Source organism: Gilliamella sp. wkB72, from assembly GCF_001693745.1.
GTDB lineage: Bacteria > Pseudomonadota > Gammaproteobacteria > Enterobacterales > Orbaceae > Gilliamella > Gilliamella apicola_E.
Map to the genome: position 1 here is coordinate 173,014 of NZ_LZEI01000009.1, position 115,343 is coordinate 288,356.

Sequence of the window (115,343 nt, forward strand, 5' to 3'; positions counted from 1 at the left end):
TCAAGTAAGTATTGATGACGGCCTTCAGGTTGATTGTAGCCAGGTAATTCAAGTAACCAATCAGGATGTGCTCGATAAAGATCAGAGTTTTTACTGATCATTTCTGGCTCAACCCAGATACCAAATTCCATTCCTTGTTTTTTTACATGTTTGATAACTGGTTCAAGTCCTTTTGGATATTTGCGTTTATCTAAATACCAATCGCCTAAGGCTTGATAATCATCATCACGTTTGCCAAACCAACCATCATCAATGATAAAACGTTCAACACCCAGTTGTGCTGCTTTTGTCGCCATTTTCATGATGTAATCTGGGTTGTGATCGAAGAAGATTCCTTCCCAAGTATTAAGATGGACAGGACGAGGTTTATCGCTTGCGAAATGAATAATATTTTGGCGTAAAAATTGATGGAAATGCTGGCTCATCTTATTTAAGCCTTCATTACTATAGGTTGCATAAAGCCAAGGAGTACTTAAAGTTTCACCTTTAGCTAATGATATTTCTCCAGCAAGATAAAGCGCTTCGGCTTGGATGAAGCGCTTACCATTACTTTTCACTGCAACTTGGATACGATGATTACCACTCCAACCTAAATGGATACCCCAAACTTCACCAGTTTGTTCTTTAAATCCATCGGTACCAACTACCATACCCGGAAAGTATTCGTGTGAAGTACGACCACGGCGGTTTTCTTGCAGGTATCCACAATGTTCGATTTTTGTTCTGTGAGGGAAGAACTCTTTAATCCAACGACCACTAAATGCCATTAATTCTTGTGCACGTTCAGGAATTGGTAATGTTACAGATAAACGGTTGACTTGATATGGTTCTTTACCTAGATTAGTCAGACTATTTTGACATTGTAATACACCGGTTTCGTCTAAAATCAGCTTACTAGTCAAACGAAGTTTTGCAATACTATCTTCACTAATTATAGTTATATCATTTTTTTTCTTGGTTACTTTTTTGGTAACAAAAACTGGTGACCAATCTTTACCATTTCGATGACCTTCTAGTCCTGGCGTGCTAAAGTTTCCTACTCCTTCCTCAGGACAAAGGGTGAACGGGACATCGATATCAATACGTGAATTGGGTACGGCAGGTATAAGCATATCGATATCATCAAGATTTACGTTTTGTAATCGTTTACCAAAATAGCAGAGTTCAGCATAAGGTTGGGTGCGTAAGATAATATCTATATCGCGGGTTCTAAGATGGCAATTCATATTCTCTCCAAAGGTTAATCACTTTTCCGATATAGAATAATAATAATTTTCATTAATTAATATGATTAATTTTTAATTTTGTGATTAAGATCTCAATTAATGTAATCGTTTCCATTTTATTTTTCTAAAATGGTTAATTAAGCAATTTTTATTGCAAATGGTTGTGCGAAAAGGCAGTATTTTGTGTTATTATGATTTTTAATCATGGGTGAAATTTTAAAATATTATGAAAAATATTATTACTTTATTTTCTTTAATTGCGCTGGTTTTTAGTGTTGAAGCAGCAGATAGATATGTGACTGAAAATGTTGATATTTATCTTCGCCGCGGTCCAGGTTCTCAATATGCCTATACGAATGCTGTTAAAGCAGGGGAAAAAGTTACAGAACTAGAGAAAAGCGCTGACGGTAAATACACCCGGATACAACTTCCTAACGGTAGCTCGGCTTGGATTGAATCAAATAAACTAAAAGATCAACCTAGCCTTAGAGTACTTGTCCCAACGTTAGAGTCAAAACTTGCGGAATATAAAGATAAGGTTGATAACGCAGAGCAGTATAGACAAAATGCTATCAATGATTATTCCGAAAAATTAAAACAAGCCGAACAAACAATTGAAAGCCTACAAGCTAGAAATAAAGAATTAGAACAAATCAATAAATCACAAGACACTAAACTTGAATCAATGCTAAATCAAGTTGATGACAAGCGACGAGACCTTATTGTTACTTGGTTTACTTATGGTGGCTTAGTCGCTGGTGGTGGATTCCTATTAGGTTTAATTTTGCCAGCTATTATGCCGGGTCGCCGCAAAAAAGATCGCTGGATGCGCTAAATGAGCAAATTCTATCTTGTTGGCGGTTCTGTTCGAGATAGATTATTACATCTTCCTCTTGTTGATCGAGATTGGGTTGTAGTTGGTTCTACACCCGATGAGCTTTTAGCTCTAGGTTATCAACAAGTTGGTAAAGACTTCCCAGTCTTTTTACATCCCATAACAAAAGAAGAATATGCCTTAGCTCGAACCGAGCGAAAATCGGGTAAAGGCTATACTGGATTTATTTGTGACTTTAGTAAGGATATTACCTTAGAGCAAGATCTTATCCGCCGAGACCTGACTATTAATGCTATCGCCATGGATGAAGATGGTAATCTTGTCGATCCTTATCATGGTATTGATGATATCAAACTTAAATTATTGCGTCATGTTTCCCCTGCGTTTAGAGAAGATCCTTTACGAGTGTTACGAGTTGCTCGATTTGCTGCTCGTTATTATCATTTAGGTTTTAGAATCGCATCTGAAACACAAAAGTTAATGGAAGAGATGGTTTTAGCTGGAGAAATAAATACTCTTACTCCAGAGCGTGTTTGGAAAGAGACCGAGAAGGCATTAGCAAGTGCCGATCCACAAGTTTATTTTCAAGTGTTAAAACAATGTGGTGCTTTGGCGATATTATTTCCATCATTAATTCTTTCTAATACTGTTGCAGATGCATTAAAGAAATCTACTTTATTAACCGATGATTTAACGGTTCGTTTTGCAGTATTATTTGGTGAATTAGCAACTGAAGCAGAGAAACTTTGTTCACAAATTAAAGCACCAAATCAATATACAAAATTAGCGATAATGGTGCAGCAATACCGTCTTAAAGTTGAAAACGTGACACAATTAACAGCTGAACAAATTATTGATTTATTCAATCGAATAGATGTTTGGCGTAATCCTCATCATCTGAATCAATTAATTATTGCTAGCCAATCTTATGCTAAAACAGAATCATTTCCACAAGCAAAGTACCTAGAAAGGGCATATAAATTAGCTCATGGCGTCAATGTTCAAAATATTATTGCTGAAGGTTATAAAGGAAAGTTGATTCAAGATGAGTTACAAAAAAGGCGAATTGAAGCGTTATTAAACGGTATTTGATTGCATCTTAATCAATTGTCACTTTTTTTCAAAATATCTAAAAAAAAGGGTTGACGATTTGCCGTAACACAAGCATAATGCGCCTCGCAGTGTTGGTTATGACGTTGCGAATGAAATGGCTACGTAGCTCAGTTGGTTAGAGCACATCACTCATAATGATGGGGTCACAGGTTCGAATCCCGTCGTAGCCACCATTAAGATTAAGTTATACTTTAACCGAAAGTATATTATGCGGGTGTGGCGAAATTGGTAGACGCACCAGATTTAGGTTCTGGCGCCGCGAGGCGTGGGGGTTCAAGTCCCTTCACCCGCACCATTTAATCTTAATATCTATCCTTTATTGGGGTATAGCCAAGCGGTAAGGCAGCGGGTTTTGATCCCGCCACGCCCAGGTTCGAATCCTGGTACCCCAGCCATTCCAATCTGCAAATTTTGATATCTATTAGCTAATCTGTTTTGCTTTTTACATTCTTAGTTATTCCTTTTCACGGGTATGGCGGAATTGGTAGACGCGCTAGATTCAGATTCTAGTTCCGAAAGGTGTGCGAGTTCAAATCTCACTACCCGTACCAGATATCTTTTCTCCTTTATAATTGGGGTATAGCCAAGCGGTAAGGCAGCGGGTTTTGATCCCGCCATGCCCAGGTTCGAATCCTGGTACCCCAGCCATTAAGACCTAATTTAAAAGTTTAGTTTGCTGTCGAGAAATGAATTAATGTGCAGTCAAACTTAAAAGTAATAATCATCGCACTTTAATCTACAAGCGCAATGATTAGAACAATTATTATTTAAGTACACAGACGAAATATAATTCATTATTTTTTGGTTGCCACTCAATCGCTCCTATAGTCGTACCAACAGTATATTGGTTGGTAGCATCTCGTTCATCAGATGTCCAATATAGATGACCTTTAGGAAAATGGTTACCCGGGTAGGTGTGGTGATAAAGTTTTCCTTCGTTTGTTATATTACCCCATTCTCCTAGAAGGCTATTACCAATCCTACGATAATAGTGATTAGTTGTAATAGCTAAACAGTTATCAGAATTATTATCTGACTTACATGGGCCATTGGTTATAAGGTTTTGGTCGCTATTGGTCAAATCCTCAATAGTAGGAACAACATATTTACCATTGCAAACACTTGCGCTTTGGTTGTAATGGTAAACATCTTGGCTTGGCGATGTGAACCATTTCTTAATCGTAAACGTGTATATATCTTCGCCATCAGATTTTATGGTAAAGGTAGGATTTACATCCGTTGCTTCACCTGTCAATTTTACTTGAAGCCCTGTATTAATTAGATGACTATCTATATCGCCAACAGTAATTTGGTTTATTTCTATATTCACGCCTTTTGAACTATTTGATGATGTTATCGTCGATAAATCAAATGGTGCTCCAGCTATAAACATAAGGAATCGGGCTTGATCAAATCCCGTTGTTGGAAACCCACCAGAACTTACTTTATTGACGAAACCAGAATCAATAACGTGTTGATTAGCATCCCCCCAAGTTAAATAGACCCAATCACCAGTATAATCCCGATTTTCGAAGAGGAATGAATGCACAATTGATGGACGATTGGCACAAACAGTTGGTTTGATTGCATTGTAAATCAAAAAATCTTTTTTAGCTCCTGGATAAACTTTATAATTTGGAACACCATATTGCGTTACTAAAGCAATAGAGCCTGAAATTCTAATATAAGGACTCCAACCTAATCTTGCCAACTCACAAAAAGTTCTGTTTCTATCTGATTCAAGTAATAAATAGGATTTATTATCATAGCGATAGAACCAATCTATTTTAAATCCCCCATCGGGTGGGGTTATTTGAGTTATACTATCTCCATCATCATCAGCAACTAATTGACTGTCAACTGGATTAGACATGGAAAAAGGTATCATTGTACCGTCAAGACCATAATTAGATTTTAACGATGTCATTAATTGATTAGGTGTGGTGGCATTGGGATCAACTTGAGGGAAATTGATATTTTTTAGTTGACGATTTAGGTCATTGATTCCCGTAAAAACCTGAGATTGGAATTTTATCCCAAAATATTGGAAGTTTTGTTGATCATACTCTCGGGAACCATTAACACCAACCGCATCAGGATCGATAAAATATGGGCGATTGCCATTAATAGATTGTGCTGTGACTGCTACCAGTGCAAAAGCTAAATTACTCATTAAAAATATCGAAAATAAAACAATAAACCTTATTGAAAATTGAGAAAACTTTTTAAATTTAAATCCTTTCAATAACATCATGTTACCTTACCTTTTAATTCTTAAATTTAATAGAAAGATACAATCATTACGTTTCAATTAAGTTGATACTTATTTCAATGTTAAAAATGTGGGAAAATTAATTTATTGATAAAGATATTTTTTATTACTGACATGCAAAAATTGAATAAAAACTATCCATGCGGAAAAAAGAGTTTTTACGCATGGACAGCCTTGAAAAAATGATTATCTATATAAATTTACATAAACAGTTTGCGCTGTTTCAGCACGGTTATTTGATATTTCTTTTACATAGTAGAAGTGTGCATCGTTAGCGATAGCATATTTTTGTGCTGCTGCGCTAACTTCGCTGGTATTGTTAAATGTTCCATGGAAAACGATTGTTTTATATGGCTTCATGATTTTGAAGGCTTCGCTCGTAATTTCATAAGCATCTTGGCCTGCGATTGCTTTAGAAATGATAAAGTCACGAACTGGCGCCTCTTTTTTGTATAATGCAACATCAACATCTTGTTCACGATTTTTTACATCATCAGCAATAATTGAGTAAACATAAAACGCATAGGCATCTTTTTCAGAAGCGATTTTACTCGCTGCATCTAAAATTTCAGAAGTGTTATTATAATCGCCTTTAAATTTTACGACTGCAAATGGTAAATAATAAAGGGCTTTTGAACGAGGATAAAGCACAACACCGTTATGAGTCACTTCTTCTTTGCTTACCGCAATAGGTGCATTTGATTTATAAACATCGGCATAAACAATTGCACGATCAGTTGATGTGCCTGTAGAAGGTTGTTCAATACCAGTTATATGATAATATTTAGCACCAACTTCGTCTGCAGCTTTTGATATATCATCTGCTGCATTTTGTGCTTGTAAGTAGCTACCGGTTACAGAGATTTCTTTGAAGGGAATTAAGTTATTACTTTCTTCTGCTGTTAATGGTAAAGCCGCATAAATATTGGCAATAGGTAGAGATAATAGTAAAGCTAATGCAATAGATGATTTATTATAACGTTTCATAATAATGTCCTTTGTATTTATGTTATAAAAATAAAAAAACAATCTGTAACGCTTATTCTATGAGGGTATTGCATGAGAGTATGAAAACGAAAAACGCTCTCGGGATCTATCTTTTACTAATTCTTTCAAACAGCTAGATAAAACAATGTGGAAATTGTGGAAAAGAAAAATAACCGTTAAATAGTATATATCAATTAGAATATTTGTGTAGGTATCACTTTAAATTTTTGTAAAGAATATATTTTTAAGCATTTTATGCTAAAGAAATATTTCGATATTAAAAAATATTATTTTTTAATAAATCATCATATTACAGCTAAGGATTTATATTTATGGTGCTTATAAAACAATTAATTATCTGTGCAGTTAATCCCCAAATGACATAATCACCATACTGATAAAAGTGTACATCATGTTGCGATTTCTTTTGCCAATTTGCTGTGCGATTTGGAACTAATTCAAAAGGGAAATTATCATCAGGTTTAAAGCCAACAAACATAGTTGCTTTTTTGGGGGAATGCTCAATAAACCATTCTAATGGAACCGTAAAAACCGACTCAACTTCATCATGATTAATTTGTAAATTATCCAATTTATCTACATGCTCAATTTTTGCAACAAAAGGATAAATTACCATGCCTAATGAGGCATAAAATTTAGGTAATTGTCCTAATAGGGTAATTTGATCAAGCGTAATACCCAACTCCTCGAAAGTTTCACGTTTGGCGGTATATTCAGGGCTGATATCCGATAACTCAACTCGTCCTCCAGGAAAACAAATATCCCCTGGTTGCCATTTAAGTTTTTTTGAACGTACCTGAAAAAGCAGGTGCAATTGGTTTTCAATAGTGATAATAGGGATTAACACGGCAGCTTTATTCATAAATTGAAATTGGTTTTTGGTATTTTTCAAAGATTGTGATATTTTTTCTAGGGTGATCATAATATTTATTTCATTTATTTGTAAATTTACATTCTTTTTACGCTATAATAGAAAATTATTGGAGAAATTGTTCGTCAATAGTACATCTGTTTCACCTGAATAATGCTATGCAATACGATATAAATAATATAAAAAAAGAACTTGATGATCTTGCAATACTAAAACACGAACGTGCTCAAAGTGGTATGTCTCTGGAATTTCAGCGTGTCTTTTCATTATTGCCAGTTCTTTTTCATTTTAACCATCCCAATCTGCCAGGTTATGCGGGCGAAGAGACTCCATTAGGTATTGCGTATTATCAACCATCCAATGAAATTGTTGAACAGTTAAAAAATGAGTTCAATTTCAGTGAGGTAAATAAAAAAAATCACGCCAATATTTCTGCATTATATTCAATGGGTAGCACATGTTCCATCGGGCAATCTACCTCATCAGATCTTGATATATGGATCTGTATCGAAAATAGTTTATCTGATGTTAAAAAGCAAGCATTAATACAGAAGTGCAGATTAATAGAAACTTGGGCTAAAGATCTCGGCATTAAACTTACTTTATTTGTTGTTGACGTCGATCGGTTTATTAACCAACATCATGAATGTCTAATGGGTGAAAACTGTGGATCTGCACAGCACATATTACTACTCGAAGAATTTTACCGTTCAGCCAACCTTTTAGCAGGTAAACGTCTGTTATGGTTTGCGATTCCTTCTGATTTTACAGTCAATGACGTCACTTATCCAACCTATGAAAAATGTGTTCAGGCATTAGTTGTATCGAATATCATCAAACGCGAAGAATGGATTGATTTTGGACCTTTGACGGGTTTATCTGCTGAAGAGTACTTTGGTGCAAGTTTATGGCAACTGTATAAAAGTATCGATTCACCATTCAAAGCAGTATTAAAAACATTATTACTTGAAGCTTATTCTTCGATCTATCCAAAAAATAGGCCTATCGCGTTTGATATGCGGGAATTAATTCAAAAAGGAGAAATCCATTCCCATCACTATCTTGATTCATACTCGATGTTATTGGATAGGATCTCAAACTATCTAACAAATATTAGAGATTTTCAACGACTGGAATTAGTTAGACATTGCTTTTATTTAAAAGTGAATGAAAAATTGTCACAAAAAGCAAATTCATCGTCATGGCGACGTGACATATTAAATGAATTTGTACAAAATTGGGGGTGGCAACAATCATTATTGGAAAAATTAGATGCTAGTAAAACTTGGAAAATAGAACAAGTTCGTGAAATACACGAAATATTACTACATACTATGATGACGGGTTATCGAAATTTGCTCAATTTTGGCCGTCGTAACAATTTAGATTCATTGATTAGCCCACAAGATCTAGCAATACTGACTCGCAAATTATATGCCTCTTTTGAAGTTCTTCCTGGTAAAATCTCTACATTGAAATTAAATATTTCTGATAATTTACAGGAAGATGTTTTAACTTTTATCCATGTTAAAGAAGACCGGATTAACCGAGCTGGTTGGTATGTTTATAACCAAAAACCTAAACTCAATTCGATTGTTGGACATCAATATCTAGAATATAGTAAATACTTAGTCAAATTAGTTGGTTGGTGTTACTTTAATGGTTTGATTTCAGATTCAACTCAATTTTACTATTATGATGGTGATGACCGTGATAACAAAAAAATCACCAAACTGATTGAAGATCTGAAAAATTACTTTCCAATTGATGTTCCAACAGCAACAGAAGAACAATTATATGGTCCGTGTGAAATACGCCATTTAGCAATCATATTGAATTTAGAAAACGATCCAACGGTTAATTTAAAGTTAGAAGATGAAATCAGCACTAATGTTCTAAACTATGGTAAGCAAGAATTAAGTTTGGTTAGCTCAATTGATTTGCTTTATCGTAATTCATGGAATGAAATTCGGGTCTTGCATTTTAGTGGTACTTTGTGCGTGCTAGAAGCTATAAAAGCTTTACTCAATCGTATGCACAAAGATGCTGATTTACCTAATTCGGTCGAAATTTTCTGTTATAGTAACCAGCTAAGTAATGAAATTAAAAATCAAATGAAAAGGCTGATGTACAATTGTGTTGATTTGAGATTATCGACAACTAAAAATAATTCAACACAAGTTAAGCCATTGAGAATTGATGGGGCGTCTTGGTATCTATTCTTCGAACGGTTTGGCGTTTCATTCCATCAATTTGAAAGTGCTATTGATTTTTATGGTGCAGTATCAAACAACAAAGTTCAAGGTAGACCGCTAAATATTTTAGATGAAAGTAATGAATTACCTAAAGAGATAGATAGCGTCGCTTATGAAGGTATTATTCAATTCTTTTTTGAAGATACCGCAAATGGATTTGATTTATACATTTTAAACGAGCATAATCAGATCGAAATTTACCGTAATTGTAACGGTACCAAAGAGAACATGGTCAAGGATATTAATGATTTTTATGTATTATCTGATGACCGCTTTACGTTTACCACCAGTAGCTCTGTTAATTTTAATTTACCGCAATTTTACCAAATTACATACAACGATGCTGGTGAACGCGAAATCTTCTTACTTAATTAGTTTTGTTCAAAAAGTATATTAAAAAAGTTGAGGAACGTACTTTTTTAGTATGCAACATGATAAAAAATAAAAGAATTAGCAATGAAAATGAAATTTCTATTAAAATAATGGGAACTTTTTTTAAATTTATGAATCTAACTGTTAGAGTGCACAATTTTGGGCCACACTAATAGTGATAATATAATGAGGGATGGCCTTTAATGGGGGAGCAAATAACAGACCAAGTTTTAGTAGATCGCGTTTTAAACGGAGATAAAAATGCGTTTAATTTACTTGTGGTACGTTATCAAAATAAGCTAGCTCATTTGGTATCACGTTATGTTTTACCTTCTGAAATACCTGATGTTGTGCAAGAAACTTTTATTAAAGCTTATCGTTCATTAAGCTCTTTTAAAGGTGAAAGTATTTTTTATACTTGGTTGTATCGAATCGCGGTTAATACTGCAAAGAATTACTTAACTTCGCAAGGCAGACGACCACCATCTTCGGATATTGATGCAAGTGAAGCGGAAAGTTACGAAGGTGCAGACTCATTAAGAGATGTCGATAACCCTGAAAGTTTAGTTCTTTCTAAAGAAGTTGAAAGAGTAGTATTTGAAGCAATTGAAGCATTACCTAATGATTTAAGAACCGCCATCACACTACGTGAAATTGATGGATTAAGTTATGAGGAAATAGCTGAAATTATGGGTACACCAGTCGGAACTGTGAGATCACGTATTTTTAGAGCACGTGATGCTATTGATGAAAAAATAAAACCATTAATTAGTTAGTGGTTTGAACAAATTAAAATAGGTAGCAAGAAATTAAGGTATCTACTATGCAAATAGAACAGAAGCAGCAACTTTCATTATTGATGGATGGTGAGTTTACAGACGATAACTTTGTTGATGTCGTTAGCCATGATGAAAGTTTGCAATCCTGCTGGCATCGCTATCATATCGCAAGAGAAGCAATGCGAGGAGAATTGCACGGTAGTTCATTAACATTAGATATTAGCAATCAAGTTGCTATGGCGATTGCGGATGATGATTTATACCCACAATTAACAGAGCAACCTTCTCAAGATGAGATTTCAATTCCTAAAGCTGAAAATCTATTTTGGGTGCGAATTAAAGATGTTGTGGCTAAAGTTAGCCAAGTTGGACTTGCTGCTTGTGTTACATTAGCAATTATTGCTGGTGTTCAATATCATCAAGGTCAATCGGACGATGCCAGTGGTGCTCCAACGCTTAATACTGTTCCTATGGGTGTTAATGTAGCTCCTGTTGGTGGAATACAACATAATGACAAGCAATTACTTGAAAAAAGACAATACGATAAAATTAGATTGCTCGTTCAAGATTATGAATTACAAAAAAGGTTAAATGCCCGTTAAATAAAAATGAATTTTCTATTTTCTTTAATAAAAATAAAGCTAAAACAGAGTAATAATTTTATTATTACTCTGTTTTTTATATTGTTTTCTGCCTCAACCATGGCAACAGAAACAAATGAAGCGTTAAATTTATTAAATAAAATGAGTAAAGCGGTGCAAATCAATGATTATCAAATTCATTTTGTATCACAAGATAGAGAACAATTTGGCTCAACTTTTGAATATAATCACTTAGGCGCAGCTAAAAAAGAAAATATTAATGCGCAATTGCTTTATCTTGAAGGTCCAGCAAAAGAGATTATCTTGCATAACAACACCACCAGTTATTTTCAACCTGATAGCCCTTCATTTTCGATTGCTAGTTCTCGCATAACAGAGGCATTTCCTGATGTAATTTATAATGACTTTAATTCATTAGCGAATATTTATGATTTTATTTTATTAGGTAAAACTAGAACGGCAAATCGTGGTGCTCAATTAGTTAAAATAATTGCAAAAGACAAAGATCGCTATAGCTATGTTATATGGATCGATGATGAGACTTTCTTACCATTACGAATAGACTTAATTGATGATGATAATGACATTGTTAATCAATTAAAAGTTGTTGATATCGATGTTGATTTCGATGTTAAAAAATTCAAAAATTATATTGATAATCGAACTTACCCAATTTTATTATCAATTGAAAAACAGAATAATTTACTTGATGCTTGGCGCTTAGCATGGTTGCCAAAAGGATTTAAAGAAATAGCGGCGTATAATGTCAATTTTTATAGTTCTGATATTGCAACTAAATTGTTTTCTGATGGCGTATTTTCTTTTACAGTGAATGTCTCTTTAGAGCAAGCAAGTCAACCTAATCAACTTATTCAGCAGGGCGGAAGAACAATATTCTCAACTAATCTGGGTAACAAAAATATTATTATTATTGGTAATTTACCTGAAGGGACAATTGAAAGAATTGCCCAAAATATTGTTGAGAAATCGCCGTAAACCTCTCGATAACACTATGCTTACTGACCATTAATGTGTAGAATGTTTGCTTCTATTTTCGTGATTATTTGACTTGTTATTTATAGCCAATAACACTAACGATAATTAACAGTACATAACTAAAATATAACTTATTGATATGAATAAAAATATCCGCAATTTTTCAATTATTGCTCATATTGACCATGGTAAATCAACGCTTTCTGATCGTATTATCCAAATCTGTGGAGGACTTTCTGATCGTGAAATGGAAGCTCAAGTTTTAGACTCAATGGATCTGGAACGTGAACGTGGTATTACAATTAAAGCACAAAGTGTTACTTTAGATTATCATGCTAAAGATGGCCAAACATATCAGCTAAACTTCATCGATACACCAGGACATGTGGATTTTTCATATGAAGTTTCTCGTTCACTTGCTGCATGTGAAGGTGCATTACTTGTTGTTGATGCAGGGCAAGGTGTTGAAGCGCAAACTCTTGCAAACTGTTATACAGCACTTGATATGGACCTTGAGGTTGTACCAGTACTTAATAAAATCGACTTACCGGCAGCCGAACCTGAAAGAGTGGCGGAAGAGATTGAAGACATTGTTGGTATTGATGCTAGCAATGCAGTAAGATGCTCGGCTAAAACCGGAGTAGGTGTGGTTGATGTGCTTGAACAACTCGTTCATGATATCCCTGCGCCAGAAGGTGATTCGAATGCACCACTACAAGCACTAATTATTGATTCATGGTTTGATAACTATTTAGGTGTTGTATCATTAATTCGTATCAAGAATGGTGAGTTAAATAAAGGTGATAAAATCAAAGTTATGAGTACAGGAATGACTTATAATGTTGATCGCCTAGGGATCTTTACTCCAAAACAAATAGATAAAGACTGCTTGCATTGTGGTGAAGTAGGTTGGGTTGTTTGTGCAATCAAAGATATATTAGGAGCACCTGTAGGGGACACGTTAACTTTAGCAAAATCTCCAGCAGACAAGCCACTACCAGGATTTAAAAAAGTTAAACCTCAAGTATATGCAGGATTATTTCCAACCAGTTCTGATGATTACGAAGCATTTCGTGATGCATTAGGAAAACTAAGCCTTAACGATGCCTCGCTTTTTTATGAACCTGAAAATTCTGGTGCGTTAGGATTTGGTTTCCGTTGTGGTTTCCTTGGCTTATTGCATATGGAAATCATTCAAGAACGATTAGAAAGAGAGTATAATCTTGATTTAATCACTACTGCACCAACAGTAGTTTATGAGGTTTTGACTACTCAAAATGAAATTATCTATGTTGATAGCCCTGCAAAATTACCTGCAGTGAATAACATTCAAGAACTTCGTGAACCTATAGCTGAATGTAACATATTAGTTCCACAAACGTATTTAGGTAATGTAATTACTCTATGTGTTGAAAAGCGCGGTGTACAAACCAATATGGTTTATCATGGTAATCAAGTTGCATTAACTTACGAAATTCCAATGACTGAAGTTGTTTTAGATTTCTTCGACAAACTGAAATCAACTTCACGTGGTTATGCCTCTTTAGATTACAGCTTCAAACGTTTCCAAGTCGCTGACATGGTTAGGCTTGATGTATTAATTAATGGTGAGCGTGTTGATGCATTAGCACTCATTACCCATAAAGACAATGCACCATACCGTGGGCGTGAACTAGTCGAAAAGATGAAAGATCTTATTCCGCGTCAGCAATTTGATATCGCGATTCAAGCTGCAATTGGCAACCACGTCATAGCTCGTTCAACAGTTAAACAACTTCGTAAAAATGTTTTAGCTAAATGCTATGGTGGTGATGTAAGTCGTAAGAAAAAACTTTTACAAAAACAAAAAGAAGGTAAAAAGCGCATGAAACAAGTAGGTAATGTAGAATTACCGCAAGAAGCGTTTTTGGCTATTCTACATGTTGGTAAAGATTAATCAGTTAAAGAGGATAAAAAATGGCTAACTTATTCGCCATCATATTAACAATAGCAACATTCATTACTGCGATCTTTTGGTTTTTAGAGAAGTACCGATGGAAACCAGCTAGACAACGTAAAGTTGAAGAGATTCGTAAGCAAGCTAATGGTGAAATTGATGGTAAAATTTTGGCAGAAGTTGGAAAACCTAAAGGCTGGATTGAAAATTTAGCATCGTTTTTCCCTGTTCTTTTTGTGGTTTTTGTTATTCGATCATTTATATATGAACCATTTCAAATTCCTTCAGGGTCAATGATGCAAACACTATTAGTTGGTGATTTTATTGCTGTTCAAAAGTTTTCATATGGATTACGTGATCCGATCACCAATACTGTCTTAATTTCAACTGGCCACCCAAAACGCGGTGAAATTGCGGTTTTCAAACACCCCGATGGATCAAATAGAGATATTATTAAACGCGTTGTAGGTTTACCTGGCGATAAAATTGTCTATTTGTCTAATGAAAAGAAAATTCTCATTTATCCAGCTTGTCAATCAACCGATAATAATTGTGTTGGTCAGCGTTCTGAACCATTAGATTTACATTATACTCAACCCCAAGCAAGTGATTGGAAAGAAGTGAACGAAATGGGGAAAAACCCAGACTTCTATACAATAGAACAATATAAAGATAAGGGTATTGTTGATTCTAACTCTAGAATTACATTAGATATGAAAATTCAACAAGAAACCTTAGGTGAAATTACTCACGATGTTCTAACAACGCCTGGAAAAATGGAAGATACAAGTTATTTTTATCATCAAAATGGTCAACCGATCGGAACATGGGTTGTTCCACAAGATAACTATTTTATGATGGGTGATAACCGTGATAACAGCGGTGACAGTCGATATTTTGGCTTTGTTCCGGAAAAAAACTTTGTTGGTCGAGCTACAACTATTTGGATCAGTTTTGAAAAACAACCTGATCAATGGCCAACAGGAATTCGTTTTAGCCGTATAGGTGGAATCCACTAACTGTGATGAAAAATTTGAATCAACTACAACAAGCTATTGGATATCAGTTTAAAAACACATCTTTACTTCAGTTAGCACTAACTCATCGTAGTGCTAATAAAATGCATAATGAACGCCTTGAATTTTTAGGTGATTCGATATTAAGTTTTGTCATTGCTGATGAACTTTATCATCGATTTCTCAAGCAAGATGAGGGTGATCTTAGTCAAATGCGAGCAAGTTTAGTATGTGGACAGACACTTGCTGAAATGGGAAAAGAATTCAAATTAGGTGATTACCTAATTTTAGGTCAAGGTGAATTAAAAAGTGGTGGTTTTCGCCGTGAATCCATTATCTCTGATGCAGTAGAAGCTATCATTGGCGCTATTTATCTAGATAGTGAAATTGAAAACATTCGCCGCACAATTTTATCTTGGTATCAAAAACGCTTAGATGAAATTCAACCTGGTATTAAGCAAAAAGATGCTAAGACACGTTTACAAGAATATTTGCAAGGTATACGACATGAAAGACCATGTTATTTAATTCTTGAAGTTACTGGCGACAATCATGAGCAAGAGTTCTTAATTCAATGTAAAATTGAAAACGATGATCACCAATACTTAGGGCGAGGTTTAAGCCGTCGCAAGGCTGAACAAGCCGCAGCTCAAGAAGCATTAAACCAATTAGGAATAAAATGACAGAATCAAAACAACATTGTGGATTTGTTGCCATAGTTGGAAGACCAAATGTCGGCAAATCAACACTATTAAACCAACTACTTGGTCAAAAAGTATCAATCACCTCACGTAAAGCGCAAACAACGCGTCACCGTATTGTCGGAATTGATACCCAAGGCGATGATCAAATTATCTATATTGATACACCCGGTTTACATATTGAAGAAAAAAGAGCGATTAATCGCTTAATGAATCGTGCCGCTAGCAGTTCAATTGGTGATGTTGAATTAGTTATTTTTGTCGTGGAAGGAACCCACTGGACTGAAGATGACGAAATGGTTGCAGGCAAACTCAAAGATTGCAAGGCACCTATACTGTTAGTTATCAACAAAATTGATAATGTAACAGATAAAACCCAACTGTTACCACATATCCAAGAAATTAGTCAAAAAATTAACTTTTTAGATGTTGTGCCAATTAGTGCAGAAAAAGGTGAAGGGATTGACATCATCAAAGATATTGTCAAAAAACATTTACCCGTTGGTGAACACCACTTTCCTGAAGATTATATCACTGACCGATCACAACGATTTATGGCTTCAGAAATCATCCGAGAAAAACTAATGCGTTTTTTAGGTGATGAATTACCTTACTCGGTTACGGTTGAAATTGAACAATTTAAAGTTGATGAACGTACTGGCATGTACCGCATTAATGGCTTAATCCTAGTTGAACGCGATGGACAAAAGAAAATGGTCATTGGCAACAAAGGTGAAAAAATCAAAAAAATCGGTATTGAAGCCCGTAAAGATATGCAACTTTTCTTTGATAACAAAGTTCATTTAGAATTATGGGTTAAAGTCAAAGCTGGTTGGGCTGATGATGAGCGAGCATTACGTAGTTTAGGTTATAGTGACGATTAATCTAACTCTTTAAAAAATCAGGCAAAAGTTTGCCTGATTTTTTTATCTACTTGCAGTAGATTGATATTATCCAAAAATATCTAACCCTGCCCATAATAAGCATTTTGTCCATGCTTACGGAAATAGTGTTTATCCAATAATTCTTGTTGGATTTTTATGCCGACATTTAGATTGCGTGTAGCTAATGCCATAGCAGCGACTTCTTCTAAGACAACTGCATTATGAACAGCATCATCTGCATTTTTTCCCCAACTAAAAGGACCATGTCCGGATACCAATACACTAGGTATTGCCAATACATCAATGGATCGTTTAGTAAACTCTTCAATAATCACTTTACCTGTATTGAGTTCATAATTGTTAATTATTTCAGTTGGTGTTAACTGGCGAGTGCAAGGAATATCTCCATAAAAATAATCTGCATGAGTTGTACCTAAAGCTGGAATATCTAACCCTGCTTGAGACCAAATTGTTGCGTTTCTTGAATGAGTATGAATAACTCCACCAATTTGTTCAAAAGCCTTATAAAGCTCAATATGCGTTTGTGTGTCGCTTGAAGGATTAAGTTTACCTTCGACTTTTTTACCATCAAGATCGACAATAACAATATCATTCACTTGCAACTTATCATAAGCGACTCCTGACGGTTTGATAGCAATAACACCGTTACTTCTGTCAATTGCAGATACATTCCCCCAAGTAAATGTCACAAGCTGATAATAAGGTAATAATAAATTTGCTGCTAAAACATGTTCTTTTAATTCAGTAAACATATTAACATCCTGTTTGATAATAAATAAAACATCAGGAATAAACATAAAACAATATCAATTGTTCTAATATAAACCTCAATGATCATCTCCAATATGACGAAGTTTTTTACCTAACATCAGATTTTTTTCGATACGTTCCAATGAAATATTTTTGGTTTCAGGTACAAAGAAAATTACAATGAAGATAAATAAAACATTCATGCCGGTATATAACCAAAATGTTTGAGCAACACCTATATGATTTAATAATGTAAGGAATGTTGCACCAATTATCATATTTGAAATCCAATTGGTCGCAGTTGAACAAGTCACACCAAAATCACGGCTTTTTAAAGGTTGAATTTCAGAACATAAAATCCACACCACTGGTGCTGCACTCATTGCATAACCACCAATACACATAATTGCCATTCCAACTGCTGCATAGGATGTAAATGATGATGGATTACCATTTTCGATAAGTTGCAAACAAATACCTAGTACTAATGTACCTAAAGCCATAATACCAAAACCAACTTTTAGAATTGGTTTTCGTCCTAATTTATCAACAGTAAAAATTGCAATAAATGTAGCTAACACAAAAGTAAGACCAACAATAATTGTAGCAATCATTTGTTGCTGGGTACTTTCAAATCCTGCAAGGCTAAAGATTTTTGGTGCATAGTACATAATAATATTCATACCAGTAAATTGTTGCATCGCTTGTAATGCCATACCAAGATAAACTGTTCTGCGTACATTTTTGTTTGCTTTAAACAGTGTCCAGCCTTCCTGTTTTTCTTGTAAACTATCCTTGATATCATTAAATTCTTGTTGAATTTTTACAGGATCGCTACGAATTGATTTTAAAACTTTCTCAGTTTCATTTAATCGTCCTTTTGATGCCAACCACCTAGGACTATTAGGCAGGAAAATCACTACTATAAACAATATAATTGCAGGTATAGAAATGATACCAAGCATCATTCGCCAATCACCTGTGTAGCTAAAATAGGTATCTGATAAAAATGCAACTAAAATACCAATTGTGACTAAAAGTTGGTAAGCAGCAATCATCTTACCGCGAATGTTTTCTGGCGCCATTTCAGAAAGATAAAGTGGCGCCGTATAGGATGCAATACCAACAGCAAACCCCAAAATAACTCGCCAGACTAAAAGAACTTCTACATTAGGTGCTAAAGCTGATCCAAAGCAACTTATAATAAAAAATAAGGCGCCCGCTAATAAGCTATATTTTCTACCTAAATAAAAAGATAACCAACCATTGGATAGAGCCCCCAAAGCAGCTCCTAACATCATTGAACTCACTACCCACTCTTGTAGCTGAGTAGTTAGTTCAAACTGAATAGTAATAAATGGTAAAGCTCCCGCAATTACACCTATGTCTAGACCGAATAGTAGACCGGCCATTGCAGCTGAAAAGCCGATTAGAAAGGTCATTTTTTTTGCAGAATTTATTTCCATTTTATTCGTTGTTAAAGACGTATTCATATCCACCTCTTTATTCCCTTTATTCTGTAATTTTGATAATAATTGGAAAAAATATTTCCAATCATTGAACTAAAATAAATTTATCAAGCATAAGGATTACAATACGCAATCTCATTCCAACGTAACTCATTCCTGAAATCATCGATTCGAGTACTTTCGTCAATAACCAACAGTTCAATTTTATGCAGTTGCGCATAAAGTTTAAAATAATCCATAGAAAGTGCTTGGGTATAAACAGAATGATGTGCTGCTCCAGCAAGAATCCAGGCTTCAGCTGATACTTTTAACGATGGTTTTGGTTTCCAAACAGCACATGCTACAGGTAATTTTGGTAGTGCATAAGGTTGCTTGATTGTCTCAAGTTCATTAGCGACTAATCTAAATCGGTTACCAATATCAATTAAACTGGCATTGATTGCTAAACCAGGTTTTGCAGGGAAAATAAGTCGAGCAGGATCGGCTTTACCACCAATGCCCAAATGTTGAATATCAAGTAAAGGTTTGACATCATCATCTATGATAGATGGGCAAACTTCTAACATATGTGAGCCGACAACTAACTCATTACCTTCAGTAAAATCATAGGTATAATCTTCCATGAATGCGGTGCCGCCAGGAAGTCCTTTGGCCATTAATTTCATTGTGCTTAGTAATGCTGCGGTTTTCCAATCACCTTCACCTGCAAAGCCATAACCTTTAGCCATTAATCGTTGGACAGCAAGTCCTGGTAATTGTGCCATACCGTATAGATCTTCAAACGTTGTGGTAAATCCGCCATAATTACCTTGTTTAAGGAATTGCTCAATACCTAATTCGATTCTCGCTGCGTCAATTAAGTTTTGTCTTTTCTCTCCACCAATTTGCGCGACGGGAGCAAGTTTATAAAGTGTTTCATATTCATCAATTAGCTGATTGACATCACCATCAGCAATTGAGCTAATTACTGAAACCAAATCACCAACTGCATGAGTGTTGACTGAGTAACCAAATTTAATTTGTGCAGAAACTTTATTTCCTTCTGTTACAGCAACTTCGCGCATATTGTCACCAAATCTAACGATTTTCATGGTTTTTTCTGCATTAATTGCCACACAAACTCGCATCCATTTCCCAATTTGCTCATGAACATCTTTATCTTTCCAGTAACCTGTTACCAGAGAATGAGGTTGGCGCATACGAGAACCGATAAAACCAAATTCACGTCCTCCATGTGCAGTTTGGTTAAGATTCATAAAATCCATATCCATTGAATCCCACGGAACGACTTTATTAAATTGAGTATGAAGTTGTAGAAGAGGTTTTTGCAGATGAGTTAATCCATTAATCCACATCTTAGCTGGCGAAAATGTATGTAACCATGTGATTAATCCAACACATTTTGAAGAATAATTTACTTCCTGACAAAGGTTATATATATCCTCAGGTTTTGTTGCGAGTGGTTTGAGAACAATTTTAACGGGTAGATTTGCTTCATGATTAAAATAATCTGTTACCTCTTGAATATTTCTTTTAATTTGTTCAAGTGATTCTGGCCCATAAAGGTGTTGACTACCTGCAACAAACCAAATTTCAGCTTCTGAATAAACAAACATAATGGACTCCTTTATAATTTATTCATATTTTTTAAGTTAAGCGTTATAGTTGGGTTCACTAGATGCTGACCAAACTAAATACTTTCTATATAATTCTTCATATTTAGGGACCCTGTTTTCATCAGGGGTAAAGGTGGTTTCTAGCTTACTAGACATGCTACTTTGAGCGGTGGAAATATCGGCGTAAACATTGGCCGCTACAGCCGCAAAGATTGCTGCACCTAATGCACAACATTGTTCTGAACTCACAACGGTCAGCGGTTTATTCATTACATCTGCACAAGCTTGCATAATAACCGGGGATTTTTTAGCTATTCCTCCTAAAGCGACAATTTCATTAACAGGCACATCTTGATTAATAAAGCATTCCATAATTGCTCTAGCGCCAAAGGCTGTTGATAAAACCAAGCTTCCAAATAATGTTGCAGCATCAGTTGAAATCGTTAAATTGGTTATAACACCTTTGATTCGTTGATTGGCATAAGGGGTTCGTCTACCATTAAACCAATCAAGCGTTATAGGAATTGTGTCTAGATTTGGATTTTCTGCCCAAGCTTGAGCAATATCATTTAATAATTTATGCTTTAACTCCTTTACTATTGGTTGAGATTCTGGTGAGATTGAAACTAACTTTTCAAGAGGCCAACACAAGAGTTTTTTATACCATGCATAGATGTCTCCAAAAGCTGATTGCCCGGCTTCAAGACCTATAAAGTTTGGTATTACACTACCATCTACTTGACCACAAATGCCTTTAATTGAACGATTATTTATAACGTTTTGTTCTGCCAATAAAATATCGCAGGTAGAGGTGCCAATTACTTTAACTAATGTATAAGGTTTTGCACCCGCACCAACGGCACCCATGTGACAATCAAATGCACCACCAGAAATTACGGTCGATGTTGGTAATCCTAATTTTTCTGCCCACTCTTGGGTAATAGTGCCCACTTTATGATTTGCGGTATAAGTCTTTTCAAATAAAGGATAAGGTAAGTTATTAACTAAACTTGGGTCGAGTTTTTCAAAAAACTCATAAGGGGGTAAACCATTCCATTCTTCGCTCCAAAAACATTTGTGACCGGCAGCGCATCGACCACGCTTTATTGCATTTGGCGCTGTCGTTCCAGAAAGTAAAGCGGGTACCCAATCACAGAGTTCAATCCAAGATGCAGAAGCATTTTTTACAGCACTGTCTTGACGAAAAATATGCATAATCTTCGCCCAAAACCATTCTGAAGAATAAACTCCACCACAATATTCCAAATATTTAGAGTATGGTTCAGTTTTGCACACTCTATTAATTTCTTCAGCTTCGTGTACCGAGGTATGATCTTTCCATAAAATAAACATTGCATTAGGATTGTTCATAAATTCTGGTTTTAAAGCTAACACATCGCCATTTTCATCAATAGGTGCTGGGGTAGAACCTGTTGAGTCCACACCAATAGCAACTATATTTTGTGCATCAGATTTAAGTTGATTGACAACAGATTGTATTGATTGAGTCATTGACTCAATGTAATCAAGGGGATGATGCCTGAACTGATTTTTTTGCGGATCACAAAACTGGCCCTTAGACCAGCGTGGGTAATAAACTACTGCTGTAGCTAACTCTTTCCCATTTTGACAGTCGACCGCTAAAGCTCTGACAGAATCACTACCAAAATCCAATCCAATGGTTATTTTTTTATTCATCCGCTAACACCTCAAAGACTAATTAAATGGAGTTTTTTGGAAGAATAAATAATTATCGATAAAACAAGTAGGTATGTTGTTGCTATAAATATAGACGATTCTGCACACCTAATTTGTTTTGTGATGTAGATCTCACAATTATCACTATTCAAAAAAAATTTTTATGTAAAAATAAAATAGTTTCAAAAAATTGGTGATGACAAATGAGCAATAAACAACAAAATAACCCTTTGTTACCTGGTTATTCATTTAATGTCCATCTTGTATCTGGTTTAACACCGATCGAAAAAGAAGGAAAATTTGATTTTTTCATTGATCGTCCTAATGGATTAAATGGTTACATTATTAACCTCACTTATGCAGGCCAAGGTACTATTTATCGTGATGATGAATCATTTAATTGTTATCCCGGTGACTTTGTTCTTTTTCCTCCCAAAGAACCCCATTTATACGGACGTAAAGAAGATGAGAATAATTGGTTTCATTTTTGGGTATATTTCAGACCAAAATCAACATGGAAATATTTATTAAGTTGGGAAAACCGATTAAAAGAAACGGGATTTTATCGCCCTAATACCCAAGTAAAAGATGAACTAGAACAGCTATTTATAAAAATTGTTGAGGTAGGGCAATCAAACACGATATATTCTGAAAATTTAGCTATGAGCATGTTAGAGCAATTCTTGATACGTTGCGCACAAGAGACTTCTTGCACTAATCCTCCTAAAATAGATACCCGAGTACTACAAGTTTGCAACTATTTAATTGATACTCTGGATGAAAATAATTTTACGCTTGATATCGTATCGCAGAAAGTGTGTTTGTCGACATCGCGAATTGCTCATATATTTAAAGACCAGATTGGTATGTCTATTGGAGAATGGCGACAAGAGCAACGGGTAAATCGTGCAAAACTGTTATTGCAAACCACTAATATGAGTATCGCAGAAATTAGCCGTTCAATCGGATTTGATGATCAACTTTATTTTTCGCGAATCTTCAAAAAAAGAATTGGTCTATGTCCTCAAAAATATCGCAATAGCACTCGAGAACAAAATGAAAGAAAAATCCAAAGTGTAAACTCGCTTTACTTTTATGATAAGCAAAATGACCATATCATTGAATAAATACAAATTATTAGGTAATTATTTTTTCAGAAAGTTAATACTAAACATCGCTCCTCGTTTTATATATAATAGCCGCTCACAGACTTGGATTTAGAATATCAATTTCGGAGCTTTTTCATGCAGCAGTTTCGTCCTATCCGTCGTGCTTTACTCAGTGTTTCTGATAAAACAGGAATCATTGAATTTGCTAAAGCTTTATCTGAACGTAATATTGAACTCCTTTCTACTGGTGGCACCGCCAAACTTTTAATCGACAACCACATTCCTGTTACCGAAGTATCGAATTATACGGGATTCCCTGAAATGATGGATGGTCGAGTCAAAACGTTACATCCTAAAATACACGGTGGCATTTTAGGGCGTCGAGGGATTGATGACGAAGTGATGCAACAACATCAGATCGCACCGATTGATATGGTGGTTGTCAACTTATATCCTTTCGCGAAAACGGTAGCTGACCCAAATTGTAGTTTAGAAGATGCGATAGAAAACATTGATATTGGCGGACCAACTATGGTGCGATCTGCAGCTAAAAATAATAAAGATGTCGCCATTGTTGTTGATTGTCAGGACTATAGCACAATCATTGATATGTTAGATAAACAGAAAAATTGCCTCTCTTTCAAGTATCGATTTAGCTTAGCAATAAAAGCATTTGAACATACAGCTCAATATGACGGTATGATCGCTAACTATTTTGGTAAACTTGTACCTCCATATTATGGCGATACTGAAAAGCCTGCTGGTGAATTCCCTCGCACTTTAAATCTACAATTTGTTAAAAAGCAAGATATGCGATATGGCGAAAACTCACATCAACATGCAGCTTTTTATGTGGAAGAACATCTTGAGCCAGGTTCTATTGCTACTGCCAAACAAATACAAGGTAAAGAGCTATCTTATAACAATATTGCCGATACCGATGCTGCATTAGAATGTGTAAAATCATTTGATGAACCAGCTTGTGTAATAGTTAAACACGCTAACCCATGTGGTGTTGCGGTGAGTGATAACATCTTAAATGCCTATCTTAATGCTTTTAAAACCGACCCAACTTCTGCCTTTGGGGGCATTATTGCTTTTAATCGTCCATTAGATGCTAAAACAGCCCAAACTATTGTTGATAAACAATTTGTTGAAGTAATTATTGCACCATCGGTTGATCAAAACGCTTTGGCCATTACACAAACGAAAAAAAATGTTCGAGTATTAGAATGTGGCGAATGGCCAGCGAGCACAAAAGCCAGTTTAGATTTAAAACGCGTTAATGGCGGATTGCTTGTACAAGATCGTGATTTAGGTATGGTAACCAAAGACCAATTAACGGTAGTTACCAAACGACAACCGACTGAAAAAGAGTTATCTGATGCACTATTTTGTTGGAAAGTGGCAAAATTTGTGAAATCTAATGCTATTGTTTACGCTAAAGATAAGATGACTATTGGCATTGGTGCAGGGCAAATGAGTCGTGTTTATTCGGCCAAAATTGCTGGAATAAAAGCACAAGATGAGAATCTAGAAGTTGCTGGTTCAGTTGTAGCTTCTGATGCATTCTTCCCGTTTAGAGATGGTGTTGATGCCGCGGCTGCGGTTGGTGTCACCTGTGTTATTCAGCCGGGTGGTTCAATCCGTGATGACGAAGTAATTCAAGCCGCTAATGAGCATAATATTGCCATGATCTTCACCAATATGCGTCATTTTAGGCATTAATTATAAAAGTATTGAAAGGACCTTGTATGAAAGTATTAGTAATTGGTAATGGTGGGCGCGAACATGCTTTAGCTTGGAAAGCAGCACAATCGCCATTAGTTTCTAAAGTGTTTGTTGCACCAGGTAATGCAGGTACCGCACTTGAGCCAAATTTAGAAAATATCAACATTAAAGCAACAGATATTGCTGGTCTACTCAACTTTGCTCAAGAGCAACAAATAGACTTAACTATTGTTGGACCAGAAGCGCCATTAGTGATTGGTATTGTCGATAGTTTTCAAAAAGCTGGATTAACTATCTTTGGCCCATCAAAAGCGGCTGCTCAGCTAGAAGGATCAAAAGCTTTCACTAAAGATTTTTTAGCTCGACATAACATCCCAACTGCTGAATACCAAAACTTCACAGAAATTGAACCAGCCATTGCTTATATTCGTCAAAAAGGCGCACCAATTGTGATAAAAGCTGATGGTTTAGCGGCAGGAAAGGGCGTGATTGTTGCCATGACACAAAAGGAAGCCGAAGAGGCAGTACACGATATGTTAGCGGGAAATGCTTTTGGTGATGCCGGTCATCGAGTCGTAATTGAAGAGTTCCTTGATGGCGAAGAAGCCAGTTTTATCGTAATGGTCGATGGTAAACATGTCGAACCAATGGCAACCAGCCAAGATCATAAACGTGTTGGTGATGGTGATACTGGTTTGAATACTGGTGGAATGGGCGCTTACTCTCCAGCGCCAGTAGTAACCGATGACGTCTTCAATAAAGTTATGGAAGAAATCATTTACCCAACCGTCAATGGCATGGCAAAAGAAGGCAATGTATATGTTGGTTTTCTTTATGCCGGATTAATGATTGATAAACAAGGAAATACTAAAGTAATCGAATTCAATTGTCGATTTGGCGATCCTGAAACTCAACCAATCATGATGCGAATGCAATCAGACCTAGTTGAGCTCTGCTTGGCTGCCACAAAGGGCGAACTAAATACTGTAAAATCAAAATGGGATATAAGGCCTGCTTTAGGTGTAGTTCTTGCTGCTGGCGGATATCCAGGCGATTACAACACCAAAGATGTTATATTAGGTCTACCTACTGAAACAGATAATAATTGCAAAATCTTCCATGCCGGCACCTGTTTAGAAAACGGTCAAGTCTATACCAATGGTGGGAGAGTTCTATGTGTTACAGCTTTAGGCGATAGTGTTTCAGACGCTCAAAAACGTGCGTATGAACAAATTAAAAGTATCTATTGGCATGGTTGTTACTATCGTCATGATATTGGCTATCGAGCTATTGAACGCGAAAAAAATAAATAAATTTCACAAAAATAGCGCTATATAGCACTATTTTTTTATCTACCATTAAGCCAAAAAAGTTGAGGAACGGGGTTTTTTAGCCCTAAAAGTTTTTTGTGGTTTGAAAAAAACCTCAAAAACCCCTCTCCTCAACTTTTTTTGCCTTGTTTTAATGACAAGAAATTACAAATTATATTCTTTTAATCACAATTGAGGTGTTAATTCCGCCAAAAGCAAAGTTATTAGTTTGAAAATATTCAATATCTAAATTTCGTCCTGAACCAACGATATAATCCAAATCACCACATTGAGGATCGACATTATTTAAGTTGATAGTTGGATTAAACCAGCCAGTATGCATCATTTCTAATGTTAACCATGCTTCTATCGCGCCACATGCACCAAGAGTATGACCAAAATAGCTTTTTAAAGATGATATAACCATAGATATTGGTTTTAGTAATATTTCAATGTAAGACAGCAATGTTGTGAGTATTAATGTAGCAGTAAGAATCTTAAAATTCTTAAAAAATTGTTATCTCCTAACAATAGTATTAATCGTTAAAATTAACTATCTATTCTTTGCATTGAAGTTTAATATATAACAGTATTCATAAAATGTGATGAATATTAAAGTTCAAGTTCCAATCTTTTCTTTTTCTATCTTTTTCTATTTCATAAATTTTAGCACTTGAGGACAATTATTATGTTTCAATGGCTTTCAAATTGGATTTTAGATGGACTTAAACATTCACCAGAAATACTTTTATTTCTCTCACTGAGCTTAGGGTATTTGATTGGTGGTATTCGAATTGGTAAATTTCAATTAGGTGGAGTGGCTGGTTCCCTACTAGTTGCTGTCGCATTAAGCGTGTTTAGTGTTACGGTTGATGCTGGTGTCAAAGCTGTACTTTTTGCTTTATTTATTTATGCAGTAGGGTTCGAAAGTGGACCACAATTCTTTCGTTCATTGGGGGTTAAAACCCTTCGTGAAATCTTTTTAGCACTATTTATTGCCGTTGCTGGCTTTGTTACGGTGCTCGTTTTAGCCAAATTATTCCATTTAGATAAAGGTCTTGCTGCTGGTTTAGCTGCAGGAGGATTAACCCAATCAGCAATAATGGGGACGGCATCAGATGCGCTTACTCAGTTAGGTTTAAGCCCTGAAGAGTTAAGCCGATTACAAGGTAATGTGACTATTGGATATGCCGTAACTTATATTTTTGGTTCACTCGGAGCCATAATTGTCTGTGTTAATATTTTACCTAAAATTATGGGGCGTGAAATTAACGATGATGCAATTCAGGCAGAAGCAGAACAATTACATGGTTCACTTTTATTAGGTAGTGGTCAGAACTTTGCTTTATCTGATGTAACGGGTCGTTTATATCGTATTACCAATAAAGTTAATCAAACCGTTGAAAGTTTAGAAAAGGTGATTAACGGTATAAGCATCGAACGAATCAAACGTGGTAATCGTATTATTGAAGCTGGACCAGAAACTATATTAAAGGCCAAAGATATTATTTTAGTTGTTGGCCATCGTGATGCCATGATTAAAGCCACTGATTTATTAGGTGAAGAGGTGAATTCGGCACAGGGTATGGATGTGGTTATGAATACTCAAGATGTCGAAATGCGTAATACACGTTATGTTGGTCAAAACTTAACGCAAGTACTTTCATCTGATGAAGTAATGAAACTAAAACATGGTATTTATTTAATTGCTGTCCATCGCGATGGGCAACCATTGCCATTAAATAATGATATGGTGTTCAAATTAGGTGACATTATTACGGTTTATGGTACTGATGGTGACTTAAGGCGAGTAGTTGATAAAATTGGTGCGCCGATAACAAAGAGCGAAAAAACTGACTGGATATTCCATGGTTTAGGTCTTGTCGTTGGCCTTATTATTGGTCTTATTGTAATTCGTGTTAGTGGTATTCCAATTACCTTAGGTGCTGGTGGTGGTGCTTTGTTATCAGGCTTATTATTTGGATGGTATCGATCTTTACATCAAACTGTAGGAAACATCCCAACGGGTGCGGTGCAATTACTTAAAGATTTTGGTCTAGCTGGCTTCGTAGCCGTAGTTGGTCTAAGCTCTGGATTGCAAGCTATTGATACCATTAAAGATCAAGGTATTTCTTTATTTCTAATTGGCGTTGTAGTTACTTTATTGCCTATGTTGCTTGGTATTTACTTTGGTAAGTATGTGCTGGGTTATAAAAATTCTGCAGTATTCGCTGGTGCATTGGCGGGTTCTCGTAGTGCAAATCCAGCTTTTGGTGAAGTACTAAATAAAGCGGGTAACTCAACACCTACTAACTCTTTTGCTATTACCTATGCTTTAGCTAATGTTTTCCTAACTTTATTAGGGCCATTAGTTGTTGCTTTTGTTTAATTGACATCTCAAATTAAGGATACATGGTTATGAAAAGTAATAATGAATATGCAAAATATGCGAATTTAAGTCCTTTTGAATTGAAAGATAATTTAATTAAACTAGCACAAAGCCATACTGACCGTGTAATGTTAAATGCGGGGCGTGGTAATCCTAATTTCTTGGCAACATGGCCACGACAAGCTTTTTTCCAACTTGGCGTTTTTGCTTTGCAAGAGTCTGAAATGTCTTTTTCATATATGAATGAAGGCATAGGAGGAATGCCAATTAAGGCTGGTTTAACAGGTCGTTTTGAACATTTTGTCCGTCAAAATTATCAAACTCCTGGCGTGTCATTTTTAGGTAAAGCGTTTTCATATATTCGCGATCAACTTGGTCTAGATGAAAATGCCTTCTTACAAGAGATGGTGGAAGGTATTTTGGGCTGTAACTATCCAGTACCTGATAGAATGCTGCATTTTAGTGAAGAGGTGGTTAAAGCCTATGTTCTTTCTCAAATGGGTGCGCAATATTTAAGACGAGATGATCTTGATCTATTTGCTGTTGAAGGTGGTACTGCTGCAATGGCTTATATTTTCAATTCAATGAAAGAAAATAACTTAATCCAAAAAGGTGATAAAATTGCAATTGGTGCACCTATTTTTACGCCGTATTTGGAAATTCCAGAGCTTAATGATTATCAATTGGTTGAAGTGTTAGTTAATTCTGATCCTGATAAAAATTGGCAATATCCAGAAGCCGAATTGCGCAAATTAGAAGATCCTTCCATCAAAGCATTTTATTTAGTTAACCCATCTAATCCGCCATCAGTAAAAATTGATGATAAAAGTTTGAAAATCATTGCTGATATTGTGAAAAAACGTCCAGATTTAATTATTTTAACTGATGATGTTTACGGTACATTTGCTGATGATTTCCAATCCTTATTTGCTATTTGTCCTAAAAATACGATTTTAGTTTATTCATTCTCTAAGTATTTTGGTGCAACAGGTTGGCGTTTAGGTGTGATTGCAATAGCACACGATAATATTTTAGATAACAAAATTAAAGCATTACCAAGCAAGGCTAGACAGATTTTAGATAAACGTTACAGCTCAATTGTGACCGATCCTGAAAATCTTAAATTTATCGATCGTTTAGTAGCAGATAGCCGTGCGGTTGCGTTAAATCACACTGCTGGTCTTTCTACGCCACAACAGGTTCAAATGGTGTTATTTGCATTATGTGAGATGATGGATACCGATCAAAGTTATAAAGCCGCATTGAAATCATTAATTCGTCGTCGAGCAGCATCATTGTATCAACATTTAGGACTTGAACATCATACTGATGAAAATAGTGTCGATTATTATACCTTAATTGATCTAGAACATATTTGTCGTGAACTTTATGATGATAAGTTTGCTAAATGGATCTTAAAAAATAAAAATCCATCTGAAATGTTATTTAGAATTGCTGATGAAGCTGGTGTAGTTTTATTACCAGGTAAAGGGTTTGCAGTGCAACATCCATCTGCTCGGGCTTCATTAGCTAACTTAAATGAATATCAATATGCAGCAATTGGTTTATCTATGCGTAAACTTGCACAAGAGTATTATGCAGAGTACCAAGGTAAAGCTAATAAAAAATAGATAATCATACTGATTAACTTATCAACTCTACTATCAAACCCTAGATTATCTAGGGTTTTTATTTTATATATCTCTTCAATTTTATTTTAAATATTAGCTATTAAATTCAAATGACGAACTAGTTAATTTAATATATCTGCATAAGTTCAATATTTCATCTTGTGCTAACAAACTTAGTTTGTTCTGTAAGTTTCTTTCATATCTCCTATTTACAGTCCGTTTTATCTACATACACTTTATAGTTTCATTTATTAAATGTCTTAGTCTAAACTCATGGCTCGGAGCTTATATTGCATCACGTTGAAGCATTTTATAACACGCCAGTTTTTACCTAGGAAAATACTTTACCATCAGTGATTGTTATTTCATTGTAATTGAAAATACTACTTTGTGTCTTAATGAAAGGCATAGAAAATGAATACTTCTATGCCGAGTTTCGAAAAAGCCTATAATTACTAATTTAGCCATGTACTTTATCTTTTAGGTTAACTAAGGTTTCAACAAAATTTTCTATACCTAAACCGATATCTCTCAATTAACGAAATATAGCTTTAATGCTTCAGCTATACTTCATTCAAATATTTTTAATTAAGTGACTAGTACTTTCGGAATTTTAATTTATCTTAAGAAATTTATAGACTATTGAAATATCTTCACTTGCCAATCCAGTATTGTTCGCATTTTGCCAGAGCTTTTTAAGCTTGGTTAGGCATGGAGCTTTTTCAGGAGATAAATTCTTTAAAGCTAATTTAACATCTTTTAAAGCATGTCGCAATTCCATCTGGGGTTCATAGTCATCATTACTTATGATATTCAATTTACCTTTTATATATGGGGCAGACAAAGGTCCATCCTCTAAAGAGCTCCATAATTCTTCGCATGAAAAACCAAATATATCAGCCAGTTGCATGCTTTCGGCAATACCCTCCATCATCATAACAAGTATTGAATTCACAACAAGCTTCATTTTTTGACCATCATCTTCATTATCAAACCATATAACTTTCCGACTAATTGCATCAAAAATTATTTTAAGCATATCAGACTTTAAGTGGGCAGGACTTGCAAAGATTGTAATCTGTGCATTTTGTGCAGGTGCTTTAGTGCCTGAGATAGGAGCATCTATATAAGTTACATTTGGGCATAATTTCTTTAATAACCCTCTTACTTTTTTTGTTCCATTCACACCAATTGTACCCATTTGGCAATAGGCAACATGTTTCGAACAACTTTTTGCAAGCTCTTTGGCAATTTTCAATGTGGTTTTTTCATCAGACAGTATACTAATAATAACATCTGCCGATATGACGGCTTCTTCTATACTGCTTTTTAATTTCAATCCCTTGGATAATAGATTCTCTCCCTTGCTCAAAGTTCTATTCCAAGCAAACACCTTAAAACCTTTGTTCAATAGGTTTTCAGCAAAAGCGTGACCTATTGCTCCAAGACCCAGTATTGCAACTGTTGGACGCATACTTACAAATCTCCATTATTCAATTACAGACTAAAAATTTCCCGCACTAAAACAAGGTTCGACTCTTGCTCTAGCACGAAAAGGAAAGGGTTGTATTATAAATACTCTACACGCGTGTTAATGTCGGATAGATCATACTTCCCAAGAGATTTGATAACTTGCTCAGAACATTCTTCTGCTTGATGGCGTATGATATCGAGTGCAGCTGTAAAAAGATGCCTACCCTTTGTAAGCTCTCCTATTACAAACATGTTATTAATTTCCTTCCCTCTATTATCTATAGGCCTATAATACTTACTAACCTTAATGCCGCCTAATTCATCCTTAACTAAAACTCCTGTTTCGATTAACTGTTTTCCTAAGGTAAAGTCAGATTCGGAAATATTTGAAGGACTACCCGTTGCAAATATAATAGTTCCTATATCATTAGTTATATCGCCTTTTTCAGGTCTAAGTTCCACCATGTTTCTATCTTTACAAAACTCGAACTTTCCTGAAGAAAAGATTACTTCATTGGATTTGATAAAAGAAAGCATTTTTTCAGCGTTTTCCACAGGAATTGAAACCCTCATCGCCATTAACTTATTTAGAACATCACTAAGTACATATTTTTTATCAATGTCTTTAATCAATGACCAAATATCAGACAAACTTCTATTAGTATCATAAAGAACAGCCTGCCAGGCTCTATCTTTTGAAGCAAGGGAGATTTCGTCCTCTAAATAAGTTTCTAAAGAGTTTATAGGATATTTATTAAATAACCCTGTTATATCCTCATCAGTTGAATGGTTTCTTGTAGTCCTATAATATTCGACTTCCTTACTATATAGTTCCATAATATCACTGAGGGTAATAGAGTTTTTAAAATGGCAATTAATGTGATTTTTACAAAGATAGGTATTTGTATATCTTCCTTGAATACCTCTAACACTAGGAAAAGTGCCGTTTATACAATGCATTGCAATTTTGCCGTTATATCCAGATTCTTTCAATGAAATAATTGTATCTATAGCACTCAATCTTGAGCCTATTACAGCAATATTGCGATCCATATCGACTCTTTGAATTAAAGATTGTGTAGGATAAGGATTTTGAATGATTTTTGCACCTAGAGTATATATTTTATCGTCAATTATTCTATTAGTTGTTCCAGTAGCAAGTATCAAAAAGTCTGATTTATATGACTCGCCTAAATCATTTATTAGAAGAAAGTCATTTTCTTTTCTCATTATTGAAAGAATCTTCTCATCCTTTTCAATTACCTCAACATTGTCAATATCTGCTTTAACAATTGACTTCCATCTACATAATAAATATTCACCAAAAAGTGCTCTAGAAACAAATTCTTCTTCACCAATTGATAGAGCCAGATCAGACTCATTCTCAACCCAATTGAGAAAGTCTCGTGGCTTTCGTTCATCAAAGGTTAGATAACCAGCTCTTGTATTCATTAAATTAGAGTGACTATCTTTTAAATAGGCGTTTCCTCTTCCCATCTTAACTTTTTCATCAAAAATTCTTATAGTGAGCTTAATATTTGCAAACTCTTTGTATTTGCGTTTAACTGCATTAACTAAAGACAAACTAGCGGCTCCACCGCCTACAATTGACATGGTTATATCCTTCATATATCCCTCTTTATAGTTTTGAGTTTTCCGTTAAATATTCTATATTTATCCTCTTCCGTCACAATAATAACTTCTTTACTAGCAAACCTTGGATGAGAAAAATCTACTGTTATGTGTTCTACTTCTTTGACAAACTTACTTTTACCTGTACTAGACTTAGAAAAACCGCAAAGAACAACTTTTTTGCTAGCACTTACAATGTCTATGAATCCTCCGCTTCCTCTTAGTGTATTTTGAAACTTGCTTACATTGACTCGACAATGGTTATCTATTTCAGCAAATCCTAATACACATGCATCAATTCCCATTCCTTGATACATGTTGAAAACATGTGTTGGATCTACGATAGCTTCTGGATTTTCAGCTCCACCAAAAGATAATGCATCATAAGGGACCCCTCCAATTACACCTGACTCTATAGTTATTGGTAAGTTATGGCCATTTTTACAATTCAGAAATCTTGGAACCAGCGCAGGAACACCTATACCAAAATTAAGAATCCTATCCTCTTTTCCTATTTCATTGGCGGCTTTTTTCGCAAGAGCCAATCGTCTTTCCGGGATAGGTGATTGTGAACTTCTATTAATATTACTTGAACCGTAACTAGGTTTGTGATTTATTTTAGGATTCTGTGATACGACAATATAGTCAACCACAAGGCCAGGTATTTGAACCTGTTTAGGCGGGATCGTATCTACTATCTTTTCTACCTGAACTACAACCTTTCCACCAAATCTCTTAGCAGAAAGTGCATCACTCATACATGAACCATGAAGCAACTCTTTATCTATACTTATATTGCCATTTCGATCTGCGTATGAACCTCGCAATAAAGCCCAATCAATTCTTTGTGCTGGATAGTATATGTATTTTTTCCCCAAAAAATCGTGTACTTTAAGTAATGTCTTTGTTTTTCTGTTAAGCACACCTCCATCGTATTCCGGATCTATAAATGTTCCAAATCCAACTTCAGTTTTAAAACCATCTGCTCCATGAGCGATTGAATTAATCCAATGTTTAACCACACCTAGCGGCCAATTATGAGCTTTGATTAGACCATCCAAAGCCATTTTGGAGAGATTGGGGGTAAATCCCCAAAAACCTCCTATAGCAAACTTTACCAATCCATTAACAGCCAAGTTATCGATCCCAGCACCTTGCATATCGCCTACACTGGAAACAAAAAAAATCCCTAAATCAAGATGTTCTTGAGTGGTTTCAAATCTTTCTCTTATTGCTTTTAATAGATCCTCCGGAGCCCCACAGCAACCAAAGCCACCAACTAAAATATTTTGACTTTTCCTGATTTGTGACGCAAAAAATTCCCCTGTAACAAAAGAAGACATAAATTAGTCCTCTATTAATTGAGTTGGTTTATATCTAGATGCCAGAATGATGCATCCTTCATCTGATTTTGCACCAAGACTATGTACAGTACCTGGAGCTCTAACGATTAACATTCCAGGCTTATACTCAACACCATTTTCAATGTATACGCCCTTGACAACGAATACGCTTTCGTATCCTATGTGTACATGTGCTGGCGATCTAGATCCCATTGAATAACGTAAAAAAGCCATATCTGGGCCACCACTCGGAGACTCATCAAAAATTACTGCTATCTCAACACCTTCACGTATCCCGGGAAGATATGGTTTAAAATCTAGTTTCTCCTCGTCAAAGGAGAACTCTGTATTTAATCGCAAATCAAATACGAAGTCGTTATTTTCAGGTGGAGTGTCAAAATTCATCATAATGTTTTCCTCAGTTGAAATCCTTACTTTTGTTATCTTTTCTATCCGATTGTGTCTTTCCATCATATCCCCAATTTTTTGAATCTAATTCAATTATTGAGACATAATTGGCATAACCTCCACTAGGTATATCAAGGCTATCCTTCATTAACTTGTTTATGGTTGAAATCCATATTGCTTTATCCTCTTTTGTATTAGTTCCCTCAGTTATAAATATTTTTACTGAATAATCAGTTGTGTAATTTCCACTTAATTCATTTGGGAAGCAATTTGAAAAATTATTCAAAACAACAGCAGTCACCGCTCTGTCTTTTCCTAAAATGTTGACTGTTTCATCAATGGCACTATTAACTATAGACTTTGTATCTAGTTGCGAACCAGTTCGGTAAATATTGATCTCGATTAAAGGCATATTACTTATTTCTCCTTTTTATCATTAAAAAATGCTAACCAATAAATTGGCCATTTGTTTTTTGATAGTAGATTGTTAACAGCATAGGCTATTATTACCAGAGAGAAGGAGCCTGAGAGCACGGGAAACAACAAAAAGCTGAAATCGTAATTAACCTGACTCGCTGTTAATAAAATAACCAACGGATTAGCACCTGCTGGTGGATGTACACATCTTAAGAATTGCATTGCTGCAATAGCACAACCCACCGCTAAAGCAGTAATAAAAATTGAATCACCAAATAATTTCAAAAATATAAGACCAATAAATGCTGATATAAGATGCCCAAAAATTACATTCCTTGGCTGTGCAAGAGGAGACTGAGAAACAGCAAATAAGATAACACATGAAGCTCCAAATGGAGCCATAATAAAATAGCTACCAGAATAGATAGTCAGATATTCCAGAGTTAAAATTGCCAAAGTTCCGCCTAACAGTCCTTGAAATAAATCAAGTAATTTAGGTCTATTAGGTAGTTTTTCACTACCCCAAAGAAAGAATTTCATTAATTGTTTTCCTTATAAGTTATAATATATGAATAGAAAATATGAACAGATCTGTACACAAAATTGATGGTAGTACAGATCTGTTCACTTTGCAATTTATTTAGGTGATTTATTTTGAAAAAAACAGATGAATTAATTATTAAGACAGCAGAAAAACTGTTTTATCGAACTGGTTTTTCTAGTGTAGGAGTAGATGATATTAGGGATATATCAGGATGTTCTAAAACAACTTTATACAATCACTTTGGAAGCAAGGATAAACTTATCGTAGAAGTGTTAAAACATAGAGACTCAATATTTCGTTCAAAGCTTGAGGATTCTATTAAAGGACTCTATGGAAAAAATGCTATTTTGGAAATATTTAAATGGCATAAAAAATGGTTTTCTGAAGTGGATTATAATGGCTGTTTATTCATGCGAGCAGTTGAGGAAATGCGTGAAACCTTGCCTTGCGTATCAGATATACTTATGGAGCATAAAGAATTTGTTAGACATCTAATTTATTCAAAACTTGAAGATTATTCATATAAAGAGTCTTTGACAAATAAACTGATGGTGATTCTTGAAGGATTAATTAATATTAGTGTAGTGTATAAAAATGATAGGGATCTTAATGATCAGATTGAACAAGATACCATTAATTTAGTATCAGAGATGATGAATAGGAATTAAGAATACAAATTAAAAATGTTTAATTGAAAGTAACTGTCAAATCAGAAAAATAATAATTTTCGAATTCACTTAGTGCATTGTGTGAAATGAGGGATACTGATCAAAGTTATAAAGCCGCATTGAAATCGTTAATTCGTCGTCGAGCAGCATCATTGTATCAACATTTGGGACTTGAGCATCATACTGATGAAAATAGTGTCGATTATTATACCTTAATTGATCTAGAACATATTTGTCGTGAACTTTATGATGATAAGTTTGCTAAATGGATCTTAAAAAATAAAAATCCGTCTGAAATGTTATTTAGAATTGCTGATGAAGCTGGTGTAGTTTTATTACCAGGTAAAGGGTTTGTATTGCAACATCCATCTGCTCGGGCTTCATTAGCTAACTTAAATGAATATCAATATGCAGCGATTGGTTTATCTATGCGTAAATTAGCTCAAGAATACTATGATGAGTATAAAACAAAGCAAAAATAAACCGGATTAAAGTAAGGACGATTTATTGTTTTACTGCATCAACTTAAACCCTAGAATATCTAGGGTTTTTTATTGTGGTTTTATTTAATAATTTAAGAATAGTGTATTGGTTTTTATTATTAATTTATGCTAGTAACACAATAAAAAGCTTAAGGAATTTTCTGGATAAATTTATGATCTAAGGTTAATAAAAATAGAAACTATCGTTAGTTTAAGTTATCAATATTATTGATAACCTTGTAGTTTAGGTTCTACCAGGGCTACAAGATAAATCTGATAAACTTATTTAAAACAGCTAAATAATTTTATTGGTTAATTAAATTAGATTATTATTCAAAAATTATATATAAAAAAGTAACACCCATTATTAAGTTATAAATAATGTATAAGGATGTATTATGAATACTAACCATCTATCAGCAGCAATGTCTAAAAGTATCAATCACGTCAATCAAGAAGCTATAGAAAACAAAAGAATCGTTGGTTCTGTTGTTATAGTGGCTAAAAATGGAGAAATTATCTATCAGCAAGCTTGTGGTTATGCTAATCGTGAACAAAAAATACCTATGCATACTGACTCGCTATTTTTATTGTCATCTGTTACGAAGCCAATAGTGACAGCTGCTGCATTATGTTTAGTAGAAAAAGGATTACTTAATTTACAATCGCCGGTTACCGATTATCTTCCTAGCTTCACTCCTAAGCTTGACAGTGGTGAGCAACCGATTATAACTTTACATCATTTACTGACTCATAGTGCTGGGTTGAAGTATCGATTTGATGAACCTAATGGTAAAGGTAATTATAATTCTTTGCAGATTTCTGATGGTTTTGATCAAATTGCTATCAGCTTGGAAGAGAATCTTAAGCGCTTATCTCAAACTACACTTATTTACCAACCAGGGACAAGTTGGTGTTATTCATTAGCACTAGATGTATTAGGAGCAGTAATAGAAGCGGCCACAAAGCAATCATTAGCAAGTGTCATCAAAACTCTAATAACCGAACCTTTAAACATGCCACACACAGGTTTTACTATATCTGAAAGCAGTCAATTGGTAACTCATTATTATGATGCCGTTCCAGAGCCCTTACCAATGCCAAGTCCATATTTTATGCATTTAGGTGCGGAATGGAATAATGGAATTTTATCTTATGATCCTAAACGGATATACAATAATAATGCTTACCAATCTGGTGGCGCAGGTATGGTTGGCAATGCGTGTGAGTTTATACAATTTTTGTTAGCATTAACCGAAAAAAATAATCCAATAAGCGAACAAAAATTAATGGATAAAATGGCTAAATGTTATATTAGTAGTGACTTTGCTACTCAAGGTCCAGGTTGGGGATTTGGTTATGGCGGTGCTGTACTTGATAATCCAGCTATAGCTCAAACACCTCAAGGTGAAGGTACAATAGAGTGGGTTGGTGTGTACGGTCATGATTGGTTTTACGACCCTCAACAAGATTTAGCAGTTGTTATTTTTACTAATACAGCGATAGAAGGAATGTCAGGCCTATACCCCAAAAAAATCAAAGAGGCGATATATCGTTGTATTTAAAGTAATAGCTAACAAAATCGATAACTACATTTATTATTTTAAGTTAATATAATATTAAAAGTTCTGTTCTATCGTAATGAATTGATTAATAAATTGTTCTTATTGAGATTAGCTATAGTATCGTTTCTAACATTAGCTAACAAAAGCACGTGTACGTTGTTAATGGTGAGTTATATTCTTTGGAAACAGAAGATCTGATTATCATCGACACTAAAATCGATGTCTCATATCAATTTTAGAATGTAACAGAGCATGATGTTACTGAAACTATTTCCTTCACCTGTTTCAAATGTACAAAGTGAAAGTGATTTTGCCTATCCGACGATCTGCTTAATAATTTTTAAGTTTGGTTAATGGTATAAATATTAAACCTAACAGTCACCACAGCATTAATGTCATATGGCGTTACACGACCAATATTCCTAAACACTTCGACTTTCAGTAGCCATTGATTTAAAACAAGCAATGCTACGACTTGCCTAAACAATTTAGTTATATTTTTACAATTGGTACCAACTGATTAATACTGATTGGATAAATTACATCAACTATTGAAAGAGATACAGGTGAATTGATTTTCCCTTGTTGAGAATTATTTATACAAAAATCAATGAAAATCGATACCCAATTATCAGACAAATAAGGTAGTGCAATTAATTTGTTAATTTAGCATTAGTATTTTCTCGTTGTTGATAACGACAAGATGAGTTAACTTGATAGTATCGATCAATTTAAAACTTGATTATAAACATATAAATAATTTGCCATTCACTATTATTGTCATAATAATATGAAAATATAAAATAGCTGAAAATATATAAAATATGCGAATTTTTATTACAATTTTGCTCTCAATTGAATACCTTTTAATTTTTTTTCGACTTGGTCAAAATAGAAACCTTATACTTAGCGATCAAAATGTAACTACAGGTTTAATTATCATTTTATTTATTTTTAATGCTATTATCGGGTTATGTTACTTACTAATCAAATCCAATAAAAAGACAAGTGACTACATAACAATTACAATGTTATTTACAATTATCTTTTTTATCCCGATAAATAACTTAATCATAGAAAATAAAAAGCAAAATTATAGGCAGCAAAAAAAAGCACTTGAAGAGAAATTACTTGGCGATACTTTAAAACCTTTTTATGAAGATAAAGGAACATTAGATGAAAGACGGATTCAAAATCTAAGAGAGAATTTCGCTAAAGGTTATGCAACAAACGGTGGTAAATTTTATTATGGTAGTGCCAATTATGACAAACCAATTTGTCATAAATTTAAACACTCTTTTGTTACCGATGACCAAATGTACATTATTTTAAGTTGTCAAAATCCGGATAACAGCATATTAAGTTATGCGCTAGCTACTCAAAAAGGTAATTCCTCATTTGTTAATCCTTGGAATGGTGGAAGACTAGATCACTATGAAGAATATTTAGTTTCAGAATATCCTTATATCAATTTACTCGATGATAATGATTATACTATTATCTATAAAGATCCTGTTGATGGAACTAGATATGGCAAATATTATGACCAACTATATGTTCTACCAATGTTAGATAAGAATGAAAATGAACTAAAATCCTATATTAGTGATCGTATTATTGAATTTCAAAAACAACATACTCATCAATTCCCTAATGATAAAGTGATTAAATTAGCTTACTATTTACTTGGTTCAAATCAATGCCAATCAGTAGATGATGTTAGCTTATTTGGCGATGATAATTTGATAATGAAATGTAATCAAAAATCTTTTACCGTCAATTATGAAAAACTTTATCAATCAGTCCCTGTTCCATCTTTAATGATTCCATTAGAAGTATTGGGTGATAATCATGATCAGCAAGACTGTTTAATTTGTGCTTGTTCAAAAACAGGTCAGGTACAATTGGAAGAAGCGCCTGATTTTGATGCATCAGCTCTAAAAGAGAGAATTGCTGAACAATGTCAAAATGATAACCAATGGCCTTATAATAAGTGCGTTGGTATTTATTATGAGAGTTTATTAAAAACCGATTTTGGCAATTACTTAAGAGCATCTATCGTCCATGTAAAAGAGGGGACTAAAGTGGCTCAATGTATTGTGGAAGTGTCAGAAAAGAAGTTTACAGAAATACAAACTGGACTGAAAACGAATGGTAACCTGCGTAAAGCTAATTAGTTTAATTGCTAGATGGTATATTGAATAGTATTTTTATTTTATCTTGTTGGGTTTTGATAGGTATTTAGGAAAGATGGCGGAAGCGCTAACTTATCAAAATTATTTTTATACGATTGATTTAAAATCATATTTTAAATAAAAAATAAATCTGCACCCGTCTTAGTATCCGTTCACTGTCTGTACCTTAACTGATCTAAACAGAAACTAGCATACATAAATTTTATTTTTTAACAAATGTAGTATAGCAAAGTTTACTTATTTTTAGCTGGTATCTGTAGTTAATTTTTCAGCATGTTTTGAACAATAAATGAAACATTCCTTTTGACATGAATATGAAAATTTTTCATACACCTTTGCATGATATCTGTCTGTATTTTTTGTATTTTAATTGTTCTAATTAGCTGCAATGCAGCAAAAGAACATAAATGTTGATAATCTGTAATATTATCTAACTCATTATTTCTTAAATTATCCAGCACTGGCACGAATTTATTTTCTGAGATTCCAAAGTAATCTTCTAAAAGATTAGCTTCATCAGCCTCTACCTTTTTAATAATTAACTCATCAATCTTAAGATAGGGCAATAATTTATAAAGTTTATTTGTTTCCTAGAAACTCTGATTTAAGCTTATAATTTCATAAATAACCATGCTGGTTGTTACATTCGATAATACTAGTGGTAGATTTGTTTTGGTAAAAACAATGGAAACAACAAATTATAATCATATTGCTAGCAACACATATTATGTTGTCATTCCAGCGCACGCAACATTTAGTGTTAGTATGCACGAGAGCGATAAACATCATAAAACGGGCATTCCCGACATCATTACGCTTATGACATTAAAAAAATAAAAAAACCGCTTTAGTAGCGGTTTTTTATTATCTGGAGAAATTAAAATTATGGCAAAAATTTCGGGAGTTTTAACCGACGGTGCAGGTCAAGTTATTAATTAAACTTATTTAATTTTTTATAATAACCACATGCAATTACAAATTTTTGGTCACAAGATTTTTCAAACCATTCTTTTGCAATAGATAAATTTTTAGGTACTCCTTGGCCAAAATAATACATTACGCCTAAGTTGTGTTGAGCATATAAATTACCTTGCTCTGCGGATAATTTAAAATAATTTATAGCCTTCTCATAATCTGTAATTGTACTGTTGCCATCAGAATATATCTTACCTAACTTATTTTGAGCTTCTGCGTCTCCGTTGTTTGCTTTCTTAATTAACTCATCAATATCATAAGAATAAACACTAAACGAAAATAAGATAAAAAATATCGCTATTATTTTTTTCATGGTTGATCTCAATAATTAATAAGATGATTATTAAATCATATCCAGTTAAAAGATTCATCTTCAATCTTCAACTTAACATACTCTACCTCATCTTGATACGATTCAAAAATTCCGATTTTGTTTAATCCGTTATTCCGATAAAAGCACTACCAGTCATTGTGTATATCGAGAGAGAGGAAAAATCAAATACGAATCATTTTCGCAATCGTAAATTGAATCGGTGTCTGGGTCGGTTAGTATGTAAATTGTTTTGTGTAGTTTATTGTGATCATGTTATGAAAGATTAGTTAGTTTTATTCATCATAACTAATATTTTTCTGGAGTGTGAATTGAAGTGAAAAGTTGGAAAGCGGATCGCAGAAATTTGCTAAAAATGGTATGAGTTTTACCCTAGCAAAAAAATTGATGATGATTTTCACTGTACGTAAAACAGGTATTTTAGGGAAAATAGATATATTCTAAGTTAATTCTAAGTGATATATTTTGGAAGAGAGTTATTTATTGAGTTTTGAATTGTAACTATTTGATTAATCTCTAGGAAAGATGGCGGAAGCGCAGAGATTCGAACTCTGGGAGGGTCGCCCCTCGCCGGTTTTCAAGACCGGTGCTTTCAACCGCTCAGCCACACTTCCGCAATGGCTGTGAATATTAAAGGAGACGGACTTATTTGTAAATAGCTAATTTAATATTTTTCATCAACTGCTCTAATTTTCGCCAAATTCGGGTCAATTTAGGTAAATTGATATGGTTTACTTACCAAAATTAGTGTTGGAATCTTATTATTTGAGTATAATACACCGCAAATATCAAACCATGTTTTGAAAAATGTTAAATCAACTAGAAACCGATGAAAAAGGCTATTTAAAGAATTGGCAGGATTGGTCTGTTGATTTGGTGCCTGAATTAGCTATTAAAGAGTCTATTGAATTAACTGATGCTCACTGGGAAGTCATTTTATTCGTTCGTGATTTTTATTTAGAATATAAAACATCACCAGCAATCCGTGCGTTAGTTAAAGCAATGGAGAAAAAATTTGGTCCAGAAAAAGGTAATAGTCGCTATTTATATAAATTATTTCCTGACGGACCAGCTAAACAAGCAACTAAACTTGCAGGCTTACCTAAACCTGTGAAATGTATTTAAGTTAAGAGAACAATTATACTCATGATTAGATGGAAACTCCCATTTATATTACTTCTTGTATTAGGGTATTTGCAGTACTCATTATGGTATGGTAAAAATAATTTTTATGATTACCAAGAAAATGTGCAAATGCTTGAAAACCTACATCAAGAGAATGATAAGTTAAAAGCTCGCAACGAACAGATGTTTGCTGAAGTTGAAGATTTACAAAAAGGTTATGAAGCAATAGAAGAACGAGCTCGAAGTCATTTGGGTATGGTTAAACCTAATGAGTACTTTTATCGAATAATTATTGATTCCAACTCACAACAATAAGGTATTACGTGGCAAATAATAGTGATATTATCGCAATCGTTCCTGCCGCAGGAATTGGTTGTCGCATGGATAGTCAATTACCTAAACAATATTTAAAAATTGGTCAAATGACCATTTTAGAACACACCCTACAAAAATTATTAACCCACCCTAAAATCAGTCAAGTAGTAGTGGTGATAAACCAAGAAGATAAGCTTTTTAAAACACTTGATGTCGCATCAAAAGTTAAAGTGACTTATGGTGGTGAAACTCGTGCTGACTCTGTTTTAGCAGGCTTAAACTTAGTTGCTGAAAATCAATGGGCATTAGTCCATGATGCCGCAAGGCCTTGTGTTAGTCATGAAGATATCACTAAATTAATAAATCGAGTTTTACATGAAGACAAAGGTGGAATATTGGCAACCCCACTCAGTGATACGATCAAGCAAGCTTATACAGATGATCCAAATATCATTAGTCACTCTGTGGATCGTACATATTTATGGGGAGCTGCTACACCTCAGTTGTTTAATGCAGGTGAACTTAAAGCATGTTTGAGTAAGGCTTTAAATAATCATGTCGCCATCACTGATGAAGCATCAGCGATAGAGTATTGTGGTGGTCATCCATTATTAATTGAGTGTCGTCGAGATAATATAAAAATCACTCGTCCAGAAGATTTAAGCTTGGCTACGTTTTATTTAACTAATCAAATTTAATATAGGTAGATTATGCGAATAGGTCATGGATTTGATGTACACAAGTTTGGTGGGGAAGGACCAATTATCCTAGGTGGAGTAACAATTCCTTATCAATATGGACTTATTGCTCATTCTGATGGTGATGTCGTTTTACATGCTATCACTGACGCTTTAATTGGCGCATTAGCTTTGGGCGATATTGGTAAACTATTTCCTGATAATGATCCCAAATACAAAAATATAAACAGCCGATTGTTATTACAAGAAGTTTACCAAATTATTCAATCTAAAGGTTATGAATTAGTTAATTTAGATACAACTATTATTGCCCAAGAACCTAAAATGAGACCCCATGTAGATCAAATGCGCGTTAATATTGCTGAAGATTTGAATGTACATTTTGATCAAATTAGTGTTAAAGCAACCACCACCGAGCAACTAGGTTTTACAGGCCGTAAAGAAGGGATAGCTTGTGAGGCAGTAGTACTATTAGCAAAAAAAACAAATACAAAATAAACGATAGGCAAAATAAGTGTTAGCAGAACTTAATTATTTTTATGGTAAACCGACAACTCATGGTTTATATAAACAGCAATTTGAAGATTTCATCGTTATTGAAGAGCTTGGTTTTGAGCTTACTGGTGAAGGTGAACATGTTTTAGTTTATCTTGAAAAGAAAGATTGCAATACGGTCTTTGTCGCCGAACAATTAGCTAAATATGTCGGTATTTCAGCTAAAAATGTCAGTTATGCTGGTCTTAAAGACCGTCAAGCAGTTACCCAGCAATGGTTTAGCTTACATATGCCAGGTAAAGAAACACCTGATTTTTCAAAATTTGATTTAACGGGCTGTCGAATATTGCAGATTACTCGTCATAATAAAAAATTAAAAATAGGGGCTTTAAAAGGTAATCGCTTTAAAATTATTTTAAGAAACTTAACCGATAATATTGAGCCTAAATTAAACACAATTAAACAATATGGTGTCCCTAATTATTTTGGTGAGCAAAGATTTGGACGAGATCAAAATAACATAACCCAAGCAATAAAATGGGCAACTGGCGAAATTTCAGTTAAAGATCGTAAAAAAAGAGGTTTTTATCTTTCTGCTGCTCGTAGTGCTATTTTCAATGATATTGTCAGTCAAAGAATTAAACAAAATATTCAGCAAACGGTGCTCGATGGTGATATATTACAACTATCTAAAAGTAATAGTTGGTTTTTGTCTAAAACTGATGAATTATCACTTTTACAACAACGTTTGCAAAATGGCGAAATTAATATTACTGCACCAATGGTTGGTGATTCGCCATTGGGCACAACATCAGTTGCATTAGAATTTGAAACAAATTGTTTAAAATATTGGTCTTGCTTTGAGGAATTATTCAAGAAAGAACGAATGGAAACAATCAGGCGCTCAATATTATTGCGCCCCGAGCAACTAGAATGGCAATGGATAGGCGAAAATGATATTGAAATCAATTTCTACTTACCTTCTGGTTGCTATGCTACAAGTGTTTTACGCGAATTGATAATTGGAAATGAGTAATGCAAAATTCAAAAATGCAGGCTATGATTAATTTATTGCGCCAGCAGGGAATAAAAGATGATCGTGTTTTAGATGCTATAGCTTCAATACCGCGTGAAAATTTTGTTGATGAAGCGCTTTCTCATCAAGCTTATGATGACCGATCATTACCAATAGGTAGCGGTCAAACCATTTCTCAGCCATATATCGTTGCCAAAATGACTGAATTACTAAGGTTAACGCCGACAGCCAAAGTGCTTGAAATTGGTACAGGTTCAGGATATCAAACCGCAGTACTAGCCAAGCTGGTTGATCATGTCTGCTCAGTAGAAAGAATAAAAAGTTTACAATGGAATACAAAACGGCGATTAAAGCAACTTGATATTCATAACATCTCAACTCGTCATGGTAATGGTTGGCAAGGTTGGCCTGAACGAGGTCCATTTGACGGCATAATCGTTACTGCCGCAGCATCAGAAGTTCCTCAAAGCCTTCTAGAACAGCTTGCTGACAAAGGGCGCTTAGTTTTACCTGTTGGTAAAAACAAACAAACGTTACAATTAATTGAGCGTGATGGAGACAATTTTATAACTACAAATATTGGGGAAGTAAAATTTGTACCGCTTGTTGATGGGGATGTTGAATAAATCGCAAAAAATAGAAAATAATCAATTATTTTCTATTTTTTGATTGAATGTTCTCTATAATTTATTTTCTTTTGCTTTTTCTTCTGAAAGCTTCCATTCACTAATACCGTATAATGCATTAAATAGGTAAATTAAATATTGAGTTGCAATAACAATATTGTCAGTATAAATATTCAAACCGATCACTAATACATTTAACAATACCCACAAATACCAATTGAAGGCGTACCTCATCATTAATAATAGTTGCGCAACTACACCTAAGCCGAATATAAAGCAATTTGTAATGAGTTGATATGAAGTATTGCTCGCACCGATTTCGTTAGTTAAATAGATATTAAAAAATGCTGCAACAATTAAAAATATCAACGCATATAAAAATGCACTTTCATTTAAGGAACGAACTTTAACATTTTTATTCTGATCGAGATTTTTTTGCCAAGTAAATAATCCATAAATATGTGAACCAAAATAGTAAAAAGTAGGTAAGCCAGCCCCAATATTGCCACCAAGAAAATTGGCACAACACTCAGCTACTACAGCAAGCATTCCCAGCACATTTCCTAAGTTTTTTCGTTTAGCTAATAAAATGACACACAATAATCCCAAAAATGCACCAGCATACGATACGGCATAGCGTAAATTGAAATTATTAAATGGATCAGTATACAAAAATGCAAGGGTGACGCAGATAATACAAAATAGTGGATAAAACTTGTTTCGTCCAATAGCGATGATGACATCTCTTAAATTATTCATAATTAATACTCTTATCATTAATAAGTTGATTGACTAATTCAATACAGCGTAAATAACGTTCATCATAGTCAGATGAGTCGATTTGAACATAGCTGATATGATTCTTTTTCAATAATGAGATTAGTAGTTGCTGAAAATCTTTCCGTTGTTTTGGACTTCCTAAACTACGTAAGCCATCAGCAACCCAAGGCGTGTTATTACCTAATAAAATAACCAAATCAAAGCGATAGTTGTTGATCATGGCTTGTAAAAATGGATGCTCTTTACCTTCGTACTTTTTGCAAAATGCTTGCGTGGTAATAAAATCAGTATCAATGAACGACACTTTATTCGCATGTTTGATAGCAAAATCGATATATTGTGCATGTCCTAATGCAATTTTATCGTAATCAGCATATTGCAATGCTCGTTCATCGCCACCGAGTTGAGAAAACACATAATCACGACCATATTCCCAAGCGCTAGTGGTATTAAACATATTGGCTAACTTATTAACTAATGTTGATTTACCACTCGATTCACCACCAAGAATAGCAACAGTTCGTACAAAAAACGGTCTAACTTCAGTTGGAATATATTGCCAATTTTTTAAAGGCGCTTGACGAATTTGTGTACCACTTACTTGCATAAATCGGCGGGTAGGATCAATAAGCACAGTATCTAAATCGAATAAATCTTTATACATCGCTACATCTTGTGGTTCACTCGAATAAACGCAACTAGGATTGATGCCTTTTTCCTTGAATAACTTTTTAACGCGATCGCTCCACTCATTCCAACCATTTGGATATGAAGGAATACCGTCTTCTTCTAAAAGTTCAATATGGATATTTTTTTGATATTTAAACGTTTGTAATAACCAACGAATCCTATCGTTAATTGTTGGTTGGCGTGACATTGCGCTTTCTTTAAATAGTGCCATATCTCGCATCGTATCGGAACAAAGAATCACATAAAGTTCGTCAACTTGGCTAATCGCTCTTTGAATAAGATAAATATGTCCGGTATGTAATGGATAAAACTTACCAAAAATGACACCTACCTTTTTATGTTTACTGTTGGGATCAATTTGCAAATAACGGTGTAGTGATTGTAATTTTTGAGCACTAGGATTTTTGATTTTATCATTAATTAATTGGCTCAAATAACCTTTGGTCATTTGGCAGGCATCAGCAACTGTCTGTAACGATAAATTTTTGCGTTTTATGGCAGTTTTTAAATAACTAAAACCATTCATATCGCCTCCTTACCTTTTGTTTTTTATCTGGAACTAAATTTACATCATTTTTAATAAATGTTCAATATATTAAACAAGGAAAATAATTTTGCCTAATCAATTTAAATCTAATAGTAATTAAATATAAAATAGGAGATACTTTTATAATCTTAAAAATAGGCAATCTTCATTTTAAGTAAAATCTATAATTTAATAATTAAAATCAGAATGATATAAGGAAATAATTCAATGAAAAAAATTGCATTAGCAATAGCATTAATTTCAGGTAGTGCTTTGGCAGATAATAACGTTAAATTAAATAAAGTGACATTATTTATTCAGGGAGCAGAATTACAAGGTCAGTCAACTGTTTCATTAACTAAAGGTGAAAGTGAAATAGTATTAACTGGTATTGCTAATGATGTTAAACCAAATACAATCAATGTAGGTTTTGGTAATAATAGTGACGTCCGAGTATTATCTACATCATTTAGTGATAACTATCTGGCTAATATTCGTAACGGCGAAGATACTCTATTAACTGTTAAAAAAATGAATAAGTTACAAGAAGATCGCGATACATTAGAAATCGAACTCAAAGCTGTTAATGAACAAATTATGCTTTTACAAGGTAACCGTTTAGATACTTTAGCTAAAAAAGGACCTGATGACTTAACAGCAATGAAAAATGTATTAGATTTTGTGAAAACCAATTTGACCACTGCGTTAAATGAACAAAATCGATTACAAAAAGAAATCGATGAGTTAGACAGGCAGATAAGCGAATATGAGAAAAAACTAGATGAAAATCAGAATAACAATGGAAAATTACACAATGCCGTTATAGTCAAAGTTGCTTCTGACAAAGATATAACGCTACCTATCACGCTTTCATATATCACAACTAAAGCAGGTTGGGAACCAGCTTATGATGTGCGAGTAGCGGATATCAATTCACCACTCCAATTAACATATAAAGCAGAAATCCACCAAAACACGGGTTTAGATTGGCAAAATGTTGATTTTAGTTTATCGACATCTAATCCGAGCATAGATATTACTCCACCAGATTTTAATCCCTGGTATATTGACGTTTATAATGAAAAAAGCGGTTTATTTTTTTCCAAATCTGATAAAGAAGATTATTATGAACGCGATGCCAAATCGCAATTGGTTAATCCTAGTCAAATTGGCAATGTTAATACATTAGGTATCAATACCCATTTTGATATCAAATTACCTTATACAATCAAAAATGATAGTAAAAGTAACATAATCACATTACAAACTAAAGATGTTAAAGCAAATTACCAATATGTTTCCATACCAAAATTTGATAGTAGCGTATACTTACTAGCGCAAATAAATGATTGGGATAAGCTGAATTTATTATCAGGAAAAGCCAATATCTTTTTCAGTGGTGATTTTATGGGGGAAACTATCATTTCAACTAAAAATACTAAAGGCTCATTGGATTTTTCATTAGGGCGTGATAAAAATATCTTAGTTTCTCGAAATCGTAATATAAAAGAGACCTCGACTCCTACACTATTTGGTAATGATGTTTCAGAAAAATATGCTTATACTATTGATGTCAAAAATACCAAAGCGTTGCCAATAAATATTGTTGTGAAGGATCAACTACCTGTTATCTTAAATAAAGCGGTAACACTTGATGATGCCAAATATGATGGCGCAGTATATGACAAACAAACCGGATTATTAACGTGGCAATTCAACTTAAACCCAAGTGAAACTAAAAACCTTAATCTAAGTTTTAAAATCACTTATCCAGATGGTAAAGAACGAGATATATATGGTTTATAAACCTAATAAAACAAAGTATAAAGTATGTTAATTACATGGTTAGAACAATTTAAGCAAAATAGTCAGATCAGTTTATTAGATCTTCATTTGGCTCAATTTTTGGTTAATAAAATTGATTGTGAAGATGAAGTCATTGCTAAACGTTTTGCTTTTTTAGTTTTATCCTTAAGTATGGAAGTAAGAGCAGGGCACGTGTGCCTTGATCTTACTCGATTAGAAAATATTGAGCCACCAATCTGGTCAGAACTTAATTCACCGACGAATGACGATTGGGTTAATGTACTTAAGTTAGCGTCTAATAAACATGTTGTCAGTTTTGGAGATCAACTAGCACCTTTAGTTTTTATTGAAAACAAACTCTATTTTCAACGCATGTGGTTAGATGAACGTTTTGTTGCGCAATATTTCAATCAAACTCAATTGGATATTACGTCGAGCATCGACTTAAAAAAAATACTCGACCAACTCTTTACTCACAACAGTGCAAGTATTGACTGGCAAAAAATTGCTGTTGCTGTTGCATTAACACGAAAAGTTGCCATCATCTCTGGTGGACCGGGAACAGGTAAAACAACTACCGTAGCTAAAATTCTAGCTGGAATCGTATTAAACAACCCAGCAACACGAATCGTAGCAGCTGCGCCAACCGGCAAAGCTGCATCACGATTAACTGAATCATTAGGGCGAGCAATTGAACAGCTATCTTTTGAATCATTAAATATTAAAACCGAAGCGGTAACACTTCATCGACTATTGGGCGCAAAGACGGATAATCGCTCGTTTAGTTATAACAAGAACAATCAATTACATATCGATGTTCTTGTAATTGATGAAGCCTCAATGGTTGATCTCAATATGATGGCGAGAATTATTGAAGCCTTACCAACTTCTGCCCGATTAATTTTATTAGGTGACAAAGACCAACTTTCATCAGTTGAGGCCGGAGCGGTCTTTGGAGATTTATGTCACTTTATTTCAAATGGGTATAGCCAATCAAGAGCTGATGAGCTAAGCAAGTTAACCGGCTATACCATCCCAATCACGGATCAACCTGTAACAACAATCGCTGATAGCATCTGTTTACTGAAAAAAAGTTATCGATTTAACGAATCATCCGGTATTGGATTGTTAGCAAATGCAGTAAAAGAAGGGCAGTATCATAATGTTAAAAAGCTACTTGCTGATAATACATTACAAGATGTCAGTTATTATGAACTTTCATCAAATCAAACCTACCAAGCGCTTTTAGAAGACTGTGCTGAACACTATAAAGATTACTTAAATGCCATTAGACATCACGCCAATAATGATATCGCTACAGTTTTAGCTAAATTCGCTCAATGCCGTTTATTATGCGCTGTGCGTGAAGGAAAATTTGGCGTAGAAGGATTAAATAAACAAATTGAACTGCTACTAGCCAAACATAAATTGATCAAATTAAATCAACGTGAACAATGGTATATCGGTCGACCAGTTATGATTTTACGTAACAGCACATCGTTAGGTTTATACAACGGTGATATAGGAATTACACTAACAGCTGAACATGATAGTTCAAAATTGCGAGTCTATTTTCCATTTTCGGATGGAGTCATTAAAGGTTTTTCACCTTATCGACTACCTGAACATGAAACAGCCTATGCAATGACAATACACAAATCACAAGGTTCTGAATTTGATCATGTAAATATAATACTACCCACTGAATTCTCACTGTTACTTAATCGCTCTCTACTCTATACGGCAATCACTAGGGCGAAAAAGTCCGTATCCATTTACGCTGATGCCAAAATATTAGAGCGCGTGGTTAAAAGTCAAATAGATCGGGAAAGTGGATTAGTTGAGCAAATAGCAAATTATTCGCAAAAGAATTAAAGAAAAGATTAAGCAAGCACCAACTAATAATAGCTGGTGCTTTTTATATATTAATGGATGATCTTCGCTAAAAAGTCTTTAGCACGATCAGATTGTGGATTAGTAAAGAACTGTTCTTTAGAAGTATCTTCAATGATCTCACCGGCATCCATAAAAATAACGCGATGCGCAACTTTGCGAGCAAAGCCCATTTCATGGGTCACAACCATCATTGTCATCCCTTCATAGGCTAATTCAACCATAACGTCTAACACTTCGTTAACCATTTCTGGATCAAGTGCTGAAGTTGGTTCATCAAATAACATAACAATTGGATCCATACAAAGTGCACGAGCAATCGCAACACGTTGTTGTTGCCCACCAGAAAGTTGAGCAGGGAATTTATCGGCATGTGCTAACAAACCCACACGATCTAAAAGAGAAAGGGCTTTTTCACGTGCTTCTTCATTTGATCGGCCAAGCACTTTAACTTGAGCTAGTGTCAGATTCTTCAAAATTGTCAGATGTGGGAAAAGCTCAAAATGCTGAAACACCATACCCACTTTAGAACGTAGTTTTGCTAAATTAGTCGATGGATCAGTAATCTCAGTACCATCAATCGTAATTTTACCTTTCTGAATAGGCTCTAAACCATTAACGGTTTTAATTAATGTTGATTTACCAGAACCTGATGGTCCACAGACAACAACAACTTCGCCTTTACCTACTTTAGTAGTACAGTTTTTTAATACTTGAAATTTTCCGTACCATTTTGATACATTTTCTAAGGAGATCATCTACTTATCCCTTTCTTGAAATAATTAACTAAACGAGAAGCAGTATAACAAATTATAAAGTAACTTATTGCTGCAAAAATAATCATTGAATACTTAACTGTGCCACCTTGAACGACACCAATTTGTGTCACACTTGCACCAAATAAATCAATTAAACTCATCACATAAACTAACGATGTATCTTGGAACAAGATAATACCTTGGGTTAATAACAATGGTACCATTGATCTAAATGCTTGCGGTAATATTATCAAACGCATTGCCTGGCCTTTAGTCATACCCAACGCATAAGCGGCATGATACTGACCTTTAGCAACGGCATTAATACCAGCACGAATGATTTCTGAATAATAGGCTGCTTCAAATAAAGCAAACGCAATCATTGCTGAAACAACCCTAACATCAGCATATGGTGGCAAATTAAATACATGCTTAATAACTTGTGGTAATGCTAAATAGAACCATAACAACACTAATAGTAATGGAATGGAACGGAATAAATTGACATAACATTTAGCAAAAATATTTAAAATTTTATTATTTGATAAACGCATTAAAGCTAGCACAGTTCCCCAAATAATACCGAATACAACAGCGGTAAAGGTGATCTTAGTTGTTAGCCATAATCCAGATAACAATAAATGATAATTGTTTAAAACCAATGAAGGTATATCTGCAATCCAACTTAAAATTTGCATATTAACCTCCATGACTCATATTAGGTAAGCGTGTATGTTTTTCAACAAAACGCATAATCGTTAACACAGCATAGTTTATCAACATAAACGCAATGGTAACGCCACATAATATTTCAATAATACTATTAGTTGCATCATTAATACGATCGATTTGACCGATCAAATCAATAAGCCCAATGGTCGAAGCCACTGATGAGTTTTTAATGATGTTGGTCATTTCAGATGTTAATGGTGGAATAATACGACGATAAGCATTAGGTAATAAAACATACATATAAGCTTGTCGATTGGTTAAACCAAGCGCAATTGCCGCATAACGTTGGCCTTTAGGTAGAGTTTGAATACCTGTTCTGACTTGTTCTGCAATACGTGCAGAAGTAAACAAACCTAAAGCGATTGCCGCAGTAATAAATGCGCTGACATTAGGAGAAATGCCAGAAATAAACCATGTTTTTAAGCTACCAGATAAAATTTCTGGAAAAAGCATATACCACAAAAACATCTGAACAAGTAATGGGATATTACGGAAAAGCTGGATATAACCGGCAGCAAAGCTATTTAGAAATTTATTTTCTAAAGTTCTGCAAATCCCTACTAGTGATCCTAGTATGAATGCAATAATCCAAGCTGTTACTGCCAATGAAACGGTAACGATAATACCGTCAAAAAGCCAGTTTAAGTAAATTCCATCACCATAAGGGGTGGATTCAAAAAATAGTGTCCAATTGAAACTCATAATATATTTATTTCACTAAATTAGATTATGTACTAAATGCAAAAACATCTAGTACATTGGATTAGAAAGATATGAAAAGTATTAATCTAATGCTTTATCATTTGGATTTGCAAAAAGCTCAACCATTTTAGGTGAAATTTCAAGAGCCATATTCGCACCTTTAGGTGGAACAGGTTGAGTAAACCATTTGTTATAAGACTCTAATGCTTTACCAGATTTTTGTGCATCAGCAATAGTTTTATCCATCAATTGTTTAAATTGGGTATCGTCTTTTCTTAACATACAACCATACGATTCATAAGATAATGGCTCGCCAACAATTTTCCATTCAGCTGGATTAATAGCGCGTGAACGTTCACCAGCTAAAAGTGCATCATCCATTAGAAATGCAGCAGCACGGCCTGTTTCAAGGGCATTAAATGCATCACCATGATCTTTAGGCGTAATAATACGAATACCTAAATTGTCTTTATTATTAATTTGATTTAATCGGACTTCAGAGGTAGTACCCGCAGTAGTTACTACATTTTTACCTTTTAAATCTTCGATACTATTAATATTGCTGTCAGCTTTTACTAAGAATCGAGTACCAACAATAAAAATACTATCAGAAAAACTTACTGTCTTTTGACGCTCAAGATTATTAGTAGTAGAACCGCATTCAAAATCATAGGTATAGTTATTAAGTAATTGAATACGAGTTTTAGAAGTAACCGGTAAATATTTAACTTTAAGATCCGGCATATTCAACTCTTTTTTAACTGCATCAACAATTAAATTAGAATAATCTTGTGAATAGCCAATAACTTCTTGTTTTTCACCATAGTAGGAAAATGGAATAGAAGATTCACGATGACCAACAACAATCACACCACTATCTTTAATTTTGGCTAATGTACCACTTAATTCTTCAGCAACAGCGGCACCACTCATTAGTCCAAGCATTGCTAATGATAACACTAATTTGGTTAATTTTGTCTTTTTGTTCATACTCATCTCCTACTGTTTAATTTGTATCATATTAAATAAATTTAATATTTTTACAAAGGGCGTATATTATAACTTATTTTTCATCATAAAAGTACTTTTTACTGTATATTTATCGATTAAAAGGACAAGCTACAACCTAGGTTTATCTAGATTTTCACAAAAATTTAACTCAGACAATTTTTTGAATTTCAATAATATACAAGCAATATTTATGCCAAAAAATTGATTATCGACGTTTTTTTACAAAAAACAAAATAAATAGCAAAGAAAGAATAAGATAATAAGCTAGATCGCCAAATCTAGCATAAGGAGTCAAACCAACAGTTGGCGATAACTTATAATTTAAAACATTGGTTTGAAATTGCGGTAACTGCTCAATAATATAACCATGGTGGTCAATAATTGCTGTAATGCCAGTATTGGTACTACGAATCATTGGTCGACCAAACTCTAACGCTCTAGCTTGCGCCATTTGCAAATGTTGTTTTGGCCCAATACTATCACCAAACCAAGCATCATTCGAAATGGTCAATAAAAAATCTGTATCAGGTGCAAAATTCTTCCACATCAAATTCGATAAAATCACCTCATAACAAATTGCAGTAGTAAACTTAAATCCCTTCATTGTAAGCTGAGGTTGCTTTTCTGCTCCCTCTTGCATTGACGACATAGGAATATCAAGGATATCTGCAATAGGATCTAATAAAAATCTAAAAGGTGTAAATTCGCCAAAAGGTACCAAATGATGTTTTTGATATCGATTAGCATTAGGGTATTGATATGGCGTATTTTCGCCTAAAACCAGTAACGTATTATAAATATCTGGATTTGCATCATTATCTCCGATACGATAATCAATAATACCGACTGCAATTTCACTACCATTTGCTCGGGCTTCATTATCTAAAAACTGTAAATAAGGTTGCTGATTTATCTCGTAATCAGTAACACTGGCTTCTGACCAAATAATAATTTTATCTTTACCAAAATTCTTTTCGGTTAATGAAGCGTAGGTTTGTAAAGTGTTATCTAACTGCTCTCTGCTCCAACGTAGTGATTGTAAAATATTTCCTTGAATTAAGCTGAAATTAGCTGTCCGGGAATGATCAATGGTTGTCCAATTAACCAAATTGAGTGAAATTGGTGCAATAATGATCGCAAATAGTGCGATAATTGCACCATATGTGTGCTTTATAAAGGCTATTCGCCTGAAATTGTATAAACAATAAACACCCAATCCGCAACACATAGTTAAAAGTAACGTTACCCCATTAATTCCAACAATTGGGAAATAATTTCGTAAAGGGCTATCAAGTTGACTATAACCTAATTCTAACCAAGCGAATCCTGTTAAAATATAGCCTCGTAAAAATTCGGTAACTTGCCACAAAATTGGTGCCAGTAAAACCAATTGTTTTATTGAAAATTTAGGCGCAAAACGGTCACAGGCTCTCAATAACCAAGCAAATAGCATTGGATAGAGCGCTAAATAGCTAACTAACAGTCCCAAAATAATAATCGCAACTGATGTTGGCACTTCACCATATTGTTTAATACTGATATAAACCCAGTGAACACCAGCTAAAAAGTAGCCAATACCCCAACTAAAGCCAACTAGCATAGCTTGCTTTTTCGTTTTATCAGCGACTAACCATAAAAGCCCAGCAAAAGACACAAAGGCAATTGGCCAAAAATGGAAGGGCGCGTAACTAAATACGGCGATGGCGCCTAAAAAAAGGCTCAATAGAATTTGCTTAAGCATTTTGCTCTAAATTAGGAACAACTGCATCTTCAGGGATTGTGACATGCAATTGAATAATTCGTCTACGGTCAACAATGGTTACCTTAAATTGATAGCCATCAATAGTAATCGTCTCGCCACGAATTGGTAAACGCCCAAAATGTTGCATCACCAAACCGCCGATAGTATCCATCTCCTCATCACTAAAAGAGGTGCCAAAGATCTCATTAAAATCTTCAACTGGCGTAAGGGCACGAACGGAATACATAGTTGGTGATAAACGACGAATATCCCGATCTTCAACCTCATCGTATTCATCCTCAATATCGCCAACAATAAGTTCTAAAATATCCTCGATAGTCACTAAACCTGAAACGCCACCAAACTCATCAATGGCCATTGCCATATGATAGCGCTGCATACGAAACTCTTTTAACATATGATCAACGCGTTTACTTTCAGGAACAACAACAGTCGGTCTAAGGATCTTCTTCAAGTCAAAATCATTAACACCTTGTCGAATATAAATAAGTAAATCCTTAGCTAAAAGTACTCCCTCAATATGGTCTCTATCTTCACTAATAACCGGGTAGCGTGAATGACCGTGTTCAGAAATAATATCTAAACATTCATCAAGGGAAAAATTATCTTTGATTGTTACAATTTGAGAGCGGGGGATCATGATATCGCGAACGCGCTGATCAGCTATATCCATTACACCTTCGATCATATCAAGGGTATCTGGATCAATAAGTTCGTTTTCTTCTGCTTCACGAATCACTTCAATAAGTTCATCTTTATCTTTTGGTTCTGAATTGAATAACTGACTTAACCATAATGTAAACCCTTTTTTGGGTCTCCGGTGATTATCATCACTCATTTGCTCTCTTCCTTTCATATATCAAATGTATTTTGAGTTATAATTTTATATTAAACAGACTATTAAAAATTAGTCATCTAATCAATTAATAAATAAGGATTATCAAATCCTAACTGTGCCATTATATCGATTTCGATATTTTCCATTTCTTCGGCTTCTTCGTCAAGAATATGATCATATCCTAATAAATGCAAACAGCCATGCACAATCATATGCGCCCAATGTGACGTTAACGACTTATGTTGCTCAATTGCTTCCGCTTCAACCACTTGCTTACAAATCACCAAATCGCCAAGTAATGGAACATCAATTTCAACCGGCGATTCAAACGGAAACGACAAAACATTGGTTGGCTTATCTTTATTGCGATAAGTATGATTAAGGTGTTGACTCTCTTCCTTATCAACAATCCGAATAGTGATCTCAGCATTCTCCACAAACTGCGGTAAAATTACCTCTAACCACTGCATAATTTGTTGCTCACTTGGCAGATTATCTTGTTGCTCGGTGGCAATTTGCAAATCTAAAATATTCATTCAAATACCCAACTTATTCACGATGATAAGGATGATTAGCCGTTAAACTCCAAGCTCGGTAAAGGCTTTCGGACACAATTACTCGAACTAGTGGATGCGGTAGTGTTAAAGGTGAAAGCGACCAACTCTGCTCAGCGGCAGCCTTACAAGCAGGGGATAATCCCTCAGGGCCACCAATTAACAAACTCACATCACGGCCATCCGTTTTCCAACGTTCAAGTTGCTTAGCTAAATCATGAGTCGTATAAGGTTTACCAGGAATATCAAGCGTCACGATGCGATTACCTTTACTACAAGAAGCCAGCATCTGCTCGCCTTCTTTATCCAAAATTCGCGCAATATCGGCATTTTTAGTCCGTTTTCCTGCGGGAATTTCAATAAGCTCTAAAGGCATATCTTTGGGGAATCGAGATTGGTAGTCAACAAAAGCCGTGGTCACCCAATTAGGCATCTTGTTGCCAACAGCAATAAGCTGTAGTTTCACGTAACTAACTCCAAAGCTTCTCGAGTTCGTATAATTGTCGGCTCTCTTCTTGCATTATATGAACGATCACCGAATCCATATCAACGACTACCCAATCCGCATCATTTTGGCCTTCACTGCCTAATACCACATGTCCTTGCTTTTTAGCTTCATCAAGTAGATGCCCTGCAATTGACGAAACATGACGATTTGAAGTTCCAGTACAAATAATCATATAGTCGGTGATACTTGACTTACCACGCACATCAAGGGTAACAATATCCTTGCCTTTTAAATCATCAATTTTATCAATAATAAAGTCTTGTAATGATTGTTGCAAAATATACTCTCTACTAATATATATAAAGCGCTAGTATAGCATATTTTTTCAAAATCGCCTTGAAAATAGCACATCTCAACCAGTACAAATCAAAAAAAGTGAGGAGCGCACTTTTTAAAATAAAAAAAGTTGAGGAACGGGGTTTTTGACACCCCAAATCTTACAACTCAACCACCTGATCAAACAATGGATTATCCGTTAATCTATGTGTAACCATCAGCAGAGTTTTATCGTATTTTTTGATAAGTTCAATTATCTGCAGTTCAGTTTGTTGGTCAAGACTTTCGGTAGGCTCATCCATCAACATTAATGGCGAATTATGTAGTAATGCCCGAGCAATACCGATACGTCGAGTTTCACCACCAGATAATGATCTTCCTCCTTGCCCTAATGGCAAATCTAAACCCTGATCGGTTGAGATCAATTTGGAAAGCCCAACTTGATGTAAAATATCCATTAACTGTTGATCAGAAGCGTTTGGATTACCGATTAACAAATTTTGTCTAAGCGAGTCACTAAAAATAGTAATTACTTGAGGAACCACAGCAATCGCCTGACGTAAAGTTGGCTCGTCAAGTTGATTAATCGGTATATCGTTGATAAAGATATTACCTGAAGTGGGTTCCCACGCGCGCGTGACTAAATTAAGTAATGTGGATTTGCCACAACCGGTTTTACCAATTAAGCCAATATGTTTACCGGCTTCAACTGTTAATGAAAAATGGCTTAAAACTGCAAAAGGTTGATTTGGGTAGCTAAAGCAAACATCTTCAAACCGCAGTTTTGCGGTAGTCAATTCTATCGAACTGCCTTGCTCGACAAACTGGATATCTGGTGTTTGATCAAATAAAGCGGTTGTTCGTTTGGCTGACGCTAATACTTGCCCTAAAAAGATAAATGCAGTAGGGATTGGTGCTAAAATTTCACTACTAGCAAGGCAGACAAACACAAATAGGGCAACTAAAGGCGATAATGTATATTGAGTGATAAGCCAAAGCACTAACAAAGTCAAAAAGCCAGCAATTAATACCACAAGAGCGCTCGAGAGAGCCATTAAAGTAGACTGCTTTTGTTGATGATAAAGCCAATCTGATTCAAGTTTGTCGAGTTTTGAGCGATAACGATCTTGCGCATTAAATAAAGTCAGTTCAGCTTGGCCTTGTAGATAATTAACCAACAATGCGCGATACTCACTTTGCTGTTTAGCCAGTATTTCGCCTAATTGTTTACCTGCATAATAAAAGATCACCGGTATAGCAAGTATAGTAGTAGTTAGTACCATGCTGATAATTAATGCAATAGGAAAGTTGATATAACTTAATCCGACAAACAAGAGCACAATAATTACCAGTGCCGTTACAATAGGTGAAAAGAGTTTTAGATAGAGATGATCAAGGGCATCAATATCCACAATAAAACGATTAAGAAGATCGGCTTTTTGATATTGGGATAATTGGTTAGCGCTTAAAGGAAGAATCTTCTTAAATGCTAATGTTCTTAAATACGCTAATATTTTAAAGGTGGTATTGTGATCAACCAAACGCTCAGCATAACGGGATGCCGTTCGCATAATGGCAGCAGCCCTTACGCCCGCGGCAGGTAACATATAATTAAACGTATATAAACCCGCCACACCGACTACCGCGGTAGAAGCTAAAAACCATCCAGATAAAGAAAGTAAAAAAACACTGGCAAATAATGTAAGAATAGCTAAACCTAATCCAATAACAATTTGCCAAAAGTAGTGCTTATAAAGTGCAATATAGGGACGTAATAGCGCTAGCATAAGCTCTCCTTGATGGCGTTAAGTTGACCCTTCGACAATTTCCATACCTGATCAAATTCATGCATATCATCATGTTGATGAGTGATAGTGATACTATTTGTCGCAATATCATAGGGTGCCAACTGCTGAACTGTCTGCTTATCTAAACTTGCGGTCGGTTCATCAAGTATCAGTAATTGGCAAGGTTTCAGCATTGCTCTAGCAAGGGCGATGCGCTGAGCTTGTCCGACTGATAATCTAACCGCATCTTCACCAACTTGGGTATTGACGCCTTCTGGTAATTGAGCAATAACATCAGATAATTGCGCTTTTGCAATAACCTCGTCAATTTCATTGGCGCTCGCCATGGGTTTACCCAGTAGAATATTTTCACGAATCGAACCATTAATCAAATAAGGATTTTGCCCAATCCAACTGATTTGATGTTGCCAACTTACTAAATCAAGCTGATTAAATTCAATCCCATTAATTTTTAGCGAACCCTGATAAGGTAAAAAGCCAAGCAATACTTGCATAATAGAACTTTTACCTTCACCACTAGTACCAATTAACGCTAATTTAAATGGCGCTTGTAATGAAAAGCTAAGCGGGCCAACGATAGGCAGACCTTCGTTAGATAACACGATAAGATCTTTCGCTTCAATTGTTTTTAAAACATTTATTTCAGAAGGAATGGTTGATGATGATTGATTAGACTCATTTTTTTTCTCAACGCTATCAAGTGGCAATTTTTTATTTAAAAAAGTTTCAATATTATCAGCTGCGGCAATGGCTTCTGCTTTGGCATGATAATAGACGCCCAAATCACGTAGCGGTTGAAAATATTCAGGTGCTAAAATCAAGGCAAAAAAACCAGCAAATAACGTGACTGTGCCATTATAAGCACCAAAATCAAACTCCCCTAAATACGAAAAACCAAAATAGACCGCCACAATTGCAATCGAAATCGACGTAAAAAATTCCAAAACCGCTGATGACAAAAACGCCATCTTTAATACTTGCATCGTTTTAATTCGAAAATCTTCAGACGCCTTGGCAATTTGCTCGGTTTGCTGTTTGCCTTGATTAAATAAGCGAATAGTACTCAGTCCTTTAAGGCGATCTAAAAAGTGCCCACTTAAATAAGAGAGTGCTTTAAAATGACGACGATTAATATCCGCGGCTCCCATTCCCACTAAAATCATAAAAATAGGAATTAGCGGAGCAGTACAAAGCAAAATCACGGCCGCGGCCCAGTTAAAAGGGAAAATAGCAATACAAATTAATATCGGCACCATACTTGCCAGGCGCATTTGCGGTAAATATCGAGCAAAAAAATCATGCAAATTATCGACCTGCTCAATAACTAAGGTACTCCAAGCTCCTGTAGTACTTTGACTTAAATATGCAGGACCAAACAATTCAAACTGATCGATAATTTTTTGCCGAATTTGTTGGCGGATTTTTTGGCCTAAAGCAAAGTTAATCTTTTCACGAAAGTAAATAAGCAAGCCACGCGCCAATAGGATGACAACTAAAGATAAAAAATAAGGGAAAACGGTGGTAAAAGGAGTCTGATCGATGATCAACTTCTGCAAAATAATCGCCAATAAAGCAGCTTGGCCGATCATTAATAGACTCAACAAAAAACCGAATAAAACTGAAGCACGCAAATCTGGTTTATGCATTTTTGTGTGCTGTTTTAACCAGCTAAGTAAATAATTTTGACGTTTTTTATCTAGTGACATTTTAATTTATCTAAATAATGTTCAGCATCTAAGGCAGCCATACAGCCTGTTCCTGCAGAGGTAATGGCTTGTCGATAAATATGATCCATAACATCGCCCGCAGCAAAAATTCCTTCTACGCTAGTTTGTGTTGCATTACCTTCAGTACCTGATTTCACCTTGATATAACCATTATCAAGTTCAAGTTGGCCTTCAAAAATTGCGGTATTGGGTTTATGACCAATAGCAATAAATACCCCCATTACTGATAACTCTTCGGTTAGATCAGAATCGATAGTACTTCGTAATCTTACACCGGTTACGCCCATATTATCGCCAAGAATTTCATCGACGATTTGATGAGTATGCAAAATGACTTTACCTTCTTGCACTTTTTCAGCTAAACGATTCATTAAGATTTTTTCAGCCCTAAAACTATCGCGACGGTGGATTAAATGGACTTCACTGGCAATATTAGCCAAATAAAGGGTCTCTTCAATCGCAGTATTACCGCCACCAACAACAGCCACTTTCTGATTACGATAAAAGAAACCGTCACATGTAGCACAGGCTGACACACCTTTGCTTTTAAAGGCTTCTTCAGAAGGCAACCCGAGATATTGTGCGGAGGCACCAGTTGCAATGATTAACGCATCACAACTATATTCCGTATCGCTACCAAATAGTTTGAAGGGCTTTTGGCTAAAATCAACGCTATCGATATGATCGATAATAATTTCGGTATCAAATCGTTCGGCATGTTGTTGCATTTTCACCATAAGTTCAGGACCCGTTAATTCTGGATTTGCTGCTGGCCAGTTTTCGATCTCGGTCGTGGTGGTAAGTTGTCCACCTTGCTGAGTGCCAGTTATTAATACTGGAGAGAGATTTGCTCGCGCAGCATAAACCGCTGCGGTATAGCCAGCAGGGCCTGACCCTAAAATTAATAAACGGGCATGTTTGGTTTTCATTTTGTATCCTTCCTATTATTCTGGCTAAATAAAATATGATTAGCGCAATTTATAGATGATAAGTCTAACATTATCAACTATTTTCTTGTAAAAAAAATGTTTATTACAGCAATAGGTGAAGGTGATAAATAACACGGAGTAACGTTACTTTTCCTTATATTATCAAATTGTTAAATTAATTTATGTTTTTAACAAATTGATTTTATTTATTTAAAGTTTTTATAAGTTTTAAATAAATAATTATTACTGTTTTAATAATTAGACGATAACGCCTTCACTCGAAATACGACAAGCCGCCATTCAAAAAAATGGAAATGCTATCGGCTAAAACTACGTGGGTAAAAGAAATTTTAAACTCAACTCAGCAGAATATTAACGATCCAAAAATCGCAAATATATTATTGGGTGTTGAATTTATTTTAGATTCACTATTAGCAGATGCGCAAACGCTTAATAACACGTTTGAATAATTGTTAAAAAAAGAGTTAATGCCGCCAGTTGGCGACATAAGACTAATAGCAATTAAGATAAGAAAGTGGTGACATCTTCAAGTGACCAACGAATATGAGGTGGTTGCTCATCAATACGATAACCAAACGCTAAACACAGCCCAACACCAAATACCTCACGACTAAATGTTGGAATATGTTTTTCTAAAATATTAATCACCTTATCATATTGGAATCCGCCAAGCGCACAAGAATCTATACCATGATAAGCCGCTGTGGTCATCATATTTGCAGCAGCAATATAACCTTGCATTTCTGACCAGCTATCAGCATTTAAACCTTCTCGTAAACCATAAGCAATATAGTTAAGAAAATCTTGGCTAGCTTTATCAATTGCCGTTTGATCGTTCTGATCTGGCAATGTTCTTCCTATAGCTTGACGTAAATATGGACTTTGCAAAGTAAAATTATTCGCTTTACGGTAAAGTAAAATCACAAAATGTGAACAGCTAGTAACTTGTTCTTGGTCATAACAAGCAGCACGCAATTCAGCTTTGATATCTGCATTATCGACAACGACAAAATGCCAAGGCTCAAAACCAAACGAAGAAGGCGATAAACGACCAGCGTCTAAAATAATTTCAACATCGCTATGACTAATCTTTTTTGATTCATCAAACCGTTTACAAGCATGTCTAAACTCCAAAGCTAACGATAGTTTGTCCATAATGTCTCCTAAGATTTCTTATTCCATGGTGCCACTTTCAACAGTAACACCATGCCGGGTATTGCTAATAGCGTACATAAACCAAAAAAGTTGGTCCATCCTAAATATTCAACCATAATTCCTGTTGTTGAATTAATCAATGTTCGAGGAATAGAAGCGATACTGCTAAATAACGCAAACTGTGTTGCAGTATATAATGGATTCGTGGTTTTGGCTATAAAAGCAACAAAAGCTGCCGAACCAAGACCAACCCCCAATGATTCAACACTGATCACTATGGCTAACATTATTTTTTCACTGACACCAATATCATTAAAAGGGCCTTCAATTGATAACCAGGCAAAACCTAAAATAGAAAAGACTTGAACAAAACCAAAGTACCATAAAGCACGATTAATCCCTATTTTTATCATCAAAATGCCGCCCATAATCCCGCCTAATATCCCTGGCCATAATTGCGCATTTTTAGCGATCAAACCAATGTCTGGTAGGCTGAATCCCATTTTCATATAAAAAGTAGTCGCTAACGATGTCGCCATGCTATCGCCTAACTTATATAAAAATATAAAGGCCAAAATGATCATCGCGGATTTAACGCCTTTTCTTTTAATAAATTCTAAAAAAGGATTGATAATAATATCTTCAAAATTATGGGATTTTGGTATTGGTTTATTAATTGGCTCTTTTATCAACAAGGTAATAATTATCACGGGCAACATAAATAGCGCCGTGACCATAAAAACGCTACTCCAAGGTAAAAAATGAGATAAGATTAGCGATAATGAACCGGGCACCAAACTGGCAAGACGATAAACGTTAATATGAATACTGTTCCCTAATCCAAGTTCAGTATCAGAAAGAATTTCTTGGCGAAATGCATCTAAAGCGATATCTTGCGTGGCTGAAAACAGCGCAATAATGAAACAGAGTGTAGCAATAATCCAAATATTCAGAGTCGGTGAAAAACACCCCAATATAGCAATAAAAAAGAGCAATATTATTTGCGTCAGAAACATCCATCCCCGTCGACGCCCCATCCCAAACAGTGAAATATTGTCCATAAATGGCGCCCAAACAAATTTAAAAATATAGGGCAGTTGGGTTAATGAAAATGCACCAATAGCTTTTATATTCAGCCCTTCACTGGTTAACCAAGCAGGTAAAAGTTGAATTAACAAATAAAAAGGAAGACCGGAAGCCAAACCAGTAAAAATACAAATAAGCATTTTAGTGGAAAAGATAGTCCTAAGAAGAGAAACTTGTTTTTTATTCATTAGTTAACATTATCGGTCAGTTATATAGCAAAGTGCTATCATAGCATATTAATAAAAAAAATAATTGCTAAAGCTAACATAAAGCGTTTTACTATACAGGTTAATTTTTAACTCAACTTTCAAAAGTAAGCATTTAATCAACATTCGCCAAAAAAATATCAAGTAAACAATGCGTTTCAATCATCACTAAAACTTAAAAGATGCATTAATTAAACGCCTATAAGGGGGATTGCAGTATGAAAGAAACAGTCAAAGTCGCTGTTTTTAGCAGTAAGCATTACGACAAAGAACATCTCGAAATCGCCAACAAACACTTTGGTTTTGATATCGAATATTATGAGCATAAATTAAGCCATAAAACGGTTGTCACTGCGCAAGGTTATGATGCTGTTTGTGTATTTGTTAATGACGAAGTTGATAAAATAGTTCTACAAAAATTAGCCCATTATGGTATTAAAATCTTAGCATTACGCTGTGCGGGTTTTGATAATGTTGATCTCGATGAAGCAAAAAAATTAGGGATCACCGTTGTTCGTGTGCCAGCTTATTCTCCTGAAGCGGTGGCTGAACATGCGGTTGCATTGATGATGACACTAAACCGCAGAACCCACAAAGCTTACCAACGTACTCGCGACGCTAACTTCTCGTTAGACGGCTTAACCGGTTTTAACATGCATAATCGTACAGCAGGTGTGATTGGAACGGGTAAAATTGGCCAAGCAGTGATCCGCATCTTAAAAGGATTCGGCATGAATATCCTTGCTTATGATCCTTATCCAAATGATATCGCTGTTGAATTAGGTGCACAATATGTTCAATTAGACGAACTCTATGCCAAATCAGATGTTATCACCTTACATTGCCCAATGTCTCCTGAAAATTATCATCTACTAAATAAAGAGTCATTCAACAAAATGAAAAATGGTGTGATGATTATCAACACAAGCCGAGGTGGTTTATTGGATGCAACCGCTGCAATTGAAGCGTTAAAACAGACCAAAATCGGTGCACTAGGTATGGATGTTTATGAAAACGAACGAGACCTATTTTTCGAAGATAAATCTAATGATGTCATATTAGATGACGTATTCCGTCGATTATCAGCCTGCCATAACGTGATTTTTACTGGTCATCAAGCGTTTTTAACCCAAGAAGCACTATTAAATATCTCTGACACAACCTTAAATAATATAGCGCAAATAGCAGCAGGAAAAGAGTGTCAAAATATTGTTAAATAACAATAAATAATTTAATATGTCGCCGTTTTTTAACTAAATGAATATGGATGATTTATGCAACGTATCGTTATTTGTGTCATGATGGTTTTATGGCTCACTGCTTGTTCGAGTGGGGGATCATCGAAATCGCCAATGCAGCAGCATCGAGGACATTCGAATGTAAAGGGTGGCGTTTATCTAGAAAAACAACACGAAGAACCAAAAGCCAATAGTGCCCCTTTATCGGTCGATAAAGAAAAATTCATCACAATGATGGTAAATAAACATGGCTTTAATCGCCAACAACTTCGCAATGTTTTAGAACAAACCAACAAACTTGATTGGGTTATTGGTTTAATGGACAAACAAGCGCCAAAATCAGGAACGTCAAACGTACCTAATGGTGCATGGATTCGTTATAAAAATAAATTCATCACCCCAGGTAACTTACCTAAAGGTGTCGAATTTTGGAATAAATATGACAAAGATCTACAACGTGCTTACAAAGAGTACGGTGTACCACCTGAAATTATCGTCGGAATTATAGGCGTTGAAACCGGGTGGGGAAGAGTAATGGGCAAAACCAAAATTATCGACGCATTATCAACCCTAGCATTTTATTACCCAAGACGATCACAATACTTTGCTAAGGAACTTGAAGACTTCTTAATTATGTGTCGTGATGAAGGTGTTGATCCGTTTGATTTAAATGGATCATTTGCAGGAGCAATGGGCTACGGACAATTTATGCCATCAGCCTTTAGAAATCATGCTATCGACTTCAACCATGACGGTCATACCGACTTATGGGATCCGGTTGATGCAATCGGCAGTGTAGCAAACTATTTCAAAGCTCACGGCTGGCAACGAAACAAAAAAGTCGCAGTGGTTGCTGATGGTCAAGCGATCGAACTCGATACAGGCTTTAGCACCAAATATACGATTGAACATCTAGCTAAAGCAGGATTAAAACCAAAAAGCTCAATCGACGGTCATAAAGAAGTCAGCTTATTACGTTTAGACATGGGGGATAGTTACCAATTTTGGTATGGACTACCGAACTTCTACGTCATCACCCGCTACAACCATAGCACACATTATGCAATGGCAGTATGGCAATTGGGATTAGCCGTTAAACAAGCTAGATAAAATTAACCTTAAAAGCAAAAGGTCGCAGTTGCGACCTTTTTTATTAATCCTAATAAACTCTCTAAAAAGTTGAGGAACGGGGTTTTTGGGGTTCTAAATTCTGTTTTGAAATATTGTCCCAAACAAATAATTCCGCTTTAACTGTGGCGCTTTTTAGTAACCCTGTTTTTCCATCAAAAAAAGTTGAGGAGCGGGGTTTTTGGGGTTCTAAATTCTGTTTTGAAATATTGTCCCAAATAAATAATTCTGCTTAAACTATGGCGCTTTTTAGAAACCCTTTTTCCCACCAAAAAAGTTGAGGAGTGGGGTTTTTGAAGTTTTAAATTTTACTTAAAAAATTATTAAAATATCAAAATCACTAAATTTCTAATTCAAAGCCTTAAAATAAAATTTTCGAGGATCAATCGCTCTAATTTTAAAGATTTGTAATGATGGTATACTTAATTAAAACAACAGATAATCAATTATAATTTAGATCCATTTTAGATCCTATTTACAAAAGTTAACGTAAATGAGCGAAAAAAAGTGTTGCATCGTGTTTTTCCAATCACTATACTTTTTACACGGTTTTAGCTAATAGGCTAAAATTTGACAGAAAAGTATAAAATTGTAAATTAATCAAAAAATTACTTGACAGGATAGTCTAAAATGCATTATAATTTTCAACAGCCAACAGCCAACCTGCCAAACCTATCTTTTAAATTCGTCTAAGTTCAACTCCCAGCTTAAATTTTTCACTGAAACTTATTTTTCCACTCAATCAAGTGAAATTCTGCGAATTTTCGCGCGATCGCTTCCGCGATCCTCTTCTCAATCTTTTTTCCGATCGTTTTTCGGATCCTCTTTCAGATCCTGTTTTCGATCCTTTTTCCAATTATCCCGGCAGATTGTTTTTTTTGTGGCTTTTTTTCTTCCTTTTTCGGGTCACGCATTGACATCACAGACAACAGCAAATCAGATACAGGGTACTCCGCCTTATCTGACTTTCGACGGTGGTCGTACACGTGCGGTTGATGTTAACGGTCTGCTTGGGATTACACTATCTGATGGTACACAATATACGCCTTTAACCAATACTTCATCTGATTCAAGACCTATCGTCTTGCCGGTTGCGGGTCAGAGTTTTGCTGATATAAGTATGTTCGTTCCTACTGATACTAATTCAGTCGCTTTGAGTTCTCTTATCGGTCCACCTAATAATTATTGGGGAGATGATGATGGTGATTCTGGCGTTACTGCTACTGGTCGTTTAAGTTTATCTATCGTCGATAAAAGAGGTCAATCAGTATCACGTAATTCCGTGTTAACGACTTGTAATTCTCCTTATAAGGTGACGTTATCTAGTACTGACGGTACATTATCTACTCGTTACGGATTTCCTAATCGTAGTGATTTCCGTGATAGTAATGTGACTTATTACGTCAATCCTAAGGCTTCGCCTGTGGTTTGTTTTGCTCGGCCTAACTTAAGGTATGGAAAGCTTAATGAGGCTGGTATTTCTCACGATTTCCGCGGTCCATCTTCAATGTGGGACCCTTATAAAGGTTTTATCCCTCAGTCAACTGACCCGTCACTTTACGGTAGAAACTTTCCTACAACTGGTGGTAATGGATTGTACTTTGATTTAGATATTAGTGGAAGTAGTCAGCCATTGTCTTGGTCTCCTGTTTCTCTGGGTGGTATCACAGTTACTATGTCTAATTCTACTGATACAAGTGTACGTGTTACTTTAACTGGTCCTTTTCCAACTGATCTAAGTTCTAATAATCCTAGTCGTATTGAAAAACCAACTTTGCCTCAGACCTTCGAGTTGGTCGGTCGTGATGGCCAAGGTAATCCAGTTGTTAAATATGGTTTTACTTTGAAGCAGTGGTTCGTAGGCCGTGGTACTTGGATGGGTGCTTATTCTTCTTATCATGGCCCATCTTGGTGTAATAGTCTTGGTTATCGAGTTCCTGATGTAAAGGATTTAACCAATGCATCTTGTCCCAAAAACGATTCTAACTGTCGTCGTTCAGTCGGCGCCACTCCTCGATCACAAGGTAATCATTACCAGCGTCATATAGGTGCTGGATTTTTCACGGAATGGGGGAATATGGGATACTCTGGTTTTTTACGCGGTATTTACTGGACTCATGATCCTGCTGGTAGCTACCAGTTTATCGTGGATACGAATGGTAGTGTGCGTTCAAACAACACCCACCCCTACCACAAAATGCTTTGTGCCTATCCTTAGCTCTTATTTCTTCGTCCTTAATCCTTAGGCCTTAGGCCGGGGGCGGGGGTGATAAAAAATAGTATTAGGTGATTAAAAGTAAGCTACGAGTCAACGTCGTTTAGCAATAAAAAGCGATTTTGCGGCTAAGCGACGTTTGAATTACCCGCTTAGGCGGGTTTATTTTTGATGTGTTTTTTAGCAAAAAAGTTGAGGAGTGGGGTTTTTGAGGTTTTAAATTTTACTTAAAAAATTATTCAAATATCAAACTCACTAAATTTCTAATTCAAAGCCCTAAAATAAAATTTTTAAGGATCAATTGCTCTAATTCTAAAGATTTGTAATTATAATATATTTAATTAAAACAAAAGTTAAACAATCATTCTTTAGATCCTTTTTAGATCCTATTTACAAAAGTTAACGTAAATGAGCGAAAAAAAGTGTTGCATCGTGTTTTTCCAATCACTATACTTTTTACACGGTTTTAGCTCAAAGGCTAAAATTTAGCAGAAAAGTATAAAATTGTAAATTAATCAAAAAATTACTTGACAGGATTGTCACATATGCATTATAATTTTCAACAGGCAACAGGCAACAGGCAACCTGGCCAACCTATCTTTTAAATTCGTCTAAGTCCAGCACACAGTTTAAATTTTTCACTGAAACTTATTTTTCCACGCAATCAAGTGAAATTCTGCGAATTTTCGCGCGATCGCTTCCGCGATCCTCTTCTCGATCTTTTTTCCGGTCGTTTTCCGGATCCATTTTCAGATCCTGTTTTCGATCCTTTTCCGAATTATCCCGGCAGATTGTTTTTTTCGTGGTCTTTTTCCTTCCTTTTTCGGGTCACGCATTGACATCACAGACAACTAGGAATGCGATACAGGGTAGTGCACCTTATTTGACTTTCGACGGTGGTCGTACACGTGCGGTCGATGCTAACGGTCTGCTTGGGATTACGCTATCTAACGGAACTACATATACACCTTCAACCAATACTTCATCTTCTTCAAGACCTATCACCTTGCCGGTTGAGGGTCAGAGTTTTGCTGATATTCGTATGTTCGTTCCGACTAATACAAATTCAGTCGCTTTGAGTACACTTATCGGTCCTCCTAATAATTATTGGGGTGATGATGATGGTGATTCTGGTGTTAGTGCTACAGGTTCTTTAAGTTTATCTATCGTCGATAGAAACAATCGGCCTGTATCACGTAATACTGTGTTAACGACATGTAATGGTTCTGCACCTTATAAGGTTACCTTATCCAGTACTAACGGTATATTATCTACACGTTACGGATTTCCTAATCGTAGTACTTTCAGTGCTAGTAATGTGACTTATTACGTTAATCCTAAGGCTGGGCCTGTGGTTTGTTTTGCTCGACCTAATTTGAATTACGGTACAGGTAATTATGCTGGCCCTTCTTCAATGTGGGACCCTGCTAAGGGTTTTCTCACTCAAGAAACAGACCCGTCACGTTACGGTCAAAACTTTCCTACTACAGGTCTTAATGGATTGTACTTTGATTTAGATATTAGTGGTAGTAGTCAGCCATTGTCTTGGTCTCCAGTTTCTCTGGGTGGTATCACAGTCACAATGTCTAATTCTACTGCTACAAGCGTACGCGTTACTTTAACTGGTCCTTACGCTACTCAATCCCAGATTAATTCATCCAATCCTGGTCGTGTTTCCACTCCATCTTTGCCTCAGACCTTCGAGTTGGTCGGTCGAGACAATAATGGTAATCCAGTTATTAAATATGGTTTTACTTTGAAGCAGTGGTTTGTCAACCGAGGTTCTAAGTATGACACTTATCCTAATACATTATCTTGGTGTAATAGTCTTGGTTATCGCCTTCCTAAGGTAAAGGATTTAACCAATGCATCTTGTCGTGGTAGTCATGCAGACACTTTTTGTCAGGGTTCAGTCGGCGCTACTCCTTCTTCTCCTAATAATCTTTACATGCGTCATATAGGTTCTGGTTTTGTCACGGAGTGGGGTCGTATGCTGGATTATTCAGGCGTTGGCTTCTCCTCCTACGGTTGGTACTGGACTAGTGACCCGTATGGTGTTAACCAGTTTTTCGTGAACACTTACGACGGTTACGTGAATTGGCACTACACCTACCTCAAATACTACGGGCTTTGCTCCCATCCTTAGTTTTTATTTCTTCGTCCTTAATCCTTAAGGCGGGGGCGGGAGTGATAAAAAATAGTGTTGAGTGATTAAAAGCAAGCTGACTCGAAGAGTCAACGTCGTTTAGCCATAAAAAAAAGCGATTTTGCGGCTAAGCGACGTTTGAATTACCCGCCTCGTCGGGTTTATTTTTTAGGTATTTTATCTCAAAAAAAGTTGAGGAGTGGGGTTTTTGGGGTTCTAAATTTCACTTAAAAATTATTAAATGATCCAAATCACTAAATTTCTAATCCAAAGCCTTAAAATAAAATTTTCGAGGATCAATTGCTCTAATTTTAAAGATTTGTAATTGCAACATATTTAATTAAAACAAAAGTTAATCAGTTATAACTTAGATCCTTTTTAGATCCTATTTACAAAAGTTAACGCAAATGAGTGAAAAAAAGTGTTGCATCGTGTTTTTCCAATCACTATACTTTTTACACGGTTTTAGCTACAAGGCTAAAATTTGATATAAAAGTATAAAATTACAAATAAATCAAAAAATTACTTGACAGGATAGTCCAAAATGCATTATAATTTTCAACAGGCAACAGGCAACAGGCAACCTGGCCAACCTATCTTTTAAATTCGTCTAAGTCCAGCACCCAGTTTAAATTTTTCACTGAAACTTATTTTTCCACGCAATCAAGTGAAATTCTGCGAGTTTTCGCGCGATCGCTTCCGCGATCCTCTTCTCGATCTTTTTTCCGAACGTTTTCCGGATCCTCTTTCAGATTTCGATCCTTTTCCGAATTATCCCGGCAGATTGTTTTTTTCGTGGTCTTTTTCCTTCCTTTTTCGGGTCACGCATTGACATCACAGACAACTAGGAATGCGATACAGGGTAGTGCACCTTATCTGACTTTCGACGGTGGTCGTACTCGTGCGGTTGATACTAACGGTCTGCTTGGGATTACTCTATCTGACGGAACTAGGTACACGCCTTCAACCAATACTTCATCTTCTTCAGCACCAATCTCCTTGCCGGTTGAGGGTCAGAGTTTTGCTGATATTCGTATGTTCGTCCCAACTAATACAAATTCAGTCGATTTAAGTGCTCTTATCGGTCCTCCTAATAATTATTGGGGAGATGATGATGGTGATGCTGACGTTACTGCTACTGGTTCTTTAAGTTTATCTATCGTCGATAAAAACAATCAACCAGTGTCACGTGATACAATGTTAACGACGTGTACTGATTCTGCACCTTATAAGGTTACGTTATCCAGTTCTGACGGTATATTATCTACACGTTACGGATTTCCTAATCGTAGTACTTTCCGTGAAAGTAGCGTGACTTATTACGTCAATCCTAAGCCTGGTTCCTCAGTTTGTGTTAAATTTGCCAGACCTAATTTGAATTACGGTACAGGTAATTATGCTGGCCCAGCTTCAATGTGGGACCCTGCTAATGGTTTTATCCCTCAGTCAACTGGCCCATCCTCTTACGGTAGAAACTTTCCTACAACTGGCGCTAATGGATTGTACTTTGATTTACTCATTAGTGGTAGTAGTCAGCCATTGTTTTGGTCTCCTGTTTCTCAGGGTGGTATCACAGTCACAATGTCTAATCCTACTGCTACAAGCGTACGCGTTACTTTAACTGGTCCTTACGCTACTCCATCCCAGATTAGTTCAGCCAATCCTGGTCCTCTTTCCACTATTTCTTTGCCTCAGACCTTCGAGTTGGTCGGTCGTGATAGTAATGGTACTCCAGTCGTCAAATATGGTTTTACATTGAAGCAGTGGTTCGTGAACCGAGGTTCTAAGGAGGACACTCTTTCTAATACCTTATCTTGGTGTAATAGTCTTGGTTATCGGATGCCTCGCATAAGGGATTTAACCAATGCATCTTGTCGTGGTACTAATTCAGGTTCTCACTGTCAGGGTTCAGTCGGCGCCACCCCTTCCTCGCGTAATAATTTTTACATGCGTCATATAGGTTCAGGTTTTTTCACGGAGTGGGGCAAAATGGTGGATTACTCTAGCGTTGGCTTCGTCAACCTTTGGTACTGGTCTAGTGACCCGAATGGTAGTAACCAGTTTGTCGTCTACTCAGACAGCGGTTCTGTGAATTGGCTTTACACCTACAACTACAACTACGGGCTTTGTGCCTATCCTTAGTTCTTATTCCTTCGTCCTTAATCCTTAGGGCGGGGGTGGGGGTGGGGGTGATAAAAAATAGTGTTGAGTCATTAAAAGTAAGCTGACTCAAGGAGTCAACGTCTTTTAGCCATAAAAAAAAGCGATTTTGCGGCTAAGCGATGCTTCAATTACCCGCCTCGGCGGGTTTATTTTTTAGGTATTTTATCTCAAAAAAAGTTGAGGAGCGGGGTTTTTGAAGCTTCAAATTACGAAATTATAAGTTTTATAGCTATTAGCAATAAAAAGATACCAAAGTATTTTATCAATTTATTTATCGATAATCGTTGTGCAATTTGTACACCCATTTTTGCCATGGGTATACTGGTGATCATAATGGATATTACTGCTGGTAGATAGACAAAACCTAAACTATATTCTGGTAATTCTTCAATATTCCATCCTGCAATAATGTAGCCAATTGTTCCGCCAAGCGCTACCGGTAAGGTAAATGCCGCAGAGGTGCCAATCGCTTTACGTATATCTACCCCGCATTTTTTTAAGAAAGGAACCACCAATACCCCCCCACCGACACCAACTAGGGCAGCAAACACGCCAATTAGTCCACCAATAATGATATAAATCGTGTCATGAAATGATACAGCGTTTCGATTTTGGGCGACATTGGTGCTTTTGAGAATAAATTTACTTCCGGTGTAGACAAGAAAAACGATAAAAATCCATTTTAACCAAACACCGGGAATATAAGGTGTCATATACGATCCGCCCATCGTGCCAATCATGCATCCTAACACCATCTTTTTTAGAATCGACCATTGGATATTATGATTTTTATTCTGAACCCAACTTGATGATAAGCTGGTGCCAATAATGGTGGCAAGCGATGAGGCGACGGCGATGTGGTTTATCCATTCTCCACCATGATTAAAGTGATTAAGTACGATTATTAATGCCGGTACAATTAACGATCCACCACCCACGCCAAATATACCTGCTAGCAATCCCGCAAATGCGCCTATCATTAAGAAGATTATAAATTCGACAACCATTTCTTGTACTTTTTTATTTTTTTATTCAGGGGGATAATTATAACTGTTTTTTATAAATGCGTAATAATTCTTGGTTTTGATACAAAATTCTTTATTGTTTTTGTATAATGCTTACTTTTCGTTGATTAAGGATTTTAGGTTTAATGCTGACCGATATTTTACGTGGCGCGATGATTTCGGCGAGTTTAATTATTGCTATTGGCGCGCAAAATTTGTTTGTGCTTAAGCAAGGGTTGTTAAAAAATCATATCTTTTTTGTTGCTGCTATCTGTTTTTTTTGTGATTTCGCTTTGATGACTATTGGTATATGGGGCGTGGGGTCTTTTATTAGTCGTTATCCTATAATTACTAATTCATTAGCCATCTTTGGTGCATTGTTTTTGCTTTGGTATGGATTTAATGCATTTAAAAGCGCAGTGAGAGGTGATAGCAGTATGCAGGTTGATTCTGCCGAGCAACGAAAGAGTTCTTTAACAAAAGTGATTTTGTCGACAATTGCGGTGACTTTACTTAATCCTCATGTTTATTTGGATACAGTGGTAATTGTTGGTGGGATTGCCGGTACGTTTTCTACTGAGCAAAAATGGGCGTTTTTAATTGGTGCAGTTTGTGTGTCATTTATTTGGTTTTTTGGTATTGGGTATGGCGCTAGGTTGCTTACGCCTCTATTTAGACAAAAAAGGATGTGGGTCATATTGGATTCGGTTGTTGGGCTGGTGATGTTTTATATTGCTTATCGACTTATTGTTTATGTGATTTGTGGTCAATAATGTGACGCTTTTGGCGTTGCATTTTTTATTAATCTGTTCGTTTTCCTCATTTCTTACTCATTTTTTACGTGATATCCATCACAATTATCAGATTTCTTCTCTTATACGATATTTATTTTGGTGTTAATTTGTCAGTAATAATTTGATCCAAGCTTTTTTCGGCTGATTATTAACATTTTTAGTCAATTATTTTTGCCAAAAAACGCTCAATGGAATAAGGCGTTCAAAGTTGATTGTTTAGATAAGGAGTTTATATGACAAGTAAAATAGTTAAGTTGACGTTGTTGATTAGTGCAACGCTAGTCACTGGGCAAGCACTAGCGCTTAAACAAATAGGGCTTAAGAGTCATCAATTAAAAAATATTGTAGTTGATAATCTGAAATTTAAAGACTTTGATCGTGATGGTAAGTTATCACCTTTTGAAGATTGGCGCTTATCTCCCGAAGTTCGTGCACAAGATCTACTTGCCAAATTGTCGTTAGAAGAAAAAGCAGGCTTAATGATGCACGGTAATGCCAAAGCTTATGGTAGTGAGATTGGGCATGGTGATAAGTATAATCTAGATGAAATTAAACAGTTAGTGCTTACTGATAAGGTAAATAGTTTAATTACGCGTTTAGAAGTCAATCCTAAGGATTTTGCTAAGCAAAATAATCAATTACAAGAAATTGCTGAGTCTTCTCGATTGGGGATTCCTTTAACGATTAGCATCGATCCTAGAAATACCTTTTATTATGATGATAAAGTGACCAGTAAAAGCGGTTTTAGCCAATGGCCAGGAACTTTGGGGATGGCGGCGATTGGTAATGAGTTTGTGATTAATGAGTATGGTAATATCATTCGACAAGAGTACCGTTCATTGGGTGTCACTCAGGCATTATCACCCATGGCTGATCTGGGAACTGAACCAAGATGGTCTCGTTTTGAGGGGACATTCGGTGAAGATCCAATGCTGAGCAAAAGCATGGTTCGTGGTTATATCTCTGGTATGCAAAATGGTAAACTTGGTCTAAATTCACAAAGCGTGTCAGCCGTGGTTAAACATTGGGTTGGCTATGGTGCCGCCGAGAATGGTTTTGATAGTCACAGTTCTTATGGTAAATATGCACTTTATTCGAAAAAAGATAGTTTGGAAGAGCATATCATTCCATTTATAGGTGCTTTTGAGGTGAATGTGGCAGCGGTTATGCCGACATATTCGATTTTAAAAAATGCGGAAATTAATGGTCATAAAATCGAAGCAGTTGGTGCTGGCTTTAACCGTTATTTGTTAAAAGATTTGCTACGCGATACTTATAAATTTAAAGGGGTGATTATTAGTGATTGGAATATCACTAAAGATTGTAATGAAGTCTGTATTAATGGTAATCCGCCTGATGTTCCGTCTAAACCTGAAGGTATGCCTTGGGGCGTTGAAGATTTGACTGTCGAGCAACGGTTTATTAAAGCTATCGAAGCGGGGGTTCAACAATTTGGTGGCGTGAGTGATAGTTCTGTTATTGTGTCAGCAGTAAAAAATAATAAATTGGACGAAAAGGCAGTCGATAGTGCTGTGTTAGCGATTTTGACGCAAAAATTTGCTTTAGGACAATTTGAAAATCCTTATGTCGATCCAAACCAAGCTAGTCGTTTTGTCGGCAATAAAAATTTCCAAAAGATTGCTGATGAAGCACAATTTAATTCAATGGTTTTACTAGAGAATAATGATAAAGTTTTGCCATTGAAAGCGAAAAGTAAAGTCTTTTTATACGGTTTTGCCGATGACGCTAAAAATACCCTTAAAGGTAAAGTCACCATTGTCGATAAGTTAGAGCAAGCTGATGTAGTTGTGGCTAGGGTAAATGCACCTTTTGAGCAACCTCATAAGAACTACTTTTTTGGCGCAAGATATCATGAAGGTTCATTAGAATTTGCGGCGGATGATAAAGATATTAAATTTATCAATGAGGCGAGAAAATCACATCCCGTTGTAGTAACTGTTTATTTGGATCGCCCAGCCGTTTTAACACCTATTAAGCAAAGTGCTAATGCGGTTGTAGCAAATTTTGGTGTTAAAGATGAGGTGCTATTTAAACGTTTATTTGATAGCAAACCTTATAATGCTAAATTGCCAATTGCATTACCAGATTCAATGGATAGTGTTATCAAACAATCTTCTGATTTACCAAACGACATGAAGGCGCTCTATCCGTTAGGTTATGGAGTAACCCGTTAGTCGTTTGGACCTTTTTAATGTCGTTTTATTCTATGCTATTGCCTAAGGGCAATAGCTGTTTTGCCTTACATCATTTTCTCTATCAATTTTATCTTTAATTAAGAGTCCTTACTTATTTCTTTTATTTTTCTTTTGAAGGGACGCTTCAGCGAAATTTTTTGAGGTAAATAATAAATATATTGAATGATGCGTTTAATTAATGATGTTTTGACAAGAGAGAAAAAATGGTGGGTCGTGAGCGATTCGAACGCTCGACAAACGGATTAAAAGTCCGCTGCTCTACCGACTGAGCTAACAACCCATAAAATAAGTAGTAAGTGGTGGGTGATACCGGGTTCGAACCAGTGACCCCCTCCTTGTAAGGGAGGTGCTCTCCCAACTGAGCTAATCACCCCAATGTTTCTTTCGAAAACTTCACGGTAAGAATTGGTGGGTGATACCGGGTTCGAACCAGTGACCCCCTCCTTGTAAGGGAGGTGCTCTCCCAACTGAGCTAATCACCCTTACCGTGTGGATGTGCATTATAAGGCGTGTCTTATTTCAGTCAACCTTTTTTTTTACTTTTCCTAAAATTTAGCCCTGTTCGGTGTAATTTTAGTCATTTTTTGGATGATACTTCGCAAAAATGGATTTTGTAGGTTTGAATCTAGATAATTGTGATTAAGATTGGGCGATATTGTTTTTCAATCTATTTAGTATGATGGTTTTTAATAAAAGTCGCGTAGTAATTTTTATCGAACCCACAAAACTGCACTATCAGTTAGTCGAATCAAGCGGGAAGGTGAATGAGGATTTTATCGTTTATCAAGATTTGGCTGATGTCGATCAGTTTATGCATAATCTAAAACTACCAAGATTAACGTCAATTGAATTAAATTTAAGTGATGATTTTGTACAGTACCAGAAAACCACTTATCCCGATGTTAAACTGACGGTAAGCGAATTGACTAGTTATGTTGAAGCCTCCCTATACAAACTTTTCCAACAATCTGGCAATCAGCTTTTTTTTGATTATGTATCCATTTCACCTAAAACTTTAATGATTGCTATTTGTGAGCGTAAAACGGTTAATGACTGGTTAGATTTGTTCCAAAAATATGGAGTAACATTTGTCGGTAGTCATTTTGAAAATAGTTCATTTAACTTTCTACCATGGCGAAAACAAAAGGCAAAACAGCACCAATTTAAGTTACTTCTTTTTGTTGTTAATTTTATCGGGGTGTTGACCTGTTATTTTTTTTATCTTTTGATGAACACGCAGTCAGACATCGAACACTATTCTCAACAACTATCTGCTCAACTAGTGTTGCAACAAGAGTTGTTGGCTGAATCTTATATTCCTAATCCTTCATCAAGTCAAAAACAGATACAACAGTCGTTACAAATGCTTTCTAACAAACTACCAGCAACGATTTGGTTAAATCTGTACGAATATGAGCCTGAAAAAATTAAAATTACCGGTCGTAGTGTCAATTATGTGGATATTATCAATTTTAATCAGCAACTTTCTGCAAATGTGACGAAAAGTCAGGTAAAAAATATCGAGAAAAGTCAGGATAGTTTGTTGTTTCAAATGGATATTGAGTTGAATGAATAACGACTTTCTAGAGAGGCCGATTTGGCAACAATACTTAGTTTGTATTTTATTACCGTTAACACTGTTTTTTATTGGTTATCAATTTTTTATTCAGGATTTAAAGCAACAAGCTGATCAGCAAATGGCGTTGTATCAAGAAAAGCAAGTTGAAATTGAAATGCTTCAAGCAAGAATTGAACGTTATCATGCCGCTAAAAATAGTTCGCTAACTTTGATAACCGAGCATGAACTTGCTAACGCTATTGATCGTCATCATTTGAAGTTGATGTCGTTCAAACTGGAACAAAATGATTCAGCAACTTATTGGGATGTTGAATTAAATGGGCAATTTTCTGATTTTATGAAATTTATTGGCGATTTTAACGAGAATTTCTACTATTTGAACTTTCAACAGTTATCAATCGGTAAGCAAGATAATTATTTGCGGATTAGATTTAGTTTGTTGTTTAAGAAGGGTATGCAATGAGTCGTTATTTATTTGTTTTTGCATTGATGATGTGTTGTTTCACAGTGAATGCTGATGGTCATCGCGATCCTTTTTTGCAAAAGATCGAGCTAGGTTGCCAAGAACAAACCGATCTTTTAAATATGCAGATTCAGGCTTGGCAGTTTAGAGGATCTATTCAACGCGTTAATTATCAGCAATTATGGCTTTCGTCAGATAATGATTGGTTAGCTATTACTGATAATAATGTTCCTCATGTTTTGTTTCCGTGGGAAATTGAAGCTGTGTTAAGCGATAAAATTTTATGGCAAGCAAGTTTACCAGAGTATTGTAACGATAAAGTGCTTTGGACAATGCCGTTAACTAAATAAGATGAGATCGATATTTGAGGTTGTAATTAATGAATCAAGCCAGCCAACTATTTAGTCAATTAGTTCGTCAATTAGCAAAGAATTTAAGGCAATTGACGATTTTGCTTATGCTTTTATCAATTCCATGTTTGGCTGAGCCTTCCATTTCAGCACAAAAAGAATCAAATGATCTTATTTCAATGAATTTTTATCAAACGGATGTCGCAATTATTTTGCAAGCGCTGGCTGATAATAAGCAGATGAATTTAGTGATGATAGATGATATATCAACTAAACAAACCCTCAAACTTAAGAATGTTGATTGGCAAAAAGCTTTAAAAGTGGTGTTAAATTCAGCAAATTTACAGGCCGAAATTGAGGACAATATTTTGTTTGTCTCAAAATCTATTGAGCCGGAGGTGCTTGCGCAAAGAGAGTTATTAGAGCAAAAGGAACAGGAGTTAAATCAGCCGTTAACTTTGTTAACCATTCCGATTAAACATGGCGATCCTAATAATTTAGTAGAGACCATCCAGCAACAAGGATTATTATCTGAACGCGGAAAGGCGATAGTTGATAAGCGAACCAATTCAGTGCTTATTACTGATATGACCAAACAATTTGCGGATATTAAGAAGTTAGTTAAGGCTTTGGATCAACCCATTCCACAAGTCCATATCTCGGCCCATATTGTCACTATGAGTGATGAGAGTATGGAGGAGTTAGGGATTAAATGGGGATATTGGGGTAAATCTTCACAATTTTTTAATCAGCTGGATGTTGACCTTGGGGTCGTTAATCCTTCTTCTTCTGCGGGTTTTAATTTAGCGAAACTTTCTGGTAGTTTGTTGAATTTGGAACTTTCAGCATTAGAATCAGAAAATCAGTTAGAAATTATTGCTAGTCCGAATTTATTAACTGCAAATCAAAATATGGCATCGATTAAGCAGGGAACAGAGATTCCGTACGAAGTGTCAACGGGGGGGAATGGTTCGACATCCATTGAATTTAAACAAGCGGTATTAGGTTTAGAAGTTACGCCTAAAATTGTTGCTGATAAACAAATGATCTTGGATTTATATATCACACAAAATACTACGGGTCGTTCGATTAAGCGCCGTGATGGGGGAGAAGCTTTAGCCATTGAAACGCAAGAAATTAAAACTCAAGTGAAAGTTAAAGATGGTGAAACCGTGGTTTTGGGTGGAATTTTTCAGCAAGTTAATAGTAATGGGAAAAAGAAAGTACCTGGTCTTGCTCAAGTGCCAATTATTGGGAATGCCTTTAAATATAATGCTAAAAAAAATCAAAAAAGGGAATTAGTGATTTTTATTACTCCGCAATTAGTTGAGTAAATAGCGATGGAGTTGTATCATACTCTACCATAATTTATGACTTTGTATTGAGTTAGTTGATTCTCTGCAAAGTGTCGTTATTCTAATCACCAATTATTATAAAAGTTGAGAATATCATGTTTCATTTTGTTGCTTCTGATCTAGATGGTACTTTGTTAAATACCGAACATAGTTTATCGCCGTTTACAAAAAAAATTCTTCAGGCATTACGGGAAATGGGTATTCATTTTGCTTTTGCGACAGGCCGACACCATATTGATGTTACTCAAATGCGTGAAAATATGGAAATCGATGCTTTTATGATTACATCAAATGGGGCAAGAGTTCACGATAGTAATGGTAATTTAGTTTTTAGCCGTAGTTTTGATCCTAATTTAGCTAAAGAGTTGGCGGTAATTTGTAAAGACAGTCCATATATTTATACCCATGTTTACCGTGGCGATGATTGGCTAATTAATAAACCTGATGCCTATTCGCTTAGCTTTTTTGTTGATACAAAATTTAAATATCAATTTTTTGATCCAACTAATTTTGAGACTGATGATATTGCCAAAATTTATTTTACGACCTCTGATATTAGCCATAACCATTATTTGGTGGAGTTGAAGGACAAAATTGAAAAGCAATATGGTAATAAAGTTAGCATCGCGTTTTCAACGCCAAACTGTCTTGAAGTTATGGCGGAAAATGTGACTAAAGGCAGTGCATTAAAGTTAGTGGTTGAAAGCTTAGGCTATCAACTTAAAGACAGCATCGCTTTTGGTGATGGTATGAATGATTACGAGATGTTAAAAATGGCAGGTAAGGGCTGTATTATGCAAGATGCGAGTCCTGAACTTAAAGCACTGCTTCCTGAGCTGGAAGTTATTGGATCTAATGCTGATGATGCTGTTCCCCATTATTTAGCTAATCTTTTACTTTAATCTATTAATTATGATTATTGATAAAGAATTAAATACATTAGGTTTGCGTTGTCCTGAGCCGATTATGCTAGTGCGTAAAGCGATTAGGGAATTAGCTGTTGGTCAAATACTGCACGTTGTTGCTGATGATTTGGCCACAACGCGTGATATCCCCAGCTTTTGCCGGCATATGGATCACCAATTAGTTAACTCACAAGTTGAATCCATACCATTTGAATATTGGATTAAAAAATCACATTAATATAGTGTGTTAAGCTATTTTTTATTACCTATTTTGATAAATCAATTTTTTTGAAATGATAACGAAGTGTGCGCCAGTCATTAGGCGCAAGGTTATCAATCATTAAAAAAAGCGTTCTTCTTTTACCATTTCGCCGTGATTTTAAATTAATAATGATTATATAACGTAGTAGTAGTGGTTTTCGCGTTAAATACCAACGCTGTTTGTACCAATAAATTTGATGTATATATTCAAATAGCGCAAATTCACCTTTTATAGTTTTGAAATAGCAAATACTACGCCACCATTCGATTATTAAGATTAATATTAAAACAAAAGTATAACTATTTAATGAAGTATGCGCTAATTGCAATAAGCAAAGAATAATCAAAATAAGATAAAAGCAGGTTGCACTCAAAAATTGTAATAACGAAGGGGTAAGTTTTGTGCTCCACATATTAATTTTGTTTAAATTGATAAAATCACAATTATCTATTCGTTTTATCAGTTTTATTTAAAAATATAAAAATATTGTGAGATAATACACAAAATAATTTGAAAATTTACTAACTTTTGAGAACCTATCAATTAGTTGTTTAACCTGTAGCAAACCTATGTGGTATTTAATATCTGATCTATTAAGTTCTGCTAAAAAATTAAGTTATAAACTAATAAGTAATGGAATATGAAAGTGAAAATATATTAAAGGTAAATTTCTTTTTTAATTTAATATGTTAATAATTGTTTAATGGATTTAAACAATTTTTTAAGCATGGGTTAGCGTCGCTTTTTATTTTGAGTCTTTTCGAGTAAGTAGTATACTCATCGGCTAAAATGGATTGAGATCAATTAATACAGTTTTATTATCTTTCTTTGATTTAAAATCAATTGGATAGGAATGATTTGTGATAATATTAAAAATATTAAAATTTTGCCTTAAACTTATAATCGGTTTAGTACTTTGTGGCTTAGTGATAGGTATCGCTGGCTACAGCTATTATTCTAAAGATCTGCCTGATGTAGCGACTTTAAAAGATGTTCGCTTGCAAACCCCAATGCAAGTATTAAGTAAAGATGGTGAATTAATCGCTATTTTTGGTGAACGTCGCCGAATTCCTCTAAAATATGATGAAATCCCCCCGATTGTTGTTAATGCTGTTATAGCTACCGAAGATGCACGTTTCCATGAGCATTTTGGGATTGATCCTATCGGTATTGTGCGTGCTATGTATATCGGATTGAAGGATAAGAGCTTTTCACAAGGTGGTAGTACTATCACCCAACAAGTGGCGAAAAACTTCTTTTTAACACCAGAAAAAAGTATTTCTCGTAAAGTAAAAGAGATGATTATTGCAATTCGTATGGAGCGAGAATTATCTAAAGACGAGATAATGGCATTATATCTTAATATGATCAACTTTGGTTCGCGTGCTTATGGTGTGGCTGCTGCTTCATATACTTTCTTTGGTAAAACGCCAGATCAGTTGACTATCGATGAAGCGGCACTACTAGCTGGTCTACCAAATGCGCCTTCTGCCTATAATCCAATTTCGCACCCAGAAAAAGCATTAACAAGACGTAATTGGGTTTTAGGTCGTATGCTTGATCAAAATTATATTACTCAAGCGCAATATGATGAAGCGACTAAGAAGCCTTTAAATGCAAGTTATCATACCCCAAAAATTGAATTTTCTGCGCCATATGTTGCTGAAATGGCAAGACAGTTTATGTTCGATAAATTTGGTGAGAACGCTTATACCGATGGCTATAAAGTTTATACCACCATATCTAAGACAGATCAGGTGGCAGCAACAGAATCAATACAGAAGCATATTATTGATTATGACATGCGACATGGCTATCGTGGGCCTGAAAAAGTGTTATGGCAAAATAATGAGCCAGCACTGAGTGACGAGAAAATTCAAGAAGCTTTACATAAATATATTTGCTATAGCGGGATGTGTCCAGCCGTAGTTCTTGAATCATCTGATAAGGAAGCAAAAGCAGTATTATCCGATAAAAGTAATATTACTATTGCCTTTCAAGATATGAAATGGGCGCGAAAATTTATCAGTGATAATCAACAAGGTGCCTCGCCGAGAAAGGTTAATGATACTTTAAAACCAGGTCAGCTGATTTGGGTTAAAAAATCTGGTGAGAATTGGGCATTAGCGCAAATTCCAGCAGTTAATGCTGCACTGGTTTCTGTTGATTCTGATAATGGTGCAATTAAGGCGATTGTTGGTGGTTATGATTTCAATTTAAGTAAATTTAATCGTGCAACACAAGCTTTACGTCAACTAGGTTCTAATATAAAGCCATTTGTGTATACGGCTACATTAGAGAAAGGACTAACGATGGCGACGCTACTTAATGATGCGCCGATCGTTCGTACAACAGGTAGTGTGACTTGGCGTCCAAAAAATTCACCGCCTACTTATGCTGGTCCATTAAGAATGCGAATTGGTTTAGGGATGTCTAAAAATGTGATGATGGTACGTGCATTACGCGCAATCGGTATTGATTATGCTGCCACGTATTTAGAACGTTTTGGATTCCCAAAAGAGAATATTTCACATAATGAATCACTTGCTTTAGGTTCAGCTTCATTTACACCATTGCAGGTTGCACGTGCTTATTCCGTTATTGTTAATGGCGGGTATTTAATTACGCCTTACTTAATCGAAAAAATTGAATATGACAATGGTAGTGGGGTAATTTATCAGCATCAACCGTTGATTGCTTGTCATAACTGTAAAGATGAAGTGGTAAAATTTGATTCTGTTTCTGTATCGTTAGATAACGTTGAAAACGAATCAAATGAGACGGGTAGTGAAGAGCCTGAAGAGGCAAATCTTAAAACAGAAGATAATTTAATCTTACCTAATATTAATAAAGACAATAAAACCACTGATGTGACACCTAAATATGCTCCACACACCGTTGATAGCGGTATTGCATATATTATGAAAGACGGACTAAGAACAATTGTTTTTGGCGGTTCGGATTGGCAAGGAACTGCTTGGCGTGTAAAAGCATTAGGTCGTAAGGATGTTGGTGGTAAAACCGGTACAACTAACCAATCGAAAGACGTTTGGTTTTCTGGATTCGGTGGTAACATTGTTACCTCGGTCTGGATGGGGTTTGATGACCACCGACGTGCTTTAGGTCGAACTTTCCGCGCTGAAGCCGGTGCGGTTACCGCTAACCCTATTTGGGTTGACTATATGAAAGTTGCTCTTAAAGATGTACCTGAAAAACAAGATGTAAAACCGGATAATGTTATTTCTGTTACTATCGATCAGCGAACCGGTATGTTACCAGGTTCTGGAGCGAGAACGATGTCAGAATACTTTATCAAGGGAACCGAGCCAACTACCTATGGATCGCAAGAAGTTGGTACCAGCGTGAAGGATTCACAGGGTAATACGCAAGAACTATTCTAAATAAGGTTTTTATATGAATGGTTCTATAAGAATTATTGGTGGAAAATGGCGCGGAAGAAAGTTGTCAGTGCTTGATAAACAAGGCTTGCGACCAACCACAGATAGAGTAAAAGAGACTTTGTATAACTGGCTAATGCCAGTTATACAAAATAGTGTTTGTTTGGATTGTTTTTCTGGTAGTGGATCATTAGGCTTTGAAGCCGCATCACGCGGTGCTCAAAATGTCACATTATTAGAGAAAGATAAACAAGTTGCCAATCAACTTAAGAAAAATAAGCAGTTAATTGCATGTGATAATGTCGAAATTTATTCGACAGATACTTTTCAATGGCTTGATAGACCAGCCCAAAGACAATTTGATATTGTATTTATCGATCCGCCTTTTCATTATTCATTAATCGAGAAGACACTAGAGCTTCTTGAGAATAACCATTGGCTAAGCCCATCTGCTTATATTTATATTGAATCTGAGCTGGGGCATGATTTTAATATTCCATCAAATTGGTATTTGCATCGAGAGAAGACAGCAGGGCAAGTTCATAGCTATTTATTTATACGAGAAGAGAGATAATGTTCATACTTTTAGGTAAACTAGTCTATTTATTTATATGGTTATTTTTATTATTTAATCTTGTTCATCCGTTTCCTAAACCAGCAAATATTCTCGCTTATATAGGATTGGTTGCTTTTACACTTATTCATGGATTACAAGCATGGATATTACAATCAACAATGGTTAATCAAGAAAAAGAACAGGATAAATTTAAAGCACTTAGATTTTTTATTTTTGGTGTTTTTGAAGCACTTAGCTGGAAAAACAAAAAATAAAGAATAAAATAGGTTGTCAGATATAAATATTTTTGTATAATGCTCACCACTTCTTTCGAAGCGTTCAATATGCGGGAATAGCTCAGTTGGTAGAGCGCAACCTTGCCAAGGTTGAGGTCGCGAGTTCGAACCTCGTTTCCCGCTCCAATTTCATCTCTATACAAAGTTTAGCTGTTAACTTAGTTCCAACACGATTATTTTTGTCCTGATTAGAAACTATCAGTCGTTTTAAAACCTCCGCCACCTGTTGATGAGCTGGATGAAAACCCACTGTCACTTGATGAACTATAAGATGACGAGGAGGAAGAACTCGAAGAGGATGATGAGCTCGAAGAGGAAGATGATGATGAGGAGAATGAAGAGAAAGAAGAAGAAGATCTCCTTGATGATGAATCGTCACGCGACCATCCTGAATTATGATTAGATGATTTTAATTCTCTCCTTATTGCTCTATACCCAAAAAGGGTTTGAACAACTGTTTCTGGAAAAATTTGATTGCTAAATAGCTGGTCTAATAAATCATTAAGCTTGAACGATGGTATGTTATATTCATAAATTGAGCTAGGAATATTGTTTTCCCTAAATAAATAGAATGTTTGTTCAAAACGATTATAAACATTGTCTAATTCGTTAAGCGTTTTTAATAACGAGGCCAGATATGCATCAATATCAAGTATTTGTTTATTTATCGCGACAATTTTTTCTAATAATTTATCATCTTCTGTTGATTTAGTTTGTAAAGTTAAATCATTAAGTTGACTTAAAGATTGTTTTTGTAACAGTTTAACTAATTGATTTGAAATTAGTTTAAACTGCGAATTATTGCCTTTTTGAAGTTCTTGTAAGGTATTTTCTGTATCTTGTTTCTGTTTTTTATAATGTGCTAAATCTTGCTCAGTTAGCGCAATTGTTTTTTTCAATTTAGATAAATTTAGGTTAGTATCAACCTCGCGTTCTTTACGCTCTTTTGCTTTTAATGCTTGCTCATATGCTCGTTTTTTATTATTAAACCGTAACTGAGATTCTTTATATAAATCTTTAAGCATTTTATGATTTTTGAAATTTTCTGAAAAATTGATAAACCTTGCTACCCATGAGTCTAAATAACGAAATATTTTGAAGGCTTTATAATTTTTCTCTCCAAAGCGACGATTAATTAAATAATTGTAATAGTAATTTTGTTGATATTGTTTCAACTTGGTTGAAAATTCTTGTTGTGAACTTTTGAAGTTTTTTGTTTCTTTGGTTAGCTCGTCTTTAGTAATGTTATAATTATTTAATAGTGATAGATAATCTGCATCACTTTCAAGTTGTCGAATTTTTTCTGCGGTTAATTCATCTAATTTTAATAATGTTTCATCCATTTTTTGTTGGGAATCAGCAATAAAATGATCTAAATTACCGGATTTATTTTTTAAATTACAGTTTAAATCCTTTAACTGTTTAATGATTTTCTGAATTTCCAAATCGTTATTTTGGGGAGATTCTAATAGATAAATAGTCGCTATCTTTTGATAAATCTCTACTTGTTTATTTGTCAAATCAAGGATTTTTTGACGAGAGTCTTGCACCTCGTTATTAGTTTTCTCGATTGCACTAAAGATTTCCTGAAGTTTTATTTCAATACTTCGTTCAATATTGCTAGATTGCATATTTACCACTCTAAAATCCTACCTGCTTTAACTGTATTAGGACAGTTAAATTCTAAACGGCCAATGGGTTTTTTACATAATTTATTTTCATCAATATGTCCATCGGCAATTTTATCTCTTTTAACCTTATTAAATTCTTTTTGAGAAACCTGCTGACCAAACATATCTACGAGTTTCGTTTCACCTGTTTCAATACTGGTTACCCATAGCGGTGTTGCTATTCCGGATGATGTTGTTGGTGTGACAATCACATACCAAGATTTACCGTTTGTTTTTTCGTGGGTGCGCTCAACTCCTGATTTATAATTAGGTTTGTCAACAATAGTAAGTGTCAAATTAGTTTGAGCTAGATTGAAATAATAAGACATCATTTGTTGATAATTTTCAAACTTATCAAAGTTGAGATTTTTTAGGTCAGCTTGTAAATCACTTTGTAAAGCAATAACCGGTACCATATCCGACTTCGGAACTTTTAGGGCTAATAATTTCTGATTATCAATCTGAATTTTATTTATAATGGTTTTTGCTCGTTCTGTGGAATTGTAAAGTGTTTCAATTTGATTGAAATCGATAACTCTTTGTCCTTGATTAAGATTATCAAGAACGGAATCGACTGCATTTTGTAGTACGTGATACTCTTTGCTTGTTTTTATAAACCCATCATCATCTATCAAATTAGCTAGCCGTTTATCATCTTCCAATAATTTTTTTAAAATATTTAATTGAGTTCTAATATCCGACAATTTAGTGGTTACTGAGTCATTAATTTGCTTAAATTGTTTAACTAAACCATTTTCGTCATCTGTAATAAAAGCCCCGTTAATGGTTGGCTTGGTGACTGTGGGAATAATTTTCTGGCTAAGTAGATTAGAAATTGAGGTCTTTAAATTTTTTACTGGAATCTGCGCATAATGAACAGTAGTTTTATCAATTTGCTTAAACTCGTTGCGTAATTCTGTTAATGAATCTTCCGACGCTAATATTTGACTATAGTAACTATCAATTTTTTGTCTAACGTCTCTTGTATAGATTAAATTATTAAAAAAGATTAAGGATAAAATAAATAAGAATATACTAAAAAGGCTAAATATTAACTTTCTTTTGATATAACAACGAACTAGAAAGTGTTGAAACCAAGAACGTTTAGGTGCAACAAACCGTAACCGATTATCAAACCAAAGATCGATTCCTTCATCAACGATTTTATCGTCCACAATTTGACCTTTGGCTTCATAGAAGGTTTTAATGTTTTCTTTTAAATTAGCTCGTAATCTTTCGCGGTCAAGGTGCTCAAGTAGTAATTGTTGTTTTTGATATAATTCATCAATTATTGCCATTGCACCTAGTTGGTCACTAAGTTTAACATCCTGCATTAACCATCAACCTTCAAGATAATATTATTAAAGCGCTGTTTTCCATCTTCCACTATACGATCGATTTCTTTAGCATTATCAATCGATTCATTTCTTAGCTCTGTAATTAATTGTTGGCTTGATTCTTGATAATTGACAATGGCTTCAACTAATGCACGTAAAGAATCAGCTTTAATCGTCGAACCATAACCAGCTCTTAAACCTTCTTCAAGTTGCTTATTAGCTGAAGTAGCAATACTTTCAATGCCTTTATTCATACCATCTTTCATTGCTTCTAGTGTTTTAGTGCTTTCACTCAAACCTGTCAATGAAGTTATAGAAGCGCTTAATGCAGTAAATACAATTTCGTTGGTTGAAAAAAAGCTTACACTTTGTTGGTAGACACGCTCTTTTATGGAGGTTGTTTGTTGCAATCTTGCAAATACTGCTTCGGCAGAATTATAAGAAACGGTTAAGTTATTGGCGAGATCTAAGATGATTTGATAACGGCTATCTTCTTGTTGTACATTGCGTAGTGCTTCGTCTCTAGCAAGTTCTAATCGTCCTCGAGCGACATGATCATCACCTGTAAAATTATCAACTTGAGCAATAGCGTCGGTTAATTTTTGTTTGCGTTCTTCAAGACGACCTGTCGCAATTTGCAGTACTTCTTCAGCAACGATTTGAGCTTGTTTCAGTCCAAAACGGAAATCTTGGTAGGCGTTTAAAATAATATGTTCACGCTCGACTTGATTACTTGTTTCTTTAGAAACATCTAAATAGGTTTTTTTGATTAAACTAAAACGATCTGGAATAGAACCACGTTGAAATGTCATCCAACCCATTTTAATTTTTTCCAAAAAATCTAACTTTCCGTCATCTAACCAACCAAGCATTTTTTCCATATCGGTACGAATACTATCAAAATGCTTAACAATATTAGAATAGCGATCAGAAACATGTACCCCATCAATTTGTTCCCGGACTACTTCATTAAATGCGCTTTGTTGTTGCAAAGTGTGAGCAATGGCGATAATACGATTTTTATCAATTTCAGCAACATTATCCAATAACTTTAAAATTGGCGCATCAGCCTGAGGTTTAACCATGATGCCGATTTTATTCAACAACTGTACTGCTCTATCTACATATGAAACTATTTGACTAGACATGTTTAATATTCCTTTAACTATTTTTCCTTTGTTAATTAAGGAAACTAAAAAGATTATATATCACTAAGAAAGTTATCACAATTTAGGATTAATTAGTTATGAAATATAAATTTTAATTAAACTGTGATAAAAAACTAAGCTAAAGATGAACAAGGTAATAATAACCAAATTATTAAATATACCTAGATTTGACTTCCTCCTAGTTTTATAGGTCTAGAAGGAGGTCCATCTTAATTTTATTTGCATCTTTTTTATAATTTCGCTAACTTTTCCTGCCAGTATTCTTGATATTGTGGCAGGCGTTTTTGTGCTGTTTGGTATACCTGTTTTAGTTCAGTAGTATCGAGTTTTCTTTGTAGTTTCTCTAATGCATAATCTAGTTTTTTCTGCTGCATATATGCCATAATCAGTAGTGAGGCATCATAGACTTCGCCCATATCCGGGGTGATTTTTTCAAGCTGTTTGATTGCCCGATAATTATTATCATTAAAAATTCCGGCGACTAAAGCTTCATCCAAATACATTATACCGGACTTGGATTTATCAATGTTTGGGCTTCCTTTGGGACTATCGAAGTAATAGTATTGTTTTCTTAGTGCGTATAATTTCTCTTTATCGGGCGCTTGTTTGTTCATTGCATCTGCAATCTTAGAAAAATCCATTACTCCATAAATTAGCTGAGCTTGGTTTTTACCATAAATTCCCATACCCACTTGATAAGGTGTGCCACTAAAATCAATCACGACCCTTTTACCAAAAAAGTAAGCTTTTTCAGCGCCCCAAATGATAACAGAGCGGGCACCTATGTCATTTCGCACCTTATAATATTGGATAATAGCGTCGAAAATATAGGGATTAGTTATCGTTAATGGGGCAAAAATAACGGCTATCCATGAGGAATCACAAGTTTCTAATTCTCTAACATTAAACCCACGCTTTTTAGCTTGCAAGGGTGTAATAACACATGGTGGATTTTCAATAAAATCTTGGTCAACTATTGTTAACGCTTCAGATTCGCTTTCATATTTAGGTGGGAGATTATAGATAATTGGTTGACCGCTAACTTCTCCTTCTTCCTCAAGAGCCTCTAAAACTAAATTATAAAAATCAGCATAAATCAATTTCTCTTGCGGATCAGTCGCATTATTAAATAATTTTTTTAACTTTTTAAGACTATCACTAGGTTTACCAAAAAGATATTTTACTAAATAAGTCAATTTACAATATGGATTTTTTGGCTCGTTCATACTGTAATAATCGGTCAAACTAGCTAAATTTTGCGGAATTTTATAAAATTGACTGGATAATTCATACATATGTTGACCTTGAGTTAATTGCAATAGCGCAATCGCAACCGCAGTTTCGGGCGTAATACCCCAATATTTTTCCAGAACAATACCAAAATTACCTGCCAAATATTCATGGTCACCATCGGTTTCAAGTGCAAATTTAATAGCCAAATCCATATGTTTCACATCCGTCATTGCCAGGGCAATAGCAGCAAATGCTCCGGCGACTGAATTATATTCATCTTGTAAATCAAAACTATAATCAAGTTCATACATGGTTAAGTCAACAAACTCTTTTATTTTATCATGTAAACTTTCGTACATGGCTGCTTTGCGGAAAAAGACATGTGAACAACAGGCGATTCCTCCTGCCCCTAGCTCTAATTCTTCAAAGTCTTCATATTCTTCAACGTATTTAGCGAATTCAGAATAGTATTCAGGCTTGGCAACAAAATAAATATGAAGCCAATGCCCCTCAAATATTTTTGAATAACCTTTTGCCATTAAGTTATTTAAATAATCAAGCGCATCGGAATATGCCTGTTCGCTTTCTTGTTTAAAGCGTAAATAAATTTCTCCGTCAGTTGGCATGGCTCTGGCGATAATAGTGTCAGTTTCACAAAAAACATCAGTTTCAGTAAAAGTATCATAAAAACGTTCGGTTTCTGATTGATCGTCTGGATCGTCTTTTTTTTCTAGTTTAATATCAGGCTTGTTATCAATAATGCCCAGTTTATCCCATGCTTGTTTTTGTATAATTGCTGGTTCATATCCTTTATCAACTAAGCATTCAACACCGTTATAAGCATATTTATAACTAAAATTTTCCCATTCAAACTGTAAAGAAACTAAACTCCATTTGTTATAATCAAAATCTTTGTATTTCCTTAACAGAGAACGTCCTTTCGATTCAGCCTCTTTTTTACATGAATAAATATATTTTTTTAGTAATGCTAAAATTCTATCGGTATCGTATTGCTCAATAACGCCATTAAGGGCAAAATATTCCTCAATCGTGTCAGTTAGCAAATCTGCATAATATTCTTCTGATTGCTCGAGATATTTTAGGTCGCTTTCAAGCTTAAATATCCTTGTTTGTCGGTAGGTTTGTTCTATTGGTATTTCAATAAGAATATTATCTGTTTGGAAAAGGGCAATTCTGAAATATTTATCAGTCATACCACCAAAAAAACCATCATCCAGCATTTTTTGAAGTTTTTCGGTAAGTAATGGAACAAAGTATTGATTATTTATCTCAACGCCATAACTAGTCCCATCATATTCTAGCTCATTTAGACTTTCTGAATAATAGCGTTTGGAATTTCGTTCATTGAATAAAGCATATATTTCCAGCGTTTTATAATCAAAGGTGATATTAAAGCCACAAACATTTTCAGGGAATTTGTTAGCTGGAGTATTTTTTTCATCTTCTTCTGTCTGGGTAGTTTCAAAAATACTCTGTAATGCGTTAACTATTTTATCCACCATTTGTACCGGATAATCGGTAAGATATTGTTCAGCCAGATAATGGATTGATTCGGAATGAGTCTGATAACGGTCATAAATATATTTCATCACACCTTGCGCAAAGATTTCTTGGAAAAGAATTTCTGGATCTCTGATTCTTAAAAGATAAGGAATGCAATCAAAGTGAATCGGTGATATTTTCTTCATAAATTTTGAAAATATCATTTGAAGCATATCTTTGATGAAAATTTGAAATTCCTTATTGTTTGGACTTAACGCTTTTAATTGTTCGAACTTAGCTTCAATATCGAACTGCTCACCTTGCTTTATATATTTTCGTAACAAAACTTTTAAGTTATCAAATTCTTGTTCTTGTGGTGTTTTGGTGACTGTTTCTTTTTTAATCGGGGTATTACTTTGTTTTGGTGGTTGTTTAACTGGAGCAACTTTTTTAGGCGGAACTTTACGTAACTCGTCAAAATCAAATGGGTTAGGTTTACCTTCATCAGCCCATTCGTCGAGGTCAAACCATGGTTTTTCTTTACCGTCATCAATCACATCTTTGGGGGGAATGGGTTTGGGGTGGTTTTTCGGTTTTGGGGCATCGGGCATTTTGATGATTGTTTTTTCTGTACAGGTTGATTGTTCAAGCGCTGGTGGGATCGCTTTTTCCTGATAGCCTTTTTTGATTTTCGATCTGATCAGTTTGTTGGCTTCTTTTTCCGCATCGGCAGGCGATGAAAACGTTTTAACTTGTGTTTGTCCTTTTGTTCCTATCTTACCAAATACGATTGTTAGGGATTCGTCTTGTTGGGTGATATACCAAAATTTATTCGATAATGTATCCTTAAACTCCAGATAATACTTCATTTCCTATATTCCTAATTATAATTCTATGTCAGTTCTTATAAATAAATTGAAAAGTAATTAATATAACTTTTTAGTTTATAAAATTTTGATTATAAAAACGACCATTATGTGTGTGTTGATTTAGTAAAACCGAGATGAATAATTTTATTACTATAAATTATGTTATTGACTAATTTTTAACAATAATTTTCTATAATTGCTTTCGAATTAGAATATTGCTTAGCCGTTTTTTAAGAAACTTTACATTATTATATGTAAATTTTTATAATTTTATTGTTGTTTTTAATGGTATATGGTACAACTAGCAATTGATAGTTCATTTTTTTGAAAGGTTAATTCCTTAATATTTCTGAACTATCAATACTTTTCTTTTTTCCATCTTAAATATTTAAAAATGATTTTGAGCTTTGTTTTTCAATAAAGTAATAATTGTTTTATCTATCAAAATGTTATCCAAGTTATTTAAAAAATAAATCCAGTATTTATTTTGAAATGTAAGGATCACATTATTCAAGAGTTTCATTAATTAAGTTTTTCATGTTTTTAAAATAAAAATTGGATTATAACCAATAAAAGATTTAGTGAGATAAAATATGAATAAAATAAATAAGTTAATTTTGAATTCACAATATGCTGTTAGTAATTCAAGGAAAGGAAAATTTAAAGGTAAAGCATCTCTAATCAAATTTATTACTACAACGAGCATAACTTTAGCAATGACAAATCCAAGCTTTGCTCAGTGTATTACTAGCGATCCAAATAATCAGGCTTGTACCGGTGATGTAAATAATCCCAACGGTAATGGGTATGAAAATACAAGTTCTTCTGATATTTTCTCTTTTGTCCAATCTGATGGATCCATTACAGGTAGTAAAAATGGGGTAGAAATTAGTTACCATGGCAATGGTATTTTGAGCATCAATACATTAGCGAAAGTTTTTGGTAACGGAGGGGATGGAATTAATGCTCAAAATAGTAGCAATTCACAAGATATCAAAATAACACAATTAGTGAGTGGTGAAACGAGAGGGAGTAAATCGGGCATAGAGGCTACTAATAATGGTAAAGGTTTAACCATTATTAATACAGCTGGAATAATCTCTGGTAATCAGGATAACGGTATATCAGTGCTCAATGGGACTCAATCTACCGATTTAACTATTAATCAATCAAGAGGCAGTATTGAAGGGCATAATCGTGGAATAAGTGCTGAAAATCAAGGTAATGGTATCTCTGAAATCATTGTTTCCGGTAATGTGAATGGATTGAGTAGTGAAGGTATATTTGTAAAAAATAGCACTAATAGCAAGAATATTACAATTAATCAATATGATGGTAGTACGGTTAGTGGGCAAAGTTATGGTTTGGCCGCTTATAATAATGGTAAGGAACAAACTGATATCACCATTGCTGGTTATGTTGAAGGTCGTAATAATGATGCAATTTATTCAGAGTCGTCAAGTACAACATCAGATGTCTTTTTAACGCAAATGGCTGATTCTCAAATTAAAGGTCATAATAACGGTATTAATATTCTTAATAATGGTAATGGATTTAGTGATTTAATCATTTCTGGTTCGGTAACAGGTGAGCAAATTGATGGTATTGTTGCTAAAAATCTTTCAGATACATCAACTGCTATGTCTTTAAGACAGTTAGGCGGTAGTATTTATGGTCATGTGAATGGTGTGAATTTATTGAATAATGGTAATGGTGATACCACTATCTCAACTAAAAATAATATTCAGGGTGATCAACAAGATGGTATTGTAGTTGCAAATGGAACTAGTTCTAGTAATATAAAATTAAATCAGATATCAGGTACGATTAAAGGTCATAATAATGGCATAAATATCACTAATAATGGTAAAAAGTCGACGATCATTTCAACTTCTGGTGTTGTTGAAGGTGCTCAAAACGATGGAATTAGGGCAATCAATAACAATTCGACAACCTCTAATATGAGCGTTATTCAGTCAAATGGCATAATTCATGGAAATCTTAATGGCATAAATGTAACGAATAATGGACAGGGCTATACGTCAATTCAAACAGCTAAAAATATTATTGGTGATCAAAATGATGGTATTGTGGTTACTAACGGTAATACATCAAGTGATTTAACGATAATCCAATCAGCAGGTAGTATTGCTGGCAAACTTCGTGGCATTAATTTAACCAATAATGGAAAAGGGAATACAAATGTTAATCTTAGTGGCTCAGTAACAGGCGATATTAATGAAGGCGTTGTAGTTCAAAATGGTACACAATCAAGTCACTTAAATTTAATTCAGATAGCAGGAAAAATCAAAGGTTTATTAAATGCGGTTAATTTAGTTAACAATGGTGTCGGTTCAACAAGTGTCAAAACTTCAGGCGATTTAGAGAGTGTTCAACAACATGGTTTGTTCGTTTTAAATAATAGTACAGCCAATAATCTTAATATTGAACAATTTGGAGGTACGATTACAGGTAATTATAATGGACTTAATGTAACCAATAAAGGAAGTGGAACGACTGAAATAAAAATTGCAGGTAAGGTTTTTGGTAATTATTCTGATGGCATTTTTGTGCTTAATGATGTTGCGGCACAGAACTTAATTGTTTCTTTGAACGACTCAGGTTTTGTTAAGGGCCATAATAAAGGACTCAATTTAACAAATAAAGGAAATGGCGAAACAAAAATTCTCTTAAATGGCAACATTGAAGCTGATCAAGATGATGCTATTTATGCTATAAATGAAAATAATGCTACTAACTTGACTGTTCAACAATTAGCAACCAGTAGTCTTAATGGTTTAAGAAATGGCATAGAATTAGAGAATACAGGATCTGGTTCTACAACTATTACTACTTATGGAACGGTTAGTGGTGAACAACAAGCTGGTATAGTTATTAATAATCGTGGTACAAGCACTGATGTTAATGTTAAACAAAATTCTGGAACAATTTTTGGTAAAAATAATGGAATAACAATCAATAACAGTGGTACTGGCTCAACGGTTATTGATATCTATGATACGGTTTATGCAAATGGGACCGATGTAAACAATAATTTAGATGCGGGTATCTATACAACGGGTAAATCAGACACAACAACTAATATTAACCTTAATGATGGTGCTAATGTTTATTCTGTTCTTGGTACTGCAATAAGAAATGATGTGACCAATTCTATTGTTAATTTAAATAGTGGTTCTAAAGTAAGTGGTAAAATATTGCTAGGAACAGGTGATGATACGCTTAATATCAATCAAGGCTCTGATATTTCAGATTTAACCATGATTGATGGTGGACGTAAAAATATTCGAGCTAGTTCATCGAATGAAATGGATGTTCTTAATTTTAGTACCCATCTAGTTGGATCTTCTGATTCAGTAGGTATTCGTGGTGATGTAGCGATTCTTAACTGGGAAAATATCAATGTTGGTTCAAACGGAAGGTTATCATTAACTGGTAACTTAAATACCGATAAGCTTACTCTAAATTCAAATGCTATTTTAGATTTTGTTCCAAGGATACATCAAGCTTCGGTAAGTGGCGATGTTTATAATAGTGGTACTATTGCGCTGAATAATAATTTTACTGGAGATCATCTAACTATAACCGGTAATTATATTGGTAATAATGGTCAGCTTTTGCTTGATACAGTATTGCAAGATAGTAGTAGCTCAACTGATAAGTTGTTTATTGGAGGGAATGCTTCCGGAAATACATTGGTTAAAATAACCAATATTGGTGGATTAGGTGCAGATACAGGTAATACGAATGGTATTGAAATTGTCAATGTTAATGGTGTAAGTTCGAACGATGCATTTAATTTAGAAGGATCACATTTAGATGTGGGCGCTTATGAATACTATTTACATAAAGGCGATATTAATCAACAAAATAATAACTGGTACTTACGTTCTAGTAAACCTACTGAACCAACTAATCCAACTAATCCAACTAATCCGACGAATCCGACGAATCCAACCAATCCAACAAACCCAACAAACCCAACAAACCCAACAAATCCAGAGCAACCTGTTAATCCAGTGTCTCCGAATAAGGTTGCTTATCGTAAAGAAGTACCAATGTTTGCTGGGGTAGCGGCACAATTACGTCAGGCTGATTTAATTATGCAAGCAAATATGCATCAACGTATTGGTAATACTTTACTACCAGACTCAAAAATTAGTTGGGGACGAATAATCGCTGAGCGCACAGATATAAAACAAAATGGCATAGCTGATACACATAGCAAAGGGAATTATACTGGTTTCCAAATAGGTAGCGATATCTGGAAAGAAGAAGATAGCTATTGGCGTGTAGGTGGTTACTTCGGTTATTTACATGGTAGTTTAGATGTTGATGGTTTTGCCAGTAGTATGAAAGGATATGTAGGAAAAAATCGCTCAAATAGTTATTTCTTAGGTCTCTATGGTAACTATATGGATGAGAATGGGGCTTACTTAGATTTGGTGTTCCAAGGGGGGCGTCATAAAGTAGACATTAAACCAAATTATAATAAAAATAGTAAACAAAAAGGAAGAGGATTAAATGCTTCCGCGGAAGTCGGTAAACCATTTGATTTAAATTATTATGATTGGCGAATTGAACCTCAGTTTCAAATTATCCACCAATGGATGAATCTTAATAATAGTCATATAAGTGGTAATACCACCGTCAAACAAAGTCATAATGATTCATGGCTTTTCCGAGTGGGTGCTAGACTTGAAAATCATTTCCAGTCAGAGTTAGGAACGTTTCGTCCTTATACTCGTTTAAATTTATACTATTCACCCGATGGTTCAGATCGTATAAGATTTGATTGTTCCAGAGCTTCAACTAAATTTAATAGTGGTGCTGGTTATACAAGCACGGAATTAGCTATCGGTGGTAGTTATGAATTTAATAATCAAGTTAGTGCTTATACTGAGATTGGTCATACTTGGTCCAATAGTGGTGATGCAAACGTTAAGTCGCCAATTAATGGCTCTTTAGGAATAAGAGCTAATTGGTAACACGAGTAATAAACTAAGTTGTTTATCTTCCTGACCGATACTTTTAATAGAAAGTATCGGTTTTTTCTTTATTCATTTAAAATAATTAATCTTAATAATTAATCTAAGTCATATAAAAAATAGTTATCATAATAATTTTTTTATAGTTTTAAGATTTATTTATGGTAATGTTTTTGCATTGTTTTGTTATATAAGGAAGTTCCATGACTCATTCAACCAATCCTTTGGTGCGTTTTTATTTTAAAGTAGGGCTTATTCCTCAAATTGTTTTGGGGTTGCTCTTTGGTATAACATTAGCAGCAATTTCTCAAGAAGTTGCGTTAAATATGTCTTTTATTGGCTCGCTCTTTATTAATGCCTTAAAATCCGTTGCGCCAATTTTGGTACTTATTTTAGTTATTGCGTCAATATCTAATCACCAACGTGGTAAACGCGCTAATATGGGTAAACTTTTTGCCCTATATTTTTCGGGTATGATGTTGGCCGCTTTGTTAGCAACTATTGCTAGTTTTATCTTTCCTTCTGATATTTCATTAGGTGATGCTGCGGATCAGAGCAAATTAACGCCTCCAGGTAGTATTATTGAAGTATTAAAAACTCTGCTAAATAAAATGATAGACAATCCTGTTAATGCGCTTGTTAATGCTAACTATATTGGGCTCATTGTTTGGGGAGTCGGAATTGGTATTGCATTAAGACACTCAAGTGAAACAACCAAAACGATGATGAGCGATCTTTCTTTAGCAATTTCATTCATTGTAAAAATCATTATTCGTTTTGCTCCATTAGGGGTTTTTGGTTTGGTTGCTTCAACACTTGCAGAAACAGGATTTGGTGAATTACTTAAGTATGCTCATCTATTAGTTGTATTAGTGTCTTGTATGTTAATTGTGGCATTAATTATTAATCCATTATTAGCTTATATTGTAATGCGTAAAAATCCGTATCCATTGGTATTTACCTCATTAAAAGATAGTGCTATTCCTGCTTTCTTTACTCGTAGCTCAGCAGCAAATATTCCAGTGAATATCGAAATTTGTAAAAAATTAAAAATGGATGAAGATACTTATTCTGTCGCCGTACCACTGGGCGCAGCAATTAATATGTCAGGAGCGGCAATTACTATCACTATTTTAACGTTAGCTACCGTAAATTCTTTGCATATAGACGTTGATATTCTTTCTGCAGTGTTACTTTGTATTGTGACGAGTATATGTGCTTGTGGTGCATCAGGAATCGCAGGTGGTTCATTACTGCTTATTCCTGTCGCTTGTAGTATGTTTGGAATACCTAACGAAATTTCAGCTAAAGTTATTGGTATCGGTATAGCTATTGGTGTTATTCAAGATTCGGTTGAAACTGCGCTTAATTCATCAAGTGATGTTGTATTTATTGGTGCAGTATCAGAAAAAGTAAAACGTAATGAAACAAAATAGTTTTTTGATATTTAGAAATTAGTTTGTACTTACTTTAATAGCCTGATAAATAATAAATTTATCAGGCTTTTTTACAATTAAAAAGGTTTAATCACAAGGCCAATTATTGCATTTAGTGATATGACTATTTATCATAATTTAAAGCTCAATCATTGATATTCACCTAATATGTTGGAACTCTATGTCAATTAATCAAAATACTTTTGCAATAACACCTACAAGAATAGGTAATACAAAAAAAGGTAATGAGACAAGATCTGCCTTGATTCGTAGTGGAGTAGAGTTGATGACTACTTATGGGTATATTTCATCAAACATTGAAAGAATCTTAAAGCAGGTAGGAGTCCCCAAAGGTTCTTTTTATCATTATTTTAAAAGTAAGGAAGACTTTGGCATAGCAATTATAGCTAGCTATGACAGTTTTTTTACTCACAAATTAGATAAGCATTTAACCAATTCATCGATTGGTTCAGCTATTGATCGAATTTTAGCTTTTTATGAAGATGCAAAGCAAGGTATGGCAAAATATGATTTTAATCGAGGTTGCCTAATCGGTGAATTGATACAAGAAGAATCGTTATTACCGGATGGGTATGCACAAATACTTGAAGAAATTTTACAAAATTGGCAAGCCAAACTTGAAAAATGCTTACTAATGGCACAACAATCTGGAGAATTAAGTTCACAAGCCAACTGCAAAGCACTTGCAGAATTTTTTTGGATTGGTTGGGAAGGTGCAGTAACTCGAAGCAAATTAATAAAAAAATCACAACCTTTAGATCTGTTTATGCAACTTTTTTTTGATAAAATCATCAATTAATATCAAAAGTTAATTTTGATTTATTTACCAATGCCGTCTTATTTTACAAACGCCATCTTATTTTACAAACACAATAACGACCATCAAAAGACACTTTGCATTATTTCGATTGCCTATCTTTAGGCAATATGATACAAATAAAAACGAATTGTCGAATTAGCTAGTTAAGCAAAAATCGATGATTTCAATAGTTAATCTTTCCACCCTGTACTTTGTGACACCATTTTATTTGTATTCATAAATGTCTTTAAATAATGTTTTTAATTTTCAATAGGTTATTTTTTGTCTTCTTAAATGAAGGATCAGTTTTCATTTGGTTAATCTCTAACAGCATCTTCAATTAAAAGCTATATTTTACATAAATAGAATCATCTCTGATTAAGTGAGAGGAAATAATGAACAAAGTCTATAAGCTTATCTGGAATGCAGTTCGTCAAAGTTATGTTCCGACTTCGGAAAAAACTCAATCAAAAGGTAAAAGTTTTTCGGTTAATTTGCTGACAGTCGTTAGTTTAACTTCTGTGTTAACATCTAACAGCTATGCAAATGACACAGCCAACGATTTAAAAAATGACATACCTATTCAAAAGAGCATCATCAATCAATCATTAAACTTGTCATACAATGACAAATATCAACAAAATTTTATTAATCAACGTGCCGGTATCAGTCCCTTTGCTAACACAAAAATCATTACAATATCAAACGACATTGAAAACGCAAGTGATGGATACGACTTATCAACTGATACCAACACTACTGATCTCACCTTTAACCAAGCTGCTGGCTCAATAACCGGTCAAAATAGTGGTGTAAACATTTCTCACGGCGGTATTGGTTCAAGTAATATCATGCTGTCAGGTGTCATAACAGGAAAATCGGATAATGGACTTGTCGTAAAAAACACTGATACTACAAAAGATTTAAAAGTCACACAAATGGCTAACAGTACTATTCAAGGCAAAAATAATGGTATTGAAGTCGAAAATAAAGGTAATGGAACCACAACACTCACCACATCTGGACAGGTTGTCGGTGAGCAATCTAACGGAATACAAGCTAATAATGATAAGAATTCAAAGGATCTTAAAGTTATACAACTAGTAGGTAGTATATCTGGCGGCGCCAACGGAATTTATGCAAACAATAGCGGGCTTGGATCGACAAGTGTCACAACCTCTGGCGAAGTCATTGGCGCCCACAATGAAGGAATTTACGTACATAACGATAAAACCGCCAAAGATATAAACGTTACTCAAATGAAGGGCAGTAGTATCAAAGGATACTCAAATGGTGCAAGTATTATTAACGACGGTATAGGCTCAACCTTGGTTAATGCGTCTGGAAATATTGAAGGCCAAACCACAAATGGAATGTTTATCATTAACTATGAACAAACAGAAGATCTCACCGTCAATCAAATAGAAGGCACTATTCATGGTAGTACCAACGGCATTAACATGAATAATTATGGTCGTGGTTCAACACTTGTCACGACCTCTGGTAATGTTATTGGTGATCAAGATGACGGGCTATTCAGCACCAATGATACCAACGCTCATGATCTTACTCTCAATCAATTAGCAGGAAAAATTCAAGGTAAGAGAAATGGCATCAATATGGCGAATAATGGTAAAGGTTCAACCTATATCACCACATTAGGTGAAATTATTGGTACTGAAAATGATGGGCTCTATTCCATTAACGGCAATAGCAGTCAAGATCTAATTGTACATCAATCAGGCGGTACTGTGCATGGTAAACTTAATGGTATCAATCTTGCCAATCATGGAAACGGATCAACCACCATCAATTCCGTTGGTGATGTCATTGGCGATCAGAATGATGGTATGTATGTGGCTAATGATGCCAACACACAAGATCTAACCATTAAACAAAACAGCGGAAAAATCAATGGTAATTTAAATGGCATTAATCTTGCAAATAAAGGGAAAGGCTCAACATTTATCACAACTAAAGGAACTGTGATAGGCAACCTAAGTGATGGCATGTATGCAATTAATGAAAATACCACTCAAAACATTATCGTAGAACAATCTGACGGTAGCATTCAAGGTAATAAGAATGGTATTAACATGGCAAATAAAGGGAACGGTTCGACCCAAATTACGACATCGGGTGAAGTAATTGGTAAAAATAACGATGGTATGTATGCCTTTAATGATATCAATACGCAAAACATTACCGTCGATCAAAAACAGGGAAAAATAAACGGCAATTTAAATGGCATTAATCTTGCAAATAAAGGGAAAGGCTCAACATTTATTACAACTAAAGGAACTGTGATAGGCAACCTAAGTGATGGAATGTATGCAATTAATGAAAATACCACTCAAAACCTTATCGTAGAACAATCTGACGGTAGCATTCAAGGTAATAAGAATGGTATTAACATGGCAAATAAAGGGAACGGTTCGACCCAAATTACGACATCGGGTGAAATAATTGGTAAAAATAACGATGGTATGTATGCTTTTAATGATATCAATACGCAAAACATTACCGTCAATCAAGAACAAGGAAAAATAAACGGTAATTTAAACGGCATTAATATGGCCAATAGCGGAAAAGGCTCAACCACAATCAACACATCAGGCGAAGTGATTGGCAATCAAAATGACGGTTTATATTCAGCAAATCAATCCAATACCCAACATTTAACCATTAATCAATCCGCTGGAAGCATTAAAGGGAATAAAAATGGGATCAACATTGCAAATCATGGGAATGGATCGACCTCAATTTCAACCGCTGGCACAATAAAAGGTCAAAATAATGATGGTATGTACGCGTTAAACGGCGCGAAATCACATGATCTAACCGTTAAGCAATCATCTGGGGATATTTATGGTGAATTAAATGGTATCAATATGGCAAACAACGGGCTTGGTGACACTAACATTACTACTTTAGGATCAGTAACGGGTGCACAATACGATGGATTATATGCCGTTAACGATGTAAAAACCCAAAATATGAAGATAAATCATATAGGCGGTGACATTACAGGCAAAAAAAACGGTATCAATATTACCAACAAAGGGCAAGGTTCATCATATATAACATTAAGCGGAAATGTAACCGGTTCAACTTTTGATGCGGTCGTTGCTTCAAATCATACAACTGCTCAAGATTTATCGGTCATACTCGATAATAATGCCACTATTCAAGGACAACTTAATGGTATCAATTTAGTCAATAAAGGTCATGGCTCAACCTCTATTAACATTAATGGAAGCGTCATAAGTCATTCTTTAGATGCATTAATTGTAGCAAATGACACAACAACCAAAGATTTAACCTTTTCGCTTCAAAATCATGCAAATATTCAGGGAAGTAAAAATGGTGTCAATCTGACTAACCAAGGACAGGGATCGACAACCATTACTGTTGAAGGGAACATTAAAGCAGGACACGGCGATGCGATCTCTGCCTCGAATAAAAATAATGCTCAACATCTCTATATTGATCAGAAGTCAACAAGTAGCATAACCAGCTCGGAGAATGGGATTAATGTGACTAATTTAGGTACCGGTTTTTCATCCGTTACCGTATCGGGGAAAGTCAATGGTGACAATGGATCAGGAATATTAGTGAAAAATGGCAACACATCGAGTGATCTCATCTTATCGCAAACAGCGGGTAGCATCATTGGACTAAATAGTGGGATTAATGTCACCAACAACGGGACAGGCTTTACCAGAATTGATATCGCTGGTACAGTAATTGGTAAGGGAGAAAACCAACTTAGCCGGCCTGGTGCGGGTATCTATTCATCAGGCAACGTAGGGACAAAAACCTATCTAAATCTCAATGCGGGGGCAGATGTTTCAGCCGTAATAGGCGCATCAATCAAAAATGAAATTAGTGATGCGATCATTACCCTAAATGATGGTTCAAAAGTCAGTGGACTAATTCAGCTTGGCACAGGTAATAATACGCTGACCATTCATAAAAATGCAAATGTGACCGATCTCACCATTATTGATGGTGGTAGTGATGTGACTCGTAATGCACAATCAACTTCAACCGATACACTCAATCTTTACCAAAATCTGACGGGATCATCAACAAGTACAGGACGTATTGGCGATGTTTCTGTTCTTAATTGGGAAAACATCAATGTGGGACAAGCGGTAACTTTTACATTAACCGGTGATTTAGATACACAAAACCTCAACCTAAACTCGGATGCGGTTTTAAAATTACAAAGATCATTAAATCAAGCAACGGTAAACGGTAATGTGAATAATGCAGGCACCATTACGCTTAGTAATGCAAATGCTGGGGAAAATTTAATCATCAACGGTGACTATGTCGGCAACAATGGTAAATTAATACTGGATACTGTTGTACAAGGCAGCGAAAGCGATACCGATAGATTAAATGTGAATGGTCATGTCACTGGAAAAACACAAATACAGATAAATAATGTCAATGGGATTGGGGCTGACACCACAAACACAAACGGCATTAAAATTGTGAATGTAACAGGAAGCAGCACTAATGATGCTTTCAATCTTCAAGGTGGACATTTAGAAGCCGGTGCCTACGAATATTATCTTTATAAAGGGGATCTGAATAAGCAAAACGAAAATTGGTATTTACGCTCCTATTTGAAGAAAGAATCTGAAGATCAAAATAAAGATAAAACCAATAATGATTCGACCAACAATCATCAATCGGGCAATGAAGAAAATAATAATGACTTAAACCATATTATTGGTTCAAATCATGAACAAGAAGATAAAACGAATATCAATAACCGACGCATAACCTATCGAAAACAAGTACCGCTCTATTCAGCTGTTGGTGAACAATTACGCCAAGCTGATATTATCATGCTCAGCAATCTACATCAGCGCATTGGTAATACACCAACCAACGAAGAGACAAACACGTGGGGTAGAATCATTGCTGCACGCAACGATATAAAACAAAATGGCGTATTGAATACTCACAGCAAAGGAAATCACACCGGTTTACAATTAGGTAGTGATATCTGGCAGACTAATCATTGGCGTTTTGGTGCTTATTGGGGTTATCTCTACGGTGATTTAAAAGTTAACGGGTTTGCCAGTGGTGTAAATGGACATGTTGGAAAAAATACCACGAACACGTATTTTATCGGTGCTTATGGTACATATACCCATGATGACGGATGTTATGTCGATCTCGTCTTGCAAGCGGCTCGACATAAAGTCAATATCAAACCAAACAGTAACGCCGACAGCAAACAAAAAGGTTATGGCGGCACCGCTTCAGTCGAATTTGGTAAACCTTTTACGTTATTTGATAATGGTTGGAAGCTAGAACCTCAAGCACAAATTATACACCAATGGCTTGATCTGGATAAAAGCCATATAAAAGGTAACACAACAGTCAAACACAGTAACAATAATGCTTGGCTTTTCCGTATTGGGGGTAGAGTCGAAAACGAAGTTGACCTTGACCTAGGCACTTTACGTCCTTATGCAAGAGCAAACCTATTCTATTCGCCGAACGGAGATGATCATACACATTTTGCTACACCGAGTTACACAACATCAATCAGAAGTGGAGCTTCACACACCAGTACCGAATTGGCTATTGGTGGAAGTTTTGACATTAATAATCAATTAACCGCCTATGGCGAATTGGGTCATACTTGGTCAAATGGTGGAAATGCCCGAGTAAAAGCTCCAATCAATGGTTCAATAGGCATCAAAGCTAACTGGTAAATAGCGTAATAAACACAGACTAAACCGATATTATGTGATCTTAACAAATATCGGTTTTTTATATGAAAACAATCTTACAAATTTATGCTAGAAGAATTGACCTTAAAATTAACCACATTGATAAAAACAGTTAATACCATTTTTTACGTATCTAATAGATTGAATGATATTGATTGCAATAGACAAGACAGTTGGTCTATAATTTTTAGACCAATTGTCTAGTTACACGAAATCAGCCTGTTAACTGACTTGCTGATCGACTTATTGAGTAAATTAGCAAATCTTATACTGCCAAACGTAATAAGGAATAACCATGTCATTCAAAGCGATAGTATTAGAAAAAAATGATACTCACGGTTTTACCCATTCAATAAAAGCCGTACCTCAACAACAATTACTTGCTCAACAAGGCGACACACTACTCCAAGTCCACTATTCAAGTATCAACTATAAAGATGCGTTAGCACTGACTAACAAAAGCCCGGTTGTAAGACAATGGCCAATGATACCGGGCATTGATGGCGTTGGTAGTGTCATTGAATGTGCAAATGGTCACTATCAAAAAGGGGATATTGTCATCTTAAATGGTTGGGGATGTGGTGAAACGCACTGGGGATGTTTAGGGCAATATGCCTATTTAAAATCAGAATGGTTAATTCCATTACCGAAAAATATGACTCCTTATCAATCCATGGTGCTTGGCACGGCGGGATATACAGCGGCATTATGTGTGAAACGCATTATTGATTTTGGCGTTAAACCAGAAGATGGCAAGATTTTAGTTACGGGAGCGACAGGCGGTGTAGGTTCAGTTGCTGTCGCGTTATTGAGTAAATTAGGTTATCAGGTTGCTGCCTCCACTAGTAAAGTAGCAGATGAAGATTATCTGCATAAACTTGGTACTGTCGAAATTATTGATGGTCAATCTTTGAAAGAGCCTAATCGACCGTTACAAAAAGAGTTATGGTCTGCAGCAATCGACGTGGTTGGCTCTTATACATTAGCCAATATTTCTGCGCAAACTAAGTATGGTGGTGTTGTCGCTTGTTGTGGTCTTGCTCAAGGTATGGATTTACCTGCAACAGTTGCTCCGTTTATTCTAAGAGGAGTCACATTAGCTGGTGTGGATAGTGTGATGGCAAGCTATGATAAACGAATTGCTGCTTGGCAATTGATAGCAGAAAACATGGATGAAAAACTGTATTCTCATATTGCTCAGACTATTACATTAAATGAATGCACTGAAGTGGCAAATAATATGATCGAAAATAAAATTAAAGGTCGTTTTGTAGTTGATGTAAATAACTAAATCGATATTCAATAAAGTGGTGTAATTTTACACCGCTTTATTAACCCCAAAATTGATTTAGATAAAATTAGCCCAATTCATTGAGTAATAATTCTTGTATTTCCTATAAAATCAGACTAAATTCAATCTTAGCTCTTTTGAAAGTAGAGTTCGTAACAACCGTTTATAATTATCCATATTGTATGATTAATTTATAGGGGAATGTGATATGCCTTATCAAACACGAGACGACCTACCTGAATCTGTTCGACATGTTTTACCTGTCCATGCTCAAGATATTTTTAAAGAAGCATTCAATAGTGCCATAAAAGAGTATCAAGATCCTAAAAAACGACGAGACAATAGTTCACCAGAGCAAGTTGCTTTTCGTGTTGCTTGGTCAGCGGTTGAAAAGCTTTATCATAAAGATGAAAACGGCAAATGGGTTGAAAAATAGTAATTTTAACGATATATACTTTTTTTTAACATTCTCATAATAGTGTATGATTGATGCTCAATAAAAACTAGTATAATCAAAGCCAACATATATGGTTGGCTTATTATTTTTTAAATGAAGACATTAAAATGTTTATTTTCTCTCTTACCTACCTGAAATCCATTAGTGAAGTAGAAAAATACTTACCGCAACATATCGATTATCTAGAACGTCATTATCAATCAGGGCATTTTATTGCTTCTGGTCGCAAAGTTCCTCGTACTGGTGGGGTGATTCTTTGTCGTGCAGAAAGTAAAGAACAAGCACTAGCAATAATGCAAGAAGATCCGTTTTATATTTATCAAATTGCCGAGTACGACATAATTGAATTTGTACCAACTAAATATGCCAACGGATTTGAAGCATTTATTTAATTCTTACCAATTGAATATTCAAGCTTAAATATTCAATTTAGTGATATCTTCAAAATTTCATAAATATGATAGGAATTTGCTCGACTAATTGATCGTCATAATCCGCACGCAGATTTAATCAATATCTAAAATTGCAAATTTTTATGAATCCTTTTGCCACTATTCATCCTCTATATAATCAAATAAATGTTATTTAAAAGTCTTAGGAAATGATACTTTTAGCATAACAAAATTAAAAAATTCACAATAATTAAATTATATGAACCTAAAAAATGAAAAACTCATTCAAGCGGCTTGTATGGGCAATAAACAAGCTTTAGAACAACTACTTATCCTTTGCCAACCTGATATTAAAAGGTTTGCTAGGCGAACTTGTTCTTCAGCTGAAGATGTTGAAGATGCTGTGCAAATCGCTCTTTGGCTAATGTATAGAAAAATTGGCACATTGAAAACAATAGCGACTTTCGCCAGCTGGTTATTTCGAATTATTGAAAGGGAGTGTTATCGATTATTTAGAGCTAGACAATCAAAAAGTATTAATAGTGAATTTAATCTAGAAAACATCGCTATGCAAAATACAGATTTGAGTCTGCATATTGATTTAACCAATGCTATTGGTTCGTTACCATTCATCTATCGTCAAGTATTAATTTTGCGCGATATTGAAGAATATAGTGCACCCGAAGTTGCTGAAAAATTGGGTATCACTATTGAGGCAGTAAAAAGCAGATTGCATCGAGCAAGAATGATTATAAAAGAAAAGTTGGATTCAAAAACCTATCTAAATTAATAGATTTAAAAAAGGAGAGTTTATGTATTGTCGTAATTCTGTAAGTTTGCATTTAATAAGAGGCGTGTGTGCCTTGATGCTAGTTTTAGCATTTTTTTTATTTCAGTTTCCTTTATTTGCTAAGCTTGCTTGTTTGGCTTGTGTTGTATTTTTATTGCGTGGCTGTCCGGCATGTTGGTTTAGCGGATTAATTTATAAATTAAAAAATAACAAAGCGTAACAATATGAGTAATTACCAATCATCTAATGATTTTAAATATGTCACTACTTTATTGAAATATGCACCTAAAGAAACTCAAGCTTTTATTGATTTTGATCATAGAACGATTAAGCGGACTGAAGGGCATATTCCAGTCAAAATAAGAGAACTTATTGCATTAGCTGTTGCACTTACGACACAATGTGCGTATTGCATTGAAGTTCATAGTAAGAACGCTAAGCGCTTAGGTGTAAGCAAAGAAGAGTTAGCAGAGTTAATTTCTATTGCTGCTGCGGTAAGAGCCGGCGCAACAATGGGACATGGCTTTTTAGCTATACGTTTGTTTGATGAAACCACTTCTTAATCCCTTCATTTTTATCTTTTAAGATAAGTTGATACTGTTCTAAATATGTCCTAATTATGTTTAGGACATTCCAGCAATGCATATCTATTTTCCTTATCAATACGGAAAATATTGGTTCGTAATTCGATTTTTTTCCTTTTATACTTAACTTGAATTCTTAATAATACGGGTGCTTGATTATGAATAATAAAGGTTTAGCAAAAGATTTTTTATGGGGAGGCGCTGTTGCTGCTCATCAATTAGAGGGTGCTTGGCAAGCTGGTGGTAAGGGGCCTAGTGTTGCCGATGTGATGACTGTTGGATCGCCTAAAAGTTATCGAAAAATTACCGAAGGAATCATTCCTGGTGAGTATTATCCTAATCACGAGGCTATCGACTTTTATCATCATTATAAAGATGATATTAAACTCTTCGCTGAAATGGGGTTTAAATGTTTTCGAACTTCGATTGCTTGGACTCGAATCTTCCCGAAAGGTGATGAGCTTGCACCAAATGAAGAAGGGTTGAAGTTTTATGATGATCTTTTCGATGAATGTTTAAAATATAATATTGAGCCGGTTGTTACCCTTTCGCACTTTGAATTACCTTATTATTTAGTTACCGAATATGGTGGCTTCCGTAATCGTAAATTAATTGATTTCTTTGTTCGCTTTGCTGAGGTCTGTTTTGATCGTTATAAGAATAAAGTGAAATATTGGATGACCTTTAATGAGATCAATAACCAAGCTAATTTTAATGAAGATTTTGCGCCTTTCACTAACTCAGGTATTTACTACAAAGCAGGTGATAACCGAGAAGAAATCATGTATCAAGCTGCACATTATGAATTAGTTGCAAGCGCAAAAGCGGTGCAAATAGGTCATGCTATCAATCCTGATTTTCAAATTGGTTGTATGATTGCTGTTGTGCCAATCTATCCAGAAACTTGTAAACCAGGTGATATCTTAATGGCTCAAAAAGTCATGGAACGTAAGTATTTCTTTACTGATGTTCATGTTCATGGTCAATATCCTAATCATATTATCAAATACTGGCAACGCAAAGGCTTTAAATTAGACGTGACAAGCCAAGATCTCGAAGTATTAGAAAACGGTACAGTCGATTACATTGGTTTTAGTTATTACATGTCTAATGCGATTAGAAAAAAATCAGATAACTATGAATATAATGAAAAAACCGATTTAATTGGTAATCAATACGTTAAAAAATCTGATTGGGGTTGGCAAATCGATCCGGAAGGTTTGCGCTACACACTAAATTGGTTAACTGATATGTATCATTTACCGCTTTTCATTGTGGAAAATGGATTTGGTGCATATGATAAAGTTGAAGCTGATGGTAGTGTTCATGATAGTTACCGTATTGAATATCTTCGAGAACATATTAAACAAATGAAGTTAGCGGTTGAAGAAGATGGTGTCGATTTGATGGGATATACTCCATGGGGTTGTATTGATTTAGTGTCAGCTGGAACGGGTGAAATGGAAAAACGTTACGGCTTTATCTATGTTGATAAAGACAATAAAGGTAATGGAACCTTAAAACGTAGTCGTAAAGATTCATTTGCTTGGTATAAAAAAGTCATTGAGTCAAATGGTGAAACCTTATAACGATTGAAATTCATTAGGAGAAGTTATGAAAAAAGCGTTAATTATTTGTGCAGCGGGTATGTCATCATCACTTATGGCCAAAAAGGTAACTGAATTTTTTGCTAGTAAAAATGTACCTATTGAACTTGATGCGGTATCTGCAACTGAAGGTAGTAATAAAATTAAAAATAGTGATTTTTCACTGTTTTTAATTAGTCCGCAAACCATGATGATGTTTGATAAATTAAAAGCATTAGGTGATGAAGTGGGTAAACCTGTTGTGAGTATTCCTTTTCAGGCTTATATTCCAATTCAATCTGGTATTGAACAATTGGCTAAATTAGTTGAGGACAATATTAATTAAACTTAGGAAAATCTGAGTTCTACCCTTCTTGATGTGATTGTTTAATTTAATAATCGCATCATAGAAGTGGCTTATATTTTAATGACTTGATCTTTTAGGATAATTTTCATTAATAGTTAAGGTATAGTAGATAATGATAAAACAAAAACAACGAGAACTTATTAGTTTATTAATTCGTTCTAAAAATGGATTTAAAAGTAGTCAAGAACTCGCGGAGGAATTATCGTTATCAGATCGTACTGTACGTACTTATCTTAAAGATTTAAAAACATTAATTGAACGCAATGGTGGTAATATTGTTAGTAAACAAGGCTATGGTTTTCAACTTGAAATATTTG

General features: G+C 35.0%; 92 protein-coding genes, 10 tRNA genes and 3 pseudogenes (2 of these 105 only partly in view). 63 read left to right on the forward strand and 42 right to left on the reverse strand.

Translation table 11 applies throughout. The features are described 5' to 3' along the window. On the reverse strand, positions 1-1,226 hold the 5' portion of the coding sequence (locus A9G07_RS05225) for an alpha-galactosidase (protein WP_065734306.1). The gene continues 892 nt to the left of window position 1, outside the view; 1,226 of the gene's 2,118 nt are visible here — the first part of the coding sequence; the start codon lies at positions 1,224-1,226; its stop codon lies off the left edge, out of view. Positions 1,227-1,521: 295 nt separating this feature from the next. Between A9G07_RS05225 and A9G07_RS05230 the strand changes: the two genes are divergently transcribed. The 7 genes from A9G07_RS05230 to A9G07_RS05260 all read left to right on the forward strand — a co-directional run bounded on the left by A9G07_RS05230 (position 1,522) and on the right by A9G07_RS05260 (position 3,822). Beyond that, on the forward strand, positions 1,522-2,061 hold the full coding sequence (locus A9G07_RS05230; RefSeq protein ID WP_176713950.1) for a TIGR04211 family SH3 domain-containing protein: 540 nt from the start codon (positions 1,522-1,524) through the stop codon (positions 2,059-2,061). Beyond that, a complete protein-coding gene (locus A9G07_RS05235) occupies positions 2,062-3,153 on the forward strand; it encodes a hypothetical protein (protein WP_065734308.1) in 1,092 nt (363 codons plus the stop codon). Positions 3,154-3,270: 117 nt separating this feature from the next. Beyond that, a tRNA-Met gene (locus A9G07_RS05240) sits at positions 3,271-3,347 on the forward strand. A gap of 37 nt (positions 3,348-3,384) precedes the next feature. Then, positions 3,385-3,469: transfer RNA gene (locus A9G07_RS05245), tRNA-Leu, on the forward strand. Between the two features lie 25 nt (positions 3,470-3,494). Then, positions 3,495-3,569 (forward strand) — tRNA-Gln (locus tag A9G07_RS05250). 71 nt (positions 3,570-3,640) lie between these two features. Next, positions 3,641-3,725 (forward strand) — tRNA-Leu (locus A9G07_RS05255). A gap of 22 nt (positions 3,726-3,747) precedes the next feature. Next, a tRNA-Gln gene (locus A9G07_RS05260) sits at positions 3,748-3,822 on the forward strand. A 115-nt stretch (positions 3,823-3,937) separates the two neighbouring features. Here A9G07_RS05260 and A9G07_RS05265 read toward each other — a convergent pair. From A9G07_RS05265 to A9G07_RS05275, 3 genes are all read right to left on the reverse strand, one after another. Further along, on the reverse strand, positions 3,938-5,347 hold the full coding sequence (locus tag A9G07_RS05265) for a hypothetical protein (RefSeq protein ID WP_141677476.1): 1,410 nt from the start codon (positions 5,345-5,347) through the stop codon (positions 3,938-3,940). Between the two features lie 285 nt (positions 5,348-5,632). Beyond that, positions 5,633-6,433, reverse strand: a complete 801-nt coding sequence (locus A9G07_RS05270; protein ID WP_065734310.1) for a YdgH/BhsA/McbA-like domain containing protein — start codon at positions 6,431-6,433, stop codon at positions 5,633-5,635. 316 nt (positions 6,434-6,749) lie between these two features. Further along, positions 6,750-7,376, reverse strand: a complete 627-nt coding sequence (locus A9G07_RS05275) for an NUDIX hydrolase (protein ID WP_065734311.1) — start codon at positions 7,374-7,376, stop codon at positions 6,750-6,752. A gap of 107 nt (positions 7,377-7,483) precedes the next feature. Between A9G07_RS05275 and A9G07_RS05280 the strand changes: the two genes are divergently transcribed. The 8 genes from A9G07_RS05280 to era all read left to right on the forward strand — a co-directional run bounded on the left by A9G07_RS05280 (position 7,484) and on the right by era (position 16,866). Next, positions 7,484-9,955: a class I adenylate cyclase gene (locus tag A9G07_RS05280; RefSeq protein WP_065734312.1), complete on the forward strand. Its 2,472-nt coding sequence runs from the start codon at positions 7,484-7,486 to the stop codon at positions 9,953-9,955. Positions 9,956-10,155: 200 nt separating this feature from the next. Continuing rightward, on the forward strand, positions 10,156-10,728 hold the full coding sequence (gene rpoE, locus A9G07_RS05285) for an RNA polymerase sigma factor RpoE (protein ID WP_065734313.1): 573 nt from the start codon (positions 10,156-10,158) through the stop codon (positions 10,726-10,728). A gap of 47 nt (positions 10,729-10,775) precedes the next feature. Then, complete coding sequence (locus A9G07_RS05290) at positions 10,776-11,333, forward strand: RseA family anti-sigma factor (protein WP_065562183.1); 558 nt, start codon at positions 10,776-10,778, stop codon at positions 11,331-11,333. A gap of 99 nt (positions 11,334-11,432) precedes the next feature. Then, entirely contained in the window at positions 11,433-12,329 is an 897-nt protein-coding gene (locus A9G07_RS05295; RefSeq protein WP_065734314.1) for a MucB/RseB C-terminal domain-containing protein, read from the forward strand. Positions 12,330-12,468: 139 nt separating this feature from the next. After that, the gene (lepA, locus tag A9G07_RS05300) at positions 12,469-14,265 is read left to right on the forward strand and encodes a translation elongation factor 4 (protein WP_065562181.1); all 1,797 of its coding nucleotides are present in this window, start codon (positions 12,469-12,471) and stop codon (positions 14,263-14,265) included. 20 nt (positions 14,266-14,285) lie between these two features. Then, positions 14,286-15,284, forward strand: a complete 999-nt coding sequence (lepB, locus tag A9G07_RS05305; protein WP_065734315.1) for a signal peptidase I — start codon at positions 14,286-14,288, stop codon at positions 15,282-15,284. Positions 15,285-15,286: 2 nt separating this feature from the next. Continuing rightward, positions 15,287-15,964, forward strand: coding sequence for a ribonuclease III (rnc, locus tag A9G07_RS05310; protein ID WP_176713951.1), 678 nt, complete (start codon positions 15,287-15,289; stop codon positions 15,962-15,964). Continuing rightward, the gene (era, locus tag A9G07_RS05315; protein ID WP_065562179.1) at positions 15,961-16,866 is read left to right on the forward strand and encodes a GTPase Era; all 906 of its coding nucleotides are present in this window, start codon (positions 15,961-15,963) and stop codon (positions 16,864-16,866) included. Before rnc ends, era begins: the two co-directional genes overlap by 4 nt. Positions 16,867-16,946: 80 nt before the next feature. On the opposite strand, the gene A9G07_RS05320 is transcribed toward era, so the two are convergent. The 4 genes from A9G07_RS05320 to A9G07_RS05335 all read right to left on the reverse strand — a co-directional run bounded on the left by A9G07_RS05320 (position 16,947) and on the right by A9G07_RS05335 (position 22,420). Then, entirely contained in the window at positions 16,947-17,639 is a 693-nt protein-coding gene (locus tag A9G07_RS05320; RefSeq protein WP_065562459.1) for an L-ribulose-5-phosphate 4-epimerase, read from the reverse strand. Between the two features lie 75 nt (positions 17,640-17,714). Beyond that, a complete protein-coding gene (locus A9G07_RS05325) occupies positions 17,715-19,130 on the reverse strand; it encodes a sugar porter family MFS transporter (RefSeq protein WP_065734316.1) in 1,416 nt (471 codons plus the stop codon). A gap of 83 nt (positions 19,131-19,213) precedes the next feature. Further along, positions 19,214-20,722, reverse strand: coding sequence for an L-arabinose isomerase (araA, locus tag A9G07_RS05330; protein ID WP_065734317.1), 1,509 nt, complete (start codon positions 20,720-20,722; stop codon positions 19,214-19,216). A gap of 36 nt (positions 20,723-20,758) precedes the next feature. Beyond that, complete coding sequence (locus A9G07_RS05335) at positions 20,759-22,420, reverse strand: ribulokinase (protein WP_065734318.1); 1,662 nt, start codon at positions 22,418-22,420, stop codon at positions 20,759-20,761. 203 nt (positions 22,421-22,623) lie between these two features. Here A9G07_RS05335 and araC point away from each other — a divergent pair. The 3 genes and pseudogenes from araC to purD all read left to right on the forward strand — a co-directional run. Next, positions 22,624-23,469: pseudogene (gene araC / locus A9G07_RS05340) on the forward strand (arabinose operon transcriptional regulator AraC); the annotation flags it as partial. 195 nt (positions 23,470-23,664) lie between these two features. After that, positions 23,665-25,257: a bifunctional phosphoribosylaminoimidazolecarboxamide formyltransferase/IMP cyclohydrolase gene (purH, locus tag A9G07_RS05345; protein WP_065734319.1), complete on the forward strand. Its 1,593-nt coding sequence runs from the start codon at positions 23,665-23,667 to the stop codon at positions 25,255-25,257. Positions 25,258-25,283: 26 nt separating this feature from the next. After that, positions 25,284-26,573, forward strand: coding sequence for a phosphoribosylamine--glycine ligase (gene purD, locus A9G07_RS05350; RefSeq protein WP_065734320.1), 1,290 nt, complete (start codon positions 25,284-25,286; stop codon positions 26,571-26,573). Between the two features lie 169 nt (positions 26,574-26,742). Here purD and A9G07_RS05355 read toward each other — a convergent pair. Then, positions 26,743-26,991, reverse strand: a pseudogene (locus A9G07_RS05355) (beta-ketoacyl-ACP synthase); the annotation flags it as partial. Between the two features lie 267 nt (positions 26,992-27,258). Here A9G07_RS05355 and aspT point away from each other — a divergent pair. After that, positions 27,259-28,959, forward strand: coding sequence for an aspartate-alanine antiporter (gene aspT / locus A9G07_RS05360; protein ID WP_065734322.1), 1,701 nt, complete (start codon positions 27,259-27,261; stop codon positions 28,957-28,959). A 29-nt stretch (positions 28,960-28,988) separates the two neighbouring features. Further along, entirely contained in the window at positions 28,989-30,590 is a 1,602-nt protein-coding gene (locus tag A9G07_RS05365) for a bifunctional aspartate transaminase/aspartate 4-decarboxylase (protein ID WP_065562154.1), read from the forward strand. Between the two features lie 613 nt (positions 30,591-31,203). On the opposite strand, the gene A9G07_RS05370 is transcribed toward A9G07_RS05365, so the two are convergent. The 6 genes from A9G07_RS05370 to A9G07_RS05395 all read right to left on the reverse strand — a co-directional run bounded on the left by A9G07_RS05370 (position 31,204) and on the right by A9G07_RS05395 (position 36,403). Next, a complete protein-coding gene (locus tag A9G07_RS05370; protein WP_065734323.1) occupies positions 31,204-32,064 on the reverse strand; it encodes an NAD(P)-dependent oxidoreductase in 861 nt (286 codons plus the stop codon). Between the two features lie 95 nt (positions 32,065-32,159). Further along, a complete protein-coding gene (locus tag A9G07_RS05375) occupies positions 32,160-33,677 on the reverse strand; it encodes an FAD/NAD(P)-binding protein (RefSeq protein WP_176713952.1) in 1,518 nt (505 codons plus the stop codon). An 11-nt stretch (positions 33,678-33,688) separates the two neighbouring features. Then, complete coding sequence (locus A9G07_RS05380; protein WP_065734325.1) at positions 33,689-35,038, reverse strand: CoA-transferase; 1,350 nt, start codon at positions 35,036-35,038, stop codon at positions 33,689-33,691. A gap of 3 nt (positions 35,039-35,041) precedes the next feature. Beyond that, entirely contained in the window at positions 35,042-35,446 is a 405-nt protein-coding gene (locus A9G07_RS05385) for a cupin domain-containing protein (RefSeq protein WP_065734326.1), read from the reverse strand. Positions 35,447-35,456: 10 nt separating this feature from the next. Further along, positions 35,457-35,858 carry a tautomerase family protein gene (locus A9G07_RS05390; protein ID WP_065734327.1) on the reverse strand — a complete coding sequence of 134 codons (402 nt, stop codon included), beginning with the start codon at positions 35,856-35,858 and terminating at the stop codon, positions 35,457-35,459. A 5-nt stretch (positions 35,859-35,863) separates the two neighbouring features. Continuing rightward, the gene (locus tag A9G07_RS05395) at positions 35,864-36,403 is read right to left on the reverse strand and encodes an HPP family protein (protein WP_065734328.1); all 540 of its coding nucleotides are present in this window, start codon (positions 36,401-36,403) and stop codon (positions 35,864-35,866) included. 114 nt (positions 36,404-36,517) lie between these two features. Between A9G07_RS05395 and A9G07_RS05400 the strand changes: the two genes are divergently transcribed. The 4 genes and pseudogenes from A9G07_RS05400 to A9G07_RS05415 all read left to right on the forward strand — a co-directional run bounded on the left by A9G07_RS05400 (position 36,518) and on the right by A9G07_RS05415 (position 41,299). Then, complete coding sequence (locus tag A9G07_RS05400; RefSeq protein ID WP_065734329.1) at positions 36,518-37,075, forward strand: TetR/AcrR family transcriptional regulator; 558 nt, start codon at positions 36,518-36,520, stop codon at positions 37,073-37,075. Between the two features lie 68 nt (positions 37,076-37,143). After that, positions 37,144-37,557 (forward strand): annotated as a pseudogene (locus tag A9G07_RS05405) (bifunctional aspartate transaminase/aspartate 4-decarboxylase); the annotation flags it as partial. A 398-nt stretch (positions 37,558-37,955) separates the two neighbouring features. Continuing rightward, a complete protein-coding gene (locus A9G07_RS05410) occupies positions 37,956-39,122 on the forward strand; it encodes a serine hydrolase domain-containing protein (RefSeq protein ID WP_065734331.1) in 1,167 nt (388 codons plus the stop codon). A gap of 1,028 nt (positions 39,123-40,150) precedes the next feature. Beyond that, positions 40,151-41,299 carry a hypothetical protein gene (locus A9G07_RS05415; protein ID WP_141677477.1) on the forward strand — a complete coding sequence of 383 codons (1,149 nt, stop codon included), beginning with the start codon at positions 40,151-40,153 and terminating at the stop codon, positions 41,297-41,299. A gap of 949 nt (positions 41,300-42,248) precedes the next feature. On the opposite strand, the gene A9G07_RS05425 is transcribed toward A9G07_RS05415, so the two are convergent. Both A9G07_RS05425 and A9G07_RS05430 read right to left on the reverse strand, forming a co-directional pair. Then, on the reverse strand, positions 42,249-42,605 hold the full coding sequence (locus tag A9G07_RS05425) for a tetratricopeptide repeat protein (RefSeq protein ID WP_065734334.1): 357 nt from the start codon (positions 42,603-42,605) through the stop codon (positions 42,249-42,251). A gap of 544 nt (positions 42,606-43,149) precedes the next feature. Next, a tRNA-Ser gene (locus tag A9G07_RS05430) sits at positions 43,150-43,237 on the reverse strand. A 193-nt stretch (positions 43,238-43,430) separates the two neighbouring features. Between A9G07_RS05430 and A9G07_RS05435 the strand changes: the two genes are divergently transcribed. From A9G07_RS05435 to A9G07_RS05460, 6 genes are read left to right on the forward strand one after another with little or no spacing between them, the layout of a single operon-like run. Then, positions 43,431-43,748: a TusE/DsrC/DsvC family sulfur relay protein gene (locus A9G07_RS05435; RefSeq protein WP_065734335.1), complete on the forward strand. Its 318-nt coding sequence runs from the start codon at positions 43,431-43,433 to the stop codon at positions 43,746-43,748. A 21-nt stretch (positions 43,749-43,769) separates the two neighbouring features. Next, positions 43,770-44,063 (forward strand): cell division protein FtsB, encoded by a 294-nt coding sequence (ftsB, locus tag A9G07_RS05440; protein WP_065562145.1) that lies wholly within the window; start codon positions 43,770-43,772, stop codon positions 44,061-44,063. Then, entirely contained in the window at positions 44,060-44,761 is a 702-nt protein-coding gene (ispD, locus tag A9G07_RS05445; protein WP_442903357.1) for a 2-C-methyl-D-erythritol 4-phosphate cytidylyltransferase, read from the forward strand. Before ftsB ends, ispD begins: the two co-directional genes overlap by 4 nt. Before the next feature lie 12 nt (positions 44,762-44,773). Then, a complete protein-coding gene (gene ispF / locus A9G07_RS05450) occupies positions 44,774-45,259 on the forward strand; it encodes a 2-C-methyl-D-erythritol 2,4-cyclodiphosphate synthase (RefSeq protein WP_065734336.1) in 486 nt (161 codons plus the stop codon). A gap of 16 nt (positions 45,260-45,275) precedes the next feature. After that, entirely contained in the window at positions 45,276-46,292 is a 1,017-nt protein-coding gene (gene truD, locus A9G07_RS05455) for a tRNA pseudouridine(13) synthase TruD (RefSeq protein WP_065734337.1), read from the forward strand. Then, a complete protein-coding gene (locus tag A9G07_RS05460) occupies positions 46,292-46,918 on the forward strand; it encodes a protein-L-isoaspartate(D-aspartate) O-methyltransferase (RefSeq protein WP_065562142.1) in 627 nt (208 codons plus the stop codon). The genes truD and A9G07_RS05460 overlap by 1 nt, the downstream gene beginning before the upstream one ends. Before the next feature lie 54 nt (positions 46,919-46,972). On the opposite strand, the gene pnuC is transcribed toward A9G07_RS05460, so the two are convergent. Together pnuC and nadR are read right to left on the reverse strand one after the other, a co-directional pair. Beyond that, complete coding sequence (gene pnuC / locus A9G07_RS05465) at positions 46,973-47,677, reverse strand: nicotinamide riboside transporter PnuC (protein WP_065562141.1); 705 nt, start codon at positions 47,675-47,677, stop codon at positions 46,973-46,975. Continuing rightward, positions 47,670-48,914: a multifunctional transcriptional regulator/nicotinamide-nucleotide adenylyltransferase/ribosylnicotinamide kinase NadR gene (gene nadR / locus A9G07_RS05470; protein WP_065562140.1), complete on the reverse strand. Its 1,245-nt coding sequence runs from the start codon at positions 48,912-48,914 to the stop codon at positions 47,670-47,672. The genes pnuC and nadR overlap by 8 nt, the downstream gene beginning before the upstream one ends. Positions 48,915-49,142: 228 nt before the next feature. Here nadR and A9G07_RS05475 point away from each other — a divergent pair, with 228 nt between their 5' ends. Both A9G07_RS05475 and recD read left to right on the forward strand, forming a co-directional pair. Then, positions 49,143-50,720 carry a DUF4139 domain-containing protein gene (locus A9G07_RS05475; RefSeq protein ID WP_065734338.1) on the forward strand — a complete coding sequence of 526 codons (1,578 nt, stop codon included), beginning with the start codon at positions 49,143-49,145 and terminating at the stop codon, positions 50,718-50,720. A gap of 24 nt (positions 50,721-50,744) precedes the next feature. Continuing rightward, on the forward strand, positions 50,745-52,595 hold the full coding sequence (gene recD, locus A9G07_RS05480) for an exodeoxyribonuclease V subunit alpha (RefSeq protein WP_065734339.1): 1,851 nt from the start codon (positions 50,745-50,747) through the stop codon (positions 52,593-52,595). Between the two features lie 50 nt (positions 52,596-52,645). Here the strand turns inward: recD and A9G07_RS05485 are convergent, their stop codons facing one another. The 12 genes from A9G07_RS05485 to trxB all read right to left on the reverse strand — a co-directional run bounded on the left by A9G07_RS05485 (position 52,646) and on the right by trxB (position 64,218). Beyond that, the gene (locus A9G07_RS05485) at positions 52,646-53,371 is read right to left on the reverse strand and encodes an amino acid ABC transporter ATP-binding protein (protein ID WP_065562137.1); all 726 of its coding nucleotides are present in this window, start codon (positions 53,369-53,371) and stop codon (positions 52,646-52,648) included. After that, the gene (locus tag A9G07_RS05490; RefSeq protein WP_065562136.1) at positions 53,368-54,069 is read right to left on the reverse strand and encodes an ABC transporter permease subunit; all 702 of its coding nucleotides are present in this window, start codon (positions 54,067-54,069) and stop codon (positions 53,368-53,370) included. The genes A9G07_RS05485 and A9G07_RS05490 overlap by 4 nt, the downstream gene beginning before the upstream one ends. 1 nt (position 54,070) lies before the next feature. After that, the gene (locus tag A9G07_RS05495) at positions 54,071-54,805 is read right to left on the reverse strand and encodes an amino acid ABC transporter permease (RefSeq protein WP_065734340.1); all 735 of its coding nucleotides are present in this window, start codon (positions 54,803-54,805) and stop codon (positions 54,071-54,073) included. 81 nt (positions 54,806-54,886) lie between these two features. Then, positions 54,887-55,795, reverse strand: coding sequence for a glutamate/aspartate ABC transporter substrate-binding protein (locus tag A9G07_RS05500; RefSeq protein ID WP_065734341.1), 909 nt, complete (start codon positions 55,793-55,795; stop codon positions 54,887-54,889). Positions 55,796-56,021: 226 nt separating this feature from the next. Further along, the gene (lnt, locus tag A9G07_RS05505) at positions 56,022-57,539 is read right to left on the reverse strand and encodes an apolipoprotein N-acyltransferase (protein ID WP_218060003.1); all 1,518 of its coding nucleotides are present in this window, start codon (positions 57,537-57,539) and stop codon (positions 56,022-56,024) included. Positions 57,540-57,549: 10 nt separating this feature from the next. Beyond that, positions 57,550-58,416, reverse strand: coding sequence for a CNNM family magnesium/cobalt transport protein CorC (corC, locus tag A9G07_RS05510; protein WP_065734343.1), 867 nt, complete (start codon positions 58,414-58,416; stop codon positions 57,550-57,552). 77 nt (positions 58,417-58,493) lie between these two features. Then, a complete protein-coding gene (ybeY, locus tag A9G07_RS05515) occupies positions 58,494-58,952 on the reverse strand; it encodes an rRNA maturation RNase YbeY (RefSeq protein ID WP_065562131.1) in 459 nt (152 codons plus the stop codon). Positions 58,953-58,965: 13 nt separating this feature from the next. After that, positions 58,966-59,436, reverse strand: coding sequence for a 23S rRNA (pseudouridine(1915)-N(3))-methyltransferase RlmH (rlmH, locus tag A9G07_RS05520; RefSeq protein WP_065734344.1), 471 nt, complete (start codon positions 59,434-59,436; stop codon positions 58,966-58,968). A 4-nt stretch (positions 59,437-59,440) separates the two neighbouring features. Beyond that, positions 59,441-59,758, reverse strand: a complete 318-nt coding sequence (gene rsfS / locus A9G07_RS05525) for a ribosome silencing factor (protein ID WP_065734345.1) — start codon at positions 59,756-59,758, stop codon at positions 59,441-59,443. A 157-nt stretch (positions 59,759-59,915) separates the two neighbouring features. Beyond that, the gene (gene cydC / locus A9G07_RS05530) at positions 59,916-61,541 is read right to left on the reverse strand and encodes a heme ABC transporter ATP-binding protein/permease CydC (protein ID WP_065734346.1); all 1,626 of its coding nucleotides are present in this window, start codon (positions 61,539-61,541) and stop codon (positions 59,916-59,918) included. Next, positions 61,535-63,268, reverse strand: coding sequence for a heme ABC transporter permease/ATP-binding protein CydD (gene cydD / locus A9G07_RS05535; RefSeq protein WP_065734347.1), 1,734 nt, complete (start codon positions 63,266-63,268; stop codon positions 61,535-61,537). Before cydD ends, cydC begins: the two co-directional genes overlap by 7 nt. Beyond that, positions 63,259-64,218, reverse strand: coding sequence for a thioredoxin-disulfide reductase (gene trxB, locus A9G07_RS05540; protein WP_065734348.1), 960 nt, complete (start codon positions 64,216-64,218; stop codon positions 63,259-63,261). Before trxB ends, cydD begins: the two co-directional genes overlap by 10 nt. A 308-nt stretch (positions 64,219-64,526) precedes the next feature. Between trxB and A9G07_RS11995 the strand changes: the two genes are divergently transcribed. After that, a complete protein-coding gene (locus A9G07_RS11995; RefSeq protein ID WP_176713953.1) occupies positions 64,527-64,688 on the forward strand; it encodes a hypothetical protein in 162 nt (53 codons plus the stop codon). Between the two features lie 52 nt (positions 64,689-64,740). Here A9G07_RS11995 and A9G07_RS05545 read toward each other — a convergent pair whose 3' ends face one another. Together A9G07_RS05545 and A9G07_RS05550 are read right to left on the reverse strand one after the other, a co-directional pair. After that, a complete protein-coding gene (locus A9G07_RS05545) occupies positions 64,741-65,394 on the reverse strand; it encodes an NAD(P)H-dependent oxidoreductase (protein ID WP_065734349.1) in 654 nt (217 codons plus the stop codon). An 8-nt stretch (positions 65,395-65,402) separates the two neighbouring features. Next, positions 65,403-66,668, reverse strand: a complete 1,266-nt coding sequence (locus tag A9G07_RS05550; RefSeq protein WP_065734350.1) for an AmpG family muropeptide MFS transporter — start codon at positions 66,666-66,668, stop codon at positions 65,403-65,405. Positions 66,669-66,904: 236 nt separating this feature from the next. On the opposite strand from A9G07_RS05550, the gene A9G07_RS05555 reads away from it, so the two are divergent. The 5 genes from A9G07_RS05555 to A9G07_RS05575 all read left to right on the forward strand — a co-directional run bounded on the left by A9G07_RS05555 (position 66,905) and on the right by A9G07_RS05575 (position 75,555). Then, positions 66,905-67,906, forward strand: coding sequence for a 2-hydroxyacid dehydrogenase (locus tag A9G07_RS05555; protein WP_065734351.1), 1,002 nt, complete (start codon positions 66,905-66,907; stop codon positions 67,904-67,906). 54 nt (positions 67,907-67,960) lie between these two features. Further along, complete coding sequence (gene mltB, locus A9G07_RS05560; protein ID WP_065734352.1) at positions 67,961-69,034, forward strand: lytic murein transglycosylase B; 1,074 nt, start codon at positions 67,961-67,963, stop codon at positions 69,032-69,034. An 898-nt stretch (positions 69,035-69,932) separates the two neighbouring features. After that, positions 69,933-71,270 (forward strand): hypothetical protein, encoded by a 1,338-nt coding sequence (locus A9G07_RS05565; protein ID WP_065734353.1) that lies wholly within the window; start codon positions 69,933-69,935, stop codon positions 71,268-71,270. 799 nt (positions 71,271-72,069) lie between these two features. Next, entirely contained in the window at positions 72,070-73,413 is a 1,344-nt protein-coding gene (locus tag A9G07_RS05570) for a hypothetical protein (protein ID WP_141677478.1), read from the forward strand. A gap of 795 nt (positions 73,414-74,208) precedes the next feature. Further along, complete coding sequence (locus A9G07_RS05575; RefSeq protein ID WP_065734355.1) at positions 74,209-75,555, forward strand: hypothetical protein; 1,347 nt, start codon at positions 74,209-74,211, stop codon at positions 75,553-75,555. 227 nt (positions 75,556-75,782) lie between these two features. Here the strand turns inward: A9G07_RS05575 and A9G07_RS05580 are convergent, their stop codons facing one another. Beyond that, positions 75,783-76,583: a sulfite exporter TauE/SafE family protein gene (locus A9G07_RS05580; protein WP_065734356.1), complete on the reverse strand. Its 801-nt coding sequence runs from the start codon at positions 76,581-76,583 to the stop codon at positions 75,783-75,785. A 146-nt stretch (positions 76,584-76,729) separates the two neighbouring features. On the opposite strand from A9G07_RS05580, the gene A9G07_RS05585 reads away from it, so the two are divergent. Together A9G07_RS05585 and A9G07_RS05590 are read left to right on the forward strand one after the other, a co-directional pair. Next, complete coding sequence (locus A9G07_RS05585; protein WP_141677480.1) at positions 76,730-77,353, forward strand: LysE/ArgO family amino acid transporter; 624 nt, start codon at positions 76,730-76,732, stop codon at positions 77,351-77,353. A 254-nt stretch (positions 77,354-77,607) separates the two neighbouring features. Then, entirely contained in the window at positions 77,608-79,569 is a 1,962-nt protein-coding gene (locus A9G07_RS05590; protein WP_065734358.1) for a glycoside hydrolase family 3 protein, read from the forward strand. A gap of 225 nt (positions 79,570-79,794) precedes the next feature. Here the strand turns inward: A9G07_RS05590 and A9G07_RS05595 are convergent. From A9G07_RS05595 to A9G07_RS05605, 3 genes are all read right to left on the reverse strand, one after another. After that, positions 79,795-79,870: transfer RNA gene (locus A9G07_RS05595), tRNA-Lys, on the reverse strand. Positions 79,871-79,887: 17 nt separating this feature from the next. Further along, positions 79,888-79,963, reverse strand: a tRNA-Val gene (locus A9G07_RS05600). A 33-nt stretch (positions 79,964-79,996) separates the two neighbouring features. Further along, positions 79,997-80,072: transfer RNA gene (locus A9G07_RS05605), tRNA-Val, on the reverse strand. Between the two features lie 194 nt (positions 80,073-80,266). Here A9G07_RS05605 and A9G07_RS05610 point away from each other — a divergent pair. The 6 genes from A9G07_RS05610 (at position 80,267) to tusA (ending at position 84,480) form a co-directional block, all read left to right on the forward strand. Then, positions 80,267-81,166, forward strand: coding sequence for a PilN domain-containing protein (locus A9G07_RS05610; RefSeq protein ID WP_065734359.1), 900 nt, complete (start codon positions 80,267-80,269; stop codon positions 81,164-81,166). Beyond that, entirely contained in the window at positions 81,159-81,632 is a 474-nt protein-coding gene (locus tag A9G07_RS05615) for a hypothetical protein (protein ID WP_065734360.1), read from the forward strand. The genes A9G07_RS05610 and A9G07_RS05615 overlap by 8 nt, the downstream gene beginning before the upstream one ends. Then, positions 81,629-81,982: a hypothetical protein gene (locus A9G07_RS05620; RefSeq protein WP_065734361.1), complete on the forward strand. Its 354-nt coding sequence runs from the start codon at positions 81,629-81,631 to the stop codon at positions 81,980-81,982. The genes A9G07_RS05615 and A9G07_RS05620 overlap by 4 nt, the downstream gene beginning before the upstream one ends. Positions 81,983-82,011: 29 nt before the next feature. After that, positions 82,012-83,316 carry a secretin N-terminal domain-containing protein gene (locus A9G07_RS05625; RefSeq protein ID WP_218060004.1) on the forward strand — a complete coding sequence of 435 codons (1,305 nt, stop codon included), beginning with the start codon at positions 82,012-82,014 and terminating at the stop codon, positions 83,314-83,316. A 116-nt stretch (positions 83,317-83,432) separates the two neighbouring features. Then, entirely contained in the window at positions 83,433-84,239 is an 807-nt protein-coding gene (locus A9G07_RS05630) for a Cof-type HAD-IIB family hydrolase (protein ID WP_065734362.1), read from the forward strand. A 10-nt stretch (positions 84,240-84,249) separates the two neighbouring features. Beyond that, positions 84,250-84,480, forward strand: coding sequence for a sulfurtransferase TusA (tusA, locus tag A9G07_RS05635; protein WP_065563097.1), 231 nt, complete (start codon positions 84,250-84,252; stop codon positions 84,478-84,480). Between the two features lie 28 nt (positions 84,481-84,508). Here the strand turns inward: tusA and A9G07_RS05640 are convergent, their stop codons facing one another. After that, on the reverse strand, positions 84,509-84,916 hold the full coding sequence (locus A9G07_RS05640) for a protein YgfX (RefSeq protein WP_065734363.1): 408 nt from the start codon (positions 84,914-84,916) through the stop codon (positions 84,509-84,511). 448 nt (positions 84,917-85,364) lie between these two features. On the opposite strand from A9G07_RS05640, the gene A9G07_RS05645 reads away from it, so the two are divergent. The 4 genes from A9G07_RS05645 to A9G07_RS05660 all read left to right on the forward strand — a co-directional run bounded on the left by A9G07_RS05645 (position 85,365) and on the right by A9G07_RS05660 (position 88,880). Next, on the forward strand, positions 85,365-87,905 hold the full coding sequence (locus tag A9G07_RS05645; RefSeq protein WP_218060005.1) for a PBP1A family penicillin-binding protein: 2,541 nt from the start codon (positions 85,365-85,367) through the stop codon (positions 87,903-87,905). A 13-nt stretch (positions 87,906-87,918) separates the two neighbouring features. Then, on the forward strand, positions 87,919-88,476 hold the full coding sequence (gene rsmD, locus A9G07_RS05650; protein ID WP_065563095.1) for a 16S rRNA (guanine(966)-N(2))-methyltransferase RsmD: 558 nt from the start codon (positions 87,919-87,921) through the stop codon (positions 88,474-88,476). Next, a complete protein-coding gene (locus tag A9G07_RS05655) occupies positions 88,476-88,733 on the forward strand; it encodes a DUF1145 domain-containing protein (protein ID WP_065563094.1) in 258 nt (85 codons plus the stop codon). The genes rsmD and A9G07_RS05655 overlap by 1 nt, the downstream gene beginning before the upstream one ends. A 71-nt stretch (positions 88,734-88,804) precedes the next feature. Continuing rightward, a tRNA-Gly gene (locus tag A9G07_RS05660) sits at positions 88,805-88,880 on the forward strand. 62 nt (positions 88,881-88,942) lie between these two features. Here A9G07_RS05660 and A9G07_RS05665 read toward each other — a convergent pair. The 4 genes from A9G07_RS05665 to A9G07_RS05680 form a co-directional block, all read right to left on the reverse strand. After that, a complete protein-coding gene (locus A9G07_RS05665; RefSeq protein ID WP_065734364.1) occupies positions 88,943-90,394 on the reverse strand; it encodes a hypothetical protein in 1,452 nt (483 codons plus the stop codon). Then, positions 90,388-91,758 (reverse strand): DUF6384 family protein, encoded by a 1,371-nt coding sequence (locus A9G07_RS05670; RefSeq protein ID WP_065734365.1) that lies wholly within the window; start codon positions 91,756-91,758, stop codon positions 90,388-90,390. Before A9G07_RS05670 ends, A9G07_RS05665 begins: the two co-directional genes overlap by 7 nt. Further along, entirely contained in the window at positions 91,758-92,909 is a 1,152-nt protein-coding gene (locus A9G07_RS05675; RefSeq protein ID WP_065734366.1) for a merozoite surface protein 3b, read from the reverse strand. Before A9G07_RS05675 ends, A9G07_RS05670 begins: the two co-directional genes overlap by 1 nt. Positions 92,910-93,160: 251 nt before the next feature. Further along, the gene (locus A9G07_RS05680; protein ID WP_065734367.1) at positions 93,161-96,535 is read right to left on the reverse strand and encodes a DUF6138 family protein; all 3,375 of its coding nucleotides are present in this window, start codon (positions 96,533-96,535) and stop codon (positions 93,161-93,163) included. 593 nt (positions 96,536-97,128) lie between these two features. Between A9G07_RS05680 and A9G07_RS05685 the strand changes: the two genes are divergently transcribed. The 13 genes from A9G07_RS05685 to A9G07_RS05745 form a co-directional block, all read left to right on the forward strand. After that, positions 97,129-101,544: an autotransporter outer membrane beta-barrel domain-containing protein gene (locus A9G07_RS05685; RefSeq protein WP_065734368.1), complete on the forward strand. Its 4,416-nt coding sequence runs from the start codon at positions 97,129-97,131 to the stop codon at positions 101,542-101,544. A 203-nt stretch (positions 101,545-101,747) separates the two neighbouring features. Next, positions 101,748-102,980 carry a serine/threonine transporter SstT gene (gene sstT, locus A9G07_RS05690; RefSeq protein ID WP_065734369.1) on the forward strand — a complete coding sequence of 411 codons (1,233 nt, stop codon included), beginning with the start codon at positions 101,748-101,750 and terminating at the stop codon, positions 102,978-102,980. Positions 102,981-103,161: 181 nt separating this feature from the next. Beyond that, positions 103,162-103,800 (forward strand): acrylate utilization transcriptional regulator AcuR, encoded by a 639-nt coding sequence (gene acuR, locus A9G07_RS05695; protein ID WP_065734370.1) that lies wholly within the window; start codon positions 103,162-103,164, stop codon positions 103,798-103,800. Between the two features lie 395 nt (positions 103,801-104,195). Then, a complete protein-coding gene (locus tag A9G07_RS05700) occupies positions 104,196-109,541 on the forward strand; it encodes an autotransporter outer membrane beta-barrel domain-containing protein (protein WP_065734371.1) in 5,346 nt (1,781 codons plus the stop codon). Positions 109,542-109,854: 313 nt separating this feature from the next. Next, positions 109,855-110,850 carry an acrylyl-CoA reductase (NADPH) gene (gene acuI / locus A9G07_RS05705; protein ID WP_065734372.1) on the forward strand — a complete coding sequence of 332 codons (996 nt, stop codon included), beginning with the start codon at positions 109,855-109,857 and terminating at the stop codon, positions 110,848-110,850. A gap of 208 nt (positions 110,851-111,058) precedes the next feature. Further along, the gene (locus A9G07_RS05710; protein WP_065734373.1) at positions 111,059-111,286 is read left to right on the forward strand and encodes a ChaB family protein; all 228 of its coding nucleotides are present in this window, start codon (positions 111,059-111,061) and stop codon (positions 111,284-111,286) included. A gap of 128 nt (positions 111,287-111,414) precedes the next feature. Continuing rightward, positions 111,415-111,699: a YciI family protein gene (locus A9G07_RS05715; protein WP_065734374.1), complete on the forward strand. Its 285-nt coding sequence runs from the start codon at positions 111,415-111,417 to the stop codon at positions 111,697-111,699. Between the two features lie 298 nt (positions 111,700-111,997). Then, positions 111,998-112,489 carry an RNA polymerase sigma factor gene (locus tag A9G07_RS05720; RefSeq protein ID WP_218060006.1) on the forward strand — a complete coding sequence of 164 codons (492 nt, stop codon included), beginning with the start codon at positions 111,998-112,000 and terminating at the stop codon, positions 112,487-112,489. 22 nt (positions 112,490-112,511) lie between these two features. Further along, positions 112,512-112,709, forward strand: a complete 198-nt coding sequence (locus A9G07_RS05725; RefSeq protein ID WP_065734376.1) for a hypothetical protein — start codon at positions 112,512-112,514, stop codon at positions 112,707-112,709. Positions 112,710-112,713: 4 nt separating this feature from the next. Next, on the forward strand, positions 112,714-113,052 hold the full coding sequence (locus tag A9G07_RS05730; protein ID WP_065734377.1) for a carboxymuconolactone decarboxylase family protein: 339 nt from the start codon (positions 112,714-112,716) through the stop codon (positions 113,050-113,052). A gap of 179 nt (positions 113,053-113,231) precedes the next feature. Continuing rightward, on the forward strand, positions 113,232-114,662 hold the full coding sequence (locus tag A9G07_RS05735; RefSeq protein WP_065734378.1) for a 6-phospho-beta-glucosidase: 1,431 nt from the start codon (positions 113,232-113,234) through the stop codon (positions 114,660-114,662). Positions 114,663-114,687: 25 nt separating this feature from the next. After that, positions 114,688-115,005 (forward strand): PTS cellobiose transporter subunit IIB, encoded by a 318-nt coding sequence (locus A9G07_RS05740; RefSeq protein WP_065563107.1) that lies wholly within the window; start codon positions 114,688-114,690, stop codon positions 115,003-115,005. 133 nt (positions 115,006-115,138) lie between these two features. After that, positions 115,139-115,343, forward strand: the 5' end (the start) of a protein-coding gene (locus A9G07_RS05745) for a BglG family transcription antiterminator (RefSeq protein WP_065734379.1). 1,802 nt of this gene lie beyond the right edge of the window; the window shows 205 of its 2,007 coding nt (coding positions 1-205); the start codon lies at positions 115,139-115,141; the stop codon falls past the right edge of the window.

Bases quoted from the DNA above. Each gene is read 5' to 3' on its own strand.
- A9G07_RS05235 (WP_065734308.1), top strand. From the start codon at position 2,062: ATGAGCAAATTCTATCTTGTTGGCGGTTCTGTTCGAGATAGATTATTA.
- A9G07_RS05265 (WP_141677476.1), bottom strand. From the start codon at position 5,347: ATGAGTAATTTAGCTTTTGCACTGGTAGCAGTCACAGCACAATCTATT.
- A9G07_RS05270 (WP_065734310.1), bottom strand. From the start codon at position 6,433: ATGAAACGTTATAATAAATCATCTATTGCATTAGCTTTACTATTATCT.
- A9G07_RS05275 (WP_065734311.1), bottom strand. From the start codon at position 7,376: ATGATCACCCTAGAAAAAATATCACAATCTTTGAAAAATACCAAAAAC.
- A9G07_RS05280 (WP_065734312.1), top strand. From the start codon at position 7,484: ATGCAATACGATATAAATAATATAAAAAAAGAACTTGATGATCTTGCA.
- rpoE (WP_065734313.1), top strand. From the start codon at position 10,156: ATGGGGGAGCAAATAACAGACCAAGTTTTAGTAGATCGCGTTTTAAAC.
- A9G07_RS05290 (WP_065562183.1), top strand. From the start codon at position 10,776: ATGCAAATAGAACAGAAGCAGCAACTTTCATTATTGATGGATGGTGAG.
- A9G07_RS05295 (WP_065734314.1), top strand. From the start codon at position 11,433: ATGGCAACAGAAACAAATGAAGCGTTAAATTTATTAAATAAAATGAGT.
- lepA (WP_065562181.1), top strand. From the start codon at position 12,469: ATGAATAAAAATATCCGCAATTTTTCAATTATTGCTCATATTGACCAT.
- lepB (WP_065734315.1), top strand. From the start codon at position 14,286: ATGGCTAACTTATTCGCCATCATATTAACAATAGCAACATTCATTACT.
- era (WP_065562179.1), top strand. From the start codon at position 15,961: ATGACAGAATCAAAACAACATTGTGGATTTGTTGCCATAGTTGGAAGA.
- A9G07_RS05320 (WP_065562459.1), bottom strand. From the start codon at position 17,639: ATGTTTACTGAATTAAAAGAACATGTTTTAGCAGCAAATTTATTATTA.
- A9G07_RS05325 (WP_065734316.1), bottom strand. From the start codon at position 19,130: ATGAATACGTCTTTAACAACGAATAAAATGGAAATAAATTCTGCAAAA.
- araA (WP_065734317.1), bottom strand. From the start codon at position 20,722: ATGTTTGTTTATTCAGAAGCTGAAATTTGGTTTGTTGCAGGTAGTCAA.
- A9G07_RS05335 (WP_065734318.1), bottom strand. From the start codon at position 22,420: ATGAATAAAAAAATAACCATTGGATTGGATTTTGGTAGTGATTCTGTC.
- purH (WP_065734319.1), top strand. From the start codon at position 23,665: ATGCAGCAGTTTCGTCCTATCCGTCGTGCTTTACTCAGTGTTTCTGAT.
- purD (WP_065734320.1), top strand. From the start codon at position 25,284: ATGAAAGTATTAGTAATTGGTAATGGTGGGCGCGAACATGCTTTAGCT.
- aspT (WP_065734322.1), top strand. From the start codon at position 27,259: ATGTTTCAATGGCTTTCAAATTGGATTTTAGATGGACTTAAACATTCA.
- A9G07_RS05365 (WP_065562154.1), top strand. From the start codon at position 28,989: ATGAAAAGTAATAATGAATATGCAAAATATGCGAATTTAAGTCCTTTT.
- A9G07_RS05370 (WP_065734323.1), bottom strand. From the start codon at position 32,064: ATGCGTCCAACAGTTGCAATACTGGGTCTTGGAGCAATAGGTCACGCT.
- A9G07_RS05375 (WP_176713952.1), bottom strand. From the start codon at position 33,677: ATGTCAATTGTAGGCGGTGGAGCCGCTAGTTTGTCTTTAGTTAATGCA.
- A9G07_RS05380 (WP_065734325.1), bottom strand. From the start codon at position 35,038: ATGTCTTCTTTTGTTACAGGGGAATTTTTTGCGTCACAAATCAGGAAA.
- A9G07_RS05385 (WP_065734326.1), bottom strand. From the start codon at position 35,446: ATGATGAATTTTGACACTCCACCTGAAAATAACGACTTCGTATTTGAT.
- A9G07_RS05390 (WP_065734327.1), bottom strand. From the start codon at position 35,858: ATGCCTTTAATCGAGATCAATATTTACCGAACTGGTTCGCAACTAGAT.
- A9G07_RS05395 (WP_065734328.1), bottom strand. From the start codon at position 36,403: ATGAAATTCTTTCTTTGGGGTAGTGAAAAACTACCTAATAGACCTAAA.
- A9G07_RS05410 (WP_065734331.1), top strand. From the start codon at position 37,956: ATGAATACTAACCATCTATCAGCAGCAATGTCTAAAAGTATCAATCAC.
- A9G07_RS05415 (WP_141677477.1), top strand. From the start codon at position 40,151: ATGTTATTTACAATTATCTTTTTTATCCCGATAAATAACTTAATCATA.
- A9G07_RS05425 (WP_065734334.1), bottom strand. From the start codon at position 42,605: ATGAAAAAAATAATAGCGATATTTTTTATCTTATTTTCGTTTAGTGTT.
- A9G07_RS05435 (WP_065734335.1), top strand. From the start codon at position 43,431: ATGTTAAATCAACTAGAAACCGATGAAAAAGGCTATTTAAAGAATTGG.
- ftsB (WP_065562145.1), top strand. From the start codon at position 43,770: ATGATTAGATGGAAACTCCCATTTATATTACTTCTTGTATTAGGGTAT.
- ispF (WP_065734336.1), top strand. From the start codon at position 44,774: ATGCGAATAGGTCATGGATTTGATGTACACAAGTTTGGTGGGGAAGGA.
- A9G07_RS05460 (WP_065562142.1), top strand. From the start codon at position 46,292: ATGCAAAATTCAAAAATGCAGGCTATGATTAATTTATTGCGCCAGCAG.
- pnuC (WP_065562141.1), bottom strand. From the start codon at position 47,677: ATGAATAATTTAAGAGATGTCATCATCGCTATTGGACGAAACAAGTTT.
- nadR (WP_065562140.1), bottom strand. From the start codon at position 48,914: ATGAATGGTTTTAGTTATTTAAAAACTGCCATAAAACGCAAAAATTTA.
- A9G07_RS05475 (WP_065734338.1), top strand. From the start codon at position 49,143: ATGAAAAAAATTGCATTAGCAATAGCATTAATTTCAGGTAGTGCTTTG.
- recD (WP_065734339.1), top strand. From the start codon at position 50,745: ATGTTAATTACATGGTTAGAACAATTTAAGCAAAATAGTCAGATCAGT.
- A9G07_RS05485 (WP_065562137.1), bottom strand. From the start codon at position 53,371: ATGATCTCCTTAGAAAATGTATCAAAATGGTACGGAAAATTTCAAGTA.
- A9G07_RS05490 (WP_065562136.1), bottom strand. From the start codon at position 54,069: ATGCAAATTTTAAGTTGGATTGCAGATATACCTTCATTGGTTTTAAAC.
- A9G07_RS05495 (WP_065734340.1), bottom strand. From the start codon at position 54,805: ATGAGTTTCAATTGGACACTATTTTTTGAATCCACCCCTTATGGTGAT.
- A9G07_RS05500 (WP_065734341.1), bottom strand. From the start codon at position 55,795: ATGAACAAAAAGACAAAATTAACCAAATTAGTGTTATCATTAGCAATG.
- corC (WP_065734343.1), bottom strand. From the start codon at position 58,416: ATGAGTGATGATAATCACCGGAGACCCAAAAAAGGGTTTACATTATGG.
- ybeY (WP_065562131.1), bottom strand. From the start codon at position 58,952: ATGAATATTTTAGATTTGCAAATTGCCACCGAGCAACAAGATAATCTG.
- cydC (WP_065734346.1), bottom strand. From the start codon at position 61,541: ATGCTAGCGCTATTACGTCCCTATATTGCACTTTATAAGCACTACTTT.
- cydD (WP_065734347.1), bottom strand. From the start codon at position 63,268: ATGTCACTAGATAAAAAACGTCAAAATTATTTACTTAGCTGGTTAAAA.
- trxB (WP_065734348.1), bottom strand. From the start codon at position 64,218: ATGAAAACCAAACATGCCCGTTTATTAATTTTAGGGTCAGGCCCTGCT.
- A9G07_RS11995 (WP_176713953.1), top strand. From the start codon at position 64,527: ATGGAAATGCTATCGGCTAAAACTACGTGGGTAAAAGAAATTTTAAAC.
- A9G07_RS05545 (WP_065734349.1), bottom strand. From the start codon at position 65,394: ATGGACAAACTATCGTTAGCTTTGGAGTTTAGACATGCTTGTAAACGG.
- A9G07_RS05550 (WP_065734350.1), bottom strand. From the start codon at position 66,668: ATGAATAAAAAACAAGTTTCTCTTCTTAGGACTATCTTTTCCACTAAA.
- A9G07_RS05555 (WP_065734351.1), top strand. From the start codon at position 66,905: ATGAAAGAAACAGTCAAAGTCGCTGTTTTTAGCAGTAAGCATTACGAC.
- mltB (WP_065734352.1), top strand. From the start codon at position 67,961: ATGCAACGTATCGTTATTTGTGTCATGATGGTTTTATGGCTCACTGCT.
- A9G07_RS05580 (WP_065734356.1), bottom strand. From the start codon at position 76,583: ATGGTTGTCGAATTTATAATCTTCTTAATGATAGGCGCATTTGCGGGA.
- A9G07_RS05590 (WP_065734358.1), top strand. From the start codon at position 77,608: ATGACAAGTAAAATAGTTAAGTTGACGTTGTTGATTAGTGCAACGCTA.
- A9G07_RS05610 (WP_065734359.1), top strand. From the start codon at position 80,267: ATGATGGTTTTTAATAAAAGTCGCGTAGTAATTTTTATCGAACCCACA.
- A9G07_RS05615 (WP_065734360.1), top strand. From the start codon at position 81,159: ATGAATAACGACTTTCTAGAGAGGCCGATTTGGCAACAATACTTAGTT.
- A9G07_RS05620 (WP_065734361.1), top strand. From the start codon at position 81,629: ATGAGTCGTTATTTATTTGTTTTTGCATTGATGATGTGTTGTTTCACA.
- A9G07_RS05625 (WP_218060004.1), top strand. From the start codon at position 82,012: ATGAATCAAGCCAGCCAACTATTTAGTCAATTAGTTCGTCAATTAGCA.
- A9G07_RS05630 (WP_065734362.1), top strand. From the start codon at position 83,433: ATGTTTCATTTTGTTGCTTCTGATCTAGATGGTACTTTGTTAAATACC.
- tusA (WP_065563097.1), top strand. From the start codon at position 84,250: ATGATTATTGATAAAGAATTAAATACATTAGGTTTGCGTTGTCCTGAG.
- A9G07_RS05640 (WP_065734363.1), bottom strand. From the start codon at position 84,916: ATGTGGAGCACAAAACTTACCCCTTCGTTATTACAATTTTTGAGTGCA.
- rsmD (WP_065563095.1), top strand. From the start codon at position 87,919: ATGAATGGTTCTATAAGAATTATTGGTGGAAAATGGCGCGGAAGAAAG.
- A9G07_RS05655 (WP_065563094.1), top strand. From the start codon at position 88,476: ATGTTCATACTTTTAGGTAAACTAGTCTATTTATTTATATGGTTATTT.
- A9G07_RS05670 (WP_065734365.1), bottom strand. From the start codon at position 91,758: ATGCAGGATGTTAAACTTAGTGACCAACTAGGTGCAATGGCAATAATT.
- A9G07_RS05675 (WP_065734366.1), bottom strand. From the start codon at position 92,909: ATGTCTAGTCAAATAGTTTCATATGTAGATAGAGCAGTACAGTTGTTG.
- A9G07_RS05680 (WP_065734367.1), bottom strand. From the start codon at position 96,535: ATGAAGTATTATCTGGAGTTTAAGGATACATTATCGAATAAATTTTGG.
- A9G07_RS05685 (WP_065734368.1), top strand. From the start codon at position 97,129: ATGAATAAAATAAATAAGTTAATTTTGAATTCACAATATGCTGTTAGT.
- sstT (WP_065734369.1), top strand. From the start codon at position 101,748: ATGACTCATTCAACCAATCCTTTGGTGCGTTTTTATTTTAAAGTAGGG.
- acuR (WP_065734370.1), top strand. From the start codon at position 103,162: ATGTCAATTAATCAAAATACTTTTGCAATAACACCTACAAGAATAGGT.
- A9G07_RS05700 (WP_065734371.1), top strand. From the start codon at position 104,196: ATGAACAAAGTCTATAAGCTTATCTGGAATGCAGTTCGTCAAAGTTAT.
- acuI (WP_065734372.1), top strand. From the start codon at position 109,855: ATGTCATTCAAAGCGATAGTATTAGAAAAAAATGATACTCACGGTTTT.
- A9G07_RS05710 (WP_065734373.1), top strand. From the start codon at position 111,059: ATGCCTTATCAAACACGAGACGACCTACCTGAATCTGTTCGACATGTT.
- A9G07_RS05715 (WP_065734374.1), top strand. From the start codon at position 111,415: ATGTTTATTTTCTCTCTTACCTACCTGAAATCCATTAGTGAAGTAGAA.
- A9G07_RS05720 (WP_218060006.1), top strand. From the start codon at position 111,998: ATGGGCAATAAACAAGCTTTAGAACAACTACTTATCCTTTGCCAACCT.
- A9G07_RS05725 (WP_065734376.1), top strand. From the start codon at position 112,512: ATGTATTGTCGTAATTCTGTAAGTTTGCATTTAATAAGAGGCGTGTGT.
- A9G07_RS05730 (WP_065734377.1), top strand. From the start codon at position 112,714: ATGAGTAATTACCAATCATCTAATGATTTTAAATATGTCACTACTTTA.
- A9G07_RS05735 (WP_065734378.1), top strand. From the start codon at position 113,232: ATGAATAATAAAGGTTTAGCAAAAGATTTTTTATGGGGAGGCGCTGTT.
- A9G07_RS05740 (WP_065563107.1), top strand. From the start codon at position 114,688: ATGAAAAAAGCGTTAATTATTTGTGCAGCGGGTATGTCATCATCACTT.